Source organism: Rhodococcus sp. WS3 (genome assembly GCF_003797085.1).
GTDB lineage: Bacteria > Actinomycetota > Actinomycetes > Mycobacteriales > Mycobacteriaceae > Rhodococcus_F > Rhodococcus_F globerula.
In genome coordinates this window covers 516074-630609 of the sequence record NZ_RKMA01000003.1, presented here as the reverse complement: position 1 = coordinate 630609, position 114536 = coordinate 516074, and the positions used below count along the sequence as shown (strand labels likewise).

Here is a 114536-nt window from a genome sequence, read left to right as displayed (position 1 = left end):
CGAACGGAAAATCCAGCCGATCCGGTAGTGGTTCACCGCTCGGCACGGCGCGTTGCAAACCGTCCCACCAGAATTCGCGGGTGCGACCGACGGCGTTTCCGATGACAAAGATGGTCGCCGGAATCTCGTAACGCTCGAGTACCGGCAATGCGGCGACAAGATTGTCGACGTAACCGTCGTCGAATGTCACGGCCAACTGGGAACCGGTGCGCGTGTAGGCATCGCTGCCCGCAAAGTTCGCGAGGTCGACGGCGGCACGCGCCTGGGCGAGTACTGCCATCTGGTCGTCGAATGCGTTCGGGGAGACGCAGATTGCCCAGGGGTCGTAGATCTCCTCGCTGATGCAGTGGTACATCAGGATGCCGCCGCGGCGCCGTTGTTTCCGGGTGCGTAGCCGGAGCATCCGGGCGAGGGCGTCACGCCTCGACATCGTCGCCCTTGCGTGCCGCGACCGTCACGATGACGGGGTACTCGGGGTCGAAGACGTTCAGTTCCTGCCTCTTCAGTTCGCGGTCGGCCATGCCGTGCAGGAAGGCGGTAGCCGACAGCACATTGCCGAACGCCCGCACGTCGACGCTCTCGCGGGGGAAGGGGCCGTCGAACAGTCGATTCACGGCCAATTCCGTGAACGACCAGTACCAGGTCGAGTTCCACACCGGGTCGGCGATCTGACTGATGCCGGGCACGGTGCACAGCACCACGCCGCCGGGCTTGAGAATGCGATGGAGCGTCGCCACTGCGGCGTTCGTGTCGAAGATCATCTGCAACGTCTGCGTCAGGATGATGCAGTCGTAGGTGTTGCTCGGCACGTTCGGTGCGTCGGTGAGATCGGCGACGTAGGTCGCGTCTTCCACGTCTGCGACGTGCAGCATGTCCGAACGGGTGACACCCTCACCGAAAGCCTCGGTGTAGGTCCGCTCGCCGATCTCCAGCACGGATCCGGTGATCAGGTGGCTGTTCGTGTCGAGAAAGCCCTCGATGTAGAAGCGATCGATCGGACGTCCACGCTCGAAACCGTATTCACGGCAGATCGGCTCGATCCTTCGGAGGTCGCCGAAACGAACCTTGCCGACGCGCGGCTTCTGCCGCCGATCATTGATTGCTCGGAGCACACGGCGGTAGTTGTCCTCACCCAGAACCGTGCGGGCAAGTGAAGTCCTACTGCGCTGGAGAAGCGTCATCGTCAATCCGTTCTCGGTGTCGGCCAACGGAGTCGGCACAGCAGGCGCAGTCGTCCGAGACCTGGGAACCAGCTGTGTACTCCCTGTGAGTTAGGCGAACCTTACCTAAGGTGGATGCGGCAGCTGTCAGGGGGTCCCGCTGGAATCTCCCAGGGGCGAACGAAGAGCGCGGTGCGACCGGAACGACGACGACGCCGCACAGGAGTCCCACCGAAATAGCGGGGACCTGTGCGGCGTCGAGTCGAGCTATGTGGTTGTGCTTATCGATCTGCCTGCGTGGCCGGGAGGATACGTGCGCTGACCTCACCGAACCCGATGCGTGAACCGCCGGCTGCTGGTGCGGTGGCCGAGATGGAGATGACATCTCCGTCTTCGAGGAAGGTGCGAGTCTCGTCGCCGACAGCGACGGGTTCTTTTCCGCCCCAGGTCAGTTCGATGAAGGCGCCGCGCTGGTTCTTCTCGGGGCCCGAGATGGTTCCGGACGCAAAGAGATCGCCGGTACTCGCGACCGCTCCGTTGATGGTGGTGTGGGCCAACATCTGCGCGGGTGACCAGTACATCTGCGCGTACGGCGGACGGGAGACGACGTGACCGTTCCACTCGACAGCGAGGTCGATGTCGAGTCCCCACTTTTCCTCGCCGCGCAGGTAGGGGAGGGGTTCGGGATCCTGGACGGGAGTGTCGATGCGGGCAGCTTCGAGAGCGAGAAGCGGGACGACCCACGGGGAGATGGACGTGGCAAAGCTCTTGCCCAGGTTGGGGCCAAGCGGGACGTATTCCCACGCCTGAATGTCGCGGGCAGACCAGTCGTTCACGACAACGGCTCCGAAGACGTGGTCGGCAAATTCGTCAGGCGTGATGGAATCGCCCATCTTCGAAGGGGTTCCGACGATGAATCCCATCTCGGCCTCGATGTCGAGGCGGCGCGACGGTCCGAAATCCGGGTTCGCCTGGTCAGGGCTCTTGCGCTGGCCACAGGGACGAATGATGTCGGTGCCGGATACGACGACGGTGCTCGAACGCCCGTGGTAGCCCACGGGAAGGTGCTTCCAGTTGGGCATCAGGGGAGCGGAATCCGGGCGGAAGAGGCGGCCGAGGTTGGTGGCGTGATTCTCCGAAGCGTAGAAGTCGACGTAGTCGGCGACTGTGATCGGCAGATGCATCTCGACGGAGTCGATGGAAAAGACTGCGTCGGAGGGGATTTCTCCGGTTGCAAGTTCGGTGATCTGGTTGCGCACGGATACCCAGCGATCGCGGCCTTGTGCCATGAACGCGTTCAATGTCGGTTCCGAGAAGACGGAATCGCCCAGTGCCACTGCAAGGTCGATGACAGAGTCACCCACTCGAACGCCGACACGCGGAGCGCCGCCTGCGGGGGAGAACACACCGTATGGCAGATTGTCGAGCCCGAAGAGCGAGTCGGCGGGAATGTTGATGGTCGTCATGGTCATGTGAGTGTTCCTTCTGTCTTCTCGGACCGGTTGATCAGTCCCAGGTCTTCGAGTTCGGTCAGGGGGTCCGAGATGCTGCAGGTGCCGAACGAGAGGAAGCGTCGACGCACGTCCTGGTCATCGAGTTCGGACACGCTGTGTGCGATAGTGGTTCCGTCACGTTCTGCCAGTGCGGCAACTACATCGGACCGATCTGCGCCGGTCGCCGCAGCGCCGACTGCCGACAGGATGTTGAGGAAGCCGTGCTGCTCGAAACCCGTGTCGGGATCTGTGTTCCGTACGGCATGATGCAGCCCTGCGGTGGCCTTGAACGGAATACCAGCGCGGACAACGGAAATGATGGCGTCAGCGAGTTCGTTCTCGTCGGGATACGCCTCGGCCTGAACGCCGCCGGTGCGGAACTTCGCGCTGTAACCGGCCTTTTCCAGCGCGGCAATGTAGCTGTCGCGTCGATCGTCGCGGGGAACCTCGACAAAGATGTCGATGTAGGGATACGCGGCGTGAATGCGCGCCAGCTCGTCGAAAGCATGATCGGCCGCTACGCCGGAAGGTGTTCCAACCTCCACCGCTACGACGTCGACGCCGGGGATGGCCAAGGCCTTTGCCACTGCGGCCGCGACGGCGTCCGGGCCGGCAGGAACCGTGAGACTCAGTGCCAGAGGATGATCGGTAGAAACGTGAGCGGAGAGTTCGTCCAATCGCGGCGCGGGGAAGACGAACGGGCCGACCAATGCTGAGTAGCCGGCTTCGAGGTAGGACTGATGCGATGGAACTGCTTCGGCGAGAGGAGCATTGCCGGGTGGGAACAGGGCGGCGTCGTCGCACAGACCGCGCAGAAGTGGGGAGATGACGGTCATTGTGCAGGCCCCCGTCCGGCCCAACTCCAGGCGTAGTTGTCATCTTCGCAGGCCAATGCGCCTTCGCCGAGTTCGAGCGGCCGGAACGTGTCGACCATGACGGCCAGCTCGTCGAAGAACTCTGCACCGATGCTGCGCTCGTACGCTCCTGGCTGCGGGCCGTGTGCGTGTCCGCCGGGATGAACCGAGATGGAACCCTGGCCGATGCCGGAACCCTTGCGTGCTTCGTAGTCGCCGCCGCAATAGAACATGATCTCGTCGGAGTCGACATTGGAGTGGTAGTACGGCACGGGAATCGACAGCGGGTGGTAGTCGACCTTGCGTGGCACGAAGTTACAGATCACGAAGTTGTTGCCCTCGAACGCCTGATGCGCCGGCGGCGGCTGGTGAACGCGGCCGGTGATGGGTTCGTAGTCGGAGATGTTGAACGTGTACGGGTACAGGCAACCGTCCCAGCCGACCACGTCGAAGGGATGCGTCGGGTAGACCATGCGGGTTCCCACGATGCCGGCCGACGTCCGGTGCTTGACCAAGACCTCCACATCGGTACCTTCGGCGATCAGGGGAGCCGTGGGTCCGTGTAGGTCGCGCTCGCAGAACGGTGCGTTCTCGAGCAACTGGCCGAATCGTGAGAGGTAACGCTTGGGCGGAACGATGTGGCTGTTCGCTTCGATCGCGTAGGCGCGTAGTGGCTTGTCGCCCTTGGGGATCCAGCGATGCGTCGTGGACATCGGGATGAGGACGTAGTCGCCTTCGCGTGCTTCGAGTGCGCCGAATACCGTTTCGACAGTGGCTTCACCGGATTCGATGTAGACCATCTCGTCGCCGATTGCGTTGCGGTACAGGGGCGATGCCGCGCCGGCAATGACGTAGGACAGGCGGACGTCGGCATTGCCGAGGATCAGGCGCCGTCCGGTCACCACATCCGTTTCGGCCCAGATACTTTCCGGGAACAGGTCGTGCAGCTTCAGATGCCGCGGTTTGAGTGGGTGATTGGGCGTGGTGCTCTGGTCACGCAGTTCCCAGAGCGTGGCGTCGACGATCGCCGACGGAATCTCGCGGTGGTACAGGAGCGACGAGTCGGAGGAGAATCCTTCTTCGCCCATCAACTCCTCGTAGTAGAGGTTTCCTGCTTCGTCACGGTGCTGAGTGTGACGCTTCGGGGGGACATTGCCGAGTTGTCGGTAGAACGCCATGTCCGGCCTCCTTCTGTGCTGTTTCCGTCTGACTCACGTTGACCAGATAGTAAACACATTAACTAAAATTATGTGACAGGTGCAACCCTTCAGGGGGTGCGGGTTGTGTTGTTAGTTCCGTCCGCGCACGTCGAACTGGCTGCGATTGCTGATCAGTTTGTCCAGGAGCATCACAAGAATCCGCTGCTCAGCTTCGCTGAGGACGCTGACCCACGCGTGTTCGCGCTCGTTCTGCTCGCGAAACGCCTCGACCATCGCGTCTCTGCCCATCTCGGTCAGGTAGAGCTGCACCGAACGGCCGTCGTTCTCGGTAGGGCGACGATCGATCAAGCCGTCGGCCAGCAACGATTTGGACAGATTTGATACGGCCGCCCGACTCATTCCAGTGAGCTCGGCAGCGGCTTTCGGCTCGATCGGCCCGGCCAGCCAGGTCACGAACATCAGGCGGAAGGATGACCACGACCAGCCGCGTGGTCGGTGTATCGACGACTCGAGGTCATACGTGACCACGTTGGATGCGCGGTTGAGTGTCAGGAGAACCTCGGTGGCGAGGTGGTGGCGAAAGCCGTGCTCGTCGGACAGTCTTTTGTTCGCCAACTCGATGAACGACCAAAAATTGAGCTCTCCGGCCGTTCCCTGAGTTTCTTCTGCTGCGGCTTCCATGGCGTCACTCTAGCGCGATCAAGAGGCACATTTGTATATGAATGTACTAAAAAGGCGCGAAGCCCCTGTGCGCCTTCCCGGTAGTGCCGACTACCAAAAAGGCGCACAGGGGGGGGCGGAGCCCCCTACAACTCCGCTCGCACCAGCTTTGCCGCCTCGACGAGGTTACGCAGCGACGCTTCTACCTCGACCGGACCTCGCGTCTTCAAGCCGCAGTCAGGATTGACCCACAACCGTTCCACCGGGACAGCCTCGAGTGCTTCACGCAGCGAGCCGGCAATCTCGTCGACGCTCGGCACCCGCGGAGAGTGAATGTCGTACACACCGGGGCCGACGCCAAGGTCGAACCCGACGGCGCTGAGGTCGTCCAAAACCTCCATGTGCGAGCGGGCCGCCTCGATCGAGGTGACATCGGCATCCAGTCCCGCGATCGCGCCGATCACGGCACCGAACTCCGAGTAGCAGAGATGGGTGTGGATCGCCGTGGAATCCGCGACGCCCGACGTTGCCAGTCGGAACGACCCGACCGACCAGTCCAGGTATACCGACTGATCGGCGGCCCGCAACGGGAGCAGCTCACGAAGTGCGGGCTCGTCTACCTGGATGATGCCGATGCCGGCAGCCTGTAGGTCGACGGTTTCGTCCCGAATCGCCAGTGCAACCTGATTGGCGGAGTCGGCAAGTGGCTGATCGTCACGCACGAACGACCACGCCAGAATCGTGACCGGTCCCGTGAGCATCCCCTTGACCGGTTTGTCGGTCAGTGACTGCGCGTAGGTGATCCAGTCGACTGTCATCGGCTTCGGCCGGGAGACATCGCCGTAAAGGATCGGCGGACGTACACAGCGTGTTCCGTACGACTGCACCCAACCGTTCGCGGTCGCGAAGAATCCCTCGAGCTGTTCGGCGAAGTACTGGACCATGTCGTTGCGTTCGGGTTCTCCGTGCACGAGCACGTCCAGGTCCAACTTCTCTTGGAGCGCAACCACATCCGCGATCTCGGCGCGCATGCGCGAGATGTATTCGTCTCCGTCGATCTCGCCCTTGCGCAATGCCGCACGAGCCACCCGAATCTTGGATGTCTGCGGGTACGAACCGATAGTGGTGGTCGGAAGGGGAGGAAGCGACAGCAATTCGGCCTGAGCTTTACGGCGCTCTGCTGCCGGTGCGCGGTTGGTCGCCGAATTCAGCACGGCTTCAAGACGCCCACGCAAGCGTGCGTCGTTGAGTCGCTTGTCGTCCCTGCGAGTCGACGCGGCGGCGCGAGCGAGGCCGAATTCGTCCTCGACGGATTCGCGACCCTGGGTCAGTGCGGTCGCAAGTGTTGCCACTTCCCGCACCTTTTCGGCGCCGAATGCAAGCCACGAGCGAAGGGCTTTGTCGAGATCAGGTTCCTGCGAGAGTGAGTACGGAACGTGCAGGAGTGAGCACGACGTGGAGACGGCAAGCCTCTCGACGCTGCCGAGCAGCCCGCCAAGCGTGGACAGCGCCGAATCCAGGTCCGTTCGCCAGATGTTACGGCCGTCGACAACTCCGGCGACTACCAATTTTCGGGCGAGGTCTGTGACGGAACCTATCGAATCATGTCCTGCGACAAGGTCGATCGCAAAACCGTCGACTGCGGTGGACGCCAGGGCGGGCAGTGCATCGCCCAACGAGCCGAAGTATGACGCCAGCAAAATTGCCGGTCGGTTCGACAACAACGAAAGCTGTTCGTAGAGCGACCGCGCGGCCTCGATCTCCTCGTCGGTGCGGTCGCCGACGAGCGCCGGTTCGTCGATCTGTACCCACGTGGCCCCGGCTTCGGCAAGCTTGCCGAGAAGGTCCGCGTACAGCGGAACCAGTTCATCGGTCCGCGTCAGAAGAGGTTCTTCGGTTCCGACAGCCTTCGAGAGGAGAAGGAACGTGACGGGTCCGATAACGACCGGGCGAGCGGGAATTCCGTCGGCGAGTGCTTCCGCCAGTTCGCCGAGCACCTTGGAGGCGTCGAGCGCGAAAGTCGTCGACGGTGAAATCTCGGGGACCAGATAGTGGTAATTGGTATCGAACCACTTCGTCATCTCGAGCGGTGCGATGGTGTCGGTGCCGCGTGCGGCCGCAAAATAGCGGTCCAACGGATCGGCGACGGAGGCGACCCGCTCGGGCAACGCCCCGAGAAGCACTGCCGTGTCGAGCATCTGGTCGTAGAAGGAAAAAGTGTTGACCGGGATGGAGTCGAGACCCTGGTCACGAAGGTCGGCCAAGCCCTGCCGACGGAGGTCACGAGCTACTCGCGCCAAGGCGTCGGCGTCGATACGCCCCGCCCAGTAGCTTTCGATGGCCCGCTTGAGTTCGCGATGAGGACCGATGCGCGGAGAGCCCAGCACGGTCGCGGTGAATGTTGTTGTCACGGAGTTTCTCCAGATTGCCATTGCACTGATGGCCACTGCCGGCAGACGGGTACACCTCATGAGGCCGCGATCAAACATGCGACCACTTCTCGAGATCTACGCGCCCATTCCACGAGGCGGTGGACCGTCGGGCACGGCGTGCCCGACACAGTCGGCAGGTCTTCGGACTCGCGGGCTCTCGATCGTGGTGATCGAACCTACTGGCCGTCGCTTCCCAGGCAAGATGCCCAGTGCATGTAGACGGCGGTCGTTCCTGCTTACCGCTGCGGGACAGTCCCGGATTTTCACCGGGTTCCCTCTCACTCCGTCAGCCTGGGCTGACGGAGCTTCGACGCCAGGAACGGTCTTCGGGGCTCCTCATGACCGCGCCGGGCGAACCAGCTGCGTTGCCCAGCATAGGGCCACGAGCGTCGGAGCAGGAAAAGGAGTGCCTGTATGCCTTCTGTCGACGGGCTAGGCGCGCCACGAGTACGAGTTGGAGTCGGGAGGGACGCGGGGAAGATTTTCCGATGATCGGAGATTTTCTGCCATTTCGACAAGCAGGGCCTGTGATGCCGGAGAAAGGTCGACGACCCGGGACGTGAGATTACGTAGGCGATCATTGTGAAGCTGTGCGAGCAGAATGTGGTCGGAATCGCCGCTTGCAAGAAATGGCACTTCCTGGTCGGGGTTGAAAAAATAGTCCGGAGTCACTTCGAAGAATCGGGCGAGGGCGGAGACAACTTCGGGTGAGGGATTGGTTCGGACGCCCGTGCGGAGTTGCGACAAGTAGGGAGTCGAGATGCGACAACCGTCTTCGGTCATGCTGCGCACAACCATGGCGTTGGTGACGTGATTGGGGGCGGACTCGAACAGCGCATTCAATCGTTGGCTGAATCTCTGCGCCATGAGCCTTCCCCCTGTGTTGTCCGCTCAACCATCTGATAACTGGTAGGTAACCATAGGTGGGTCGGTACTCCGCTACTTGGTTCCGCAACGTGTTGCTGTGGAACCAGGTAACAGGATACGTGAAGATTTGGGTCAGAACTGCAGGCGGGAGAGGGATTGGCATTAATTGCGACGGAATTGCCGGATACGGGACTCTATGTGGGGACCCTGCTCTTCTTATAACCAACCGTTGGATTCGGCGATTCGGGCAGATTCTCCGCGCGTTGCACCACCGGTCTTCCCCATCGCGGACGACAGGTGATTGCGAACGGTGCCGGCTGACAGGAATAGCTCGGCGGCGATAGCTGCAACGGGTGCGCCGGCCTTCGCGGCGCGCAGTACTTCGGTTTCGCGGTCGGTCAGCGGAGATTCGCCGCTGACAAGGCTGTCTGCCGCCAACGTGGGATCTACGACGCGCAACCCCGCATGGACACGTCGCACCGCGTCGGCGAGTTGCCGCGCCGGGGTGTCCTTGACGACAAAACCGGTGGCCCCGGCGTGCATCGCCTTGCGAAGAAATCCTGGCCGCCCGAAGGTTGTCACGATCAGCACGCGTGTCTGTGGGAGCGCTTCCAGCAACGCCGACGTGGCAGCGATCCCGTCCATCCCCGGCATCTCCACGTCCAGTAGCGCAACGTCGGGGCGGTGTTCCATAGCTGCCGCAACAACCTCGTCGCCTCGACCAACTTCCGCGACCACGGTCAGATCGGTTTCGAGATCGAGGAGCGCCGCCAGGGCGCCGCGAACCAATGCCTGGTCGTCGGCAAGTAGTAGCCGAATGCTCACGTGTTCTCCTGTTCATGGACCTGCAGTGAAAAGCCCTGGTGCGCGGCGCTGTTGATGGTCAGACGGGCTCCCGCCGCTGCGGCGCGTTCACGCAGTCCGGTCAACCCGTTGCCGATCGTCGTATTCTCGCCGGAGATCCCGTCGTCGACAATTTCGACGCTCTTCTCGTCGATGGTTATGGTGCATTGTGTTGCGGCGCTGTGACGTACGACGTTGGTGACGCCTTCCCGAACGGTCCAGGCAAACAACTCCCGCAAGTGGCGTGGGACCATTTCGGTACTGTTCGGGGAATGGTCTTCGATGCCGGCGGCACGGAGAACCTCCCGGGCACGGGCGATCTCGACGGGAAGTGAGATGGTTCGAAAGCCGTTCACGGCCGAGCGCACATCAGCCAAAGCGTCTCGGGAAAGCCGTTCGAGATCGTCGAGTTCACTGCGAGCTCGCTCGACGTCGACGTCCAACAATCGGTTGGCCAGTTCGGCTTTGACGGTGATGACGGTGAGCGAATGTCCGAGGATGTCATGGAGATCGCGCGCCATTCGAGCGCGTTCTTCCATGACGGCACGCAGTTCCTGTTCTTCTCGTTCGTGGACCATCGCAATATTGCGTCTGATGAGGGACATGACGCCCCACGTGGCAAACGCGGCGGCGCACACTCCGAGTGACAGGCCCGAATAGTTTCCCCATCCGGCGCTGACGCTGACGATTTCCACCGAAGCGGCAATGGCCAAGGTGAGAATGCCGCCGGCCACGGTCGGAAGCATTGTGACGGCCGTGACCGCGAGGTAGGGCGCAGTTGCGAGACCGGTCGGCCCGACACTGACGATGATCACAGCAGCGAGTGCAGTCAGACCGGCCAACGTGAGTACCGCGCGGCGAACTGTCGGTTCCCCGCTGAGGGTGAGACGGCGCTGCTGTACCCGGGCAAAGGTGTAGAGGTAGAGAGCGCCGAAGGTAAGCGTCGCAAGAATCCCTGCCCAGCCGCGTAATTCGTCGCGAAGGTTCCATCCCTCGATGAGGGGACCACCGAGAAAAATCATCCACACGGCGGCAAACAGAATGCCGAAACGATTCCGTCGCGGCATCGCGGCGGAATCGATTGGGCGAGTGGTCTCCGACAACTACACACGCTCCGTATCTTGTTGGAACCGCCAGATCGCTCCGGCAGCGAAGACGGCGAACCACACCAGAATATTGACGATCCACGTCCAGTGGACGCTATTGCCGGTCAGCGGCGCGTGCGCCAGCGCGTTGATGCCGAACATCGGAGTGAATTGAGCGATGGTCGCCCACACCGAACCATCCTGGAGCGGAACAAACAGGCCGCCGCCGAATGCCAGCAGTGCGAGCCCGGGACCGAGCAGTTGCATGACGTTCTCACTCGGCAGCAGGTATCCCATGAACAGGCCGAAGGCCGCGAAGATCGACGATCCGAGCCAAGCGATCAATGCCGTTGTGAACCACAATGATCCGTCCATCTGAGCAGAGGTGAACGAGCCGACAACATAGACAACGAGGATCGACGCGAGACCGAGCAGCATGGCCATGATCAATTTGACGGCGATGTAGGCGACCGGAGTCAACGGTGTCAGCCGAAGTTGCCTGCTCCACCCGGATGCCCGCTCGATCGACACCATCGCGCCGCCGCTGGTGGTTGCGAGCATCGCGCCGTACAACGCCATGCTGATCATGATGTACGCCGCGACGTTGCCGTGCCCGATGTCATGAGCGTCGTCGCTTTGCCCCAACCCGAAGACCAGGTAGAAGACCACCGGCATGACAAGTGTGAAGAGCATCGTGCGCCGATTACGGGTCAGGCGACGCAGTTCCAAACGCAGCAAGGTCGTGTTGAACCCGCCCAGTGGTACGACGGTTCGTTCTGTTGCAGTGGTCATCACTTCTGTCCTTCGGAGTTGTTCGACGTGAGTGCGATGAAGGCGTCTTCGAGTCCGCGCGAGACGATTTCGAGATCGCGGGCCGCTGTGTTGTTCAGGAGGAACCGCGCGACAGCATCGGTGTTGCCTGAGTGCACCGTCAGTGCCTCGCCGCGCAGTTCGACGGCATCCGAGTGCGGGATCGCGCGTAGAAGTTCGTCGGTCAGGCCAGGAACCCGCGCGTGCAGGGTTCGTCCGGACGCCATGGCTTTGACCTCGGCGGTGGTTCCGTCGGCCACGATAGTTCCTTGCCGGACCAGAATGATGCGGTCGGCGTAGACGTCGGCTTCTTCGAGGTAGTGCGTCGCAAACAGAACGGTCCGCCCTTGATCCGCGTCGGCTCGGATGGCCGACCAGAAGTCCCGGCGCCCTTCGACATCCATGCCGGTGGTCGGTTCGTCGAGGATGAGAAGTCTCGGGTCCGACAGGAGGGCCATCGCAAATCTCAGGCGCTGCTGCTGCCCGCCGGAGCACTTGCTGACGAGTCGTCCGGCGATGTCGAGGATTCCGGCGCGGCGCAGGACTTCGTCGACGGGGCGAGGGTGTGCGTACAGACTCGCCGTCAGTTGCACCGTCTCGGCAACTGTCAGTTCTTTGAGTAGTCCGCCGCTCTGCATGACCGCGGAGACCAGTCCGCGGGCTATCGCTGCGCGCGGCGCCATCCCGAAGACGCTCACGTCACCGGATGTCGGCTTCGACAGGCCGAGAATCAAGTCGATGGTGGTGGTTTTTCCGGCGCCGTTCGGGCCGAGAAACGCCACTATTTCACCGGGGCGAATACTCAGGTCGATGCCGTTGACTGCGCCCACATCGCCGAAGCGCTTGTGAAGTCCGGTCAATCGAATGGCGTCGTGTGCTCGTCCGTCAACGGGTGGATGCAGTGCCTGTGCTGAGGTCATACCTCGAATCTGCCGGTTTTCGGCAGGGTAGCCCTCGTCGATCCGTCATTCTTCGGCCATGACATTTGTCATTGGTTTGGCAGTCGCGGGTTTCGGTGGCTGCTGGCCGAGGCGGGCGAGTACCAGGCCGACGATAATCGCTGCGCCGCCGATGCCTTGGATGACGGTGATGGATTCGCCGACAAGTATCCAGGCTGCGATCACTGCGCACAGGACCTCGGTGAGGGCTACGAGCGACCCGATTGTGGGTCCCAACAACGTGATCGCGGCGATGCCGGTGAGATAGGCGATGACGGTACTGACGACGACCAGAATCACTATCGGCAGCCACACTCCCACAGAATGGCCTGCCACGACGGTGTTCGACGACGAGAATGCAAGGGGGAGTGCGCCGATCACTCCGAGTAGTCCGATGAGTACTGCGCTGACAGTCAGCCCGGACGCTGCGAGCACAACAGGGTGCAGATCGCCGTCGGCCCGTTCGGAAATTACGAAATACACTGCGAGACAGGCAGCTGCTGCCAGTCCCCAAGCGACGCCGTCGGCACTGATCTCTGCCGAGCCGAAGACATCGATGACCACGGCCGCGCCTACCAGGGCGATCGCTGCTCCCAGAAGCGTCTGCACGCTCGGTCGTGCGCCCTTGGTGATCCACACCCATCCAATGACGATGATGGGGGCCAGGTACTCGAGAAGGAGCGCCACGCCGACCGAAAGATGTTGCACCGCATTGAAGAAACACAACTGCACTCCGGATATTGCGAACACGCCGTACAGTAGTACCGTTCGCGTGTGGGCCGTCACTTGCCGCATACGACGCCACTGGGTTCCCAGTGCAATCACCATCATCACGAGTGCGCCGCCGGCAACGCGCGCGAACACCGCGCCTCCCGGCGACCAACCGGATTCGATGAGAGATTTGGCGAAGGGGCCGGAGACGCCGAAGGTCGCAGCGGACAGTAGAGCGAAGATCAAGCCGTTGCGAGAGTTCACGTCGTCACCCGTCAGGAGTAAAAGCGATTACGATGATGACACTAGGTTGACAATGCTCAGGAGTCAAAGTGAATTTTGCTGATGACACGGAATCGGCGCTCGTCTTCGCTGCGTCGTTGGTGAACACTGCTCGAGGAGGCGGCGAACTTCTGCCTGATCAGGAAGAACTGACTCGATTTCTCGATGCGGACAAGTGGACCGGGCGACGCGACGGCACGCAGAGCGAACTCGATGCGGTGCGGGCGCTACGTCCACGTCTGCGACAGTTCTGGGAAGTGACCGAAGTGGACGACGCCGTCGCGGTGGTGAACACGCTGCTGGCCGAATCGGGAGCGCAGCCGAGACTCGCCCGGCACGACGATCTCGGGTGGCATCTGCACGTCACGGCGGACGATGCGCCCCTCGTCGATCGGATGGCCGCCGAAGCGGCGATGGGTGTGCTCGATCTGATCCGCACTGGGGAGTTCTCGCGTCTGCAGTGGTGTACCGCTCCTGATTGTGACGCAGTATTCGTGGATCTGTCGCGTAACCGATCAAAGCGGTACTGCGACACCGGAAACTGTGGGAACCGGGCTAATGTCGCGGCATATCGTGCGCGAAAATCCGCTGACTGACAGGTGTATCCGGAGAACCGTGCTAATCGAATCTGAAGGGATCGACGATGCATACAGCGGGAATTATCGGAGGCGGTATCGGGGGCCTGGCAACGGCGCTGGCGCTTGCGAATGCAGGCTGGTCGGTCACAGTGTTCGAGCAAGCGCCGGTTCTTACCGAGGTGGGCGCCGGAATCACGTTGTGGCCGAACGCACTTGCCGCACTCGATCACCTTGGAGTGGGCGATGAGATCCGGAGCAGAGCCGCCCCAGGTTGGGTGGGCGGAATACGCAATCGCCAGGGTCGGTGGTTGATGCGGACGAGTGAGGAGAGATTCCGTGCGCTGCACGGCAATTTTGTCGCCATGCACCGCGGCGATCTGGTCGATGTTCTCCACACAGCGCTTCCCGAATCGGTGACTTTACGATTCGGCGGTGCAGTCACAGGGATCGATGTGGGTGGCGCGATTCGTTGTGGTGATCGCCTCGAAGAGTTCGATCTGATCGTCGGCGCCGACGGAATCGACAGCCTCACGCGGCGAACGATGTTCCCTGAGTATCCGGTGCCGCAGTCGCTGGGGGTTCGCGCGTGGAGGTGGATCGTTGATGACTTCGGCAGTGTTGACGTGGGTGGGATCCTCGGCGCAGGAGGAGAATTCGGCATCGTTCCGCTGGGGAACGGGCGGTTGTACGTTTTTGCTGCAGCACGGCTGTCCAAGGGCGCCCCGGACCCGTCGTTGGATGATTTTCTTCACTGGCCGTCACCTGTCCCCGAGCTCATCTCTGCAGTTGTGCCGGAGCGGATTCTTCGCCACGCCATCAGAGATCTTCCAGCGCTACCGTCCTTTGTTCGAGACAGCGTTGTGCTCGTGGGTGATGCCGCGCACGCGATGGGGCCGCATCTCGGTCAAGGTGCATGCCAGGCTCTCGAGGATGCTGTCGCGCTCAGCGCTCATGCTCATGACTTGGCGACCTACGACTATCTGCGCACCAAGAGAACGCATCGCCTTCAAAAGCGTTCGCGTCAATCCGCCCGAACAATCCTCACTCGCGGCGTCGGCGCTACGCTCGCTCGCGACCTGGTACTGCGAGCTCTTCCCACCGAGGTGTTTCTTCGCGGTCTGGGATCGAACTTCAGCACTCGACACATGATGTAAAACACCATTGTCGGACCCCAGCTGTGCCCTTTGCTCATGCCGCAGCTGATGAACTGCCCGGATCCTGCGTGGTCGCAGACGGGGCTTTGTGCGGTGACGGATCGTCCCCGTAGGTGTACTCCGTGTTGGTTTGGCCGTTCGCCTTCTGGATGGTCAGTGGCTTGGCGAATTCTCGTGTCCGGACCGGCAATTAACCACCAAAGCGTTGTTGAGTGCCCGGCGCAACGGCGTGGTTGAGGATGAGAAGTGCATGTGCGGGCTTTTTGTCGACGAGTAACCAGCGATGCCGAAGGTCGGCGTCATGCCGTATGAAGTCGCCCGCCTCGAGCTGCCACGAACCTTCGCCTTCGACCTCCACTTCAAGGCTTCCGCTGATCAGGTAGACCGCCGCGAGCCCGCTCGACTGGAACCATTCAGAGATGTGAACCTCGGGTTCGAGTCTGTACTCGGTAACTTCCAAACTCGTGTTGCGGTCGAACAACAACGCGTGGCCGATGGCCGCATCGGGCCTGCTCGACACCGGCACGGGGCTACCGCTTCCGGCGCGGACGATCGCTACTCGGCTCGGTGAGCCCAAGGGGCTGGGCATGAGCTCTCCGGGGGCGACGTTAAGGACTGTGGCAAGACGGTAGATCGTGACCATCGAGGGCATGCTCAACCCGCGCTCCACATGGCTCAGGAACGGTTGGCTGATGCCGGCGCTAGAGGCCAGTGCCCTCATCGAGAGCCCTGCGGCCTCTCGCCGAGTCCGCACCGCGGCACCGATCGCCACAGCCAACTCGGTCTCATCGTCGGTGGTCTGCGTCATTAACAACTCCGTAACACCCAGTATAGCTGCAGGAAATACTCATGGCCCATTTTGATAGTTGTCAGCTATCGCTTCGTCACTTCCACTTCAGTATGGAGTCTAAAGATGTCCGTTCACTCCACCGATCAACCCGTTAGTAGTGAGTCTCCATCGGAAGCCGGATCTTCGCGATTCACGATCGAGCAACGAGGCATCGACCATGTGCCGGCGAGTGAACGCCATGGCTCGGTGCGATCGGTGGCGCTGATGTGGAGCGGCGCGATGATGAACGTCACCGGCATCGTCTTCGGCGCCCTCCTCGTATTACTCGGTCTGAACCTCTGGCAAGCAGTCGCAGCGATTCTGATCGGTAACGCGACATGGATCATCACCGGTTTGTGTTCGCTGCCCGGGCCGGCTGCCGGCACCACCACGTTCGCCGCGAGCCGCGCTCCCTTCGGGCGCAACGGAAATCGACCGATTGCATTCTGCAACTGGATAATGCAGATCGGTTACGAGTCACTCGATCTGGTGTTGATGTTTCTGGCTACGTCGGTTCTCCTCGGTCAGGCCGGGATCGATTTGGGCACTCCGCTCGAGGTCGTCGTCATCTTGGGCTTGGCGGTTACGCAGAGCATTCTGCCTATCTTCGGTCTGTCGGTGATCATGAAGGCGATTCGAATCCTGTTGATCCCGTTCACTGTGCTGTTCGCGGTGCTGGTTGTGCTCGTGTTCGACTCCGTGGATGTCCAGACGGGCACGGCCTCCGGTGGCACCGCCTTGTTCTTCGCCGGTGTCGCGGTGGCGGCGTCAGGAAGCGGTCTGGGATGGACACCGAACGCCGCCGACTATGCCCGATATCTGCCCGAGTCAACCAGTCGCGTTCGCCTGGTGGTGGGCACCGCGATCGGAGGCGCTCTGCCGCAAACCCTGCTGATGCTGCTGGGTGCGGCCGTCGCCACTGCAGTCCCAGACGCCGTCGATCCCATCAGCGGACTACCGTCGGCTCTGCCGTCGTGGTTCCTGACTCCCTATCTTCTTGTGGTCCTGCTACAGCTCACCGCGCTCAATGCGATCAACCTCTATTCCTCGGGAATGACACTGCAGGCGATGGGTATTCGAATCAGTCGTTGGCAAGCCGTCGTCGTCGATGCCGTTGTCTGCGCGATCGTCGCGATCGTCGTGACGTTCTCCGGCGACTTCAACACATTGCTTGGGAACTTCCTGCTCTTCATGATCGTCTGGTTCGCACCGTGGGCGGCGATCATGGTCGTCGACTATTTCCTGCGCTCGGGCCGGTACGACATAGCGTCACTATCCGATGACGGCGGCCGGTATCGCCGGGTTCTCGGCTTCAATCCGGCCGGCGTCACTGCCCAGGTCGCCGGCATGATCGCGGCATTGCTCTGCATCAACACCACGGTCTTCACCGGCCCCATCTCCAAGGCATTCGACGGCGCCGACCTCAGTGTGCCAGCCGGCCTGGTGGTCGGGGCGCTGACCTACTGGGCGCTGGCACGCACATCAACCCGTAACGAGAGCACAGTCACCGAAAGGCTCAGCGCATGAACACCATTCCCCTCGTCGATCTCGAACAGTGGCGCACCGGATCCTCCTTGCAGCGTGCGAAGCTGAGCGAACGTGTCGACCAGGCCCTGCAAGGGTCCGGATTCCTGTTGATCTCGGGCCATGGAATCGATCCTGAACTCCGCGCGCAGATTCGGGCCGCCGGATCGGCGTTCTTCACCAGCGGCCCGGCGACCAAACATCGATACCGGACCCACGTCGGTGGGCGGGGGTGGATCCCCTCGGGTGCCGAAGCCAACGCTTTCGTCGAAGAGGCTCCGGGTCCAGCCGACCTCAAGGAGACCTACACGAACGGCTGGGACGACTACTCCACCGGTGACCCCGTGGTCGATAACGAATGGTTCGCGCCCAATGTCTGGCCGACCGAAGTGCCGGAGTTCGAGCGGCTGTGTGCGACGTACACCGAGCAGATGCGTTCCTTGGCAGCAGAATTGCTGACCGTCTTCGCTTCGGCACTGAATCTCGATCCCGACTGGTTCACCTCTCGGACCGACCGCGCACCACATTCGTTCAACCTCAATCGATACCCGGCGATGGCCGAGACCGGGATTGCAATCGACGGCCAATACCGGATCGCGCCGCACACCGATTTCGGGGTCATCACCATACTCGACCGTCAAGCAGGCTACGGCGGGCTCCAGGTCGATACCGGTGACGGCAGCTGGGTGAATGCACCGTTCGTCGATGATGCCTTCACCATCAACATCGGTGATCTGATGGCTCGTTGGACGGGCGATCGGTGGCGCTCGACCAGGCACCGGGTATTGCCTCCGTCCGCGCACGACCCCAACGAGGAGTTGATCTCGTTGATCTTCTTCTTCGAAGCCAATCACGATGCGGTGATCGAGTCTTTCGGTCCGCCGATCGGACGAGCGCACGCCTACCAGCCCGTCACGACTGCGGACTACCTTCGCGCCCGGTATTCCGCGATCACCATCTGACGAACGCCCAGACCACCCAACACGCGAGGACGACATCCATCATGGCATTTGCCCGCAACGCCGGAACCGACTTCCAGGTCCCGATCATCGATATCTCGACGTTCACAGGCGGGGCCGATATCGATCGGCAATCAATCGCCCGCCAGGTCGATCTGGCTGCATCCACCGTCGGATTCATGCAGGTGGTCGGGCATGGCATCCAACCGAAAGTGCTCGATCGGTTCACCGCGGCCACCGACGAATTCTTCGCGTTGCCGGAGTCCACCAAACGCAAATACTCCACACCGCCGCACATCAACCGCGGATACACCCCACCGAGAGCCGAGGCGTTGGCAAACTCTCTCGGGATCATCACCGCCGCAGATCTTTTCGAGGCGTTCAACATCGGCGTCGACCCTGCCGACCACGCCTCTCCGGACCTCGATCCCGTCGACTACGCGCCCACCATCTTCCCCAGCGAGACAACCGACTTCGAATCTGCCGTTACCGCTTGGTTCGGCGAGGCCCGACGCGTGGCGCACACCATGGCCGACATCTTCGCCCTGGCTCTGCATCTACCGATCGACTACTTTCGGCAGTTCACCACGCACTCTCTGGATGTACTGCGTATCAACAACTATCAACTGCCCCACCCCGACGTCACCTTGGAATCCGAGCAGATGGGCATGGGAGCGCACACCGACTACGGTATCGTGACGGTCTTGTGGGCAGATCAGGTTCCAGGACTGGAAATACTTGACAGTCAGCGGGTTTGGCACCCCGTACAGCCCGCCGACGGGGCACTGTTGGTCAACCTGGGCGATGCGCTGGCCCGCTGGACCAACGATCGCTGGATCTCCACCATGCACCGGGTAGCGCCGCCACGCGTCGACGGCCGGCTCGTGCCGCGACGCTCGGCGGCCTTCTTCCACGACGGCAACCCCGAGACGGTCATCGCGTGCCTGCCGGGTTGCACCGGTCCCGGCAATCCACCGCGATATGAGCCGGTGACGGTCAAAGAGCACATAACCGCCAAGCTCCGCGGGTCCCGGGGGCGGGAACCGAATCCCCATGCGATCCGGGAGGCCGCTCGCCTCACTGGCAGTACATCATGAGTAGCACATTCACCGTTGCCACCCTTCCGAAGATCGAATTGCACTGTCACCTCGAAGCCGCCCTGCCGATCAGCCTCGTTTACCTTCTTGCGCAGCGGAACTCACTGAACCACTTGCTTGCGCCGGCGCTGGGTGCCTACCAGAGCGTCGCCGACATCGACGACTACCTGAAGGGCTACGACGCCACCGCCCATCTCCTGCGCACAGCAGGCGACTTTGCCGAAGCCGTCGACACGTACTTGCATTCGGTGGCTCAGCAGGCCGTCCGATACGTCGAAATCTTCTGGAGCCCCGTGGTCCATCTCGACGACGCGGTGCCCTACCGCACCCAACTCGCCGGCATCATCGACGGCATCGAACACTCCACCTCCGGCGTCAACTGTCGCCTGATCCCGGCCATCGACCGCTCCCGCTCACCCGCCGAAGCCGCCCAAGTGGTCGATTACATCATTGAGTGCAACAACGACCTCGTGGTCGGAGTCGGCCTGGACTACGATGAAACCCTGGGCCCCGCAGATACTTTCATCGAGCCATTCGCTCGCATACGACGCGCAGGACTACGCGCCACAAGTCATGCCGGCGAAACCGCCGGGTCCGACAGCATCCTGGACAGCATCGACCTGCTTGGCTGCAGCCGCATCGACCACGGATACGCAATACTGAGCAACGACGACGACCTACAGCGATGCCTCGATGCCGGTGTCACTTTCACCGTCAGCACTCGCGCGGCCGAACTCTTGAAGACCTGGGGTCTCGAGGTCGCGGGCGCTCCAGCAGACATGTGGCGCCGGGGACTCCGCATCTCACCGGCCACCGACGCGCCCGCACACTTCGGAACAACACTCACCTCCGAGCACTCCATGCTCGAGGCCGCCGGATTGACGGTCGCCGACCTTCACGACATCCAGTTGGCATCGGTCGCCGGTACCTTCCTTGACGAGACCGACCGCCGTACCCTGACTGCCGAACTCAGGACCTGATCCGAGTACGTCGACACGGGACCGTCTGTAACTGTACCGATGCGCACAGCACTAACCGGCGCCGGCGCTACGGTCGTGTCGGACCCCGGTTGTACCCTTCGCGCATGCCCACCGCTGATGAACTGCTCGGAGCCTCCGTAGTCGCCGATCTTGCCCTGTGCCTTGAACAAGAGTCGGGACGCACGCGATTGGCCGCTGTTCGCGAGAGCTCATCCGGCTTTGACGGCCTCAGTCTCGGTGAGCGCACTCGTGTGGTGCGAGACGCGATGATGTCCGACCTACCCGAGGAGTTTCCGCGCTTTGCCGAGGTAATCCGGCTGGCGTTGCGCGACGAGGCCTTTGCGGGCTGGATGATCTGGCCGGTCACGGAAGCTGTTGCAGTGATCGCCACGCGCAGTGGCCGAAATACAGATTTCGACGACGGTATGGCGCTACTCGCCGAACTGACCTCGCGTCTGACGAGCGAATTTGCGATCCGGACCTTTCTCGACGCGAATCCCGCGCGAGCGCTGGAGATCGCTCTCGGATGGACCGATCACCAGGACGAGCATGTTCGACGCCTCGCCAGTGAGGGCACCCGGATGCGCCTGCCATGGGGTAGGCGGGTGAAGGCGTTGACGGAGCACCCGGAGTCCACGGTCTCGATTCTCGACGCGCTGTACCGCGACGACTCGGAATACGTGCGGAGATCTGTCGCCAATCATCTCAACGACCTCAGTCGCGCGGACGCTGCATTGGCGGTATCGATCGCCAAGCGTTGGCTCGGTGATCCCGACGCGGCTACGCCCAAAGTGGTTCGCCATGCACTGCGCAGCCTGGTGAAAGCCGGCGACGTCGATGCGTTGGCTCTGCTGGGCTTTGCGGCACCCACGGATATCGTGATCTCGGACTTTGTGATCGATCGCGACGCCGTCGATCTGGGCGGAGACATCGCATTCGGTTTTGCGGTGAGTAACAACGGCGGTGAGTCCGTGACTGTGGCAATCGACTACATAGTCCATCACGTCAAGGCCAACGGACTCACCAGTCCGAAGGTGTTCAAGCTGACCACGCGCGCACTCGCGCCCGGGGCCAGTGCGAAGGTAGCCAAGCGGCATTCCTTCAAGCCGATCAGCACGCGGCGGTATTACGCGGGCACGCATTCCGTCGAGTTACAGATCAACGGGGTTACACAGGGCCTGAGATCTTTTCAGCTCGAAGTCGCTGCGGACGATAACTGACCGAGGGATAGCCGTCGTCGGGGTCGATCGTGACTTTTGCCCGGACTCGGTAGACCTGTTCGACCAGTTCCTCGGTCAGCACCTCGGTCGGTGTACCAGACGCAACCACCCGTCCGCGTTCGAGCACCACAAGACGGTCACAGAACATCGCCGCCACGTTGAGGTCATGCAGCGCAATGTAACTGGTCACCGGAAGCGTCGACACCAGTGACAGGATGTCGAGTTGGTGTGAGATGTCGAGGTGGTTGGTCGGCTCGTCGAGCAGCAGCACGTCCGGTTGCTGAGCCAGCGCGCGGGCGATCTGCGCGCGTTGGCGTTCCCCGCCGGACAGCGTGTGCCACAAGCGTCGTCGCATCGAGATCATCCCGGTGTCGGCGAGCGCCTGATCTATTGCGTCGTCGTCGGCTTCCTCGCCGGAACCGAACAGTGTGCGGTGTGGAATGCGGCCGAGCCTCACGACGTCGAGCACACTGATGTCGACCTCGGTGTGGGCGTGCTGATCGACCACCGCGATCTTCCGGGCAACGGTGCGTCGGCGAACGTTGCTGATGCTGGTGCCGCCCAGCGTGACATCGCCCGAGTCAGGAGACGTGACTCCAGCCAGGATGCTGATGAGTGATGACTTCCCGGACCCGTTGGGGCCGAGGATCCCGATGGTGTCACCCGGTTGCGCAGCGACGCTCACCCGATCGAGGATCAGGTTCTTTCCGCGATGCCACACGATGTCGTGTGCCGCGAGGCTCATGCGCTTCTCCTCATTCGGAACAGGATGACAGCAAATGCGGGGACGCCGATCAAAGCCGTCACAACACCGACCGGAATCTCCTGGGGCGCAAACGCAGTACGCGCGATGGCATCCACCCACACCATGAAAATCGCACCGATCAGCGCCGTGGCAGGGAGTAAACGGCTGTGTCTCGAACCGACCAGAAACCGGGCCGCATGCGGAAGCACCAGTCCCACAAAACCTATCGCCCCCGCAGCGCTGACCAGTGCGGCCGTGATCAGCGCTGTGATGGTGAGAAGGAGTAGCCGAACGCGCTGCACCGGGATTCCGAGCGTCGCGGCGGCGTTGTTGCCGAAAGTGAAGGCGTCCAACGCCGGTGCCTGGACGAGACACACAAGGATTCCGACGGCTACCACTGCGCCACACAGAACTACGTCCGTCCAGCCGGCACCGGCCAACGAACCGAGAAGCCAGAACAAGACGCCTTGAGTCTGCTCGGCGTCGGCGGAGGAAATGACGATGAACGACGTGAGTGCCGAGAACAATTGTGTGCCTGCAACACCTGCCAAGACCACGCGGGACGTGCCACCGCCTGCGCCCGCAGCAAGCAGCATCACCAGGCCGAACGAGACGACGGCCCCGGCAAATGCACCGGCGGACAGCGAGATAACGCCGCCGCCGATGCCGAGCACCGCGATCATCACCGCACCGGTCGAAGCCCCGGACGAAATTCCGAGAACAAAAGGATCGGCCAGTGGATTACGGAGCAGCGACTGCATGATGACGCCGCACACTGCGAGCCCAGCACCGCACACTGCAGCCAAGAGTGTTCGGGGAAGCCGCAATTCCCAGACTATGCCGTCCTTGATGCGGCTGACGCCGGACGATCCGACACCCCAATGCTCGAGCACTACGGCGTAGACGTCGCGAACCGACAGATTAGCCGGGCCGATCGTGATCGCCAGCGCGATCGAGAATCCGAGAACCACCAAACCGATCAGGAACAGCACTCCCAGAGTTGACCGGGATTCGAGACGCGCAGTGCGCGTGCTCAATTGGCCAAGCCCCAGTCACGCAGCGCGGTAGCGGTCTTCTCGACACCGTCGATCGTGCGGATCGAGGGGTTGAGATCGGCGCCGTTCACAACGATGTACTTCTTGTCCTGCACAGCTTGCAGACGCGAGGTGACAGGGTTGGATTCGAGGAAGGCGATCTTGCTGGCCAGAGCGTCACCGTCGATACTGCGCCGACTCAGGTCCGCGAGCACCAAGGCCGTTGGGTTGCGATCGAGGATGGTTTCCCAACTGACCTGGGGCCATTCGTCCGTCGTATCGGCGAAGATGTTCTCCGCGCCAACAGATTCCGTGATAATTCCGGACGAGCCACAGCAACCAGCCATGTACGGAGTCATGGTGTCGGCAAACCAGAATGCGAGTGAGACCCCGGACGCATCGACGGAATCGGACGCTTTCGCGAATCGATCCTGTAGTTCGGTGACAAACTGCTCACCTCGATCACGCACGTCGAAAATTGCTGCCAAGTCCCGGATTTCCTGGTAGACAGTCTCGATCTTCAACGGTTCGGTGCGAGCGCCGTCCGCATTCGACGCCGAGGACACCTTGCCGTCGCAGCCGTTGTCGGTGGGCGAGAGGTACGTCGGTACGCCGAGCGCGGCGAACTGATCTCGGCTCGCGACGCCGCCCTCGGCAATCGTGGAGGCAAACGAGGCCGATACGAAATCGGGTTCCGTGTCGAGGACAACCTCGAACGACGGTTTGTTGTCGGCAAGGCGCGGGACTCGATTGTTGTCGGCTGCGAGGTTCTCGCGAACGGGATCGGTCCACGTCGCGGTGCCGACCATCCGGTCTGCGAGACCGAGGGACAGCAGAATCTCGGTGGAGCCTTGGTTGAGGGAGACCGCACGTGTCGGTGGTGCGTCGATCGTGACTTGTCGACCACAATTGTCGATGGTCAGGGGGTAGTTGGACGAGCTGGCGTCACTCGCGGTGACGGAGTCGTCGGAGGCGCCGCAGCCGGCCAGACCAAACGCGAGAGCCGAGGTGGCAACAACTGCTGATGTGAAGCGCATAAAACGCATGAAGAGGGAACTCCTTGCTCAGGGCTCGATCGCGGAGCCGAGAATTCGCCGTGCTCGATCAGCGAGTATCCGGACTTCGATCCCTCGAGAAGGTTCGTCACCGTTGCGCGTCAGCCCTGGACTTGCACCAGGTTCCCTCGCCGATCGTGGCCGCACGAACGGCCACGTCAACCATAACGAGGTGCTGGTTTCTCCTCGCAAACACAGGGGTGGAATTGACCTCGTCAGCGCTCGAGGTATCGTGGCCGACATGCAGCGCGTCTATTTCTGGTTTAGCAGGCCGGCCCCGGGTGGGCCTGCCGGCGTAACCACGCGCTGACAACCTCCACCCAAGAGCCGGATTACAGACCGGCTCGCTGGAGTTCACTTCATCTCTGGGGTCGGCCTGAGAACAGGAAACCGAAACCCCATGACTGTCACCATCGACACCACAGCCACATCGGACAGCCTCGACGATCAGCGCACTGTCAGTATCAGTCCGCTGGTTTCGCCGGCGACCGTCCGAGCTCAGCACGCACCCGACGAGGTCGCGGCCGCAACCGTGCGGACCGGCCGTGCCGACACGATCAACATCCTCAACGGTGACGACGACCGTTTGATCGTTGTTGTCGGACCGTGCTCGGTACACGATCCGGAAGCTGCTATGGACTACGCCCGCCGGTTGGCTGCCAAGGCCGAAGAACTGCGGGACGACCTGCACATCGTCATGCGGGTCTACTTCGAAAAGCCGCGCACCACGCTGGGTTGGAAGGGCCTGCTCAACGATCCCCACCTCGACGGCACCTACGACGTGAACACCGGTCTTGGTATCGGCCGCAAGTTGCTGCTCGACGTGTCGAGCCTCGGTCTGCCCGTCGGCTGTGAGTTCCTCGACCCGATCATGCCGCAGTACATCGCGGACCTGGTCAGCTACGGCGCGATCGGTGCCCGGACCGCTGCGAGCCAGGTGCATCGCCAGCTGTGCAGCGCACTGTCCATGCCCGTCGGAATCAAGAACTCCACCGAAGGCGACGTGCAGGTAGCCGTCGACGGTACCCGCGCTGCGGCAGCGAGCCATGTGTTCCCCGGCACCGACCTCGACGGTCAGGCTGCCTTGATCCGTACGGCTGGTAACCCCGACTGCCACGTCATCCTGCGCGGTGGCAGCGATGGACCGAACTACGACGCCGAGACGGTCGCGGATACCCTTGCCCGCCTGCGCAAGTCGAACCTGCCCGAGCGTGTGGTCATCGACGCGAGCCACGGCAACAGCAGCAAGGATCACGAGCGTCAGGTCATCGTCCTCGACGACATCGCAGCTCGTCTCGCCGGCGGTGAGCAGGGAATCGCGGGTGTCATGTTGGAGAGCTTCATCGAGGCCGGTCGTCAGGACCTGACCTTGGGCAAGGCGGACGAACTCACCTACGGTCAGTCCATCACCGACGCGTGCATCGACTGGTCCACCACGGCAGCGCAGTTGGACCGTCTGGCGCAGGCCGTTGCCAGCCGTAGGGGCTGACGCCCCCGTGCGCCTTTCTGGTAGCGCCAACTACCAAAAAGGCGCACAGGGCCGCTAGGCCAGTACTTCTCGCGTGGCCGTGACCAGGCGTTCCAGCCAAGCGTCCGTGCCGACGGCCTGACGTAGCGGTTCGTTGGGCAATTCGATGCTGACCGGCAGTCCGGCAGGCAATGTCGACCAGATGTCGGCCAGTGCTATGCCGCCGGCGCCGGGCACCAGACGCTCTTCGCGGGCGTGACGGATCAGTTCTGCGTCATCGGTGGGAGCGGGGGTCGAACCGTCGCACATCTGGGCGTAGTGCAGCCACTCGCGCGGGATGGACGCAAGATCCTCCAGCGTTGTCGCCGAGCGGTCGGTGTGCAATGCGTCGACGAGAACGCTCCGAGCCGGACCATCTGCCGCCGAGACGATCTCGATGGCAGCGCGCGCATCGGGCACCGCAGTCCACGGCATGAATTCGAGCGAGGCGACGATGCCGTAGTTCGCGCACAGTTCCGCGAGGCGGGCATAGGAGTCCGTGAGCCGAGCGCGGTCGCGGTCGTCGCCGCCCACCAGAACGGCCTTGGCTCCGAGCTGTGCACCCGCTTCGAGAAGCGGAACATAGTCGGCGGGGTCGAAGTCGGCTGCAAGGCGGATGATTTCGAGGTCGAATACCTCAACGGGTGAATCATCCAGTCGACGCACCAGTTCGTCCAACGACTGCTTGTCCTCGTGCAGCGGGTAGGCCGTCGTACCTGGTGCCGCGGGCATCAGGCGGATGCCGATGGTGTCGAAGCCGTGTTTTTCCGCCAAGTCGACGTGCTGCATCGGTGCGGTATCGAGCACTGTGAGGGCTGCCAGTCCGAGTGAGAGTGTCATGCGTGCGCTCCAACTGTCTTGGCTCCGGCCAGTTCCCGACCTGCCAGGTAACCGAACGTCATAGCCGGGCCGAGGTTGATGCCGCCGGACGGGTAGTGCCCGCCCATCACGCTGGCCTGATCGACGCCGACGGCGAGCAATCCCTCGATGGGGCGGTCGTTGTCATCGAGAACCTGCGACGACGAGTCGGTGACAAGCCCGGCGAAGGTACCGAAACTGCCCGGCACCACCTTTACCGCGTAGTACGGACCCTTCTGTAAGGGCGCGAGCGACGGGTTCGGCCAGGGGTTGTCGGTATCGCCGGATCCCCGGTTGAACGGCGTTGTGCCGCGACCGAACTCGGGGTCTTCACCGGCCACGGCCCCGACATTGAATGCCTCGATTGTCTTTTCCAACTGCGTCGGATCAACGCCGATCTTCTCCGCCAGTTCGCGAACAGTGCGACCCCGTGTGAGGTATCCCGAGCGCAGGTACGGCTGGATCGGGATCGGCAGGGGCTTGGCCATGCCCAGCGGGAGGTAGCGCACGTACTGCTGGTCGGCAATCAACCACGAGCACACTTCTTCGCTCTCGGGAACCTGCTCGACCATCGCGAGGGTGTAGTCGTGGTAGCCGAGTGCTTCGTTGACAAAACGCTTGCCGTTCGCGAGAACTCCGATGACACCGGGCTTTCCGCGGTCGAGGATGTGCGGGAACACACCTTCCTTGCCGTTGCGGTAACGAACGATGGAGACGGGGCAGTACGCGACGGGGGAGGCAAGAGTGCGGTCGAGGCGACCACCCACGGATTCGCCGAGGGTGATGCCGTCGCCGGTGGTTGTCTTCGGAGTGAGTGACCAGTGCTCGTTTCCGGTGGGAGTACGGGGGAACAGTTCACGTCGGCGGTCGATGTCCTGGGCGAAGCCGCCGGTGGCCAGTACGACGCCGCGCGTGGCAGTCACCGAGTACGCACCATCCGGGCCTTCGAGGCGGACACCGACAACGCGACCGTCATCGTCAGTCTGCAGCGATGTTGCCGACGTTTTCACCCGAATCTCGACGCCGAGATCGAGCGCTGAGCGAAGCATCATGCCGACAAGCGCAGTGCCGTTGACGAGTTGCTGGCCACGACGCTTGGTGGCGAGATCGAACATGTGCTTTGTCACGCGAACACCACAGTGCACAAATGCTTTCGGCGATCGAGTCGAATGCAGGAATGCCTGCAGGTCGGGGCCGGCCATGATGCCCATGCCGAGGAATGACGTCTCGTACAACTGTCGACGTAGCAGCGCCGCGACGTCGGGTCCGAGCTTTCGCAAGCTCACCGGTTTCGGTCCGACGGAACGATGACCCGTGCCGGCTCCCGGTGTGTCGCCGTGAATGTCGGCGATCCTGGCTCCGGCAACGAACTTCAGTGCAGTCTTGCGTTCGAAGAACTCGACCATCTCCGGTGCGCCGTCGAGGAGTGCATCCACCTTGGCGGCGTCGAAGTTGTCGCCGAGTCGGTTCTCCAGATATGCCCGCGGCGCCGAACGATCCTCGACAACCCCATCGGCGATGGCAAACATGTTGCGCGGGGTCCACATCCACCCGCCTGACCAGGCCGTTGCGCCGCCGCAGGTGTCGGCCTTCTCGACAACGAGTACCGACGCGCCGCCATGTGCTGCGGCAATTGCTGTGGAAAGCCCGCCTGCGCCAGAGCCCACGACAACTACGTCGTAGGTGAGGGGGGTACTGCTACTCATTTCTGCTCCTTGGCAGTTGTTGCGAGAGTCGGTGTCGATGTCAGCTCGACAACCTTGCCCGTTCGTGACGATTCGTAGATTGCGGCGATGATGGCAAGTGATGCGCGGGCGTCCCGGCCGGTGACGGCGGGTTCGCGCCCGGTCAGGACGGCGTCGGCGAAGTCCTGAACCTGCAAGGTGTGGAAATCGGTGAGTGCCGCATTGACCGCTCCCACATCGAGATTGGCGTCTATGTCGGCGGAATACGGCGACTGGAACTCGACTTCGCCCGGTACGGTCCAGATTTCGTTGACACCCTCGTGCCCTTCAGGGAACTCGAGGACGCTGGCGATGGCACCGGTGCGCCCGATCACCGAGACGCGGTTGCCCAGGTTGTGATTGGCGCCGGTAGTCGCGGTGACGGTGGCGGTGCCGCCCGAAGCAAAGGAAATTACAGCTGACGCACTGTCCTCGGTCTCGATGTGCTCACCGTGGGTGTGGGTGCGGATGAAGCCGCTGACCGAGACGGCCTCGCCCATGAACCAGGCCAGCATGTCGATCTGGTGCACCGCCTGCGTCATGAGCACGCCACCGCCGTCGGTGTCCCAGCGTCCGCGCCACGCGTCGGCCGAGTAGTAGCTCGATGGGCGGTGCAGGATGACCGACGCCTCGCCGAGCGTGGGCAGTCCGATACGGCCATCGTCGATGGCGTCCCGGATCCGACGTGCGGCCGGCCAGAATCGGCGTTGGAAGAGCACCCCGAACGTGATACCGGCGCGGTCGGCGGCCTCGATCATGCGGTCGGCGGCAGCAACATCGACCGCGATGGGCTTCTCGCACAACACATGTACACCCGCTTCGGCAGCGGCCACGACTACCTCTTCATGTACCGGGTGCGGCGTGCAAACGGTGCAGGCGTCGAGTCCGAGGGCGAGAAGTTGCTCCACTGAACTCACCGCTGTGGGAATGCCGTGCGCTGCCGCGAACTCCTGGGCGCGTCCGAGATCGGGATCGCAGCAGCCGATTACCTCGACGCCGGGGACTTGCTGCAGGGCTCGGGCATGGTTGCCGGCGATCTTGCCGCAGCCGACGATTCCGACTTTCAACGTCATCAGAAATGTTCCTCTGCTTCGACGTCCCGCGCCGCAGACTCGCCGCGGTCGAGACTGTTCAGTGCTTCGATGTCCTCGCCGGAGAGGGTCACGTCGAGTGCTGCCAGGTTCTCGGCCTGACGCGTCGGGTTCGCTGATCGCGCGACCGGAACCACACCCTGCGCGACGTGCCAAGCGAGGACCACTTGAGCTGGTGTGCAACCGATTCGACCGGCGATCTCCCCGACCACGGCGTTGTCGAGCACATCGCCGCGGCCGAGCGGGCTCCACGACTGCGTGAAGATTCCGAGTTCGTCGTTGGCGCGGCGCACCGGAATTCGCGCGAGCGACGGGTCCATCTGAATCTGGTTGACTGCCGGTGCCTCGCCGGTTTCGGCGACGACGCGGCGCAGGTGGTGCTCCAGGAAGTTCGACACACCCACGTACCGAACCAGTCCGGCGTCGCGGCAGGCCAGCATCGCCTCGAACGACGCAACGTAACGATCGATTCGCGGGAGCGGCCAGTGGATCAGGAACAGATCGAGTTGATCCAGTCCCAGTCGTTCCAGGCTCTGCTCGAGCGCTCCGCGGATGTCACCGGAAACCTGGTCGTTTCCACGAAGTTTGGTGGTGACGAACAGTTCTTCTCGCGGTAGGCCCGACTCCGCCAACGCTACGCCGACGGCGTCCTCGTTGCCGTAGATCGCGGCGGTGTCGATGAGGCGGTACCCGGCCTCGATGCCGGAGAGAACCGACTTCGTGGCGTCGGCACCGACCAGTGGCCAGGTTCCGAGTCCGATGGGTGGCAACGCAGTTGCCACCGGTGCGGCTGTGTGTGCGCTCATGCGTGAACCTCCTGACGGGCCGCAGCGGCGGCGGTGATGGCGACGGCAACGTCGGCTGCGGTCACGAGTGCGGCATGGATGGATCCGCCGTCACCGCTCGCGTCGCCGACGGCATGGACCCCGAGTCGTGGTGCCAGTGAACGTAGTTCGGCCAGAAGCTCCGAGCGCGGCTCGACGCCCTGTGAGATCAGCAGCTCGCCGGGGGCGTCGACTTCGCTCAGTACACCGCCTGTCGAGATCGTGACCCGATCGGCGTCGACTTTGGTGACGATCGAGCTCAGGTAGGTCGTGAGGTTCTCACTTGAGGCCAGGCGCGGCAGCAGTACGATCTTGCCGCGTCGGCCGACGTCGTGCGCGATGGTTTCCTGCGGCCCGATCATGACGACCTGGGTGCCCTTCTGGAGCAGATCGTCGGCAACAGCGGCAGCCTCGCGGTCGGCGCCGAAAATGGTGATTGCTTCGGGGGCAGGATCTCCGGAGGCGAGGAACTCGCGAACGTCACGGACGGTACGGGTTGCTGCTCCGAGGAGGTCAGTCACGGGACCGTGCCCACCGGCAGCAAGGACGATCGCGTCGAAGTCACTGTTTGCGAGCAATGCTGCGTCAGCTCTGGTCGAAGTGTGGCACTGCACCCCCAGTTCGGCCAGTTCCGCGAGGTACCAGTCCACGATCCGCCCGTATTCGGGATATTCGTGCAGCTTCGATGCCAGAGCGAAGTCGCCACCGAGACTGGGGCGTTCGTCGTACAGGTCGACGCGATGACCGGCAATTGCGAGGTCGCGAGCAGCGGCCATTCCGGACGGACCGGCACCGATTACGGCGACGCGTACGGTGGCATCAGCCGGCTTCGTGGGCTGATCCAGTTCACGTCCGACCCACGGGTTGACGGAACAGGGAATGGGGCCGGCGGCCAGGCTGTCGATGCAGTAGTTGCAGGCGATGCAGGGGCGGTACCGGCCACCGTCGATAGCGCGATTCGGAAAGTCCGGGTCGGCGTGCAACGTACGGGCCATGCTGACGAAGTTCGCCTGGCCGGATTCGATGATCTGCGCGGCGATCTCCGGCGACGTGATGCGTCCGGCTACACCCACCGGGATGTCGAAGTCGCGCTGGTACTGCTCGGAGTACGGTGCGAGGAGTCCGCGGGACCATTCACCGGGCTGGATGATCCACTGTCCCGCTTCGTAGTTGCCGGCCGAGACGTCGAGGAAATCGAGTCGGTCAGTGTCGATGGCGTCGATGCGCGCGCGGGTTGTCTCGGCGTCGAGCCCGCCGTCAATGCCTTCGAAGGCTGAGAATCGAAGTCCCAGAGTGATTCCCGGAGCATGCTCGTGGACGGAGGCGATGACCTTGTTGACGAACAAGGTGGGGTCGGCCCACTCGTCGTCGCGGTGATTGTAAGCAGGGGAGAGGAACTGGTGGATCAAGTACCCGTGGCCACCGTGCAGGGAGATGACGTCGACGCCCGCCTGCTGGCAGCGCGCCGCAGCTTCACCGAAACAGTCGATGATGTGCTCGATGTCGTCGCCGTCGAGTTGTTCTGGCATCTCGCCGCCGACAACCAAACACGGAATCGGTGTCGGGGCAACAGGAACAAACCCGCTGACAGAACCTTGCGCCGTACGTCCACCGTGGTTGAGTTCGACTCCGACGAGGGCGCCGTGAGCGTGGATCGCGTCGGCCATCTTCTTGATACCGGGAATGCGCTCGTCGACGTCGACGCCCATCTGCCGGATGCGGCCTTTGCCGTCGGCGCGCACGTAGCTCGCCTCGGTGAAGATCAGTGCCGCACCACCTTCGGCGCGGCGAGCGAGATATGCGATGTACTCGTCCGTCATGGTGCCGTCGACTTCGCAGTAATTGCGTTCCATCGGAGCAGATACGAATCGGTTCCGAAGGCGGACGCTGCCCATGTCGAGGGGTTCGGCGAACGGTTGGGTTGCGTTCATCAGTGCTCCTGGAGCAGTTTGCGAGAGTGAGTGTTCGACTGTGCTCATGCGCTGGCCATCTCGGACAGCATGTCGCTCAGATGGCTCCGCATCCGATCCGTGTCGGCTTCGACACCGGTCAGGAGCGTGAAAGTGTCGGAGGCTTGAGCCACCAGCATCTGGCCGCCGTCGAGCACCTGGCACCCTAGGGCGAGTGCAGCGTCGAGTAATTCGGTGCGCATCGGCCGATAGACGATGTCCGCGACCCACAAGCCGGAGTGGAGCGCAGCGGGGTCGAACGGAGTTCCGGGATGGCCGACCATACCGATCGGAGACGCATTGACGACGCCGTCGCTTGTCGCCAGGTTATCGGCGATCTCACCAATCGCCAAAGCCGTTGTGCGCGTGTCGGGGAAAGCCGAGGCAACGCGTGAACATACATCGGCAGCGCGTTCTGAGTCGACGTCGGCGATGCGGAGATCCGTCGTACCGGCTGCCGCCAGCGCGTAGGCAACTGCCGAACCTGCCCCGCCGGCGCCGGCGAGGACCACTCGATCCAAGGTGGCGTCAGGTAGCCCGCGTTGAAGTGCGGTGAGGAATCCACTGTGATCGGTGTTGTGGCCGATCAGACGGCCGTTGTCGACCACAACCGTGTTGACGGCGCCGAGCAGTCGGGCGTTGTCGGACAGTTCGTCGAGGGCGTCCACGACAACTTGCTTGCACGGGTGCGTGATGTTCAGCCCGGTGAAACCACCGGTGACGGCGGCGCGAACCAACTCGCCGGTCTTCTCGACCGAGACGTTCCTTGCCTCGAGGTCGATCAGTTCGTAGCTGTAGGCGGCGAGACCGAGTGCTGCCGCTTCGTGGGAGTGCAGCGCCGGCGAGAGTGAGGTGGTGATTCCCGCGCCGACAAGGCCGATCCGGTGACGGGTGGATTCGGTAGGCATGACATTTCTCCTGCATAAGTGGGGACGGCCCCTCGCGGCGCGAAGTCAGCGCGAGGGGCCGGTCCGGTCAAGCGTTGTTGCTGGTGAGCTCTGGGTCTTGCTTCGTGAGCGTGACTGATTTCGGTTCGCCGAGTTCTGCGGTCGGCGTCCGATAGGTTTCCGGACCGCACATCGCGGCGATGGCGGAGACGACCGCAAAGCCGAGGCACATCCACGCGACCGGTGTCCAGTTGCTCTTGTCGCCTGCGGAAATCGCCTGGGCGATTGCCGGTGTGAAGCCGGCGACGAGAAGTCCGAGCATGAGGCTCACGGCCATACCGGTGTAGCGAACCTTGGCGGGGAACTGCTCCGGGAAGTACGCCGGGTAGGTGCCATTGGGCATCGCGTAGAAGATGCCGATCATGACGATTCCCGAAGCGAAAACCATGGGAACGCTTTGGGTTCCGATCGAGTGGAAGAAAACGAAGACCATCAGGCCGGCGCCGATTGCGCCGATGACGAAGATGGGCTTGCGGCCGTAGCGATCGGACAGAATGCCGAACAGCGGCTGGGTAAGTACCGCAACGAAGTTGGCCGTGGCAATTGCCCAGAGCATCGTCGAGCGTTCGAAGCCGGATTCGACGGCGTAGGCCAGGGCAAAGACGTTGACGATGGTGTTGATCATCGCGAAGGTCGAACTCATGCTGATGCGAATCACGGTGCGCCAGTGCGAGCGGAACATCTCGACGACGGGAATTCCTGCCGTGTTGTCCTGTTCCTTGAGCTCTTCGAATACCTCAGGCTCGTCGAGTGCGCGTCGCAGCCAGAGTGCAACGACGGTCACGATGATGCTGAGCCAGAAGGGAACTCGCCAGCCCCAGGAGTAAAGGTCTTCGTCGGGCAGGCTTGCTACTGGGATGAATACCAGGCTCGAGATGACGATGCCGAACATGATGCCGCTCATGGTGAACGACGTGAAGAACGAACGGCGGTGATCCGGTGAGTGTTCGAGTGTCAGTGCCGAGGAGCCGGGTGATTCTCCACCCGCAGACAGGCCTTGGAGGAGGCGAAGTAAGACGAGGATGATCGGCGCGGCAATGCCGATCTGCTCGTACGTCGGCAGGCAGCCGACGACGACGGTCGCGACTCCCATGAGCAGAAGGCACGCGAGGAGTGCGTTCTTGCGACCGTAGCGGTCACCGAGGTGTCCCCACAGCACTGCGCCGAGCGGGCGGGCGACGTAGGCCACGCCCAGGGTGCTGATGGAGAGCAGCGTGGCGGTGGAGCCTCCGCCGGGAAAGAAGATCGTGGGAAACACCAGTGCGGCGGCGGAGCCGTAGATGAAGAAGTCGTAGTACTCGAGGGTGCTTCCGAGGAAGCCCGACACTGCGGCACGCCGAGCGTTGGAGTTCGGCTTTTCGTCGGTCCCGGTCGTGGAAACTGCGGGGGTAGGCGGAGGCGCCATGGGTAGTCCTTTCGTCCCGATTGGCCGACGGTGGTGGCACGTGTCGTGATGCGTCACGCTGCGGTGACGTCCCTCACCTTTCGGCGGCTGAGACGACCTTGCCATGAAGGACTATGGCGCGTCCAACACTAAATGAGTCTCAGATAATGTCGAATTACGTCTCAATCTCGGGAGTGGGGAGGATTTCCTCCGAGGTTGCGAGGGCAACTGCGAGCGCGTCAGTCATGTGACGCGGTGACCAGGCGATTCCGTGGTTCATGTACGTCGGTTCGCCGGTGAGGGGAACGAAGACGCTGCCGGGAGGGGTAATGCCGGCCATGCCAGACGGCATCAAGGCGACGCCGACTCCCGCCGCAACGAGCATCAGGATCATGTAGGGGTCGGTGATTTCCTGGACCACGCGCGGGCGGAAGTTCGCATTCATGCAGGCCCGCATTGCCGTCTCCTGCAGGGCAGAACCGGCCGACATGGGTGTGGTGACAAATCCGTCGTCGGCCAATTCGCGTAGGTCGATTTCGCTCTCGGCGGCCAACCGGTGATCGATCGGCAGTACGACGCCAAAGGCTTCGCGGCGAATCAGGCGGGTGGACAACGGCGCCGCCGCCACCGGCAACCCGACAAACGCCAGGTCCAATGCGCCGCTCTCGAGTTGTGTCACGGCGTCTCGGGTCATGATGCGGCCCAGGAGGGTCAATTCGACCTCGGGGTACCGCTGGCGCAATGCGCGCGTCAACGGCGGCAACGCCTGGTGGTTGAGCACGCCGGTGAATCCGATCGCGACACGGCCGTACACGCCGCCGGTGGACGCGCGGGTGGCTTGACGGGCGGTTTCCATGTTTTCGAGAACGCGATAGGCGTGTGGCAGGAAAGCGTGCCCACCGGAGGTGAGCGCGACGGTGCGAGTACTGCGCTCGAAGAGTTGCACGCCGATGTTCTTCTCGAGCTTGCGAATCATCTGGCTCAGGGGCGACTGAGCCATTTGCAGCCGTGACGCGGCCCGGCCGAAATGTAGCTCTTCCGCGACCGCGACAAACGCGTGCAACCAGCGAATTTCCATCGATGTGTCCTTCGTTGATGTCGACTGTTGATTTTGACGACTCTGCCCGACGTCATATATTCGAAAATCGTACACAGTGTGACGCAGATTATATCTATTTGTATCTTAAATTGAGCGCTGAGCGCACATGATCTCCGGGAGACGAGACTGATGCAGAGCTATCCAGAAGGTGCAGTTGCGCTGATTACCGGCGGTGCCAGCGGAATTGGTGCCGCATGTTCGAAACTATTGTCCGACAACGGTGTTCGAACAATTACCGCTGACATCGCGGAGGGAGCCGACGAACGTCTCGACGTGACCGATCCGGCTGCAGTTGGCGAGTTGCGTGCGCGCATCGGCAAGGTCGACATCTTGATCAACAGTGCCGGCATCGTGGGTCCGTCGGCGCCGCTGGTCGATGTCTCGCTCGCCGACTGGCAGCGTACATTCCGAATCAACGTGGAAGGAACCTTCCTCATGTGCCGCGCCTTTGTACCCGGCATGGCCGCATCAGGTTGGGGGCGCATTGTGAATCTGGCGAGCATTGCCGCAAAAGACGGTAACCCCAACCAGAGTGCGTACTCCGCGTCGAAAGCTGCCGTCATTGCTCTGACAAAGTCACTGGGCAAGGAGATCGCGACAACCGGAGTCCTGGTCAACGCCGTGGCTCCGGCCGCCGTCGAAAGTCCGATGAACGCGGGCACCGACCCCGCAATTCTCGCTCGGTCGCAGAGTCTGACGCCGATGTCGCGGATGGGGAAGTCGGACGAAATTGCCGAGCTGATCGGCTGGTTGTCCTCGACGGCGGTGAGTTATTCGACCGGTGCGGTGTACGACGCCAGCGGAGGTCGTGCAACGTACTAGTGTCCAGGTGGAGATGACCGGGCACCAAGGCGAGGGGGACGTCGATGGCGGGTGAACGTCTGTGGCCTGTTGCAGATCGCGCGACGCGTGTGTTCTGGCGTGTAGTCGGCCGCAAAATCGACCTGTCCGAAGATACGTGGTTGCAAGCGCCGACGGCGGTGCGCGGTCCGGTGGAAGACAGTTGGATTCACGCCGAAGCGTTGCGTATCGGTGGTGCGGTTGTTGTAGGGGCAGCGGTCGAGGGTCTCCTACCACGCATGGATGCATTGGCGGGGCCGGATTTTGATCCGTCGCGGTTGACGCCGTCCATCCGTGATTTCTACGAGCGAACCTCGACGTGGCGAATGCAGGCGTGGACACAATGGGCGCCGGGATTTGCGCCGTGGGGGTCGCTGGTCGAGCGGTTCTACGGTCGGCGCGTGCAGCAACTTGCGCTGCCCGTAAACCCGATGTCAGTTGCGTATGGTGTCGACAGTTCGATTACACGCGTAGCGGATGCCGACGGCAGGCATGCGGGTTCGGCCTGGCTGCGGACACTGCGAAAGTCAGGTGACTATCTCTTCAGTGGGTACTACCGAATCGCGTTGCTGCCGAACAGTTCTCAACCCTGTGTCCATGTCTCGTTCCCGCTGGAGTCTGGGAATGTTCAGGTGTTCCTGCACCCCGAAGTCTGCGACGACGGTTCCCTGCTACTCACCTCGGGGCAAGGAGAATTCGGGGACATAGGGGCATACGTCACTGTCGTGGAGAATGGAAAGGTCTATGCGGCAAGGATTCCGATCCATGAGCGATTCCACGTGTTCGAAGACTCGGAAGGTGTTCTGCGAACCGATCACGAATTGCGTCTGTGGCGCGCCCGGGCCATGGCGTTGCATTATCGGATGGATCCTCGATAGGCGGTGGGGGAGTAGGGTGCCATCTCTCGTTTGATCAATACTCCTGGCTACAAGCAATATTCGGCCGAATGTGCCCGAAATATCCCTTGAATCGAAAAGGTGTTCGAGTATACTTGAGTCAAGGGTGGGGAGGCTCTGATGACTACGGTGAACGATTTTGTTTCGGTGGGGGATGTTGTCGCTGGTTCCGCGACGGGTGTGCGGGGCAGGTTGTGGCGGTTGCGTCCGGCCGAGGTTCGGGACGTTGCCGTTAGTGTGTCTGCGGAAATTCTTCGGTTGGAAGCGATTCGGGTTGCCGCAGTAGATGCGTTGGCGCTCAATCCGGATGAGCAGGTGCTGTGTTATCGAGGTTTGGGTCGGTGGTTGGCGGCGAATACGATGTTGCAGAATGCGGCCGGTAACAAGATCGCCGCCCTCGGTGCCGCACTGCGGGCATTCCCGGACATTACTGCCCAATTCGAGGCCGGTGATCTTTCGCTCGATCATGCGGCAATGATCGCCGCGTTCTGCGAATCCCCACCAAAAGGAATGCCGGAGAACGCTCTACCGTCCTGCATGGCAACCCTTCTCGCTGCCGCATCCGGTGTGGAGGCGACCACCATCAAACTCCGCTACGCGATTGCGGTTTTGGAGCGGATTTTCGAATCGGATGAGATCCCGCCCGGTGAGGACGACGACCTCAATGTCTTGCGGATTGCTCCGACGCTCAACGGGCGCGTGGCCATCAAGGGTGATTTCGATGCACTCACGGGCGAAATGCTGTTGTCGGCGCTCTCGGGTCTGTCGATGCCGAAACCGGCTGCGGACGGAACCCCGGATCAGCGATCGGCAGCCATACGAACCGCCGACGCCTTCACGGAACTGATTCGCCGGTACCTCGACAACGCCGTCACCGGTGTTGATGGCGGTCAGCGTCCGCATGTGAACGTGCACATCACCGCGAAAGACCTTGCCGAGCATCGCGAATGCGCCACCATGCGCAGCGAAGGCGCATCGGATGATGGTGAGTTCTACGGCAGTGCGTTCGATGACGACGAGCCTGATGTCGAGGATCTTGATGTGGGATACATGCCCTGGATGGGACCGCTCAGTGTGAGCCTGACCCGGATGCTCGCCTGCGATTGCATGCTCTCGACCGTGTTGATGGACGGCAACGGTGCGCCGTTGGATGCGACGCCGCACAAACGCCTCGTCACACCGGAACAACGCACCGCACTGATTGCCCGGGACAAAGGCTGCGCCTTCCCCAACTGCGATGCCGTACCGGCGTGGTGCGACGCGCACCATATACAACCCTGGTCAACCGGCGGACTGACGGTGATGGACAACCTCACCCTCCTCTGCCGTAGCCACCACCGGTTGATTCACAGCACCAGCGGATTCCGCGGAATCTGGGAAATCAAAATGGGCACCGATCACAAACCCTGGTTCATCCCACCAGCCGCGATCGACCCGAAACAACGACGCCGCCGCTCCACCACCCGCCAAGGACCAGTCCACCGAGACTGAAAACGGTTCCACCGGAAGTGAATACCGTGTGAGAGCTTCGCATCACCAGCTAGCCGGTGCGAAGCCAACACGCATGCGCGGGTTCGGGTATCTGTTTCTTGGTTCTCGGGTTCTTGATCGCGCGAACGGCTGACGATTCATTTTCCTGCGTGGCAGTGTGGACAGTGGCAGTGTGGACAGAGGGGCCCTGTCCGCGGATAGTGAGGAAGCACAGTGACCGACTCGGATCGCCCGCACGGCGATGTTTATGTACAGCGCGAGGGTGGCGTCACCACCATCGTCATGAATCGTCCCGACCGAAAGAATGCCGTCGACGGGCCGATGGCCGCGCAGCTGCGTGACGCATTTCTGGACTTCGAAGCCGATGATACTGCGCACGTCGCAATACTCTGGGGTGCCGGTGGAACTTTCTGCGCCGGAGCAGATCTGACGGCAGTGAATGATCCGTCGCGCTTGCATGAACTCGACCCGGAGGGCGGCGGTACGGGGCCGATGGGTCCGAGTCGGCTGGCGCTGTCGAAACCGCTGATCGCCGCTGTCAGTGGGTATGCGGTAGCCGGTGGCCTGGAATTGTCCTTGCTGGCCGATCTGCGAGTCTGTGAGGAAAACTCGGTCTTCGGTGTTTTCTGTCGGCGCTGGGGAGTGCCCTTGATCGACGGCGGAACCGTGCGATTGCCACGCATAGTGGGACAAGGCCGCGCACTCGACATGATCCTGACGGGGCGGCCCGTCGACGCCCAGGAAGCACTCTCGTTCGGGCTGGTGAATCGTGTTGTTCCGGTGGGTGACTCCTTGGCAGCAGCGCAAGAACTGGCGCAGCAGCTCACTGCGTTTCCGCAGCTGTGCATGCTGGCGGACCGGGTGTCGGCGTACCGGTCATTCGACCTTCCGCTCGCGGAAGCGCTGCGAGCGGAAGGTGCTGCTGGTAGTCCGATTGTCGCTGCCGAAGGTGCGCGCGGAGCGGCGGCCTTTGCTGCCGGTGCGGGACGGCACGGACGGTTCGAGAACGACACTCAGCAAAACAGCACTCAGCAAAACGACACTCAGCAATAAGTGCCGCGCGATTCTCAGCTGAGGCGTTCGAACACGGCAGCCAGTCCCTGGCCGCCGCCGATGCACATGGTTTCGAGGCCGTAGCGGGCTTCCCGTCGATCCATTTCGCGCAGCAGGGTGGCGAGGATTCGTCCGCCGGTCGCACCTACGGGGTGACCGAGTGAGATGCCGGAGCCGTTGGGGTTGATGCGGGGGTCGTCGGCTTCGAGTTTCCAGGTGCGCAGAACTGCAAGTGCCTGTGCGGCAAAGGCTTCGTTGAGTTCGATGACGTCCATGTCCGCCAAGGTGAGGCCGAGGCGGCCAAGTGCCTTCTCGGACGCCGGAACGGGGCCGATGCCCATGGTGCGGGGTGGAACACCGGCAACACTCCAACTGGCAAGGCGGGCAAGGGGACGCAGACCGAGTGAGCGTGCCTTCTCGGCGGTGGTGACGATGGCGAGTGCCGCGCCGTCGTTCTGACCGCTCGCGTTGCCGGCCGTGACGGTGGAGTCGGGATCGATCTTGCCGCGCATGGGGCGAAGGAGGGCAAGGGATTCCATCGAGGTGTCGGCGCGCGGATGCTCGTCGGTGTCGACGAGGAGTGCGTCGCCCTTGCGCTGGGGTACGGAGACCGGAACGATTTCCTGGGCGAAGATGCCATTCTTCTGGGCGGCGACTGCGCGCTGATGAGACTGCACGGCTAATGCGTCCTGATCCTCGCGGCTGATGGAGAACTCTGCCCGCAAGTTCTCTGCGGTTTCGATCATGCCTCCGGGAACCGGGAAATCGCGGCCGCCGGCAGTGACACGGGCGCGGGCCAGACGATCACTGAGCGCCACGGCTTCACCTTTGACGCCCCAACGCATTCCGGTGGCGTAGAACTCGGCCGCACTCATGGACTCGGCGCCGCCGGCGAGAACCAGATCGCTGCCGCCGGACTGAACCTGCATGACTGCCGCGATGATCGCCTGCAATCCGGATCCGCAGCGCCGATCCACCTGCATGCCGGGGACATCGATGCCGAGTCCGGCATTGAGCGCGGCAATGCGGCCGATGGCCGGGGCCTCACCGCTCGGGGATGCCTGCCCCAAGATCACGTCGTCCACATCGGAACCGGAAATTCCGGTGCGCGAGACGAGTTCGGTGATGAGGGTGGAAGCGAGGTCTTCCGGTGCGATGTCGCGGAAGACACCGCCGAAGCGGCCTACCGGTGTGCGGAGCGGTTCGCAGATGACGACGTCAGGCATAAGTTCTTCCTTGGAGTGGGCTCGATCAGCGCGTAGCAGCCGAGTGATTGTTCGAGGATTGAGTACGGCCGAGATCGGCGGAAATCGCGTCGGCGGTGGCTATCGCAGCCGGAACAAGTTCAGCGAGAACCGCTTCGGTGCTGTAGCGGGCAGCCTGGGTGGAAATATTCACCGCAGCAACCACGGCGCCGTTGGCATCGCGAATCGGTGCTGCGAGCGATCGCAACCCCTCTTCGAGCTCCTGATCGACCACTGAGTAACCGTCGGCGCGAATCTTGTCGAGTTCGGCCCGCAGTTCTTCGGGAGTCGAGATGGTCTTGCCCGTGAGACGTGTGAACGAGACTCGGGACAGGTACTGCTCGAGTGCGTCGTCTGGCAGACCGGCGAGCAGCACTCGCCCCATGGACGTTGCGTACGCCGGAAAGCGAGTGCCGATGGTGATGGAAACCGTCATGATGCGGCTGACCGGTACGCGGGCGACGTACACGACGTCGTCGCCGTCGAGGATGGAGACCGAGGTGGATTCCCGGACCTTGGCGGACAGCGCCTCCAGATGCGGTCCCGCGAGCTCGGGCAGCGACAGGCTGGACAGGTAGCTGTACCCGAGTTCGAGAACGCGTGGAGTCAGCCAGAACACCGAACCATCCGTACGTACGTACTGGAGCTCCACCAGAGTGAGCAGAAACCGACGCGCTGTGGCACGCGTGAGATCGGTGGTCCGGGCGACTTCACTGAGCGTGCGCCGGGGGTGCTCGCCATCAAACGCCTTGATGACGGACAGTCCGCGGGCCAGCGACTGCACGTAGTCGGGTGACGGCCCCGGCGACTGGTCGCTGTTAATTTCGCTCATGGTGTCGTGTTCTCCTCGGGCTTCGGCGTGAGGTCCGCGAGTGCCTGCTTACCCAGCGCAAAAGCCTGATTGCTGTTCGGCACACCCGCATAGACCGCGGTATGGAGAAATACTTCCACGAGTTGATCCGGATCCATTCCGCTGCGCAGTGCGGCGCGGATATGCATGTCGAGTTCGTGCTCGTTGCCGACTGCGGTGAGTATCGCGAGAGTCAGCAGCCTGCGTGTGTGGTGATCGAGTCCGGGACGCGACCAAATGTCACCCCAGGCGGTGCGAGTGATGAAATCCTGGAACGGCGCGGTGAACTCGGTGGCGCCGGCGACGGACCGATCGACGTGGGCGTCACCGAGAACCTGGCGCCGGACGGTCATCCCGGCCGCGACCGCGGCGCTGCGCTGAGCAACCGCCGGTGTATGCGAGGAAATATGCGCCGCAAGGAGTTTGGTGACGCGTCCGGCCTGCTCGACATTGGCGAGGTGCGCTCCGGGATCGACGACGTGCATCACGGAGTCGGCAATACCGTCGGCAATCGCTGCCAGGGTGGCCGGGGGAGTCGACGGGTCCTGCTCACCCGCGATGAGGAGGGTCGGAGCCACGATCCGGGCGAGGTCGCCGCGGCCGTCCCAGACGGCGAGTGCTTCGCAGCAGGCAGCGTATCCCTCGTCGGGTGTTGCCTCGACCATCGCCACATGCCGCGCGACAAGTTCCGGATCGCTTTTGGCAAGTCCGGGTGTGAACCAGCGGCCGACAACAGCTGCGGCAATGGACGCGATGCCGTCGGTGCGGACGGTCTGCGCTCGATCGATCCACGGCTGGGCCGGGGCAAACTGCGAGGACGTGCACAGCAATGTCAGGGTGTCGACGCGAGTGGGATGGTGCGCGGCGATCCACTGGCTGACTGCACCGCCGAGGGAGAGTCCGACCAGGTGAACCGACTCGAGTTCGAGCGAATCGATCAGTGCGATGACGTCTCCGGCAAGGTCCGCGACGGTGTACGGGCCGGCGGGTACCGGGGACTTACCGTGACCACGATGATCGACGGCGACGACGCGGTAGCGGTTCGACAGCGCATGGATCTGCGGCGCCCACATGGAGAGATCGGATCCGAGCGAGCCGAGGAACACGACTGCGGGAGCATCGGGATTGCCGGTCTGGTGAAAGTTGAGCGCGACGCTCATCGGGGTCCTCCTGTGGGGCGTGCGGCGAGGGCTCGGTCGACCAGGTCGGTGGCGTGGCCCAGATACTGTGCTGGATCAAGAAGTTCGGTAAGTTCGGCTGCGGTCAAGTGTTCCGTGATTGCCGGGTCGCGGTCCAAGCGCGTGCCGGAAGCGGCTGCGGCGGTGACGATGTCACGAGCACGATCGGTGTGCGCCGAGAGTGCCTTCGTGACCCGTTCGGCAAGAATCAAACCACCGGTGATGTCGAGGTTGCGTGCCATCGAATCGGTATGCACCTGCAAGCCGGCAAGACTGACGCACAATTGATGCGCCGCTCCGCCGGCCAGACGCAGGAGATCTGTGACGGTTTCCCACTCCGCATGCCACGGACCGGCCGCCCGCGCGAACTCGTGATCCATGTTGGACAGCGCTGTGGCGACGAGTGCGGGAACACGCCGCGCCGCCGCACGGGCGGTAACGGCGGCAACCGGATTCTGCTTGTGCGGCATGGCGGATGAGCCGCCTGGAGTTTTCTCGGCAACTTCGGAAAGCTCCGTCGATGCCATGACGGTGATGTCTGTAGCCGGTTTGGACACGGCCCCAGCGACGATGCCGAGGGTGGTTGCCAGTTCGGCGATGGTCACGCGATCGGTATGCCACGGAACAAGCTGCCGAGCCAAGCCGAGTTCGTCGGCAAAAGCGTCGGCGAGTGCGAGACCGTTCGGATACGACGCGGCGAGTGTGCCTGCGGCACCGCCGAATTGAACGGGCAATGTCGACAGTACGGTCTCGAGTCGATTGGCAGCGGCGTCGAGTGCGGTGAACCAGCTTGTTGCCAGTAGCCCGAAGGTGGTCGGAAGTGCTTGTTGCCCCAGGGTTCTCGCCACCATCGGCGTCGAGCGATGGAGTCGGGCGAGGTGAGCTGCAGAGTCGGCAGCCCAGGTCAGATCTGCGAGTACAACAGAGCCTGCGCGGCGCGTCAGCAGCATGAGTGCGGAATCCATGATGTCCTGGCTGGTGGCGCCCGGGTGAACAACATTGCCAGGTATACCGTCCTGAGCAACACGTTCACGCAGAATCTTCACGAGCGGGATCACCGGATTACCACCCGAGGCAGAGGCGCGACCCAGTGCGACGATGTCGAGCCCACCGGGTTTGGACAGCTCTGCGGCAGCAGCCGCCACAGCGGCGCACTGGTTACCGTCGGCCAACCCGATCGTGGCCGCCGCACAGCTCAGTGCGGCTTCCACGTCGAGCAACGCGGTCACCCACGCCTGGTCTGACAGATGCTCGGATACCAGGGTGGCACCGAACACCGGATCGAACAGTGCGCCGCGAGTGGACATGTGTACTCCTCTTTACAGCTCGAAGAAGGGCGTCTCGACGCCGTCGGCGTTGTCGTCCTGAACATAGACCGTCCAGGAGTACCCACCGTCGACCTTTGTTGCAACCAACTTGGCGCGTTCGGTTTCGGTCAGCGAACTCAGCACCGGATCGGTCGCGTGCGCGTCTGCGTCTTCCGGGAAGTACAACCGAGTGACCAGGCGATCGAGCATGCCGCGGGCAAAAATCGAGACGTTGACGTGGGGAGCTTCGTCAACCTCGGTTTCGGTGGGCAGTGCGCCGGGCTTGACGGTGTGGACCAGGGCAGTTCCGGTGGGATCTGCTGCGCTGCGGGCGAACCCACGGAAGCCTGCCGGGGTGAGCTCGACTGCGCCGCGGGGATCGTCGGGATGGTTGAAGCGCCCGAGCGTATCTGCCTGCCACGTCTCGATCATCGCGTCGGCCACCGGTGTGCGGTTGCCGTCGATCACCGTGATGGCGAGTGTGATTCGGTCAGGAGCGTCGGAAGGGGCCGCGTCGGGTCCGTCAGCCCAGGGGAGGCCGATATGCCAGTACGGGCCGACGGTCTGTGACGGCGTGACTCCGAAAGGTGCCGTGGTGAAATCGCCGGGGACGACGGGGTATGTCGGGGCGAGCGAAGCGACGGGGGATGTCGGGGCGAGCGAAGCGACGGGGGATGTCGGGGCGAGCGAAGCGACGGGGGATGTGGCTGGTGCAGGCTTCGCAGTTTTGTCAGTCATCGTGGTCTTCCTCGTTCTCGAATACGGATGCGTTGCGCCCGCGCAGGACGATGTCGAAGCGGAACCCGAGAGCCCAGTTGGGTGCTGTGGCGGTGTAGTCGAAGACGCTGACCATGCGATGACGCGCTTCTTCAGGTACGGCGTTGTAGATCGGGTCCTGGAAGAACATCGGGTCGTCGGGGAAGTACATCTGCGTCACCAGGCGCTGCGTGAATGCCGTACCGAAGAGCGAGAAGTGAATGTGGGCCGGGCGCCACGCGTTGTCGTGGTTCATCCACGGGTAGGCGCCTGGCTTGATGGTGGTGAACGAATAGTGGCCGTCGGCGTCCGTCACACAACGGCCGAGACCGTTGAAGAACGGATCGAGTGGAGCCGGCCAGTTGTCACCCGTGTGGCGGTAGCGTCCGCCGGCGTTGGCCTGCCACACCTCCAGAAGGGTGTGGGGGACTGGCTTGCCGTCACCGTCGAGGACACGGCCGTGAACCACGATGCGCTGTCCTTGTGCTTCGCCTCCGTTGGCGATGGTCAGATCGTTTTCACCAGCGCCGACGCGGTCCTCACCGAAAACCGGCCCGGTCAATTCCGTGAGGCGCTGCGGGAGCAGCTTCAGCGGTTGCTTGGGGTGGCGGAGGGAGGTGGTCTTGTAGTCCGCGAAATCAGCCGGGGCGTTGACGCCGGTCGGCCGCTGGTACCTCGGCGGTAAATGCAGCATAGGGAACCTCGTCGTTCGATTACGTGTTCGCAATGTGTACAGGTGATGCGCTCTGCGAACAGACTAGTTCGTTGTTGTGACCCAGGCAATGCCGGGGGCGAGAAATGTTCGTGATCCGCACAGGGGTTCACAATACGTACGGCGCACGCTACTGTGATCGACATGATGGACAAAGTCATTCCCACTGCAGCCGAGGCCGTCGCGGACGTGCCGGACGGCGTCACGATCGCTGTCGGAGGATTCGGGCTCGTCGGAGTGCCCGAGATCCTCATCAACGCTCTGCTCGAGCAAGGCGCAACGTCACTCGAGACCGTGAGTAACAACTGCGGCACTGATGGATTCGGCCTCGGGGTGCTCCTCGAGAAGGGGCGGATTCGCCGGACCGTCAGCTCGTACGTGGGCTCCAACAAGGAGTTCGCTCGCCAGTATCTCGCCGGTGAACTGGAAGTGGAGCTCACTCCGCAGGGCACCCTCGCTGAGCGCATGCGCGCCGGTGGCGCAGGTATCCCCGCGTTCTTCACGCCCGCTGGTGTCGGCACCCAGGTCGCCGACGGCGGCTTGCCGCTCCGCTACGACGGAAGCGGTGGCATCGCAGTTGCCAGCCCGCCCAAGGAAACTCGTGACTTCGACGGCGTCACCTACGTGATGGAACGAGGCATCGTCGCCGACTACGCCCTGGTCCACGCCTGGAAAGGCGACCGGCACGGCAACCTCGTCTACCGAGCAAGCACTCAGAACTTCAACCCGGCCGCGGCAACATCCGGTCGGATCACCATCGCTCAGGTGGAACACCTCGTGGAACCCGGCGAACTCGACCCTGCCGAGATCCACACACCAGGCATCCATGTCCAGCGAGTTGTCCACGTCGGCCCCGTGACGGTCGGCATCGAGAATCGGACGGTACGAGCATGACACTGACAAACGAGGCGGGCCAAGCTCCCACCAAACTCACCCGTGAAGAGATGGCTGCGCGGGTCGCTCGCGAACTCGAAGACGGCCAGTACGTGAACCTCGGCATCGGCATGCCGACGCTGGTTCCGAACTATCTGCCCACCGACATCACCGTCGTATTGCATTCGGAGAACGGCGTTTTGGGTGTCGGGCCGTATCCGACCGAGGATGAACTCGATCCCGAACTGATCAATGCCGGTAAGGAAACCATCACGGTGCTGCCAGGCGCGTCGTTCTTCGACTCGTCCGCGTCGTTCGGCATGATTCGCGGTGGCCAGGTGGACGTTGCTGTCCTCGGGGCCATGCAGGTCAGCGCCACCGGTGATCTCGCGAACTGGATGATTCCCGGTCACATGGTCAAGGGAATGGGCGGCGCGATGGACCTGGTCCACGGCGCCAAGCGCGTCATCGTGATGATGGAGCACGTGTCGAAGAAGGGTGAGCACAAGATTGTCGAAGAATGCTCCCTTCCGCTCACCGGCAAGGGTTGTGTGCAGCGGATCATCACCGACATGGCGGTCATCGACGTGACCGCCGACGGTCTTCGCCTGGTCGAAACGGCGCCGGGAGTGAGCGTCGACGACGTTGTTGCCGCCACCGGAGCAAAACTGCTCGTCTGACGGTTCAGCGGACTCCACGAGTGCGGAACTGCACGCTGATCCGCGGGCCGAGGGCGCGAGCGCTCTTGGGTACAGCGTGCTCCCACGTCCGTTGGCACGAACCTCCCATGACCAGCAGGTCGCCGTGCCCGAGGTTGAAGCGGATGGACTCACCGCCGCCGCGGGGACGAAGAAGTAGCGGGCGGGCAGCACCGAGCGACAGGATGGCTACCATCGTGTCCTCGGTGCGGCTTCGCCCGGTGTCGTCGCCGTGCCACGCGACGCTGTCGCTGCCGTCGCGGTAGAAGCACAGGCCGGACGTGGTGAACGATTCGCCCAGTTCGCTGCGATAGTGGCTGCTCAGAGCGTCCCTCGCCTCGGTGAGCAGGGGATCCGGTAGTGGCTCGTTCTCGTTGTAGAAACACACCAGTCGCGGAACGTCGACCACGCGGTCGTACATCTGCCGCCGTTCGGCACGCCAGGGCACCGATCGTTCGAGGGTGTCGAACACGGCCTCGGATCCAGTGAGCCAGGCCGGCCTGTGATCGACCCACGCGCCCGCGGTGAGTGTCCGTCGTTGCAGGGTGTTGTCGAGGTCAGCCAAGGAAACACCCAGGTCGACATTGTCGAACAGTGACGGTTGCATGGCGCTGGTCATGGAAACCAGAGTACACCCAAGGTAGAACATATGTTCGAATTCTCGAATGACGTGTGGCCATCAAATTAGGCGGCCCACCTCCCGGCGAGTGACAGCCGGGCGGCAGGCCTGTTGCGGCTGACCCCTCGCTCCGAAATCTCCGCCGCAATCGGTCAATACCCCGGAAGGCTGCTCGCGAAACACGCCTACGTCGCTTCTTGCCCCGCCGCCGCGGCAGATTGCGCCTGCCACCGCTCTTCGACGCGTCCCAGCTTCCATACGGCAATCGCAACAAGCCAGGTGATCGCAAACAGCCCCACGATGATGAAGCCCATCGCGCCCCAGTCCAGGCTGCCGATCGTGCCCAGGATTCCGGTGTGAATCTCGAGCTTCTCGGTGAAGATCGACATGATCTCCTGCACTCCGATGATGAGGGCGACGGCAACAGACAAGCCGGTAATCACCATGTTGTAGTAGATCTTTCGGACCGGCTGCGCAAACGCCCAACCGTAGGCAAAATTCATGAACGAACCGTCGATGGAGTCGAAGAGGCACATCCCGGCGCAGAACAGAATCGGCAGAACGAGAATCGAATACCACGGTAATCCCGTCACAGCTGCGCCGCCGGCGATGACGAGCAAGCCGACCTCGGTTACGGTGTCGAACCCCAGGCCGAACAGTAATCCGACTGGATACATGTGCCATGGCTTGCGGACCGTTTTCATGACCGGCCCCAGAATCTTGTTCAACGCGCCGCGGCTGTCGAGTTCCTTCTCGAGTTGTTCTTCGTCGAACGTTCCGGCCTTGTATTTTGTATAGACCCGGTGAATTCCGATGAGGGACACAAGGTTCAGGAGGCCGATCAGGATCAGGAATGTGCCCGAGACAGTGGTTCCGAACAATCCGGCCCATTTCCCCAGGTCGGAATTCTCGTCAGAGAGGGTGGACGCCAGCCGTCGTACGCCCAGCGCGAGCAGTGCAACCATGACAAATACGATGGTCGAATGGCCGAGTGAGAACCAAAACCCCACGGACATGGGCTTTTTGCCATCGGCAACAAGCTTGCGTGTTGTGTTGTCGATGGCGGCGATGTGGTCGGCGTCGAAGGCATGTCGCATTCCGAGCGTGTAGGCGGTGACGCCCAGTCCGACGCCGAACGCGCTGCCCTCGACGGTGTAGTGCCCGGGAACGACCAGGCCGAGCAGCACTGCCCAGCCGACGACGTTGAGCGTGACGACCGTGGCCGTCATTCCGATGATGCTGCGTCGCTGGGAGCGGTCCAGGCTCGTCCACGCTGCGACGAGTTTGTTTCCGGTCGAGTGTGTATCCGTCGTCATCGAACGTCACCGATTTCGTGTGGAGGGTCGGCGGGCCTGACACGGAAAAATGTCATAGATAAATCGTATAAGTGTTCAACTGTTCAGATAAGGGCGTTATTGTTACAGATTGCCCATCAGGGAGTAAAGGTGCTTTGCTGCCTGATGGGAAAGTCAGGCGAAGATCGTGTTCATCAACGCGACGTACATCGCGGTCCCGACGACGATGCTCAGCACTGCGTTCTTTCGCCACAGATGGATTGCGGCGGTGGCCGAGACGGCGATCAGTTCGGGTAATCCGTGTGAGGGCCCGGTGACGGAGACGTTCTTCAGTGAGTACATCACCAGGATCAGCATCACTCCCGCCGGCATGTAGATGCCGAGGTACGCGACGAGGGCCGACGAGCGCAGTGGTTTCAGGACGGCAAAGGGTATGGCGCGCAACGCAAAAGTGACGACGGCCATGATGGCAACGGCGCTGAAGATGTACGTGGTGTCAGGCATCTACTGCTGCTTTTCGGGAGGTGGCGAAGTATCGGATGATCAGGAAGGTGACAAACCCGCCCATGGCGATCGGTAAGACATGTTCGGGTGCGATGAGGCGGGCCACCAGTGCGCAGGTGACCGCTGCCGCTGGGACGGTGTAGCCGCTTTGAGCTCGCATCGCTTCGATCGACAGGACGACGAACAGGGCTGTGAGCGCAAAGTCCATTCCGACGATCGAATCGGGAATCCATTGTCCCGCAGTAGCTCCGAGAATTGCTCCGCCAACCCAGTAGCCGTGCAGGAACAGTTGCGAGAAGACGATGACCCGGCCGGAGAGGGCTTTGGGATCGGTTGTCACCGACATGGCATACGCCTCGTCGGTGAGAGCGAACATGCTGTAGAAGCGTGCAAACGGATTCTGCACCTTGTTCAGTGGGAAGCTCAGCGCATAAAAGACGTGCCGAAAGTTGACCAGCAACGCGGTGAGTGCGACGTAAGGCAGGGGAGTCATCGCGGCGACCATGCCGACGGCAATGAACTCGAGCGATCCGGCATAGATCAACGAAGTGAAAACCAGTGCCCACCAAGGGTTCAGGCCTTGCTGCACAACAAGCACCCCGAGGGCGATGCCGAGTGGCAGGAGTCCGATGCCGACCGGCAATGACAATGCAAAGGCGCGTCGCCACGCCGGGTTCTGGCGCGCGGCATCGACGGCAGTTGCATCCGCTGATGTTGAAGATTCGATCACCACAGAAATGTAGTACAAAGTCCGCGGTTGACGATTGCCCAGAATGCGCGGAATTCAGACTTTGCGCAATAATATCCGCATGGATGCCATGGATGACGCAATTTTATTCCACCTCCGTCAGGACTCCAGTCTGACCAACACCGAATTGGCGGATCTGGTGGGGCTGACGCCGTCGCCGTGCCTGCGCCGGGTCAAGAAACTCGAGGCCGACGGAGTCATCACCGGTTACCGGGCAATCGTCAGCCCCGAGGCGCTCGACCGCGGATTTCAGGTGATCGTGACCGCCGAGATCGGCGTCAACGACCAGGCGACCATCGAGGACTTCGAATCGCGCGTCGCGGCTTTCGACGAAGTGATCGAATGTCGACGGCTCTTCGGGATCCCCGATTACTTCATTCGCGTCGCGGTGAAGGATCTCGCGACATACGAACAATTCATGGCCACCAAACTCAGTGGCCTCCCCGCTGTGTCACGGGTGACCTCGCTCATCACGATGAAAACCATCAAGAGTGTGGACTGAGATTTTTGTCGGTAGGTGGCGTTAACGTCGGAACATGGGATACGAATTTCAAGTCACAGTGGATTCCGCGCAACCACATGAACAGGCAAAATGGTGGGCGGCCGCACTCGGCTGGGCTGTCGAGCCGAGCGATGAGGATTTCATCAGAGGTCTCGTCGCAGCTGGGCACGCGCAAGAATCCGATACAACCACTTTCGAAGGCGTGCTCGTCTGGAGGGAAGGTGCAGCCATCAGCGACCCGGAACATCCGGAGCGTCCGCGAGTTCTGTTTCAGCTGGTGCCCGAGAAGAAAACGGTGAAAAACCGACTTCACCTGGATATCAGAGTGGGAGACAACCGTGAGGACGTAGCCGCTCATCTCGAGGCGGTCGGCGCGACGATACTTCACCGAGGTCAGCAAGGCCCGAGCGTGTGGATCACGATGTCCGACCCGGAGGGCAACGAATTCTGTGTCAGTTAGCGGTACGAGCTGGGAGTATCTCCGGTCCAGCGTTTGAACGCGCGGCGGAACGCGCTGGGCTCGGAGAACCCGAGGCGAGCCGACAGGACGTCTACCGACTCGCCCCGGCCAAGGCCGGCGATCGCGACGTCGCGGAGCACCTCTTCGCGTAGCTGATTCAGTGACGTGCCCTCGCGGCGAAGCAACCGTCGCAAGTGCGGCACGCTGATCGAGAGCATTTCGGCAATCTCTTCCGCTGTCGAGGTGCGCCCCTTCACGCCTAACTCCACAACTCGGCGTACCTGGGCTGACGCGGTGCTGTCGTAATCGCGCTCGGACATCAGCTGGATAGGCGACGCGCGCAAGTACTCCTCGAGGGATTCCTCGGTCTGGATGATCGGCGCTCGCATCGCAGAATTGTCGAAATCCAAAGCGGCGCAGGGCGCATCGAACGTAACCGGGACGCCGAAGATGTAGTCGTAGTCTTGGGCCAACCGCGCATCCGGCGCCGAGTACGGGAACTCGACGGCCCGAAGCCTGACCCGCTTGCCGATCAACCACGCGGCAAATCGGTGTAGGAGGATCAGCATGAAGTCCGTTGTCACGCGTGCCGCGATATCGGGTTCGGAGATTCCTTCCCGCGGGTGACCGGAGAAACTGATGCGTGTGCTCTCCTCACCCGCTTCTATCGTCAATGGGGCCAAACTCGGCAGTGCTCGGATCACATCTGCCATCCGAGCGAAAGCGCTACCGAGGTCGGGGCAGTGAATCAATGTCAGGCAGATCAGCCGAAAGGTGCCGCGGGGGACAGGGGCGCGCCCGAGACCGAACAATTCGTCGTTCGTGATCTGCCAGGTGGTTTGGATGAACGTAGTTACTTGAGTGGGGGTGAGCCGGGCACGTGGGTCCGCGAGCGTGGTGAGATCGATTCCCGCTGCCCGCAAGGCGCCCGACAAGTCCACATTGTTGTCCGGCGAGAACATGAGATAACGCTGAATAAATGCAGTGGGGATGGTGCGAGCATTCATGGGTGAGCGGCTCCCCGGAGCAGATGGAGGCGTCTCGCTGCTTCGGCAAGTACGTGGTCCTGTTTGCAGAATGCAAACCGCACCAAGTGCTTCCAGCTGTCACGGTTGTCGGCGAATACGTCGACGGGGACGGCTGCGACTCCGATGCGTTCCGGTAACGCGCGGCAGAAATCTCCCGCGTCGGATTCGCCCAGTGGCCGGATGTCCGCGAGCAGAAAGTAGGTGCCACCTCCCGAATGCACGTGGAGTCCCGCGTCGGTCAACGCGTCGGCAAGCACATCTCGCTTGGACTGCAGACTCGATCGCAGATCCGCGACCCACGCTTGCTCGTTGGTCAATGCATAGGCGACAGCCGGCTGGAACGGCGCGCCGGCAACAAAGGACATGAACTGTTTGGCCGCGCGCACGCCGTCGATGAGCTCGCGCGGGCCGATCGCCCAGCCGGTCTTCCAGCCGGTGACATTGAAAGTTTTTGCGGCGCTGGACACTGTGACGGTGCGTTCACGCATTCCGGGCAGCGACGCCATCGGTGTATGCGTGAGGCCGTCGAACACCAAGTGCTCGTAGACTTCGTCGCTCAGCACGATCAGGTCGCGTTCGCACGCAATTTCTGCAAGTGCGCGCAATTCGTCATCGGTGAACACCGTCCCGGTGGGGTTGTGTGGACTGTTGACCACCAGCATCTTTGTCTTGGGGGTAATCGCTGCCTTGACTGCATCGATGTCGACAACAAATTTGTCACCCGACGCGACCAACGGAACGGTACGACGGATCGCGCCGGCCAGAGCGACGGAAGCCGCGTACGAGTCGTAGTACGGCTCGATAAGTACTACTTCCTCACCGGGTTCGACCAAACCCAGAATTGCAGCGCTGATCGCTTCTGTGGCTCCGACGGTCACCAGTACTTCGGAATCAGGATCGAATTCCAAGCCGTACCGTACTATCCGGTCGGCGGCAACGGCCTGGCGTAGAACTGGCATACCCGGGCCCGGCGGATACTGGTTGACTCCGTCGGCGATGGCTTGGCGCGCGACGTCGAGCATCGCGGCGGGTCCGTCGGTGTCGGGAAATCCTTGGCCGAGATTGACGGCGTTGTGAAGAGTTGCCAGTGCCGTCATCTCCGCGAAGATCGTGGACGCAAAAGGCTGCAGGCGCGAAACGGTGCGATTGCGGGGCGTCGAAGGCATCTTTGCAGCTTAGTCGGCGGCAGATGCATCTTCACATTGCTGTCAAGGCTCGGTTCAGCACGTTTAGAACCCCGCGTTCGTTCCACTCTGTAAGTGGCACCGATTGTGGTGCCGCAGACTTACGGAGGTTGTCATGCCCCGCATACCCGCAGTGGCGCCCGGTGACGGCGGACCACTGATCAAAGTGGCGTACAAGTTCGCCGCCCGGCAGTTCGACGAGGTCCCTGAACCGTTTGCCGTGCTCGCGAACCACAAGAAGCTGTTTCTGGCGGCCGCCGGGCATGAAATGGCAGTGCAGAAAGCGTCCAAAGTTCTGCCGGTGAGTGTCCGGGAGTTGGCGGTCTACCGAGTCGCCTCTACCGTGGGTTGTTCGTGGTGCGTCGACTTCGGCACGATGCTCGCGCGTCTGGACGGCCTTGACGTCGAGCGTTTGAAAGCGATTGAGCATTATCGAGACTCGCCGCTCTACAGCGAGGACGAGCGAGCAGCCATCGCGTACGCGGACGCGATGACAGGCGACCCACACGGTGAGCACGGAGTTACCGACGAGCAGGTTGCGGACCTCGAGAGTCGGTTCGGTAGGGCAGGCGTGGTGGAGCTGACCTATCAGATCGGGCTGGAGAACATGCGCTCGCGAATGTATTCCGCGTTGGGAATCACGGAACAGGGATTCGGTACCGACTCCTGCCGAGTTCCGTGGTCTCAAGAGTAGAACTCCGCAAGAGCGGATGAATTGATCTATTTTTAACGCACTTGCGGACATTTTGGCTTGTTCGGGGCTGCTGCGAGCCCTACGATCATGAGGTGCCCAACATACGAATACGCGAAGCGGCCGGGCTACTGGGTGTCAGTGACGACACCGTGCGTCGGTGGATCGACAGCGGGCAGCTGAGCGCGGCAACCGACGATTCGGGTCGCAAGGTGATCGACGGCGCCGAACTGGCTGCGTTTGCGCGATCCAACGCGGCTCCCGCTCCCGTGGATCCGCTGAGTACCGGGACGTCGGCCCGCAACCGGTTTGCCGGCCTCGTGACCAAGGTTGTCACCGACACGGTGATGGCGCAGGTCGAAATGCAGTGCGGTCCGTTCACCGTGGTCTCGCTGATGAGCACCGACGCCGTTCGTGAATTGGGATTGGAAGTCGGCAGCATCGCGGTTGCCGTAGTCAAAGCCACAACCGTGATCGTGGAAACCCCGTCAACGTTGAAAACGCAGTGAGGAAATCAGTGAAAAAAGGGCTCGGAATAGTTGCCTCAGGTGTTCTCTCGCTTGCTCTGGTGAGCGGTTGCAGTAGCTCGGACAGCTCGTCACCTTCGACGTCGGCTGCCAGTACTTCGGCAACAGTGACCGGCGACATCACCGTTTTTGCGGCGGCATCGCTAAAGAACACATTTACCGAACTCGGCAAGGAATTCGAGGCCGAAAACCCCGGAACTACAGTTACTTTCAGTTTCGCTGGTTCGTCGGATCTGGTTGCGCAGATCATCCAGGGCGCTCCCGCGGATGTGTTTGCGTCGGCTGATGCGGCAAACATGAAGAAGGCCACCGACGCTGGAGTTGTTGCAGGTACGCCCTCCGACTTTGCGAGCAATACTCTCACGATCGTGGTGCCGCCTGGTAACCCGAAGGGAATCACCTCGTTCGCCGATTTGGCCAAGGAGGGAACACAATTGGTGATCTGTGCTCCCCAGGTTCCCTGCGGGGCTGCCACAAAGAAGGTCGAAGAAGCGAGCGGTGAAAGCCTGAAGCCGGTCAGTGAGGAGTCCTCGGTAACCGACGTGCTGAACAAAGTCACCTCAGGTCAGGCAGATGCCGGCATCGTGTACGTAACAGACGCGAAGTCGGCGGGCGAGAAGGTCGAGACCATCGCCTTCCCCGAGGCCGCTTCCGTTGTCAACCTGTACCAGGTTGCAGCACTGAAGGATTCGAAGAACCTCACCACCGCGACCAAGTTCGTTGATCTCGTGAGTGGCCCGAAGGGTCTGGTTGTGCTGACGAATGCAGGATTTGCCGCTCCGTGATGCGAATCAGACCGGCAGTCCGTGCTCCGCTCGGGCTGCCGGTATGGATTTATCTCCCTGCCGTGATCGGCGGGGCCTTCGTGATAGTTCCGTTGCTCGCGATGCTGCAGACGGTGCAATGGTCGCAGTTCTGGCAACTCGTGACCTCGGAGTCGTCGATAGCGGCTCTGAAGCTGAGCCTGAAGACCGCGGCGATGAGCACAGTGCTCTGCATTCTCTTCGGGGTACCGATGGCTGTGGTGCTGGCGCGCAGCAGTTTCCGTGGACTGTCGGTACTGCGGTCACTGATCTTGCTGCCGCTCGTCCTGCCTCCGGTAGTGGGCGGAATCGCGCTGCTCTACACGTTCGGCCGTAAAGGGCTGATCGGGGAGCAGTTGGAGGTGCTCGGAATTCAGATCGCATTCTCCACGACCGCCGTTGTTCTGGCACAAACGTTTGTCGCGCTGCCGTTTCTGGTGGTCAGTCTCGAAGGGGCACTGCGGACGGCAGGCACTCGTTACGAGGCCGTGGCATCAACGCTCGGAGCCAGGCCGACCACGGTGCTACGACGCGTCACCCTGCCGCTGGTGATTCCCGGTCTGATCTCGGGAGCCGTACTCGCCTTTGCGCGAGCGTTGGGGGAGTTCGGTGCGACGCTGACCTTTGCCGGGAGCCTGCAAGGAGTCACACGCACCTTGCCGCTGGAGATCTACCTGCAACGTGAGAGTGATCCCGATGCTGCCGTGGCACTTTCGCTGGTTCTGGTCGTTGTTGCCGTGGTCATCGTCGTCGCCGTCCGTGGCCGCGGATCGGCAGGATCACTGTGAGCGGCTTGCACGTGGATGTCGAAATCCCCGAACGCGACGTGATCGCCTCGTTCGACGTTGCCGCCGGTGAGGTGACAGCGATACTCGGCCCGAACGGCGCCGGAAAATCGACGGTGCTGGCTGCTGTTGCGGGACTGCATCATCCGAATCGTGGGCGAATCGAACTCAATGGACGGGTGCTGACCGATACCGCTGCCGGAGTCTGCGTGTCTCCGCACAAACGTGGGACTGTCCTGCTCGCTCAGGACGCACTGCTCTTTCCTCATCTCAGTGCCGTGGACAACGTCGCGTTTGCACCGCGCAGTGCCGGGCGGTCTCGTCGTGAATCCGCGCAGGCGGCCCGCCACTGGCTCGGCGCCGTCGACGCCGGCGAGTTGGCGGATCGGAAACCGTCGCAGCTGTCCGGGGGCCAGGCACAACGTGTTGCAGTGGCGCGGGCACTGGCGGCTGAGCCTGAACTACTGCTCCTCGACGAACCGATGTCAGCACTCGACGTATCGTCGGCCCCGGCGCTGCGTTCCTTGCTGCGACGAGTGCTGCGAACCGGTAACCGCACAGCCGTTCTGGTGACTCACGACGCGCTTGATGCCTTGGCGCTCGCGGATAGCGTCGTGGTTATGGATGGTGGACGCGTCGTCGAACGTGGAGATGTGCGGACGGTGCTGACGCGTCCTCGTAGTACGTTTGCCGCCAGGATTGCCGGAATCAATCTGCGTAGTGGCGTCATGATCGAGGACTGCGCGATCCGAACTCCTGGTGGTACCGCCATCGCCGGCCTTGCCGAAGTGGCTGTGCCAGTGGGTAGCCCAGCAGTTTCGATGTTCGAACCCAGTGCTGTGTCGGTGTATCTCCATCCGCCGCACGGAAGCCCTCGCAACGCGTTCGACGTCACTGTTGCCGAGATCGAGAATCGAGGCTCGACGGTTCGGGTACGCGCCGAGGACGACGAGGGACAGCCGGGACTTTCGGCCGACATCACGACAGCAGCGGCGGCCGAGCTCGATCTCGTACCGGGCGCGACGGTGACCTTCGTTGTCAAAGCGACAGAGACGCTGATCTACGCTCAGTAACGTCTCACACGTTATTCGGCTCGAAGGATGGGTAGTGAACCCCGAAGACGCACCACCAGGGGAGCCTGCCGTTGTTCCCGCACCACGGCCTGCGCGGAGTGTGTTGTTCGGATTGCCGCCGGTGGGAAACCGATTTCCAGGAGCCGTTCGGGTGGCGCTCGCCCTCGCGATTCCGGCGACAATCGCGACGCTTCTCGGATACGGCTCTGCGTCACTTCTCGTCGGGCTGGGAGCCTTCGCCTCGATTTACGGTGAAGGCCGGCCATACCGGAGCCGGTGGAAAGCCGTCGGCATTGCCGCGTTGGCCTTGACGGTTCTCTCCTTCATCGGCGCATCGGTGGGCGAACCGATCCACCGGGCTATCGCCGAAGGCGCCCCCGAGGCTCTCCTGATACTCGTCATTCTGGTCATGGCAGTCGTGGTGTCGACCTGTGCGTTCACGGTTGACGCGTTGCGATTGGGGCCACCAGGAGCGTTCTTCCTCTTGTTGACGACAGAGATCAGTTCGGTGATCGCCACTCCGGGACAACCGCCGACAGAGGTTGCTCTGTGGACGGCCGTAGGCGGAGCGAGCGCACTACTCGTATCCATGACGGGGATCCTGTGGGCGCCGAGAGCGGTGGAACACGCTGCCGTCGACGCGGCCGTGTCGGCCGTCGACGAATACGTGGCGGCGACAGATCAAGCGAACCGTCACGCTGCCGCGCTGCGACTTCAAGATGCATGGCAATGCCTGTACCGCGGAAAGATTGTCGGTACCGATCATCCGCTCACTCGTGAGCTGGAGCGCGCACAGATGCGGATGGCGCGAGCACTGGCCGACGATCACGACCCGGAGTTGATGGCGGACGCAGCTTTCGACATCGACGAGGTAGGTGTGTATCCGCCTTTGCCCGACCCGACGATCCGGTACAGATTTCTGCGTGCCTGCAATCCGTCCAGTCGAGCGACGATCACTGCGATCCGGCTACTTCTGGCCTGCATCGCAGCGGGAAGCCTGACGGTTCTTCTCGGAATCGACCGACCGGATTGGGCAGTGATCGCAGCCGCGATGGTTCTCCACCAGGGGCCGGATCGAATTCTGGGAACCTATCGGGGGATTCACCGGATCGGCGGGACCGTTCTCGGGTTACTGGTGCTCGGCGGGGTGTATCTGTGGAGCCCGACCGGCCTTGCCATGGTGGCGGTACTTGCTGTGCTGCAGTTGGGAATCGAGCTGTTCCTGGTGCGCAATTACGGAGTCGCCGTCATCTTCATCACGCCGATGGCGATCCTTCTGGGTGCCGCCGGTGGCGCACACGGCACCGTGCAGCATCTGGTCCTGAGTCGAATGATCGAAACAGCAGTCGGCGTTGTGGTCGCACTGATCGTGCTGTGGACTGTGGGCCGCCGTGCTCATCGCCGAACTTTGGAGTGGGTCGACGGGCGCGTGGCGCGACTGCTCGGCGTGCTGCTCACCGACATTCGGGTGGCACAGCGTGCGCCGAGTGCAGAATTGTGTCGCGATCTGGAGTTCGAACTTCGCGGCGCCGCCATGGCAGGAATCGATGCAGCGCACAACGAACCGGACTGGGCGACACTGAAGTGGGCAGCGCACACCGAGTTGCATCACCTTGGATCCGATGTGCTGCACCGGTTGTCGTTCGGCACCACTGTGTCGCGCTCGCACCGCGAGAACTGGGAACGACGCTACGCGGCGTGCCGATCGAGTTGACCGGCTTTCACTGTCAGCTCTACTCGGCGAACACGTTCCGTAGTTGCTGTTCCTGCTCATGGCTGAGGTTGGTCGACACCAGTTCACCGGACTGACCGTCGAATGCCTCATGTACTCGGTCGATGATGGCGTCCGAGGTCAGTACGAACAGTGCCGATGTTCCGGGGGTGACATTCTTGCGGACGCCGGCTATGAATTCGTCGTCGATCCCCACATCTGTCAAAGACCCCGCGAGCGCGCCGATCCCGGCTCCGAGCGCAGCTCCGAGCAGCGGGATGAAGAAGAGCAACCCGAATAGCAGTCCCCAGAATGCGCCTCCGAGTGCGCCGGCACCGGTGACGTTGTTGAGCTGGCGAGTCTTGGGCTTATTTGCCCCTTCGGGCCACGACACAAGCGCTGCGTCGCGAACCTTGATCAGTTCCTGTCTCTGAAGGTCTTCGAGTGTGGTGATCGCGGTATCCGCGCCCGAGGGCGTCGGGAACTTCCACACCGTCAAGGTTGCACTCATTCATTTACTCCTTTATCTGCCGAGATTTCCCCGAAGTTGACGGTAGAGATGCGGTTCCGGTGAGCGGTGTCCTGCGTTTCGATACCGATCCATCCTCGATTTCGACTCTCCCGAACACATCACCCGGCACGGATGATCCGGTGACCTAGTGGGGAGGTTCGGACCGGGTCAACCCGAGCAACACGATGAGGCCGCGCGGCAACAACCACTGTGATGGGACTGGCGCACCTTCGGCCGATTCGAGTTCTTGCGTCATGGTCTCCTCCGAACGAATCGCGATGGTGTCCGGAAAAGAATTGCACCGGAGGTTGTTTGCTGTCATCACCCGGAATAGATGAGCGCTCATCCTTTCGGGGTGATGCCAGAAGACCGGATACTTCCGATACTGATCGCACGACGATGTTGCGCAGAAGGAGACATCATGACAAGTGCAGAGACATCTCCAGCCAACCACGCTGTCCGGCAAGGCTTTGCAATCGTTACTACGGCGGCAACTTCACTTTTGTTCGTTGCGGCCATCGGCGAAGCGATCTAGAACGATCTCGGCATTTTCGGGTGGAAACCGTGAGCGAAGAATCCTCGAACACCGAAGACTTTGACGATGATTCAGACTTTGACGATGATTCAGCGGAACGTAGGTACGAACTAGGCGAACCAGCACTTATCCTCGACGGCCGCGTGTTTTACTCGGTGATCTTTGTTGCCGCCCTGGCAACACTTGCGGCTGTCGGAATGCTCGGTGGATTCAGTGTTTGAGAATGATGCAACCCGATAGCTACTTGCAGTGCCGATCGAGCTGACCGAACAGCGGACTACATGTCCCGTTTCGGTGGTCTTCACACATTAAAATCCGGTGTGAATAAATCGTTGACCCACGTAGGGGGCGCCGACATATGGTGTCGGCACTGCCTACAAAGGTACTGCCTTCGACGGTATTACCAGCCAAGGTACTGCCTTCCACGTTTGGAGTCCCACGTGTTCTCGTCCTGTCGCTGTTGTCGCTGAACCGACAACCACCCGCATCTGCCTCCGCAGAGCACATCGTACGACGCTGCGTGAACTTCACCCGTCGAGCGCTCTCTGCAGGACATGACGTTTCGGTATAGCCGAGGGCCGATGTAGCCGATCACGGCACAAATCATCTTCTACAGGAAGCACCTTCATGATTCGCCCCCGTTTCGCGCGCTCTGTCGCCGCGGCCCTCGCACTTGTCTCTCTAGCCGGCCTCGCCGTCGCATGCTCAGGTTCCTCCGACGAAGTGGTCAAGACCGCTGACGGTAAGACCGTCCTTCGCTACGAGGGGAGTGCAGGTCAGGTATTGTTCCCGGAACTTGCCGCCGACCTCGGGTATTTCAACGACGTGCAACTCGACTGGATCGGCGACACCACCAGTGGTCCGCAGAGTATCCAGAATGCAGCCACCGGTCAGACCGACTTCGGCGGAGCCTTCAACGGAGCCATCGTGAAGTTGGCTGCTGCCGGATCTCCGATCACTTCGGTCATCGGTTACTACGGCTCGGACAAGCAGAGTTTCAATGGGTACTACGTACTTGACGGTAGTCCGATCACATCGGCAAAGGACCTGATCGGCAAGAAGGTCGGAATGAACACCCTCGGGGCGCACCACGAGTTTGTCGTCCGTGAATGGCTTGCGCGGGAAGGTCTTACGCCGGACGAGATCAACCAGGTGGAACTGATCGTTGTTCCGCCGGTCAACACGGAACAGGCACTACGCCAGGGTCAGATCGACGTCGCAACCCTCGGATCGGTCTTCCGAGATTCGGCTCTCGAACGTGGAGGTCTGCGTGAGCTTTTCACGGACGAATCGCTGTTCGGATCGTTCACCTACGGCACGTTGGTATTCCGCGACGACTACATCGCGCAGAACAAAGATGCAGTCGCTGACTTCGTGCAGGGAACAGCACGCGCCATTCGTTGGACGCAGACGCACTCGCGCGATGAAGTAGTCGCCAAATTTACCTCGATCATCAACTCTCGGGGACGCAACGAAGACACGAAGCTGATCAGCTACTGGAAGAGCCCGGGAGTCGCCGGACCCGGTGGAGTGATTGAGGACGTCGAGATCAGTACCTGGATCGACTGGTTGACCCGCAACGGTGAATTGGAGGAAGGGAAACTGACTCCGGCGGACATCTATACCAACACATTCAACCCGTACGCCAACGGGACGTACACACCCGAAAGTGGCGCTGACGGACAGGCATTGGAGGTCGGAAAATGAGCACTCAACCGAAACTTCGGCTAGAGGACGTCACCAAGGAATTCGACATTCGCGGGACGAGTGAAAAATTCACGGCGGTCGAGGGCATCAACATCGACGTGGCACCGGGCGAGTTTCTGGTCCTCGTCGGCCCCAGCGGCTGCGGCAAGTCCACTCTGCTCGATCTGCTCGGCGGGCTCAGTTCTCCGACATCAGGCCGAATCCTTTTGGACGGCAAGCAGATCACCGGTCCGGGGCTGGATCGCGGAATTGTCTTCCAACAGTATGTTCTGCTGCCGTGGCGAACTGCTCGTCACAACATCGAGTTCGGATTGGAGGCCAAGGGCGTCAAGAAGAGCACACGACGCGAACTTGCCGATCATTACCTCGAGTTGGTCGGCTTGGAGGGCTTCGCCGATCGGTACCCCCACGAGCTGTCCGGCGGTATGAAGCAGCGGGTCGCCATCGCTCGCAGCCTTGCCTTCGACCCGGAAGTGTTGCTGATGGACGAGCCGTTTGCGGCATTGGACGCACAGACGAGGGAATCGTTGCAGGGCGAGTTGCTCCGGATCTGGAAAGCGACAGGCAAGACGATTCTGTTCATCACTCACGGTATCGACGAGGCCATCTATCTCGGACAACGCGTGGCCGTCTTGACGTCCCGGCCTGGCCGGGTGAAGACGATCGTCGATATCGACATCGATCGGACCGCCGCGGATGTGCGCTCCGGTGAGCAATTCCGCGATTTCCGGCACCAGATCTGGACCCTTCTGCACGGTGAAGTGGAACGTGCGCGGACCGATGAGCTCGATCCGACGAAGGAGGCCGCGAATGTCTAGCGCACTGGCAATCCCGGAATTGGTTACCGCGCCGGAACCGACATCAGAGCGGAGGGTCGGCTCTGTGACCCGAAAGTCGGCCGATCAGGTCGGCGCCGCAGCACGTTACGTGCGATCGACGGCATGGCGCATCACAAAGCCTTCGATTGCCATCGCTGTGCTACTCGGAATCTGGGAATTAGCACCACGCTTCGGGTTGGTGGACAGGGTTTTTCTCCCACCGTTCAGTGAAGTGGTGTCGGCGTTCTTCACTCTGGTCGGTAACGGCCAACTGCAAGAACACGTCACCGCAAGCTTGTCTCGTGCCTTGACCGGATTTTTTGTGGCAGTAGTGGTCGCGGTTCCGTTGGGTATCGCGATTGCGTGGTACCGCCCCGTTTCGGACTTCCTCAACCCGATCCTCGAACTGTTCCGCAACACAGCGGCTTTGGCGCTACTGCCCGTATTCGTGCTGATACTCGGAATCGGTGAAGAGTCGAAGATCGCGCTGGTGATCTATGCCTGCACCTTCCCGATCCTGCTCAATACGATCTCCGGAGTGCGCAGCGTTGATCCTTTGCTCGTCAAATCCGCTGTATCACTCGGGTTTTCCCCGATCAGGCTGTTCCAGAAGGTTGTCCTCCCGGCCGCGGTTCCTACGATCTTCACCGGGATTCGGATGTCGGCCGCGTCGTCGATCCTCGTGCTGATTGCAGCCGAGATGGTCGGAGCCAAAGCTGGTCTCGGATATCTGATCACCGCTTCCCAGTTGAATTTCCAGATTCCCAACATGTATGCGGGCATCATCGCAATCTCCTTGCTCGGTCTTAGTCTCAACGGTGTCCTGGTGCTGATCGAACGCCGGCTCTCACGCTGGCGTCCCGCCACCTGATACTCACTCATCGGAAGGAACGTTCTTTTATCATGTCCGAACGACAGTTTCACCTGAACGCATTTCTCATGGGCGTCGGCCACCACGAAGCAGCGTGGCGTCATCCGAATACTGATGCGGCTAACTTGTTGGATGTCAAGCATTTCCAGAATCTGGGCCGCATCGCGGAACGCGGGAAGCTCGACTCGGTGTTCTTTGCCGACGGTTTGGCCGTCGGTCCGCGCGTCAAGCACAATACCCAGGCGATTTTCGAGCCGGTCACCTTGCTGTCGGCGATAGCGGCAGCGACAGACAAGGTTGGCCTGATCGCCACGGCTTCGACCAGTTACGGCGATCCGTACACTCTCGCGCGGAAGTTCGCTTCGCTCGATCACATCAGCGGTGGCCGCGGCGGGTGGAACATCGTGACGTCGGCCGGCGCCGATGAAGCCGCAAACTTCGGACTGGGTGCAGTGCCGGCGCACAGTGACCGTTACGAGCGGGCCGAAGAGTTTGTCGATGTGACGCTTGACCTCTGGGACAGCTGGGAAGAGGGCGCAATCCTCCTGGACGAGGAGACCGGCGTGTTTGCCGACCCGGACCGAGTACACCGCATCGACCACGACGGTCCACGATTCTCGGTGGCCGGGCCGCTCAATTCGCCGCGATCGCCGCAGGGCCGGCCACTACTGGTGCAAGCTGGATCCTCCGAAAGTGGTAAAGATTTCGCGGCGCGATATGCCGAAGCCGTCTTCACTGCGCAGCGAACACTCGAACAGGGCCAAGACTTCTACTCCGACCTCAAATCCCGATTGATCAGGTACGGCCGCAACCCGGACGACCTCAAAGTGCTGCCGGGAATCGTTCCCTTCATCGCAGACACGGAAGACGAAGCAAAAGCGCTCGAGCAGTCGTTCACCGATCTGATCTCGCCGGAGTACTCGTTGCGTCAACTCTCGAACATGGTGGGCGTCGACCTCACGGAGCACTCGCTCGACGCACCTCTTCCGCCGTTGCCCGATCTTGATCACATCCAGGGCAACAAGAGCCGATACCAATTGGTCAAGGACTTGGCTGAGACCGAAAAGCTCACGGTCCGTGAGCTGATCGGCAAACTTGGCGGTGGGCGGGGACACCGCACTTTTGCCGGGACGGCGGAGCAGGTTGCCGACGAGTTGACGGAATGGTTCGACAAAGGTGCAGCCGACGGTTTCAATATCATGCCGCCGTACCTGCCGGGTGGGCTCGAGATATTTGTCGATCGGGTTGTGCCGATTCTGCAGTCCCGGGGGCTTTTCCGTACGGAGTACACCGAATCCACGTTGCGTGGCCACTACGGGCTTGCGGAGTCGGTCGGTAAGCGCTCGCGGGCTACGGTGGCCGTAGAAGTGAGCGCGTGACGGAAACAGTTCCCCGAGCGCAGCCAGGAGTAGGCGCGCTGAAGCCGTTGGTGACAACGGTTTTTGTCCCGGCTGCGATTTTCGGAATCGGCCAGGGCGCGGCGGCGCCGATCATGGCTGTGACCGCCCGGGACCTCGGGGCGTCGATCACCGTTGCGGGACTGATCGTTGCGCTCGGCGGATTGGGCGCTGTTCTCGGTGATCTACCGGCCGGCCGGATAGTCTCGCGTTTCGGCGAGCGTCGGTCCATCATCGGCGGAAGTGCTCTCGGTGCAACAGGAGTGGTGATCTGCCTGTTCGCCGCGACTCCCTGGGTACTGGGAATCGGAGCCCTGCTGACCGGACTGGCAAATGCGGTGTGGGGCCTGGCTCGGCAGAGTTACCTCGCTGAGACGGTTCCGCTGAGCTTGCGAGCCCGGGCGATGTCGTCGTTCGCGGCGATGTGGCGTCTGGGATTCTTTCTCGGACCACTGATCGGCGCCGGGGTGATTCTGATGATGGGCACCCGCGGCGGTTTCCTGGTTCAGTTGGTCGGTGTTGTACTCGCCGGGGCTCTGATGGCACGCGTTTCCGATCCACCGCGCACGGTCGACGCGAGCGGCGGCGCACACCGACTCGTCACGTTGACCGACATTCTCGGTCGACATCGCGCACCGCTGTCGACACTGGGCATCGGATCTGTCCTGATGGGCGCCGCTCGGGCGTCGAGGGAAGCGGTACTTCCACTGTGGGCATTGCATCTCGGGTTGGACGCTGCCCAGGTCAGTGTGATCTTCGGTGTGGGCGCGGCAGTGGATCTCCTGTGCTCGTATCCGGCCGGGCACATCATGGACCGCTACGGCAGAAGATTGGTGGCGGTCCCGTCGCTCACTGTGATCGGAGTGTCGTATCTTCTGCTGCCGCTGTCGACAGGAGCATTGGGATTGACCGCGGTTGCCGTTGTCATGGGCATCGGCAACGGGTTGGGCAACGGAGTCATCATGACGTTGGGTGCGGATATCGCTCCACCGGACGAGCGGGCCGAGTTTCTCGCAGCCTGGCGCCTGACCCATGACACGGGGATGTTCGGTGGACCTCTTGCGATTGGTGTGCTTGCTGCTGCAGTTCCACTCGGTTGGGCCTTTGCGGTTCTGGGAGCGACGTTCTTTGCCGGCGCAGCGGTGATGCATCGATATATTCCGCGCTATTCGCCGTCCGTGGCGGCGCAGGCGGATCGCGGACGGTCTGGGTAGGCTCGCATGATGCGATTCGGACTCTTTGTTCCTCAAGGCTGGCGCCTGGACCTGGTTGGCATCGACCCTGCACAGCAGTGGGAGGTGATGCGTGACTTCACGTTGCGGGCGGAAGCGGGACCGTGGGAGTCGGCGTGGGTGTACGACCACTTTCATACGGTTCCTGCGCCGACGGAGGAAGCAACGCACGAGGCATGGACCCTCATGTCGGCCCTTGCCGCGTCGACGTCGAGTATCCGGTTGGGCCAGATGTGTACCGCCATCAGCTACCGCAACCCGGCCTATCTCGCAAAAATTGCGGCCACCACCGACCTGATCAGTGGCGGTCGTGTCGAAATGGGTATCGGCGCCGGCTGGTACGAGCAGGAATGGCGCGCCTACGGCTACGGTTTCCCTTCTGCCGGTGAGCGACTCGGCCGTCTCGACGAGGGAATCCAGATCATGCGACAGTCGTGGTCGACCGGCAGCGCGACGCTGGATGGCAAGTACTACCAGGTCGACGGCGCTATCTGTCGACCACTTCCCCTTCAGGACAAGGGAATCCCGTTGTGGATCGCGGGCGGCGGCGAGAAGGTCACCCTGAAGATTGCGGCAAAATACGCGCAGTACACCAACTTCGACGGCACACCCGAAGGATTCGAGCGCAAGTCCGAGATCTTGAAGAAGCACTGCGATACGGTGGGCACCGACTTCGACGCCATCGTCCGCTCCGCAAACTACAACGTTGCCATCGGATCGACGGAAGCCGAAGTGGCCGAGCGGCTTCGGGTAGTCAAAGACCGGCTGACGCCTCTGGTGGGCGAAGCTGCTGCCGAAGCGTCGCTGGACGCGTTCCGCGGTATGCCCGCAGTCGGAACTCCGGAACAGATCATCGAAAACCTGTCAGCTCTCAAGTCACAGGGGCTTGAATACGGGATCTTCTACTTCCCCGAAGCTGCGTACGACACCTCGGGCATCGAGTTGTTCGAACGTGAGGTATTGCCGGCACTGCGCTAGAGCAGTTGCCTCAGCGGCAGTTGCTAGCGCAGGTTGTCGGGCAGGTCAGCCGGCTCGATCATGACGCGGCGTTCCGGGTGGGTGCGAACTTCCTTCGAGTCAGCGAGTCGACTCTGAAGGAAGTTCCACTCACTTGCACTGATCGCTGCGGTGGCGCGAGCCAGGACTCGGGCGTCCTTGGTGCCCCATTCGATGGGCATCGGGTTGACCATCTGCCAGACGTCGTCCTTGCTGCGTGTGGAGCGGTCCGACCGCAGGGCGACCGACGGAACACGATCGCCGACCTTCCAATGAGGGTTGAGTCGGACGTTTCGGGTGACCAACGCGTATCGCGGTCCTTGCGTCGACGGCTTCGCGACGTCGATCAACGCGGTCAGTGTCGCGGCGCGAGGGTGAATCTCGGAGACGATCGTGGGGACCAACGGGTTTTCGCTGTACAACTTTTCGATGCTTCCCACCTTGCGCGGCGCCCATATGGCCACACCCAGCGAGCTGATCGCACCGACAGCGAGAACAGCGCCGGCGATGGTGGACCACACCGCACCCATGCTGATGAGCCAGGCGGCAAGCGCGGCGAGGATGAGGGCGAAGATCACGGCAGAAACCTGCAGACGACGGACATCGGCCAACGTGTCGTTGACGGACTTCGCGTGAGCCTTGTCGACGGTGAACTGGAAATCAGCCACTGGTGTGTTCCTTCGCAGGTGGCGGGCGGGTGTACTCGGTCGAGGGCTCCTGAAAACTCCAGGAGCCACTCCACCAGGGTAGCTACTTCCGCGCGCGCTCCCACATCTGCAGGTAGGCCTCCGCGCCGCGGCTCATGTCGTCGATAATCTGATCTCCATCCGGCCCCGCGGCAATACGCATGTCCGCAATCCAATCGGGGATCATTCCGTACTGAGCCACACCGTCGACGTTGACGTCGAAGACGCGGTCGCCGGCACGCTGCTTGTCCATGACTGTGCCGTCGAAGGCGGTGTACGGGTACTGCAAAGGATTGGCGTCGGCATCACTGCGCGGCGCGGCCTGGGGACCGAATCCGTTGGTGTCGGCGCCGTAGCCGAATCCGAAGTAGTAGTTTTCGCTTCGCATCTCCCGGGCTTCGCGCCACTGGTCGATGAATCCGGTCTCGCCGTGCTTACCGTCGGAAGCATCGAGTGTGCCCGCGTACAGCGCAACAAAACCACCGAGTGCATAGATCCGCCGGTAGAAGCTTTCGTCGCTCCAACTGTGGCTCGACACAACGCCGGAGTACTGGGCGGTTTCGAGGATACCGAGTGTCGCGTCCGCTGCCTTGACGCTCATGTGGTCGATGTCGATGATCATGCCTCGCTCCATCAACCCGCGGATGGTGTGCTCACCGAGAGCACTCAATCCACGTGAATTACATTGCGCACCGGCCGGATACACCGGAAGCGTCACGCCGGGTGGGAGTACGGCGAGGAGATTCTGGGCGCCGTCGACCTTGGTGGGCAGCTCGTTGTCCTCGGCGACACCGGTGCACGGTTCGGACTGCCAGAACTCACCGGTACCCAGGTAGTTACCGATGTTGACGGCCACCCCGGTGATGCCACCGTCAAAACGCGTGCCACCTAAGGCATTGTCGAACTTGTGCGTGACGATCATCTGCCGGACACCCAGATCGTAGAGTTCGTCCAGACCGCGATCGATGTCTTCGGTCGTGCACTGCGGCACATCGTTTCGCAGTGTGCACCCGAAGGGTTCCGACACCTCGATACCCAGCGTGACGGCCAGTTTTCCGTCGGCCGCCACCTGCCGGGCTTCGGCCGGTGAGCTTACGATCCGGAACCAGCCACGGCCGGGGCCGCCGTACTGTGCGTCGACGTAATCCTGGATCTCACGTGTCTGCTTGGCCTGGATCCGGATCGTCTCCATTTCGTCGCACGGATTGCGTTTGGTCGGATATAGCTCGCACAGAACACGATTGGCAACAAGAAGGTTGGTGAAGATGCGCAAACCGCCGCGCCACGCGCGTTCCACCCACGTGTAGTAGGTCTGCTCGTGAGTCAGGGAATCGTGAGCCGGCCAATCGGGGAAAGTGGGCCACCCGGTGGTGTCGTGGGTTGCGAATGGATCGCCGAAGGAGAGTACGTTTTCGAGTAGCGCCGGCATGCCGTTGGGTTGATGGTCCGGGCAGTCGACCAGCGCGGCAGTGACGCCTTGGGGATCAAAAGGCTTACCGCAGTGCAGATTTCCGCCCATGAACTCGGACGCATTCATATGGACATGCGTATCGATGAATCCGGTGACCTCGCCGCCCGGGCCTATCTCCGACGGCGTACCAGTAGCGTTCACTTCGGCTTCCGGGAAATCGGCGCATCCGGTGCGGGGGATCAGGGCAAACGAGGCGGCATCCGGTGCGCCGCCGGGTTCGGCCAGCGACAGGGTGGAATCGTGGCTGACCAGTGTTCGACCGTTTGTGGTGGCGGTGAGAACGAACTTCTCGCCGCTCGACATCACTGTCCAGTCCGTCGACGGGGTCGCGATTGGCGTTGCCACGACGCCGCCGGCGCCGTCATGGGCAAGCATCGATCCGTCGGTGCCGTAGAACATGATCCGGCCGAGTTGCGCCGCATGGAGCCTGAATGATTCGGCGTCGTCGACGGTTGTTCCGCCGCTGCGGTAGCCGCTGCCGTCCCGGTTCACGAACGCACCGCCGGCACCCTGTAGTGCGTAGCAGCCGTTCGCAAGCTGATACACCGTTGTACCTGGCGCGACCGGAGTCGCGGAACTGACGCCGGTGGTGGCAACTACTCCGATTGCCGACAGCAGCGAAGCTGTCAGAAGCGCAGCGACGGCGCCGAGACGACCGCGTGAACGTGTAACCGAGCGCAACATGCGCGACTCCCCGATAGGCACAAGTGTGACAGGGAGCACGCTATCGCGATATGGACGTCCGTCCAGCTAATTAGTGAAACTTGTTATAGAAATGTGTTCAACCGATGGCTGGGCCCAACAGGTCGTCCGCGTCGGTGATTCGATACGCGTACCCCTGTTCTGCGAGGAACCGCTGACGGTGTGCCGCGTACTCGGCATCGAGCGTGTCGCGGGAAACCACCGAATAGAAGTGCGCCTGACCGCCGTCGTGCTTGGGTCGCAGGAGGCGTCCGAGTCGCTGAGCTTCTTCCTGCCTCGATCCGAAGGTTCCCGAAACCTGTACGGCGACAGACGCCTCCGGAAGGTCGATCGAGAAGTTCGCGACCTTGCTCACCACCAGCGTCTGGATCTCGCCGTTACGGAACTGATCGAACAGGATCTCGCGTTCCTTGTTCTTGGTCGATCCCTTGATCACCGGTGCGTTCAGGGCTTCACCGAGTTCGTCGAGCTGATCGAGATACGCACCGATCACCAAGGTCGGCGAATTCGGATGCTTGGCCAGAATCGACTTCACGACAGCAATTTTGGTGTGCGCCGTCGAGCACAGTTTGTAGCGCTCCTCCGGTTCCGCCACCGCGTAGGACATGCGTTCGGCGTCCGTCATCGTCACTCGCACCTCGACGCAATCGGCCGGCGCGATCCAGCCCTGCGCCTCGATGTCCTTCCACGGAGCGTCGTAACGCTTGGGGCCGATGAGCGAGAATACGTCGCCCTCGCGGCCGTCCTCGCGGACCAATGTTGCTGTGAGGCCGAGGCGACGACGCGACTGAAGATCGGCAGTCATGCGGAACACCGGCGCGGGCAGCAGATGAACCTCGTCGTAGATCACCAAGCCCCAGTCGCGAGAGTCGAATAGTTCGAGGTGCTTGTACTCACCCTTGGTACGACGCGTGATCACCTGATACGTCGCGATCGTGACGGGTCGAATTTCCTTGCGCTCACCGGAATATTCGCCGATTTCTTCCTCGGTCAACGACGTGCGGGCGATGAGCTCACGCTTCCACTGACGACCGGCAACGGTATTGGTGACGAGGATGAGTGTGGTGGCCTTGGCCTTTGCCATGGCTGCCGCGCCCACCATCGTCTTACCGGCGCCACACGGCAGCACGACGACGCCCGAGCCGCCGGCCCAGAACGAATCCGCCGCCATCTGCTGGTAGTCACGCAGTTCCCAATGGCCCTCTTCGAAAGCGAGATCGATCGGGTGCGCTTCGCCGTCTACGTAACCGGCGAGATCCTCGGCCGGCCAGCCGATCTTGAGCAGCATCTGCTTGAGGCGACCGCGCTCACTCGGGTGCACGATCACGGTGTCGTCGTCGACCTTCTCGCCGAGCATCGGTGAGATCTTCTTGTGCCGCATCACTTCGGTGAGCACTGCGCGGTCGAGGCTGACCAGGATGAGGCCGTGAACCGGACTCTTGACCAACTGCAAGCGTCCGTACCTGGCCATGGTGTCGACGATGTCGACCAGCAGGGGCTGCGGGACGGCGAACCGCGAGAACGAGACCAGTGCGTCGACTACCTGCTCGGCGTCGTGTCCGGCGGCACGGGCATTCCACAAGGCCAGGGGCGTGATGCGATACGTGTGGACGTGTTCGGGGGCCCGTTCGAGCTCGGCAAAGGGTGCGATTGCCTGTCTGGCATCGCCGGCGCGCTCGTGATCGACCTCCAACAGCAGCGTCTTGTCGGATTGGACGATCAACGGTCCGTCGGTCACGAAGTCCTCCTGGTGTAGCGAATGCGATGGTGCAGCCGTGTAGCGAATGCAGCAGTGTCGCGGCAACCCTGCCATTGTCCTGCCATCGCGGTGAATACGCCAAGTGACGGGCAATACACAACGCAAACAGGGGTGCCCACACTTGGGCACCCCTACGTCAACGTGGCACAGTTGACGGCTATTCCTGACCCCGTATTTCGGAGACGCGGAAACTTTTTATTTCTGCGCCACCGCAGACTTTCGCATTTCCATGACGTGAGTTATCGCTTCGGAAATTCCGGAGCGATAACCGATATTCTTTTCGCTGTCACCGGGAGTTGAATCAAGTTCTGATTCGAGTCTGGTTTGAATGCGATCAAGCGCATGGATTGTTCTTTTCACGGTGGGTCCTTTGTTTTACGAACGACCCGATAACAAAATTCCGGGTCGACGAGCGTGTTCGTCGAGGACGCAGACCGCGGCCAGTGTCATCCCGGCAACATATCCGCGGGACCGTGGATCTGTGCCTCTGCTACTGGACCTGAACTGGTCGAACGTCTCGTGAAGGTAGTCGAGTGCATCGGTCTCGGCTTGCATGATGAAAACTTCTCGAGAGAAGAACGAAAGTATTTTCCGTCAGCTCCGCTTTCTCTTGCGAATCAATTCCGAAGAATCCGCTGCTTTTTCACGCTTTTCTGCGCGGCGTTCCTTGATCGACTGGGCGGGCTTTTTCATGTTCTTACCCGGCGCCTTGTCAGCCATTGTCGCTCCTCATTTTTCGAAGTGGCAATCACAAACTGACCTCGACCATACTTCATTTACAGAAAAAAGCCAGTTGCATTTTTCCGATCACTTTTTTCCGGACTCGACAGGGCTGACGGAGGTGATGCGGTGCAAGGTGAATCGGCGCACTGCGCCACTCGCCGGATCGAATGCGTCCAACTGCCCGCCGCCCACGCTGACCGGATCGACGATGCGATGCGTGGCCACCCCCTGAGCGTCGACGTAGCCGATGTTGACGCTCTTTCCCTCGCGGGCTGCGGACGAGAGCAGCGCGATGGCGGCGGCATTGCTTTCCCGCGATCCGTCGGCGCGAACCCCGCCCCGGCCGGGTGTGGCAGCGCGGTCGCCGGCTCGCATTGTTCGCACCAGTGCGTCGAGCTGTTCCGGCGACGGACTCGACGGCGTTCGGGTGGCGTGCCGCAAGCGACGGTTCGGGATTCGAGCCCCGCGCGGGCGCAGATCGACGAGGGCACCCGACGAATCCTCGCCTGCGGGCGCAAAGCCGGCAGCGCGAAGTTCGGCCAGAACTTCCCGCAGCGGTGCCTGGGACACCGCCACCGTGGGGGCGAGGGCGCGCAAGGCCAAGGGCTCCGCGACGGGGGAAGCGAGAACCTCGGCCAAGAGGGATGCGTCCTCGCATCGGATGAACGACGCGGCCACGCCCGCCCGCAACCGGCCGTGCCGGCGTGCAACGTCGTCGATGAGGTACGAAAGCGATTGTGGTACCGGAGTTTTGGACTTCGTGCTGAACATCGTCTGCAGTTCCGTCGCCGTCAATCCGGCATCAAGTGCTCGGCGGATACTGCTCTCGCTTATGCGGTACATCGACGCCGCGCCGGCCGATTCGATATCGGCCACCAAGGTCACCTGCTCGAGCAGGTCAGGTACCAGCGGGCCAGGTGCGACCAACGTCAGGTCGGCCTGAACCAGGATGTAGTCGATCGGCTTCGGCAGCGCCGCCGCCATTTCGGCTTCGGCGTCGCCGCCGTGCAGCATCGCCCGGCCCGGTGAACTCAGTGCGCCCCGCGCCACCAGTCCGAGAGCCGACGCCTCCGCAAGTGTGTTTTCGACTGCAAATGTCCGAAGCCGGCCGCTCCGTCGGGGATGACGCCACGCAAGTGAACGGCTCACCTCGGCGGGCGAGGCGCTCTGCCCACTGTCGAGTTCGGCCAAGAGTCCGAGAATCGACGCCCGGTCTCTCGGTGCAGACGGCGCGCGGCCCTCCTCCGCCAGCGCGGCGATCGGCTTGTCGGACGGATCGCGCATTCCGATCATCCAGGGGACTCGGGGGACATCGATCCACGCCGACGCCAAGACCTCCCATTTGCGGGCCGTGGTCGCGTTGAGCCAACCGTCGACCGTTATCGTCGGGGTCCAGTAGTCGTCCGCGGTGTCGGACGCCGGGGCGGGGTCGGGGGTGCCGCTGGCAATCAATCCGGCGGCGGCGAGGAGTTCGACCACAAGATTGAGCCGACTCTCGTCGAGGTCCGCGGCCTTCGCGATACGTCGTAGTTCACGCACTCCGAGTCCACCGGCGCGCAACGCCGGGGCAGGTGCGGCCCCGAGAACGGCGATCACGTTTTCGCTCTGGCGAACCAACTCGAGGGCTTCGCCCGCGGCCGCCGCATTGACGTCGGCAGGTTTGAGTTTGTCGCCGGTGATCACCGGCGCGGTGAGCGTTGTCGGATCGAAGACCGGTTCGCCGCGGATGACCTGACGTACCGTCGCCGGCAACTCCACCGTCTGCTCGTCCAACCACCGGAGCAGGCCGGCCGCCAAGAGTTTCTGCACCGGACGATCTGCTGGCGTTTCCGGAGCCGCGTCGCGGGTTCGGCCGATGGGGCTCGAGTTGGCCAGCGTCTCGAGCAGACCGCGTTCACGTTCGCCGAGCGAATTGAGCGCCGCGGTGATCTCGGCTTCCGACATGGACTCGGCGGGCTCGAGGGCGCGGCCCAGTCGCCACGGGATGGTGTCGATGGCAGCGGGGACGATGCTGATCGGATCCGTGCCCCAGATGAGCGCATAGGCCCGCATCTTCGCAAGCGAGGCATCGACTGCCTTCTTGGTGACCTTGCCCTTGCCGGTGAGGGCGCGGGCAGCGAGCGCGTCGTTCAATTCCGCGCGCGTCATGGGGGTTTCCTCGACGCCGGCGAGCGCCAGCAGTTCGAGAAGTCCGAAGTCCAGTGTGTCCAGCTCGTCGGCTGCTCTACCGACCGACGCGCGTTGCTGTGCGCGTCCACTGAGCACCACCATCGTGCTCGGCGGCGGCACAGCGAGATCCGGCCGCAAACGCAGTAGTTCCGTCAGCTCGGCGTCAGTGCGCGCCGACAGCCATTCGGTCAAACTGTCGGCTCCGGAAGTGCCCGCCTGGGTGCCACGTATTTCGGTCATCAGGTATCAGATTAGAGACCTGGTATGTACGGCGTAACGGAGTCCTGTCAAAATGGCTTCGTGGCCAACAATTCGAAGCAGCACTATGTAGATCCAGGATGGCCGGAAACTGCAGACGGAGATCACGCAGTGACCGAATTGTCATCGACCCGCTCCGGTGGACTTTCACCGTTCGGCGAGGACACCACCTTCCCGTTACCGGTGGAGTCACTTCCTTACATCCATCCGTACACCGTCATCAATCGCTAGATCCACTACGCGAAGAAGGCCCGCACCGAATCGGTGCGGGCCTTCTTCGTAGCTGGGTGCGTTCGAGCGGAACGCGCAGTTCGCAGTCCTACTTCAGGAAAGACTTCGCGGTGTCTGCTGCTGCAAGGATCTGGGGATCGACGACGATGCCGTTGGCCTCGGCGAATGCAATGGCCTGATCGATTGCGTCGGAGACCGGATGTGCGACGGTCTGAGCGACCTGCTGTGCCGGTGCGGCGGGTGCGGCCGGCGTCGTGGCCGGAGCGGACCGCTGCGTTGCGCCGCTGCTCAGGCCGAGGCTCGAGGAGCAGGACGGCCAAGCGCCCCATCCCTGGTTGGCCAGGACGCGCTCGGCAACAACGATCTGCTGCTCGCGAGTGGCGTTGTTTGCGGTGGCTGCGTACTCGCCGCCGCCGTGTGCGTTCCACGTGCTGGGGGAGAACTGCAATCCGCCCTGGTAGCCGTTGCCGGTGTTGATGGCCCAGTTGCCGCCCGCTTCGCACTGTGCGAGGCGATCCCAGTCGGAATCGGGGGCAGCGCTGGCGGTACCTGTGGCTGCGATTCCTGCTACACCCATGATGGCGCCGGTGACGGCGACCTTGGCGACAGTGCGGCCTGCGGTGGTGGGCTTGCGATGGCGTCCGCTCATGATCGTGAATTTCCTCTCCACACGCGCCTGCGAGGTCAGCTGTCGGGTTCGGGCTGAGAGGTTGCCCGGCCTCGCCTTTCCTGGCTGGAAAGGGTCTGGCTTCACCCCAAGGTTCGAATGTGTTGCTTGTCGAACCGGTGTCAGGTGGAGAACATTTCTGCTCTCACAGAGGACTTTGGGTCCCCCGTCCTTGTCCCTGGAATGCTCGAAAGTGGGAAGTTCCGGTACCCGCGGGACAAGGTTTGGCGCGGCGGGCCGGAGGTGGCCGGAGTTTCCCGGCCGGAATTCACGGTAACGGCTCTCACCGCTCATGTCACCATTTGATAACGCGGCGCGCCGAATGGGATACAAACCCGCCGCGAAAGCGCAGGGGACTCTTCCCAGGTAGTGAAGGATTCCGCAGCGAAGGTTCTCTTGTGGCTATTCCGTTATCCACCCGTAATGTGATGAAGGTCACACCGTTATCGGTGGGGGATTGGAAGCTATGCGTAGTTCACGCGATTGACGTCGACGATCTCCTTGCCCAAAGGCATCAGCGAGATCGGAATCATCTTCAGGTTCGCGACGGCCAAGGGGATGCCGATGATCGTGATTGCCATTGCCACCGCCGTGACAATGTGGCCGATCGCCAGCCAGATACCGGCGATGATCACCCAGATGACGTTGCCGACCATTGAACCGACACCAGCAGTCGGCTTGTCGACGACGGTCTTACCGAACGGCCAGAGGGCATAGATGCCGATTCGGAACGCGGCGATACCGAAGGGGATCGTGATGATCAGAATGCAGCAGATGATGCCTGCCGCGAAGTAACCCAAGGCCAACCAGAATCCACCGAAGACCAGCCAGATTACGTTCAGGAGAAGTCTCATGGTCGGTGACCTTTCGGTTGGGGTGACGGGAGATCAGCGGGCGCGACGACCCGCCCTCAAGGTGTAGACGATGGCCAGCAGAAAACCGACCGGACACGCCAAGGAGATCAAGTACAGCGCCAACCCCGGCGGTGTGTCGCTGAAGATGTTGATCGCGAAGATGGCGACGAGTGCGACGAGTCCGATGAAAAACAACCCCATCGCGACTCGAAACAAGCCGTTTCCGGTGCCGGAAGTGCTCGGGTTCGGTTGAGTGTCCACATCTACAAGGGTAGTGCCCAGCAAACGTGGGTGCCGAGACCGGTTCGTCACAGGTAGACTGTGAGGCGACTGCGCGTCCCGTCAAGCAAGTTCGGGGCGCGTTCTTTTGCATTCTTCGACCGGAGTCGTTTACTTCGTCCGGGGTGATGCGAGCAGGACCATCGAGGCTCGTACGCGAGCCTTCCGAAAGTAGTGGGACGCCAGTCCCAGACGAGTGATGAGCGGGTGAACGCGGTGCCAACCGGCAAGGTGAAGTGGTACGACGTCGAAAAGGGTTTCGGCTTTCTGTCGCAGGAGGAGGGGGAGGATGTCTATGTACGTGCGTCTGCCCTTCCCGAAGGTGTGGAGGGTCTGAAAGCAGGCCAGAAAGTCGAATTCGGTATGGCTGCCGGTCGACGCGGTCCGCAGGCGCTGAGCCTGAAGGTGCTCGAGCCTGCCCCGTCGCTGCGCGGCGCATCGGCGCAGCGACGTGAGCCGGTTGTTCGCAAGCACACACCGGACGAACTGCACGGCATGGTCGAAGACATGATCACGCTGCTCGAGGCCAAGGTTCAGCCTGACCTGCGCAACGGCAAGTACCCCGACCGCAAGACCGCGCAGCGGATCTCCGAGGTTGTCCGCGCCGTGGCGCGTGAGCTCGACAGCTGATCGGTACGAGACAAGAAAATGCCCTGCACTCCTCTCGGGATGTGCAGGGCATTTTGTATGTCAGCGGTCAGGCTGTCTTGATCGACCAGATCAGTAGCCCCTGCTCGCTACCTTCGCCGACAGCAAGGTGGATCTCCACTCCCACCAGTTGCTTCTCGGGTTCGGCTTCGACGGTGACTGCCAACGATTCACCGGCTCCGAAGAAGCGAGGCTCACCGGTCTGATTGCCGTCGGCGTCTTCGTAGACTGCCAGCATCGCCCACTCGGCGTCCGAGACTTCCTTCGACAACGACAACTGCAACGGGTATCCCTCGGGCACGTCGAGTTCGTACACATCGCCGATCTGCGCGCACTGTGACAGGTCGATCGTGCAGAACCCGGCAGGCTGAGTCTCGATGGTGCGACCGTGCGCGTACGCGGTGATCTGCGGGAGCCCATCGGGCTCGTCGTTGATGTTCTTGATGATCACGACCAGAACCGAGACGTAGGCAACCAGCGCCACCACCATCAGGACACTGACCGCTGCCACGATCTTCTTTGTTCTTGCGCGCATGATCACTGCGGAGTACTTCCTTGTCCTCGATCGGATTTGCCGGTGTAGATCACTTCGGTCACTTCTTGCTCGGCCAGATCAGGCCGCTTGCCACCGAGCCCGGGCAGAAGTGAGCTGCCTCGGTAACTCAGGAACGTCTGCAGCAGACCGATCGTCAAGAACACCGAGACAACAGTGAACCCGATCCAGTATTCAGTAGGCAGCAGAACGCCCAACGCCCCGCCCAGCACCCAACTGAGCTGGAGGACGGTTTCGGATCTACCGAAACCGGACGCAATAGATTCCTCGGGCAGATCGTGCTGCAGCGACGCGTCAAGAGAGACCTTGGCCAAGGCGCTCGCCGCGGACGCGATCAGTGTCGCGAGCGCGGCCGTCAGCAAGTTGTCGGTCAAAGCCGCGATGACGGCGATGATCCACACCGACGCGGTGCACCGAAGGACGACGAGGGCCGGTCGCCCCAGTTTGAGTCGCGCACCGGCAGCATTGCCACCGAAGTTGCCCAGCCCAGCGGCAGCGCCGACCAGGCCGAGCATCATTGCTTGCTGCAACGGCTCGTGGTCCGTTTTGGATTTGGCGACAAACGCTATGTACAACGTGAGGAAGCCGGTGAGAACGCGAATGGTGCCGTTGCCCCACAGCCCGATGATGACCGCGCGTCCGAGTGGCTGACGCACTTTTGCGCTCTTGATGCCCGAAGCGCGTCCGCCGCCTGCTGTGTGTTGTTCGTCCGGGTGATAGGTGATGGTGGCGGGAACTTCGCCTTCGGTCACCTCGACCCACGACGGAATGCGCATGCTCAGGTAGGCGCCGAACACCGTCACGACCACGGCGAACCAGAGGGCACCCGGCGATTTGAAGGCGAGTGCGAGTGCGCCGGCCACAGCGCCCGCACCGATGGTTCCACCGATCAACCCGAACACGGTGAGCCGCGAATTGACCCTGACCAGGTCTATTTCCGGTGGCAGTACACGTGGAGTCACCGCACTCTTGAGTACCGAGAACGATTTACTGAGCACCATCATGCCGAGGGCAGCCGGATACAGAATCCAACTGTCGAAGTTGAACACGAGGATCAGCGCCAGCACGGTACGAAGTCCGAACGACGCCGCCAGTGCGATTCGGCGGCCCCGCTGCAATCGGTCGAGCATCGGTCCGATGAGGGGAGCGATAACCGCAAACGGAGCGATGGTGATCAGGAGATAGAGCGCGACCTTCGTTTTGTCCTCGCCAGTGGCAGCGGAAAAGAACAGGGTATTTGCCAAGGCCACCGCGAGAGCTGCGTCGGTCGCGTTGTTGGTCATCACCGCGTACGTCAACGCGGTGAGGCCGGACTTGTCCGCGCCGTCGGCTTTGGCGGCGCGCTGGAACGTAGCGATGCCCTTGTTCGTCAGTTCCCGGCTGCGCATCGCGGCCACTCGCGTGACCGTGAGCTTGCGGGGCATCGGCGGGGCTTTGGGCGCGTCGGAACTGCTCTTCGAGCCCGAATTTCTGGCCTCGTCGCCATCGCCTGCGTCGTCACGGGAGCCGGGGATCGGGTGAAGCGGAGGTAACGGCGCGCGACGCGCCGACGGCCGCGTCGCCGGTGGGTAATTGTCGTAACCGGGATGCAAAGTCTGCCCTGCGGATTCGTCGGGAATTCGCCGGGTATCGGGGTCGTAGGGTTCGCGCGGTCCGGTCACCACTCAATTCTGTCCTAGTCCGTGATCTGCGACCACGCACACCCCTGACGAGTCGAGGGGAAAGTTGGAAATCACTCGACAAATCGAACTTCGAAGATCTGTGGCCAATACTTTCCGGTCAGGAGAAAACGGTCGGTTCCGGGTATCTGGGCGATTCCGTTGAGGACGTCGACCGGGTTGGCGGATCCGTTGGTATCAAGGCGGCTGCGCAGCGGTGATGCATCGATCACGCCGCTCACGTGCCCGTCAGCTGGATCGATCGCAACGATTGTGTCGGTCTGCCAGACGTTTGCGTAGATGGTTCCGTCGTCGGCGCATTCCAGTTCGTTCAGATCTGCGACCGGCTGACCGCCGCGAGTGACCTCCACCGAATCGGTGACCGCAAATGTGTCCGGATCGCGGAACACCAGCGTCGACGTGCCGTCGCTGGTGACCAACTGATTCTCGAATGCACAGATCCCCCAGCCCTCGGTGGTGAGCGGAAATCGGCCGCGCTCGGTGAGAGTGTCCTTGTCGCGGACAATCGCGACGCCGTTCTTCCACGTCAATTGCCACAGGTCGTCCCCGATCACGGTGATGCCCTCACCGAACAGTGGAGGCGGCAACTCGGCGCGGGCAATATCGGGTCCGGAGACCGGGGTGCCGTCGAACTGCGTCGAGCGCACCCACGATTCCCCGACGCGCCCGGTGCTTTCGTACAGTCTGTCTCCGTCGATCTCGAGCCCCTGGGTGAAGGCTCCGCCGTCGTGGTCGTAGACCTCGATCACCTCGGCGGAGAGCTGTCGAGGTGAGTTGTCGGCCCCGGAATCGGGCGTTCCCTCATCCGTTGTCGAGCACCCCGCAACACCCGATGTGATCACTGCGAGCGCTGAGGCGATGCTGATGAAACCGGCGCGTGACCTACTCATCCGTCCAGCATCGCAGCCCTGTGCGTTGCGTACTTGTGGTGGTGCGGCAAACTGGAGGAGTGAGTGTTGCTACTTCTCCTGAGCGTGCAGTGCCGCGCCCCGTACTGGCCGATGCCGTCGATCTTGCCCGAGCAGCTGTAGTAGAGCTGCGCGAAGGCGGAGTCGGTGCATACCTCGGCGTCACGTCGGAGGATGAATTCGCCGCTACCCATCGTTTTGCAGCAGACCTTCCCGGCTACCGCGGGTGGCAGTGGGCTGTTGTTGTTGCCGCAGGTCCAGACGATACTCGCGCCACCATCAGCGAGCTGGCGTTGCTACCCGGACCGGACGCACTGGTTGCGCCCGAGTGGCTTCCATGGGATCAGCGGATTCGTCCCGGAGACCTGTCGCCAGGCGACCTGCTGGCTCCGCCGGCGCAGGATCCGCGACTGGTTCCCGGCTACGTCGCCAACGGAGACCCGGAGGTCGACGACGTCGCCTTGGAACTGGGTTTAGGACGCAAGAAGGTCATGAGCCTCGAGGGCCGGCTCGACGCGGCTACGCGATGGTCCGAGGGAGAGTTCGGACCAGACTCCGACATGGCGAAGGCAGCGCCGTCGACCTGTGGGCTGTGCGGCTTCTATCTTCCGCTGGCAGGTTCGTTGCACGCCGCGTTCGGCGTGTGTGGCAACGAACTGTCCGCTGACGGCCGCGTCGTCCACGCGAGTTACGGCTGCGGCGCGCATTCCGACACCAGCCTTCCGCTCGGCGCCGGCTCTCCCGCTTTCGACGCCTACGACGACGGAGCCGTCGAGATGTCGAGCACGTCTGCCGCGGGCACCGAAGATTCGGGTTCGGTATCCACCGAGTAGGGGATCCGTTCGGGACCGGCGCGCTCCGCGACGCCACGCTGCGCGCGTGGGCGGAATCGCCGACGCGTCTGCGCGAGGACGCGGCCACTGAATCGGATTTGGCTGCAGCGGGTTACCGCGACAGGTTGCTCACAGAACTGGCACAGAACGCTGCCGACGCGGCGCTGCGGGCCGGGGCGCCTGGTTCCTTGTGGGTTGATCTCGACGGTTCGGTGCTGACTGTTGCCAATACCGGTCGACCGCTCGACGAGGACGGTGTTCATGCACTGACTGCTCTTCGTGCTTCGGGCAAGATCGATTCCACCGATGGTGTTGTCGGGCGCTACGGCGTCGGATTTTCCGCCGTTCGTTCGGTCAGCGACGAGCTCGAGCTGCGGTCGACTTCGGGTTCGATTCGATTCTCCGCCAAGGAAACTCGAAGCGAGATCGAGAAGGCCGGTCTGAAGGTTCCGGAGTCGGGAGTGCCGGCCCTGCGTCTGGTGTGGCCGTCGGAGGCGTCGCCACGCGCCGGTGCCGATTCCGAGGTAGTGCTCACGCTCCGCGACGACGTCGACGGCGGCGCCCTGTTGTCTCGGATGGCACGTGAAGCCGTGGATCTGCTCCTCGAGCTACCGGGTTTGACGTCTATTCGGCTGGGCAACAAAATCTTTGAGCGTACCGAGCGTCTACTGGACTCCGGGCTGATCGAAATCTCGATCGGCACGCAGGTGTGGTGGCAGTACCAGAGTGCCAAGGCCCGCTGGATAGTTCCGGTGAAAAACGGAGTAGTCGCACCGGTCGCCGAAGACGTACTGCGGGCGCCGACGCGATCCGACGAGGAGTTGTCCGTCCCGGCGCTTGTCGTCGCGGATATTGCAATGCAACCGGATCGGCGACGGATACTGCCAGGCGCGTCGATTGCCGCGCTGGCCGAGGGCTACGCGAACTTTGTCGGTGCGTTGCCGACTGATCAGCGCACAGCGCTTGTGCCCGTTCCGGCTTTTGCGCGAAGTGAAGTGGATTCCCTTCTGCGGGAAGCGCTTCTGAAGGAACTTCAGGAAAACGCCTGGCTTCCGGTTGTGGGGGAACCTGACCGGGCGCCGCAGCGGGCATCGGTTGTTCCTGGTCTCACCGACGATTTGGCGGAATTGCTCACCGACGTCATCGGCGGATTGGTTGTTCCCGAACTTTCCGGACCTCGCCATGAGCGGGCTTTGGCGGCGGTGTCGACACATCGGATCGGGTTGGCGCGCATCGCGGAACTGCTCAGCGGACTCGATCAGGAGCCGTCGTGGTGGTACCGGCTGTACGCGGCGCTCGAGCCGTTGGTCGTCGATGCTCTGGCGGTGGAAGAGCTTGGTACGCTACCGGTTCCGCTGTCGGACGGACGAATTGTCACCGGTCCGCGAACGGTGGTTCTTGGTACCGAACTCGGCGATTCGGTGCCACCGGTGCCCTGGACCCGGCTTGTACACCCGCAGGCATCGCACCCCCTGCTCTCGCGTTTGGGCGCAACGAGTGCGACGGCGACGGATCTGTTGTCCGACCCGGCGTTGCGCGCGCTGATCGAGGATGCTGCCGACCAAGATGATTCCGTAGCAACGGAATTGGCGTCGACTGTTCTTTCGCTCGCTGCGCACGTCGCGCCTGGCGCCGCGCCGTCATGGATCGGCGAAGTGCTGCTACCGGATTCGGACGGAGAGCTGTGCTCCGCGGACCAGTTGCTCCTGCCCGGCGCACCACTGGCGACTGTCCTGGTCGACGACTCACCTTTTGGCACAGTGCAGCCGAGCTTTGTCGAACAGGTGGGGGAGCAGGCCCTGCGCGTCGTCGGCGTCGGCTGGGGTTTCACCGTCGTGCGTGAGGAGTTGCCGTCCGGACCCGATCACGATCTCGATTCCGAGAGTCAGTGGTGGGACACGTTGGGGGAGGACCCCGAGTACATCGAGGCGGTCCGTGACCTCGACCTGGTCGACGAGAACCGATGGGCAGATGCGCTGACCCTGCTGCTGGAGTCACCGGCAACGAGAACCCTGCTCGAGGACCGTCGGGGATACACGGCGTGGTGGCTGCGCTCGCACGCCGAATTGGGCGGCGAGATACTGGGTTTGCTGCGCGCACCACACGATCGCACGTTCGAGGATCTCCTCGATGTCGCCGACCATCCTGGCAGCGAGTATCTGAGCTCCGTCTTGGCGTCCGATACCGTCGACGATCCGGAACTGGCTCAGCTGTTGCTCGATCGGCTCGCGGATCCACTGCGCATGCCCGCACCGGCCGTCATCGCCCGAACCCACCACTTGCTGGCCGACGCTTCGCGGCGGCGCGTCCTCGATCTGGACGAGTTGAGCTTGCCGAGCTTCGTTCGTGGGCTGTCCGGTGAACTTGTCGACCCCGGTGATGCATTGGTTCTCGATCGGCCGTGGCTCGGTCCGGCATTGCCGACACAACGAATTGTTCTGGGTAGCTTCGAGACGGCGGAAGCACTGGCGGATTTGCTCGATGTCGCGACGGCATCGTCTGTCGTAGGCGGTCAGGTCGTGAGCACGGGCGTGCGAAGCTCATGGGCGGCGCAGCCGCACGCGGTCCTGATGTTTGCGGCGCTCGGACGGGAAGTACCCGGCGGCGAGGTAGTGATTCATCACGAACTCTCCGTCCGGTTGACCGGCGCCGTGGAGGCCACGGTGAGTGTGCCGTGGTGGGTGGACGGTGACGGTATCCATCACGTGATGCGTGTGTGGGCAGCTGCGCAGGGGATATGAGGGGGGAACAGTGTCGTTCGATCAGTGGGTACTTGATTCTGCAGTCGACCAACGGACGCCGTGGCTTGTGGATGTGGTGGATGTCATCACCGACAGCGGTGGAACCTTGGCCGCCTGGATCATCTCGACGGTCCTGACGATCACCTTGTTGATGCGCGGTCGGCGCATCGACGCTCTCCTCGTGGCGGGCTCCATGCTGACCGGACTGCTGGTGATGAGTGGGTTGAAGCGTATTTTCACGCGAACCCGTCCACCGGTTCCGGAGCGCCTGATCGAGATCGACTCGTACTCTTTCCCGTCCGGGCACGCCATGATGACGGCAATTCTTGCGACGGTGGTGGCTGCTGTGATCGTTCGGCTGACGTTGCCGTCGCTCGTTCGAGTCACGATGCTTGTTTCGCTCGCGCTGTACACCGTCGCTGTCGGGTTTTCCCGCGTCTACCTCGCGGCGCACTGGATGACGGACGTCCTGGCAGGGTGGGCGTTCGGTGTCATCTGGGCGGGAGTGTGGATCCTGGGAACCTCTCGCTCGCGACAGCGCCGCCGCGAACCACAGCCGGTCTGATCGCTTCTCAGAGCAGTCCGGCGCCCTGTTGGGCACCTCGACGGCCTCGGCGGGCAGCGCGGCGTTGGAGCCAGAAGAGGCTGTAGCCGAGGAATCCGACGCCGATCCCGGCGTAACAGATGGGCAGTGCTCCCGACCAGCGATCACCGCTGAGGAGGACCACGGCTGTCACGACCACCCACGCCAGCGTGCCGACGACGAGAGCCGGCGCCGGTGCGGACAAACGGTCGATAACGGTTGTTGTGTTGGGCGTCTCGTTCACAAAATTAACGCTACCCGTACCCCTGTGCCCTACTCTCCCTTATGCGACCGGCCTTCGTACGCCGGCACACGGCGGCGCAAGAACACCGGCGACCTATGACAGCGATGGGAAAAAGATGGCGGCACCCGGGAAAATTCTCGATACGTATTTCAAGATCAGTGAACGCGGATCAACGATCTCCACGGAGGTTCGCGGCGGTGTTGTCTCGTTTGTCGCGATGGCGTACATCGTGGTTCTCAACCCGCTGATCCTCGGTAGCTTCTCGGCGGATGACGCCGTCGCAAAGACCGACGTCCTCGGAAACATTCTGCCGGTCAACCAGGTGGCTGCGGTCACCGCCCTGGTTGCCGGTCTGATGAGCATCGCGTTCGGCATCATCGCGAACTATCCGTTTGCGATCGCGGCCGGCCTCGGTATCAACAGCCTGCTCGCCGTCACGATCGCCCCGCAGGTCACGTGGCCGGAAGCCATGGGCCTGGTGGTCATCGACGGCATCATCATCGTCGTGTTGGCGCTCACCGGTTTCCGGACCGCCGTGTTCAACGCGATTCCCAATGCACTCAAATCGGCCATTGCCGCCGGTATCGGCATGTTCATCGCGTTCATCGGTCTGGTCGACGCCGGATTCGTCCGTCGGATCCCCGACGCCGCAGGTACGACGGTCCCCGTCGGGCTCGGTATCAACGGTTCCATCGCGTCGTGGCCGACTGCGGTCTTCATCTTCGGTGTTCTCATCATGGGTGTGCTCGTGGTGCGCAAGGTTCGTGGTGGCCTGCTCATCGGCATCATCGCCACGACCATCCTGGCTGCGATCATCGAAGCGGTTGCAGAGGTCGGACCGTCGCTCGGAACCAACCCCAAGGGCTGGAACCTCAGCGTTCCCGCGATCCCCGACATGTTCGGTGGCATGCCCGACCTGAGCCTGGTCGGGGACTTCAGTCTCTTCGGCGCGTTCACCCGAATCGGTGTTCTGGCAGCCAGCCTGCTCGTGTTCACACTCGTTCTCGCGAACTTCTTCGACGCCATGGGCACGATGACGGGACTCGGCAAGGAAGCCGGATTAACGGACAAGGACGGCAACCTCCCCAATGTGGGTAAGGCTCTCGTCGTGGAAGGCGCCGGTGCCATCGTCGGTGGTGGCGCGTCTGCGTCGTCGAACACGGTGTTCGTGGAGTCGGCGTCCGGTATCGCGGAAGGCGCTCGGACCGGCCTGGCAAACGTTGTGACGGGTCTACTGTTCCTGGTCGCGATGTTCCTGACACCGCTGTATTCGGTGGTGCCGATCGAGGCCGCAGCGCCGGCCCTCGTCATCGTCGGCGCACTGATGATCGGTCAGGTCCGTGACATCGACTTCACGCAGTTCTCGGTTGCGCTTCCCGCGTTCCTGACGATGATCGTGATGCCGTTCACCTACTCGATCGCCAACGGCATCGGCGTCGGATTCATCTCCTGGGTGGTTCTGCACGCTGCTACCGGCGGTGCCAAGAAGATCCACCCGTTGCTGTGGATCGTCGCGGCACTGTTCGTCGCGTACTTCACTGTCGGGCCGATTACCGACGCACTGACGTAAACCTGCAACTGGCTGGTAACCGATAACCCGGCTACCGGCCAGTTGTTGACGTATTGTTCTCGCGTGACCACCGAAACTCGAGCGCTCGCCAGTGATCTGTCATTGGCGGTTGTGCGTCTGAGCAGGCATCTGCGAGGACGACGGGCCGACGCGCAGGTATCCCTGACACAGCTCTCGGCTGTGGCGACACTCTCGCAAGAGGGACCAATGACCCCAGGTGCACTCGCGGCGCGTGAGAAGGTGCAGCCGCCGTCGATGACCAGGGTGGTGGCGTCCCTCGCAGAACTGGGGTTGGTGCAGCGTTCACCCCATCCCACGGACGGTCGTCAGATCATCGTGAGCTTGTCCGACGCAGGTAATGCGCTACTCGCTGACGAGACCCACGCGCGTGAGGCTTGGATGAACGAGCGACTTTCCGACTTGAGCGCCGAAGATCTGGCAACACTTCGCGGTGCTGTCGAGATCATCACAAAGATCGTCAGCGCCTCCGAATAACCGCTTTCCATGGTGTCGCGGTGAGGTAGTTGCTCACGCGAATGATCGCAGGAGCAAGATGGGGTAGTGCCCCGTGACCCCGAATCCGGCATGTTTGCCGCACTCCGCAACCGAAACTACCGTCTCTGGGCGTCCGGGCAGATCGTGTCCCTGGTCGGAACGTGGATGCAACGCATCGCTCAGGACTGGCTGGTTCTGACGCTGTCCGACGGTAATGCACTGGCAGTCGGCATCGTCATGGCATTGCAGTTCGGACCGACGCTGTTCCTCTCGGTGTGGGGCGGTGTCCTCGCCGACCGGTACGACAAGCGGCGCATTCTCATCTTCACGCAGTGGGCGAGCGCGTTGTGCGCCCTGGTGATGGGTGTCCTGGACGTCGGCGGGTTTGTTGCTCTGTGGCACGTGTATCTGATCGCGTTTGCCCTTGGCTGTGTATCGGCGGTGGATGCGCCTGTACGCCAGTCGTTCACCATCGAAATGGTGGGTAAAGAGCATCTGTCCAACGCAATTGCGTTGAACTCCATGACTTTCAACACCGCACGCATTATCGGTCCGGCCATTTCCGGGGTGCTGATCAATCTGATCGGTACGGGTTGGGTTTTCCTGCTCAACGTCGCGACCTTCGGTGGTGTGCTTGTCGCATTAGCACTGATGAATGCGAAGGAATTGATCCCGTCGGAACCGACGCCGCGCGCCAAGGGACAGGTGCGTGACGGATTCCGATATGTGTGGGGCCGTAAGGACCTGCGGGTCATCATGGTGTCGGTTTTCATGGTCTCGACGTTCGGCCTGAACTTTCCGATCAGCCTCGCGGTGATGGCGCGCACTACGTTCGATCGCGGCGCCGACGCCTACGGATTGCTCTCCACCACACTCGCTGTGGGTACCTTGGCCGGCGCCGCGTATGCCGCCAGACGCAAGGACGCTCCGCGCCTGCGAACGTTCCTCAGCGCGGCAGCGGCGTTCGGTCTCTTCGAAATCGCTGTCGGGTTGATGCCCACGTACCCCCTGGTGGCGTTGATGCTGATTCCCACCGGCGCACTGACGCTGACCTTCACGACGTCGGCGATGAACATCCTGCAGATGTCGGTGCCGTCGGAGATGCGGGGGCGGGTGATGGGTATCTACATGCTCAGCTTCCTCGGTGGCACCCCACTTGGCAGTCCGATGCTGGGTTGGTTGGCCGACGCCGTGGATCCGCGGGCACCGTTGATCATCGGTGGCGCGATCTCGCTGGTGTCCGCCTCCCTGGCCGGGATATATCTCCTGCGCAGCGAAGGCCTCAAACTGCGATTGAAAATGCCCGACGACGGCGGACGCCTGCCGGTGTTCGACCTGCGTCTTGCCGTCGTCTGTGATGCGACCGAGCAAGCGGTGGAAGCTAACCGCGCACCGTGAGCTTTTCTCTCTTCGGAAAAACGGTGTAGCTGAGGGCGATTGCGCCCCACACTGCGAGAACCACGGTGAGTGTGCGGACCCAACTGCTCAGTGCCTCGGTGCGAGAGGCGTCGCCGACCATGATGATCGCGGCGGCGAGTAGCCCACACGAGATGGCCCAGGCCAATGCTGCTTTCCCGAATTCACGCCACTCTCGGACCGCCCGCGGCGTCCCGTATTTCGGAGGTGCGACGGGCTTCGGTCCACCGGCGAATCGGTAGGCGAATCGCGCGTCGGCCCACGAGATGAGGCTGTGCCCGAACGCAATGGATGCACCGATGTAGGCGGCCGCCAGTCCGTGGCTGGCGTTTGCCTGCCCGCCGTCGCGCAGATCAAGGGCTGTGGCGACCAGAAGTACGACGTCGACCAGGGGAGCACAGGTCAAGAGGCCAGCGCCGACGCCGGGTTTCCGGAACAGGTACCGAGCCGTCAATCCTGCAGCGATGAAAACCCAGAACATGATCTCGCAGGCAACGATGAGTGTGACGATCATGGGAACTCGTTTCTAGTACGACTGTGTTAGTAATTGAAAACTAGCACAGCTGTGTTAGTTTTGTGAAGTGGCGAAACGACCCAGTTCCGAAGAGCGCCGTGAACAGATCGCGGAAGCTGTCTGGCGTGTGATCAGACGCGACGGAATGGCCGCCGCCAGTGTCCGTACCGTCGCCGACGAGGCGGGCATGTCTACGGGCTCCCTGCGGCATTTCTTCGCGACTCAATCCGAGCTCTTGCTCTTTGCCATGGAATTGGTCTCCGTCCGCGTCGAGAATCGAATCGCAGGCATCGAGTTCGATCCCGACATCAGGCGGGCGATACGGCAATTTGCCGAACAATTTGTTCCCCTCGACGCCGACCGCCGCGAAGAGATGCAGGTCTGGGAGGCATTCGCCGCGGCATCGCGAACAGAACCGGACTTGGCGGTGGTCCGGGAGCGGACGGATCGAACCCTGTTCGGGCACTTCCGTCAGTTCGTCGAGGCGTTGAGTGATGCAGGTTTTCTTCGGTCCGGCGGTTCCGCCGAGTGCGAAGCGATGCGCCTGCACGCGCTGGTCGACGGGCTTGCCGCGCACGGTGTCAACAATCCGGAGAGGGTGAACCCGGCCGCGATCACCGAAGTGCTCGACGCCCATTTCGATTCGCTGATCACCGCAGCCGGGAGCAGTGACTGACGACGGCATCCGATACGGCACCATAGAAGCCGTGGTTCACGTCATCGATATCTCAGATCCAGCCGATTCCCGGTTGGATGACTTTCGCGATCTCAACTCCTCCGATCGCCGACCCGACCTCCCCGAAGGAAAGGGTTTGGTCATCGCGGAGGGGGTATTTGTCACCCAGCGACTGCTGACCTCGCGTTTCGAGCCGATCAGTCTCCTCGGAGTCGATCGCCGACTGCAGGAACTTGCCGAGGACCTCGACGGTGTTGATGTTCCCTTCTATCGAACCAGTGCGGAGGTGATGGCAGAAGTGGTCGGATTCCATCTCAACCGTGGAGTGCTTGCCGCAGCTGCCAGGCCGACGCCGCTGGCTGTCTCGGAAATCCTGCAGGACGCCCGAACAATTGCCATTCTCGAAGGCGTCAACGATCACGAAAACCTCGGCTCGATGTTTCGCAACGCCGCGGGACTCGGAGTCGACGCCGTACTTTTCGGAAAGGGCTGCGCCGATCCGCTGTACCGCCGCTCGGTCCGCGTGTCCATGGGGCACGTACTGCGAGTTCCGTTTGCCCATGTCGAGAAGTGGCCCTACGACCTGGAAGAGCTGCGCAGCAACGGGTTTCAGCTCATCTCGCTAACGCCCAATCCGGAGGCCGTGACACTGGCCGAAGCGATGACCGGAGACAAGGTAGCCCTGTTGCTCGGCGCCGAAGGTCCTGGCCTGACCGAACATGCCATGCGTGCGACGGATATTCGCGCAAAAATCCCCATGGCGCCGGGTACGGATTCACTCAATGTCGCGACCGCCGCCGCAATGGCCTTCTATGAACGAGTCAGGACCCGGCAGTAATGCCGACCGGAACTCCCTGGTTCACCGGTGTTGTGGTATCGATTTTTGCCGCAATGCTGTCCACTGCCGCGGTAGGCGCGTTCAGTCAGGGCCTGGCACACGTCAACGTGTTTCTTGCCGTTGCGGTCAACGTCATCGCGGTGGCCGGCTTGGCTCCCACCGTGTGGCGGTGGCGGGCCGTCCCCATCTGGCGATGGGTGGTTTACGGTGCGGTAGCGGGTATTCCGTTGGGGTGGATAGCCGCGATCGCCTGAGTACTCAGTGGAAGCCGAAGTATCGGGCCAGTCGGCTTCGCTTCTTCGGCTCGGGAGTTGGAGCCTCAGGAATTGGAGCCTCAGGAATTTGAGCCCGGGGGACTTCCGGCGCGTCGGTGAAATCAGGTTGAGGGGGCTCAGCTGTGACGGGTGTCGGGGGCTTCGGTTCCCTTGCCTTCGGTTCTGTTATCGGTGGATCTGGTTCGGGCGCAACAGCAACCGGTTTTGCCGGCGGAACGGGTGTCGGAGCTGATTGTGGGATCTCAACTGGTTCGGGTGCTGGAGGCTTGGGCTTTGCCTGCTGCGCCTGCTCAGCCTGCTCAGGCTGCTCGGTTGTCGGCACCGTCGCCTTCGGGGCTTCCGACTTCTGGTGAATCTTGAATCCCCACAACAGGATTTGAGTCTTGTCGAGATCGCCCTCGTGCGGCGCACCCGTGTATCGGAATCCCAGCCATTCCGCGTTGGCGGCCTCGGCGAACTGCTGGGGATGGAACGGCAGTGCTTGCGGATCGGGCAAAATGCCTGGGGGGTAACGCAAGGGGTGCTTGCCCGACCAGTAGGGCAACTCCCAAGTCTGTGGGATGCCGATGTTCTCGACGATGTCGATCGGGAGTGCGCTGAACGAGCGTCGCAGCTGGCCGTTTTCCCAGATGGCAAAGGACCCTTGCGCGCGGTCGGGTGACGAGCTGACCAGGAAGGTGAGCGGCGCGTGCGGCGAAAGTAGCCAGGACTCAGGAAGTTCCGACGGAAGGCACGCGCTCAACTCTGCGCTGGCGACGACGCTGATGTTCTCGTAGGTGCCGATGAAGAGATAGCCGGGTTGTACGGTCGCAGCGATCGACAGCGGGTGTGGGCCGAGAGACTCGAACTCTTTGCCGGGGTGTAGTCGCTGCGCGATCGCGAGTGCCGCGGCCTGGTCGGGCTGCGGGTACAAACTCAGTTCAGCGCGAACGTCATTGTTGTCGACAAACCAAATTGTTGATACACGTGCAGCCACCGATCGCCCTCTCTCCTGAACCCTCGCTGCTTAGAAGAATACGACGAATCGGCCGGTGATCTTGCCGCCGGTCCGCTCCGGGCGGGAGCGTCAGCGGCCGCTGCTACGCACACCGAGGAGAACGTCGTCCCATGACGGAAGGGCGGGCTTTCCGCGCTTGTCCTTGGTCGACGATTGTTGCGGCGCTGCCTTGGGCGTGACGTCTTCGGCAGGTTCCGGGGTTTCTTCTTCTATCTGCGGCTCGGGCTCGGCTTCGACCTCTGCCTTGACCGTCGGAGTCTCCATGCGAGCCGGAGTCTCTACGCTAGTCGGAGTGTCTACCCGAGCCGGGATTTCCGCGACGGGGGGTATTTCGGTGACAACCGTGACAGCGTCGTGAGTCTCGGCTTCAGGGTTGACTTCTTCGTCCGGTTCGAAGTTGTTATCGATCCGTGACAGTTCGGGACGCTCGAAGACCACCGGTGCCAGACCGCGCAGTGGGCGGCCGAAATCCGGATCGATCAAGTCGAATGCAGTGTCGTCGAGCGCGACGATGGTTCCACCGTGCGCGTCCGGCTGATAGCGCCAATGTGCGGCGTTGGTGCTGCGCCCGGCCTGCCATTGCAGCTGAGCCACCCAGTGATTGTCCTCGTCGCGCCAGGCATCCCACGTGGCGTCGTCGATGGTGTGGCCGCGGGCACGAAATGCGTGAGTCACGATTTCCGCGAGCGTCGGCACGGTGGGTCCGTTGTCACGGATCGGGTGCCCACCCTGCGCCATTTCTGCTGCTCGGGAGCGTTCGAGAAGGACGGGGTATGCGTAGCGCTCGACCTTGCTGACCGGGATGCCGGCTTCCTTGGCGACCTGCTGGACGGAAGCGCCGGATCGGATACGGGCCTGGATTTCGCGGGGGCGGAGCTGGCTTTCGTTTTCGATCTCGATCTGGCCGAGTCGAGCTACATCACCCCGGCACGCTGCGCGCAGTTTGTCGTCGGCAGGGAGTCGAAATTTTTGGCCGGTTTCGGCGTCGGCGCACACCACATGCGATCCATCGGGTTCAAGTCCGATCACTCGAAGCTCTCGCACATTGACCTCCCTTATCGCGCCGGCTCGCGACTTTGCGCCGCAGTCAACTGTAATTCATTTGTGATGACCAGCCCGGCAGGACACTCCCGGCAGACCGGTCGCGTACGGATATCGACGCAATCACGCCGCCGACCTCGACTCGCGGATGGAGTCGAGGCCGGCGGCGTGATACGAGAACTACAGGCGTGGCTCAGCCGAGCTGCGAGACGACCCAGTCGATGCTCTTGGTGAGAGCGGTGACATCTTCGGGGTCGATGGCCGGGAACATGCCGACGCGCAACTGGTTGCGGCCGAGCTTGCGGTACGGCTCGGTGTCGACAATTCCGTTGGCGCGCAGGATCTTTGCAACCTCGGCTGCGTCGACGTCGTCGTTGAAGTCGATGGTGCCGACAACCTGCGAGCGGTGTGCCGGATCAGCGACGAACGGCGTTGCGAACTCGCTGGCCTCGGCCCAGTTGTACAGGCGTGAGGACGAGTCGGCGGTGCGTGCGGTGGCCCAGTCGAGGCCTCCGTTGCTGTTCATCCACTCGATCTGGTTGGCGAAGAGCAGCAGCGTTGCCAGTGCCGGAGTGTTGTACGTCTGATCCTTGGAGCTGTTGTCCACGGCGATGGGCAAGGACAGGAAGTCGGGGGTCCAGCGTCCCGAATCCTTGATCTCTGCGACACGCTCGAGGGCGGCCGGGCTCATCAGTGCGATCCACAGTCCACCGTCCGAAGCAAAGCACTTCTGCGGAGCGAAGTAGTAGATGTCCGAATCGGCGACGTTGACGGGCAGTCCGCCGGCGCCCGAGGTGGCGTCGATGGCGATCAGGGCGTTCTCCGAACCGGCGGGGCGGGAGACGGGGATCGCAACACCGGTCGAGGTCTCGTTGTGTGCCCAGCCGATGAGGTCGACAGACGGGTCGGAGACCGGCGCCGGTGCGCTGCCCGGATCAGCGGAGACGACGATCGGGTCACCGATGAACGGGTTGGCCTTGGCGACCGAAGCGAACTTGGAGCTGAACTCGCCGTTGGTCAGGTGCAGCGACTTCTCGCGGATGAGGCCGAATGCAGCGGCATCCCAGAACGCGGTGGTTCCGCCGTTGCCGAGGACAACCTCGTATCCCTCGGGGAGGGAGAACAGGTCGGCGAGACCGGAACGAACGCTGGCGACAACGTTCTTGACCGGCTTCTGGCGGTGGCTGGTGCCGAAGACCGAAGCGCCCACGTCGACCAGGGACTGCAGCTGCTCGGGGCGAACCTTGGAAGGACCGCAGCCGAAGCGTCCGTCAGCGGGTTTGAGATCGGCGGGGATGATCGGGGCGGTAGCGTCAGCCATTGGTCAGTGCGTCCTAAACGTCGAGGAACCTTTGCCGGGTTAGTTTAGACGGCTGCGGTGTCGTAGTGGACGGTCGAGGTGCTGCGGCGAGTGTCGAAACGCTTCGTGGGTCCGCAAAATGAGACCCCACCACGCATGAAACAAAAGCTCGAGTACAAGCCGGATGGCGAAAACTTGTTCCTTTGCTATGCGATCTGGAATGTCAACGGCATCTGAATTTTCAGATGCCGTTGACACGCAGAGAGCATCGCGCTCCCAATAAATGAGAACCGTCGTCCAGGGGAAGTGTTCCTACATTCAGCGAATCAGATTGAGGCCATTCCAGTTTCGAGTGAACTCCACGCCCTCGGCCAGCATCGCCGGCATGCTCGGATTCTTGATGTACTCGATGATCGTGCCCGGCATAGCCGCGGACTCGATGTAGGCCACGCTCGTGGATGACGTAGCCCCGGTGAAAACCACGGACAATCCACGCTCGGTGGCTTGGGCCAACTCCGCATCCAAGTCGTCGGTCAATCGCGCAACATGATGCAAGCCGATAAATTTCGTACCGTCGGCATTGTGGTAGGGCGAGGGACCTTCGCTGAGTACCTCGATCAACTCGACCTGAGTGCTTCCCGAGTACGCGAAGGCCGCGTTGATGACGATGTCGATATCTTGACCGCGATGGTTGCCTGCCATGTCGAGGTTGCGATAGATCTGCCATGGTCCGACACCGCTCTCTTCGAACCAGGCGTGTACCGCTTCGTCCAGGTTCGACACGAGATACCCAATTTGCATGAACGGTTCGATCGCCTTGTTTTGTGTCATAGCGAGCCACCCTCGTGCCCTTCCGGGTTTGCCGGTGCGGTCATGAGATGGCCGCTGAAATCGCCGACCAAATCGAGCAGCGAGTAGTCGCGGGACGTGAAACGCCATATCCCGCCTGCGCGCTCGAACTCGTCGTGGTACCGCCCGGCGGCGACTACCTGCAGCGGCAGTGCCGAAGTTGCTTGCAGCACAGTGTAATAGGAACGGCACGTCGCACGCCCGGCCTCGTCGTCGATCTCGAGGATGGGATTGGTGATGACATGTTTGGTGCGCGGCGTACCGTCGGCATGGATCTTTATGTTGGTACGCCACAGGTTCAGCAGGCCGGACTCGTCGAGTGCGTCGCCGCTACGGGTACGTATGGTCGCGTGCTGGAACAGCGCCGCGGCTTCTTCGAGGCGACCCCGGTCGATGTTCTCGGCGTATCGGTACAAGAGGTTCGTTATCTCAGTGGCGGAGTTACTCAATTTCCAGCCAGCTCTCTGGTGCAGGGTTGATGGTGTCAGTCGAGGTCCTCGACTGTTGCCATCGGGTACGTGACGGTCTCAGGGTTTTCGCACCGATCGACAATGATGATGTCGGCACCTCTTCGGCAAAAGACACTGCGTGAGGCCGTCCTTGGTCTCGTGTGGCTCCGGCGATCAGTGCAACTTTGCCTTCGAATTCGTCCATGAAGGTCCCTCTTTGTCGTGTGTGGCAGTGAGCCGTACTCGAATCAGTAAGCCAAAGGCTGTGGTTGGAGAGTCGGTGCATCTCGACTATCGAGATGGAGCAGGGCAGAGGGGCGTTGACCCGTACGTGGGGCACGGGTCAAGGCCCATCGGGACCGTTGCCACGGGTTTAACCCGTTTGGGCAGGCGCAGTGCAGGCGCACATGTTGATGCGAGTCCCTGATGCGATATCTCGTTCTTCGAGATGGCGCGTCTGGTCGTTCAGTTGCGGGACGAGTATGTCGTAATCAGCTGACCCGACCGAGAGGACATGATGGACCTGAGTGTGGAGCAATTTCGACTCGATGGGCGCACTGCTTTGGTGACCGGTTCGGGCCGAGGGGTGGGAGAAGGTATCGCCCGTGTTCTCGGAGCCTGCGGAGCAACAGTCATAGTGAACGATTTACACGCCGACAGGGCTCAGTCGGTCGCCGATGCCATCATCGCCAGCGGAGGATCGGCATTTTCGTCGGTGTTTGACGTGACAGACGCCGCCGCAGTGGAGCAGGCGATAACTGCGCTGGCCGACGACGGGGCCTCCGTCGATATTCTTGTTCACAATGCGGGCATCCCTGACATTGGCGCACGCCCGAATCAATTTGTCGACATGCCGGAGGCGGATTGGCAGCGGCAGATCGACCTCAACCTGTCTGCGATGATGCGAGTCGTCCAGGCGGTACTCCCTGGTCAACTCGCGAACGAGTGGGGCCGCATCATTCAGATATCCTCGGGTGCATCATCGCGAGGTCTTTCCATCGGGGTCTCGGCGTACGGTGCCGCCAAGGCAGGTTCGGAAGCGTTGATTCGACACCTCAGTGTCGAGTGTGGTTCGCGCGGAGTAACTGCGAATGCGTTGGCGTTGGGGATGATGGAGGGGCTCGGTGATGTTGACGACCCTGCGCTGGAGAGGATGATCCGTCAGATTCCGATCGGCAGGCTCGGTCGTGGCGCCGATGTCGGTGCAGCGATCCTCTGGCTTTGCAGCGAGGCAGGGGGCCTGGTCAACGGGCAGGTTATCCATCTTAACGGTGGAACGGTATTTGGACGCTAAACACATCGGCTGATAACCAGCCGAAATTCTCGGATGTAACCCTCTCGGTGAGCCGGGGCGAAATTCTTGGACTCATCGGTCCGAGTGGAACCGGCAAGAGCACCCTTCTGAGGTGCATGAACCTACTCGAGATCCCTTCCTCGGGCGAAGTTCAGCTTGCCGGCCAAACGCTCTTCAAAGAGCGCACGCTGTTGAACGCGCGTGAGCTCATTGTGCTTCGCAGGTCACTGGGGATGGTGTTTCAGCACTTCAATCTCTTCCCGAATATGAATGCGCTCGAAAACGTGGTGCTCGCCCAAGTACGGGGGCTCGAGCGTAGCCGCGCCGAGGCAGAGGCTCGAGCAGTGGACCTGCTGACGCGAGTCGGACTGAAGGACGCGATGCGCCGAATGCCGTCCGAACTCTCAGGAGGCATGCAACAGCGCGTCGCGATCGCCCGCGCACTCGCACTCGATCCGAAAGTCCTTCTCCTTGACGAGCCCACCTCGGCCATCGACCCGGAGCTGCGCATCGAAGTGGGGTCGGTGGTTTCGGAGCTGGCAGAGAGCGGCGTGACGATGGTGCTCGTGACCCACGAGCTCGATTTCGTCAGGAAAGTCGCTACGAAGGTTGCCGTTGCAGGCGTCTTGAGTGCTGGTCTGATTGCGACATTGTCGGCGTGTGCATCTGATGGGGGCATGAAACTCGTGGTCTTAGTCAAGGACGTGCCCGACACCTCCGGGGAGCGGACGCCGCGCGAAGAAAGTCGGCGAATTCTGGGGGTCGCAGAGGCCGCCGATGAGGGGCGGCACCACGGGTAACTCCCGTGTTCGTTGCCGATCTACGTGCCGACCACGGACGTGACGAACAACGCACTGTTCCAGCAGATTCCGGCCGTGAAGGATGGACGTTCATTGTCCTAGGCAGCAACTCGACATAATTCAACCGGCCGGGTACCTCGTGAGAGGTACCCGGCCGGTTGTTTGTGCTGCGGAGAAACTTACGCGTGGCTGATCTGATCCCAGCCCTCGACGGACTCGGGAGTACGCGGTGCCGGGCCGGTGTAGATGGCTGCCGGGCGAACCAGTTTGCCGAGGCGCTTCTGCTCGAGGATGTGCGCACACCAACCAGCGGTGCGGCCACACGTGAACATGGCAGGCATCATGTGCGCGGGAACCTCGGCGAAGTCCAGGATGACGGCAGCCCAGAACTCGACGTTGGTCTCGATCGCGCGATCGGGACGACGCTCACGCAGTTCTGCCAGCGCTGCCTGCTCCAGAGCTGCGGCAGCTTCGTAGCGGGGAGCGTTGAGGCGCTTCGCGGTTGCACGGAGCACGCGGGCGCGGGGATCTTCGGCGCGGTAGACGCGGTGCCCGAAGCCCATCAGCTTTTCCTTGCGGTCGAGGATTCCCTTGACCAGTGCGCGGGCGTCGCCGGTCTTCTCGGTCTCTTCGATCATCGGGAGCACGCGGGCCGGTGCGCCGCCGTGCAGCGGGCCGGACATTGCGCCGATGGCGCCGGACAGCGAAGCGGCGACGTCGGCGCCGGTGGAGGCGATGACGCGGGCCGTGAAGGTGGAGGCGTTCATGCCGTGCTCGGCTGCCGAAACCCAGTACGCGTCGATTGCCTCGACGTGCGCGGGATCGGGCTCACCCTTCCAGCGGACCATGAAGCGTTCGGTGACGGTCTTGGCCTCGTCGATGCGCTTCTGCGGAACTGCCGGCTGGTAGATGCCGCGAGCGGACTGCGCGACGTACGACAGGGCCATGACGGACGCACGGGCGAGCTGATCGCGAGCGGTCTCGTCGTCGATGTCGAGGAGCGGCTCGTAACCCCAGATAGGGGCCAGCATCGCAAGTCCGGCCTGGACATCGACACGGACGTCGCCGGTGTGGATGGGGAGGGGGAACGGCTCGGCCGGCGGCAGGCCGGGGCCGAAACGGCCGTCGACGAGCAGTGCCCAGACGTTGCCGAAGGTCACCTTCTGGCCGACCAGGTCTTCGATGTCGACGCCGCGGTAACGCAGTGCGCCGCCGTCCTTGTCAGGTTCGGCGATATCGCTGGTGAAGGCTACGACGCCTTCGAGTCCGCTCACAAAATCGTCCGGTATTGCTGCGCTCGCTGCCATTCTCGTGGACTCTCCTCGTTCGAGTGCGCCAGGTCTTCAGTCGCACTGCCTCAGCTTCCGTGACTGCGCCTCGGTGCTCGCAGGGATGAGCACGCACCGTGTTTCGTACTGCGCAATCGTCTGGTCCCGATTCGGCTGCTGTCGCTGGTGCGGCTCGCGGTTCGGATCGGGTCTAGCCACGGCAAACTTTAGCGCGTCCCGAGTAGTCGGTGGCCGGTTGGTACCCGGGAGTAGCGTTCTGGGCTGTGTCGAAGGAACGTCAGGACCCGGTGGTGGTGAACAGTGAACTCGCTGCGATGCGTGTGGGGTACCCGCAACCAGGCAGTGAATCGGAGGCCGTGCACGATCGGATGCGCGTCGAGTTGGACGTGAGTCAGGTTGCCGACGGTTGGTTGCCGCTGATGCGTCAGTGGCTGTTGGATGCCGTCGAGGCGGATGCGCCGGAACCGAATGCGATGACGCTTTCGACTCTCGGCGAGGACGGTCACCCCGCGTCGCGGACCGTGTTGTGCAAGGGGCTCTCCGAGGAGGGGGTCCTCTTCTTCACCAATTACGGTTCGGACAAGGCCAGGCAACTCGACGCCCATCCGTATGCGTCGGCCAATTTCACCTGGCTGACCCTGGCTCGCCAGGTCACTGTTCGAGGTGCAGTCGAGCATGTGAGTCCGCAAGTGACGCAGGAGTATTGGCGAACCCGTCCGCGAGGATCGCAGCTCGGAGCGTGGGCGTCCCATCAGTCGCAGCCCGTCGAATCACGCGCCGTCTTGGACGAACAACTCCGTGAGGTGGCCGCACGCTTCGGCATCGACGGAGAGATTCCCGTGCCGCCGCACTGGGGCGGGATTCTGATCCGGCCGGAGTCCGTCGAGTTCTGGCAGGGCCGCGCCAACCGTATGCACAATCGGGTCCGCACCACCGTCGTCGACGGTCAGTGGTCCGCAGTTCGTCTCCAACCGTGAGGCGGGTTCTCGCGGACACGACTCCGCTCGAAAATCTCGACTACCGCCGCCTGTGGACCGCCGGCATCGTCACCGTTATCGGCGCCCAGCTCAGTGTTGTGGCTGTTCCGCAACAGGTGTACGAGATCACGCGCAGTTCGGCCTATGTCGGTCTGACCGGAATCTTCGGTCTCGTCCCGCTGATCGTTTTCGGGTTGTGGGGCGGTGCCCTCGCCGACGTGATGGATCGGCGACGGCTCCTGATGATCACGTCGATCGGACTCGGCGTCACGTCGGTGCTGCTGTGGATACAGGCGGCGCTCGGTGTGAACAACGTGTGGCTCGTGCTTGTGCTTTTCTCCGTGCAGCAAGCGTTTTTTGCGGTCAATCAGCCGACACGCGCGGCGATCATTCCGAGGTTGATACCGGGTAGGCAGCTGCCTGCTGCGAACTCGCTGAACATGACGGTTGTGCAGTTCGGCGCGATCGCTGGTCCGATGCTTGCCGGAGTGCTCATTCCGACTGCTGGGCTGCAATTGCTGTATCTGCTCGACTCGATCTTCCTGCTCGCCACACTGTGGGCGGTGTGGAAGCTGCCGGCGATTCCGCCGACAGGCACGTCGCGACGGGCCGGTCTGAGCGAGGTCCTTGGCGGCTTTGCCTATCTGGCCACGCAGAAGGTGCTGCTCGCTTCGTTTGTCGTCGACATCATCGCGATGGTGTTCGGGATGTCGCGGGCACTGTTCCCGGAAATCGCGCACGAATCGTTCGGTGATCCCGTCACCGGCGGCTTTGCCCTCGGACTGTTGTTCGCCGCGATGTCGGCGGGAGCCGTTCTGGGCGGCGTGTTCTCGGGCTGGCTACCGCGGGTGGAGTACCAGGGGCGTGCTGTCTTGATCTGCATCGCGTTGTGGGGACTGTCGATGGTCGGTTTCGGTGTGGCCGTGTACTACGCCAGTCCCGGATCCAGCGTGCTTCTGCTCTGGGTGGCGGTCGCGTTCCTCGCGGTCGGTGGCGCCGTCGACATGATTTCAGCGGCGTTCCGCAGCACGATGCTCCAGCAGGTCGCGACGGACGACATGCGTGGTCGACTGCAAGGTGTCTTCATCGTGGTTGTGGCGGGTGGTCCGCGTATCGGCGACGTGGTGCACGGCGCTGCTGCCTTCCTGTTCGGAACGGGGGTGGCGGCGGCAGGCGGCGGCGTTTTGGTGGTAATCGGCGTTGTCGTGTCGGCGATCATGTTCCCGACATTCGTCGCTTACAGGGTGGGACGCGCCGTCTGACGTCCTAGTATGTGGGCGGTTTGTGGGGGAAACTGATTCCATGACGCAACCGCACAGCACGGGCAAGGGCGGCTTCGAGATCCGTGGTGGAGGTTATCGCGCCGAAATCGCGGCAGCCGGTGCAGGTTTGCGATTGCTTGATCACGAGGGGCCGTCCGGCAAACGTGCGCTCACCGAAACCTGGGAACTCGGATCGAAGCCGCCGCTGTCGGCCGGTTTGGTCCTGGCACCATGGCCCAATCGGATTCGGGACGGGCACTTCATGTTCGACGGTATCGAGCATCAACTCGAGATCACCGAACCGGTCCTGAACAACGCCAGCCACGGGTTTGTGCGTCGTCGCAATTGGAACCTCGTCGATCACACCTTCGATCGCGTCGAACTGTCGGTGGACGTCGGCCTGCACAAGGGCTGGCCGTATCCGCTTGCGCTGTCGATCGTCTACGCAGTGGACGAAACAGGATTGACGGTCACCCACACCGCGACCAACAAGGGCGCCACTCCGTCGCCCTTCGGACTTGGCACGCACCCGTTCATCCGCGTCGGTGATGTCCCACTCGACGAGTGCTCACTGCACCTGGCAGCGGGAACACGATTGCCGATCGATCCGGAGCGGATGCTGCCGAACGCGTATTCGCAGGCCGTCGAGGGCACGGATTTCGATTTCCGGACCCCGCGCCCACTCGAAGGTGTGCAGCTGGACACGCCGTTCAGTGCATTGGACGTGGTCGACGGTAGTGGCCGCACACAGCACGAATTGCTTGCGCCGGACGGGACCGGGACCGCACTGTGGACGACGCGCGAGTTTCCGTGGATTCAGGCCTTCATCGCGGATCCCGCAAACGGTAAGGGCTATCCCGACCGCGGTCGTGCTCTGGCGCTCGAACCGATGACATGCCCACCGGACGCCTTCAACTCGGGAATCGACATGTTGATTCTCGGCCCAGGCGAAACGTGGTCCGGCGTGTGGGGGATCCGTGCACTTTGATCCGGAGGATCGTGCTCTGTGATCTTGGGATCCAGCGCTGGGTACTGTGATCCGTATCCCAGATAGTGGGAGGCTGTAACAAACGGCTGCGAAGTCTCGATAGTCGCGATTTGCCGAACACCGTTCGATTCGGCGGCACATTTTGCGCGGTGGGGCTGGATCTGTGAGGCGTTGCGCGAGAAGGAAAGTCCAGATCAAGGCCATGTGCGAATCCTGAAATGCGAGCTGGAGCACAGTACTTCGACGCTCTGAAACCTGTTGCAGTTTCGGGGTGTATGTCCGACACTGATCGACGTGCAAAACCCCCGTGGAGCGACCCTCCCTGGGCGCGTTGTGTTCGGTGCGACTAGTTTCTAGTTGATCGTATGTAGTTACTCGTTGGTTTGAGCTTGAGAGGGATCCTTCGTGCCCGCTGACAATGACACAAAGCCCACGCTTACTTACCCCGGTGGTGAGCACACGATGTCCATTGCCAGGGCAACCGAGGGCAATGACGGCATCGAACTGGGAAAGCTGCTGGCCGATACGGGGTACACCACCCTCGACCCCGGCTTTGTGAACACCGCATCCACCAGTTCCGCAATTACCTACATCGACGGCGAGAAGGGAATCCTGCGCTACCGCGGATACCCCATCGAGCAGTTGGCAGGTAAGTCCACCTTCATCGAAGTCAGCTACCTGCTGATCTACGGTGAGCTCCCGACCGATGCACAGCTCGAGTCCTTCACGGACCGCATCCGTCGCCACACTCTTCTGCACGAAGACCTCAAGCGGTTCTTCGACGGATTCCCGCGCAACGCACACCCGATGCCGGTTCTTTCCTCCGCAGTCAACGCGCTCTCCGCGTACTACCAGGATTCCCTGGATCCCGAGGATCCGGAACAGGTGGAACTCTCCACCATTCGTCTTCTCGCGAAGCTGCCGACCATCGCGGCCTACGCATACAAGAAGTCCGTCGGACAGCCGTTCCTGTACCCGGACAACTCGCTGAACCTGGTCGAGAACTTCATGCGCATGACGTTCGGTTTCCCGGCCGAGCCGTACCAGGGTGATCCCGAGATCGCCAAGGCACTCGACATGCTGCTCATCCTGCACGCAGACCACGAGCAGAACTGCTCCACGTCCACCGTGCGCATGGTCGGCTCTTCCGACGCGAACCTCTTCACCTCGGTGTCCGCCGGCATCAACGCACTGTGGGGCCCGCTGCACGGCGGCGCCAACCAGGCCGTGCTCGAGATGCTCGACGACATCAAGGCAAACGGCAGCACCGCAGCCGAGTTCGTCCGCAAGGTCAAGAACAAGGAAGACGGCGTGAAGCTCATGGGCTTCGGGCACCGCGTCTACCGCAACTACGACCCGCGCGCCGCGCTGGTCCGCGAGACCGCGCACAACATCCTCGGCAAGCTCGGCGGCGACGACGAACTGCTCAATATCGCCATGCAGCTCGAAGAGGCCGCCCTCACGGACGACTACTTCATCGAGCGCAAGCTGTACCCGAACGTCGACTTCTACACGGGTCTGATCTACCGCGCGATGGGCTTCCCGCCCCGCATGTTCACCGTGCTCTTCGCCATGGGCCGTCTGCCCGGCTGGATTGCGCACTGGCGTGAAATGCACGAGGATCCGGCTACGAAGATCGGCCGCCCGCGCCAGATTTACACCGGCTACACCGAGCGTGACTATCGGGATATAACCACCCGCTAGCCCCTGCCCACAATTTTCGCCTCAACGAGGAGGACCCATGAGTAGCAAGCCCGTAATCGAGTTCCAGGAAGGCCCCGCGCCGACCGATCTGGTCATCAAGGATCTGGTTGTCGGAGAAGGCGCCGAAGCCGTTCCCGGTGGCACCGTCGACGTTCACTACGTCGGTGTCGAGTTCGAGTCCGGTGAAGAGTTCGACTCTTCCTGGAGCCGTGGCGAGTCCATTCAGTTCCCGCTTCGTGGCCTGATCAAGGGTTGGCAGGACGGCATCCCGGGCATGAAGGTCGGCGGACGTCGCCAGCTCACCATTCCGCCGGAGCTGGCATACGGCCCCGCCGGTGCAGGGCACCAGCTTTCCGGCAAGACCTTGGTCTTCGTGATCGATCTGCTGGAAGCCAAGTAATTCACTGTGCGCCTTTATTAACCCCCCGCGGTTAATAAAGGCGCACAGCACAAGCAGCCCCGCACCGTCAGGTGTGGGGCTTTCTTGTGTGGTCAGCTCGCGGTCTTTCGTCGGTAGAGCCAGTTCGACCACACGAATCCCGCGGCGGCGATGCCCAGGCACCACGCGAGGGCGATGGCCGCGCTGTTCCCGATCGGCGTGCCCATCAGGAGTCCGCGCACCGTCTCGATGATCGGGGTTACCGGTTGGTGCCGGGCAAATCCCTGCAGCCATGACGGCATGGTCTCAGCCGGTACGAAGGCAGTGCTGACGTAAGGCAGGAACATGATGGCGAAGGTGAATCCGCTTGCAGCCTCCGGGTTCTTGGCCAAGAGCCCCAAAGCTGTCGAGAGGTACGACATGGCAAAGACGAAGGCGACGATCACAGCGGCGACGCCGAGCCAGCGCAACGGATCGCTTGTCGGGCGAAAACCCATGATCAGAGCGACGAGAACCACGATCGCCGTCGTCAGGACGTTGCGGACGACGCTGGCCAGTACGTGCCCGGTCAGGACGGACGATGGTGAGATCGCGAGCGTCCGGAAACGGTCGATGATCCCGTCCTTCATGTCGCTCGAGACGCTGACGGCGGTGGTGGAGGCACCGAAACCGGCACACAGCAGAATGATGCCTGGCACGACATAGTCGATGTACTCGGTGCCGGTATTGATAGCGCCGCCGAAGACGTAGACGAACAGCAGCATGAGCATGACCGGCAGGGCTATCGCGGTGATCATCGAATCAGGGCTGCGGAGAACGTGTTTGAGATTTCGGCGAAGCATCACCGAGGAGTCGATTGTCATGGTGGAGGTCATCGAACGCTCGCAATCTCGGGTTGGCCCGATCCGGTGAGTGCGAAGAACACGTCGTCCAGATCCGGAGTGTGAACGGAGAACTTCTCGACGGTGATCGACGGGTCGTCAATCGAGTCGAGGATGGCTTTGATCGACGGAACCGTCCCGTCGGAAGGGATGTGCAGGGTCAGAATCTCGGCATTCGAATGTGCTTGCGGAAGTGACGCCGCGGCGAGATCGAGTTGAGCGAGGTTCTCGAATTGCAGCGCGACATGGCCGCCCGGAACCAGACGTTTGAGTTCGTCCGGTGTTCCCTCGGCGACCACACGACCGCCACTGAGCACACCGACGGTGTCGGCCAATTCGTCTGCCTCGTCGAGGTATTGGGTGGTGAGGAAGATCGTGACACCTGAAGCCGTGAGACCACGAACTATCGACCACATTTCGTGGCGGCTTCGCGGGTCCAGGCCGGTGGTGGGTTCGTCGAGAAAGACGACGTCCGGTCGTGCAACAAGGCTCATCGCGATGTCGAGTCGTCTGAGCATGCCGCCCGAGTAGTCGCCCGCTCGCTTGTCACCGAAGTCCGTCAGGTTGAACTGGTGGAGTAGTTCGTCGGCACGTCTTCGAGAGTTCTTCCGGCCCAGGTGATTCAGCTCGCCCAGGAGGGTCAGGTTCTCGGAGCCGGTCAACAGTGTGTCGACGGCCGCGTACTGCCCGGTGACGCTGATGCGTCGGCGAACGTTCCGTGGATCGCCGGGAAGCGAATGACCGGCCACAGTGACCTCGCCGGCGTCGAAGGGTATGAGGGTGGTGAGAATTCTTACGGCCGTTGTCTTTCCGGCGCCGTTCGCGCCGAGGAGCGCGTACACCGATCCGGCCGGGACCGACAGGTCGAGTCCGCCCAGAACCTGTTGATCGCCGTAGCGCTTGCGAAGTCCGCGGACCGAGATTGCGGGGATCGTTCCTGACATCGAGACCTCCAAGTGAGAACTGTGTATGGCATAAACTCGTGTTTATAGCGTACACAGTTCTAGGATGAGGGCAAGAGCAAAGAGTGGGAGCTGTATGGATGGCGGCGCGCTACCGAGGGCGGTCGAACTGGCTTGGGGACTGGATCAGCCTGGAACGCGGGGTCCCAAGAAAGGGCTCAGTCTCGAGCAGATTCTCGACACCGCGATAGAGCTTGCCGACGCTGAAGGTGTCACCGCGCTGTCGATGGGCCGGGTGGCCAAATCCCTCGGATTCACGACCATGTCGCTCTATCGCTACGTAGCGAGCAAAGACGAACTGATCGAACTGATTTCGGATCGAGTGATCGGCCCACCGCCGGTAATTCCCGACGGAGTGTCCTGGCGCGCCAAGCTCGAAGTGTGGGCGAACCACGAGTACGCCACGATGCTGAGTCGACCGTGGTGGCTCAAGCTGCCCATCACGGCTCCACCGACCGGGCCCAACAACATGGCGTGGCTCGATGCGGGCCTGAGCGCGCTCGACGGGGTCGCTCTGAGTGCTGCGTCGAAGTTTCAGGTGGTGACCAACGTGTCGTTGTTCGTCATCGGCCGCGCCCGATTCTCGGCCGACCTGGCCTCGCGGTCGGCACAATCGGCAGACGACGACGTCGCATACGGTGCTCTCATTGCTCGTGTCATCAATCGCGAGGACTTTCCCTACCTCAGTGCCGCAATCGAGGAGGGTGGTTTCGAGGACGGCAGCCCGGAGGGTGAAGCAGCCGGCGATGACGCTTTCGATTTCGGTTTCTCGCTGGGCCTCCTTCTTGACGGAATCGAGAAGCTGGTGCAGCGGTCAGGACACCAGCGCGGCGGCACTGACGTCGTCGATGATCAGGTCGGTGATCAGCCCACCTCGTAGTGCGCCTTCCAGCGCGGGCAACTTTGCCGTTCCGGCGACAATGCACACGCGTCTGGTGACTTTCTCGAAAAGGTCGAGACGCGGACCACTCGCGCGCTCGTTGAGTTCGATTCCGCGGTAGCTCCCGTCGGACCGGAAGAAGACCGTTGCAATGTCCCCGACCACGCCGTCGCGTCGAAGCGCTTCTGCTTCATCGGGTTCGAGGTATCCGGCGGTGTAGACGTGACTCGGTACGTTGCCACCCGGGACGCCGATGCTGAAGACCGCCAGGTCCATTCGCTTTTGCATGTCCAGTACTCGCTTGATGCTGCGTTCGCGCCACAACTGCTCCCGGGTTTCCGGGTAGTCGAAGAATGCAGGTACCGGAAATCCTTGGGGGAGAGCGCCATAGGCGTCGGCGATAGTTCTGATGATGTCGCTGGCATACGAGATTCCCGTGGTGCGAGTGTTTGCGGCGCCGTTGAGTTGCACTACGTACGAGTTGTAGGTGCGTTTGGGGGCGAGGTGCTTGCTGACCTCGCTGAGGGTGGTTCCCCAGGCGATCCCCATCACCATGTCGCTGTCGAAGAACGACGCCAGTAGCCTGCCGGCAAAAGTCGCGACCTTCTCGAGGCGCTCGAGATCTCCCACCAGCTCCGGGACTGTCACCACGTGGGCACGTACCCCGTATCGCTCCGAGAACTCACGCTCGATGCGGGGTGCTTGGCCGTGTGGGGTGCTGATCTTGATCTCGACGAGTCCGGACGTGCGCGCATAGGTGATCAGTCGCGAGACCGTGGATCTGGATACACCCATGTCGCGGCCGATGGCGGCCATCGTCTGATCTTGGAAGTAGTAGAGGCGCGCGGCCTGGACGGCGTCGGAGATGCGAGGGTCCGCGGGGTCGGAGGTCGGGAAGTCGGAGGTCGGGGATTCCATGGCATTGTCCTGTCTGCACGTTCGTGCACGAGCGCTGAACCGAATCTTATCGGAGTAGCACCTGGCCGCCGCACTCCCGCGCGACAATTCCCTGAAACGTATCTGTTACCCGCATTACGGTGCGGAAATGCCCGGTTTGCACGTATGTGCACTGGCTATGCATGAATGTGCAACTGGCCTTAGGCTACGGATGCAGCAATCCAAACTATGACATGCATCACAATTGAGTGAGGGTGGGATGGAGAAAGCCAAGCGATTAGGGCTCCCCGGCGAGTTGGCAGCCGAGTTCGCAGGAACGATGATCTTGATCTTGTTCGGCGTCGGAGTTGTGGCGCAGGTGGTGTCCGGCGGGAGCGGCGGAGGGCTCGGTGGGCATGACAGCATCGCGTGGGCCTGGGGCCTGGGTGTCATGTTCGGAATCTATGTCGCCGGCCGGGTGACGGGTGCTCATCTGAACCCTGCCGTCACGTTCGCCTTCGCGATCTTCCGGGGATTCTCCTGGCGCAAGGTACTGCCGTACACCCTGGCGCAGACCGCTGGAGCCTTCGTCGCCGCGTTGATCGTCCGCTGGAATTACAACGACATGCTCAATGCAATTGATCCCGGACACACGACCGCCACTCAGACGATCTTCTCGACCATGCCCGGAAACGGAACGCTCCCGGTCAGCCTCGGCTCGGCGCTGATCGATCAGATCATCGGCACCGCCATCCTGTTGTTCCTCATCGTTGCAGTCACCGATTCTCGGGGAACTCCGCCGCTCGCGAATCTCGCGCCGTTCGTCGTCGGATTGATCGTTGTGGGAATCGGATTCGCCTGGGCGACCAACGCGGGCTACGCGATCAACCCGGCGCGCGACTTCGGCCCGCGACTGGCGTCGTATCTCACCGGCTACGGAAGTGCGTGGCGGGATCAGTACGGGAGCTTGTATTTCTGGGTGCCCATCGTGGGACCTCTGATCGGCGCTCCGATCGGAGTGTTCCTCTACGACAAGCTGGTTGGACGATTCCTGCCTGACGACGAGTCTGCAGAGAAGGCGATCGAGGAGCCGGCGACGATACCGGCGTGATCGCGAATCAACATCTCTGAGTAAATCTCTCGCACTTTCTCTCGATACCAAAGGGGTAGCACGATGGCGCAGTTCGTAGCCGCGATAGACCAGGGGACCACCTCCACACGTTGCATGATCTTCGATCACAGTGGGCATGTGGTTGCCGTCGAACAGCACGAGCACACACAGATCTTTCCGCAGGCAGGGTGGGTCGAACACGATCCGATCGAAATTTGGGACAACGTCCGCAACGTCACCGCGGGCGCTTTGGCAAACGCAGACCTGACCGCGGCTGATATCGCGTCCGTCGGCATCACCAATCAGCGTGAGACAGCGGTGGTGTGGGAACGCGCCACCGGAAAACCCGTCTACAACGCAATCGTCTGGCAGGACACACGCACCGATCGAATCTGTACTGCACTCGCCGGCGAGGACGGACCGAAGAAGTACACCGAAGTCACCGGACTGCCGTTGGCCACGTACTTCTCGGGTCCCAAGGTCAAGTGGATACTCGACAATGTCGAGGGTGCTCGCGAGAAGGCCGAAGCAGGCGAGTTGTGCTTCGGCACGATGGACACCTGGGTGCTGTGGAACATGACCGGTGGTGTCGAAGGCGGAGTGCACGCCACCGACCCCACCAACGCGTCGCGCACTCTGTTGATGGATCTCGACACTCTCGCATGGGATTCGGCGATCTGCGCCGACATGGGTATTCCCGAATCCATGCTTCCCGAGATCCGTAGCTCGTCCGAGATCTTCGGATTCGTTCGTGAGCGTGGCACGCTGTCCGGAGTGCCGATTGCAGGAATTCTCGGCGATCAGCAAGCAGCGACCTTCGGTCAGGCCTGCCTCTCACCGGGCGAAGCGAAGAACACTTACGGAACCGGTAACTTCGTGCTCCTCAACACCGGCACCGAAAAGGTGATGAGCAAGAACGGATTGCTGACGACGGTCTGCTACAAGATCGGTGACCAACCGACGATCTACGCGTTGGAAGGCTCGATCGCCGTGACCGGTTCGCTGGTTCAGTGGTTGCGTGACAACCTCGGAATGATCAGCAGTGCAGCAGATATCGAGGTGGACGCGCGTTCGGTGGACGACAACGGCGGAGCGTACTTCGTGCCCGCGTTCTCGGGTCTTTTTGCTCCCCACTGGCGTGCGGATGCCCGCGGCGCCATCGTCGGCCTGACTCGGTTCGTGAACAAGGGCCACCTTGCCCGTGCGGTGCTCGAAGCGACCGCATATCAGAGCCGTGAGGTCATCGATGCGATGAACCTCGACTCGGGCGTCGATCTGAAGGTTCTCAAGGTAGACGGCGGAATGGTCGCGAACGAACTGCTCATGCAGTTCCAGGCCGATCTGCTCGATGTCGAGGTGATCCGTCCGGTGGTTGCAGAGACCACGGCATTGGGCGCGGCGTATGCAGCCGGTCTCGCAGTCGGGTACTGGGACAGCGAGGACGATATCCGCAGCAACTGGGCGAAGGACAAGAGTTGGACGCCTTCGATGGATTCGGCCGAGCGTGACCGGTTGTACGCAGGATGGCAGAAGGCCGTCACGCGGACCCTGGACTGGGTCGACGCGGACTGATCCTGCGTCCCCAATTTCTACCTATTTTCAAGTGAAGGAACCCTTTTCATGAGCACAGCACAAGCATTGAGTCCGTCCTCGCGGGCGGAGTCGCTGAAGAAGTTGGAAGAAACCGAACTCGATGTCCTGGTCATCGGCGGTGGCGTGGTCGGCGCGGGCAGCGCACTCGACGCCGCAACTCGAGGTCTGAAGGTGGGCTTGGTGGAGGCACGTGACTTCGCGTCCGGAACCTCGAGCCGGTCCAGTAAGTTGTTCCACGGCGGACTGCGCTACCTCGAGCAGTTCAATTTTGCGCTCGTGTTCGAGGCACTGCGTGAGCGGTCCCTGGTACTGAACTCGCTGTGTCCGCACCTTGCGAAGCCGGTGCCGTTCATCTACCCGCTCGAGAAGCTGATCGACCGGCCGTACGTCGGTCTGGGCATCGGCGTTTACGACGTGATGGGCGCAGGCCGTGGGGTTCCCTCACACCACAAGCATGTGGGAAAGAAGAAGACCCTCGAATCGTTCCCTTCCGGAAAGCGTTCTGCCATCCGCGGTTCGGTCAAGTTCTACGAGGGACAGGTAGATGATGCCCGGCACACGATGATGCTGGCGCGCACGGCAGCCGAGTACGGCGCGCTGTGCGTCAACAGCACGCGCGTCGTCGGTTTCCTCCGCGAGGAGGACCGGGTTGTCGGTGTGAAGGCAGTGGATCTGGAAACCGGTCGCGCGTTCGAGATCCGGGCTCGCCAGGTCATCAACGCAGCAGGCGTGTGGACTGACGAGATTCAGGAAATGGTCGGTGGGCGAGGACAATTCCAGGTCCGCGCGTCCAAGGGCGTTCACCTGGTCGTCCCGCGCAACCGCATCAACTCGTCAACCGGAATCATCACGCGGACCGAGAAGAGCCTGCTGTTCGTGATCCCGTGGGGAAGCCACTGGATCATCGGTACGACGGACACGGACTGGAACCTCGACCTCGCGCATCCGGCAGCGAGCCGAAGCGACATCGACTACATCCTCGGTCATGTCAACAAGCTCCTCCAGGACGAGCTGACGCACGAGGATGTCGTCGGTGTGTACGCGGGACTGCGTCCGTTGCTGTTCGGCGAATCGGATTCGACCAGCACTCTCTCCCGTGAGCACGCGGTGTCGAGTCCGGTTCGGGGTTTGACGGTGGTGGCCGGTGGCAAGTACACCACCTATCGCGTGATGGCCAAGGACGCAGTCGATTCCGCGGTGCACGGACTCGAGCAGAAGGTGCCGAAGTCGTGCACCGAGCGTATTCAGTTGGTGGGCGCCGACGGTTACTTTGCCGCGTACAACAACCGGCACCTCACCGCTGAGCGCACCGGACTGCACGTTTCGACTATCGAACACCTGCTGGGTCGCTACGGCACGCTTGCGGACGAGTTGTTCGAACTCATCGAAGCGAGGCCGGAACTGGGACGGCCGTTGGACTCTGCCCCCGAGTACCTCGAGGCGGAGATTCACTACGCCGCGAGTCACGAGGGTGCGCAGCATCTCGACGACATCCTGACCCGCCGTACTCGTATATCGATCGAGGTCACGGACCGCGGCGACGCGGCAGCCGCGGAAGTAGCCGAACTGGTTGCGCCGGTGTTGGGTTGGACCCCCGAGCACATTGCCGAGGAGATCGAGCACTACCGGTTGCGCGTTGCAGCCGAGCGGGAATCTCAGGAGCAGCCCGACGATCTGACGGCTGATGCGGCGCGCCTGGGTGCACCGGACGTTCGCACGGGCGTCACCGTAGGGTGACTTCCGCTGTGCGCCTTTATTAACCGCGCGGGGGTTAATAAAGGCGCACAGCAGAGCGGCGCGAACGCCGTACCTGCGCGTACTCGTAGGCGTTCTGCCAGGCGACGGTGGCCACCAGCACCCAGATGATCCATGTCGCGCTCATATGTGTGCCGACGACGCCCATGACGATGGGGATCGCGGTGCAGGGGATCGCCCAGCCGAGCAGCCACCGTCGGTCCGACCGCGCAAACAGCCCTGCCACCGTGCTGATTCCGAAATAGACAGCGATGCTTCCGCACAACAGCCACCGCAGATTCGCGGGCGTATGCTCCGCACCGTGTTCGGTTGCCGCTCCGAGTCCTGCGACCAGAACCGCGATTGCGCCGGTGGTGAAACAGTGCATGGCCATGTCGATGCGAGCGGGAAACTTCTCGGGCTGCAGGTGCGGAACGCCGGCGTGACCGTAGAGAAGCGAGAGCGCCCACATACCGGAGAGCAGGACAAACGACCCGACGGCGAGGCTGACCACCGTTGAGTCCCAGGTGAGCTTCGAGGCCGCGGAGATCACGAGGATCACACCCTCGCCCAGCACGATGATGACGTACAGGCCTAGCCGCTCTGCAAGGTGAGCCCGTTCGGAGTGCAGGGCTTCGAGTTCGGGCATCCGATCGTCCTTGAACCCACGGATCTTGATGATGCGGTCGAGCTTTTCCTGCGCGTCTGCCATGATCGCGGTGCCGGAGACGATGAACATGATCAGCAGATCGATGGTCACACCGGCGGTCCAGAGCCAGAACCGAGTTTCGCCCTCGAACCAGAACGAGACGATCCACGGAATCACGCCGAGAGACATCTGGGCGATCGGCCAGTCCACGACTATCTGGCCGTTGTGCCACACCCGACTCGCGAGCAGACGTACGGCCACGTAGGCGACAGCGAAGGCCAGCGCATGGTTGTCGTGGATGCCGGCCACGGCCGCCATCATGACGGCCAGTCCGAACATGGCGATCAGCATGCTCGGGATTCGGACGCGGTCGCCGGCAATGTTGCCGTACATCGTGAACGTCGCCCACGCGGTCCAGAACGCGAGATAGAGCAATGCGTAGAGCGCGACATCCGACCACGACGGCGAACCGTGGAGCAGGTGAGCCAACTGACCGATACCGGCAACCACGACCAGGTCGAAGAACAATTCGATCCATGACGCGTGTCGCTCGAGCACCGCCTTCTGCTTCGAGTCCGGTTCATTTCCGAGTTCCGACATAAAGCTCAGTATCGGTTATCGGCATCAACCGTGCTGGTAGGCAGCGAACTTGTCCGTTTTCTCGAAGTTGTGCTTATGCTGTCCGTTGAGTGATCTGGATCATAGTTCGGGTGAGGTGGTCGACGTGCACGGTAGCGGTAACCTCGCGCTGTCCGCTGCGGACTACGACCGTGTCTTTGCGATCCTCGACTACTGTTCGGCCGCGAGAACGCTCGATCAGCTCAAGAACCTCCTCATGGTCGCGTTGCACGATCACTACCGCTGCCCCAACACCACCTTCCTCGTCGGTCCCACATTCACGTCGGCATTCGCTGACCCGAATCCGGTGACCACGGGTCGGATTACTCCGATTCTCGACGAGTATCAAGCGCGGTGGTATCCCGATGACGTGTTCGCGACAG

Annotated in this window: 114 protein-coding genes, 1 pseudogene and 3 riboswitches (2 of these 118 running past the window's edge); of the genes and pseudogenes, 52 read left to right on the top strand and 63 right to left on the bottom strand. The window is 62.2% G+C overall.

The annotated features are described in order from the left end of the window. The 13 genes from EEB13_RS24130 to EEB13_RS24070 form a co-directional block, all read right to left on the bottom strand. Positions 1–430 carry the 5' end (the start) of a polysaccharide deacetylase family protein gene (locus EEB13_RS24130; protein WP_261984634.1) on the bottom strand. 608 nt of this gene lie to the left of the window's left edge, so only the first 430 of its 1038 coding nucleotides appear in the window; its start codon is at positions 428–430; the stop codon falls past the left edge of the window. Next, positions 417–1220 carry a class I SAM-dependent methyltransferase gene (locus EEB13_RS24125; protein ID WP_261984633.1) on the bottom strand — a complete coding sequence of 268 codons (804 nt, stop codon included), beginning with the start codon at positions 1218–1220 and terminating at the stop codon, positions 417–419. Before EEB13_RS24125 ends, EEB13_RS24130 begins: the two co-directional genes overlap by 14 nt. Before the next feature lie 221 nt (positions 1221–1441). Then, entirely contained in the window at positions 1442–2626 is a 1185-nt protein-coding gene (fahA, locus tag EEB13_RS24120) for a fumarylacetoacetase (protein WP_095888696.1), read from the bottom strand. A gap of 2 nt (positions 2627–2628) precedes the next feature. Beyond that, positions 2629–3489, bottom strand: coding sequence for a GrpB family protein (locus EEB13_RS24115; protein WP_141486443.1), 861 nt, complete (start codon positions 3487–3489; stop codon positions 2629–2631). Continuing rightward, the gene (locus EEB13_RS24110) at positions 3486–4685 is read right to left on the bottom strand and encodes a homogentisate 1,2-dioxygenase (protein ID WP_033234024.1); all 1200 of its coding nucleotides are present in this window, start codon (positions 4683–4685) and stop codon (positions 3486–3488) included. The genes EEB13_RS24115 and EEB13_RS24110 overlap by 4 nt, the downstream gene beginning before the upstream one ends. 111 nt (positions 4686–4796) lie before the next feature. Continuing rightward, positions 4797–5348 (bottom strand): MarR family winged helix-turn-helix transcriptional regulator, encoded by a 552-nt coding sequence (locus tag EEB13_RS24105; RefSeq protein WP_033234025.1) that lies wholly within the window; start codon positions 5346–5348, stop codon positions 4797–4799. 125 nt (positions 5349–5473) lie between these two features. Further along, the gene (metE, locus tag EEB13_RS24100; RefSeq protein ID WP_141486442.1) at positions 5474–7738 is read right to left on the bottom strand and encodes a 5-methyltetrahydropteroyltriglutamate--homocysteine S-methyltransferase; all 2265 of its coding nucleotides are present in this window, start codon (positions 7736–7738) and stop codon (positions 5474–5476) included. A gap of 135 nt (positions 7739–7873) precedes the next feature. Then, positions 7874–8075, bottom strand: a riboswitch (cobalamin riboswitch). A 116-nt stretch (positions 8076–8191) separates the two neighbouring features. Then, positions 8192–8626: a helix-turn-helix domain-containing protein gene (locus EEB13_RS24095; protein WP_033234026.1), complete on the bottom strand. Its 435-nt coding sequence runs from the start codon at positions 8624–8626 to the stop codon at positions 8192–8194. A gap of 216 nt (positions 8627–8842) precedes the next feature. Beyond that, the gene (locus tag EEB13_RS24090; RefSeq protein WP_033234027.1) at positions 8843–9451 is read right to left on the bottom strand and encodes a response regulator transcription factor; all 609 of its coding nucleotides are present in this window, start codon (positions 9449–9451) and stop codon (positions 8843–8845) included. Next, the gene (locus EEB13_RS24085) at positions 9448–10536 is read right to left on the bottom strand and encodes a sensor histidine kinase (RefSeq protein WP_261984632.1); all 1089 of its coding nucleotides are present in this window, start codon (positions 10534–10536) and stop codon (positions 9448–9450) included. Before EEB13_RS24085 ends, EEB13_RS24090 begins: the two co-directional genes overlap by 4 nt. Positions 10537–10572: 36 nt before the next feature. Next, on the bottom strand, positions 10573–11346 hold the full coding sequence (locus EEB13_RS24080; RefSeq protein WP_092806503.1) for an ABC transporter permease: 774 nt from the start codon (positions 11344–11346) through the stop codon (positions 10573–10575). Further along, a complete protein-coding gene (locus EEB13_RS24075; RefSeq protein WP_045068910.1) occupies positions 11346–12284 on the bottom strand; it encodes an ABC transporter ATP-binding protein in 939 nt (312 codons plus the stop codon). Before EEB13_RS24075 ends, EEB13_RS24080 begins: the two co-directional genes overlap by 1 nt. 45 nt (positions 12285–12329) lie before the next feature. Continuing rightward, positions 12330–13277, bottom strand: coding sequence for an EamA family transporter (locus EEB13_RS24070; RefSeq protein ID WP_141486440.1), 948 nt, complete (start codon positions 13275–13277; stop codon positions 12330–12332). Positions 13278–13345: 68 nt separating this feature from the next. Between EEB13_RS24070 and EEB13_RS24065 the strand changes: the two genes are divergently transcribed. Together EEB13_RS24065 and EEB13_RS24060 are read left to right on the top strand one after the other, a co-directional pair. Beyond that, positions 13346–13891, top strand: coding sequence for a CGNR zinc finger domain-containing protein (locus EEB13_RS24065; protein ID WP_141486439.1), 546 nt, complete (start codon positions 13346–13348; stop codon positions 13889–13891). Positions 13892–13938: 47 nt separating this feature from the next. Next, a complete protein-coding gene (locus EEB13_RS24060) occupies positions 13939–15027 on the top strand; it encodes an FAD-dependent oxidoreductase (RefSeq protein WP_141486438.1) in 1089 nt (362 codons plus the stop codon). Positions 15028–15217: 190 nt separating this feature from the next. On the opposite strand, the gene EEB13_RS24055 is transcribed toward EEB13_RS24060, so the two are convergent. Then, on the bottom strand, positions 15218–15835 hold the full coding sequence (locus EEB13_RS24055) for a helix-turn-helix domain-containing protein (RefSeq protein WP_033234034.1): 618 nt from the start codon (positions 15833–15835) through the stop codon (positions 15218–15220). A gap of 105 nt (positions 15836–15940) precedes the next feature. Here EEB13_RS24055 and EEB13_RS24050 point away from each other — a divergent pair, with 105 nt between their 5' ends. From EEB13_RS24050 to EEB13_RS24030, 5 genes are all read left to right on the top strand, one after another. After that, positions 15941–17383: a purine-cytosine permease family protein gene (locus EEB13_RS24050; protein ID WP_033234035.1), complete on the top strand. Its 1443-nt coding sequence runs from the start codon at positions 15941–15943 to the stop codon at positions 17381–17383. After that, on the top strand, positions 17380–18342 hold the full coding sequence (locus EEB13_RS24045; protein ID WP_141486437.1) for an isopenicillin N synthase family dioxygenase: 963 nt from the start codon (positions 17380–17382) through the stop codon (positions 18340–18342). Before EEB13_RS24050 ends, EEB13_RS24045 begins: the two co-directional genes overlap by 4 nt. Positions 18343–18383: 41 nt before the next feature. Continuing rightward, on the top strand, positions 18384–19436 hold the full coding sequence (locus EEB13_RS24040; RefSeq protein ID WP_033234037.1) for an isopenicillin N synthase family dioxygenase: 1053 nt from the start codon (positions 18384–18386) through the stop codon (positions 19434–19436). After that, positions 19433–20416 (top strand): adenosine deaminase family protein, encoded by a 984-nt coding sequence (locus EEB13_RS24035; protein ID WP_141486436.1) that lies wholly within the window; start codon positions 19433–19435, stop codon positions 20414–20416. Before EEB13_RS24040 ends, EEB13_RS24035 begins: the two co-directional genes overlap by 4 nt. A 104-nt stretch (positions 20417–20520) precedes the next feature. After that, positions 20521–21636: a DNA alkylation repair protein gene (locus EEB13_RS24030; protein ID WP_141486435.1), complete on the top strand. Its 1116-nt coding sequence runs from the start codon at positions 20521–20523 to the stop codon at positions 21634–21636. Here EEB13_RS24030 and EEB13_RS24025 read toward each other — a convergent pair. From EEB13_RS24025 to EEB13_RS24015, 3 genes are read right to left on the bottom strand one after another with little or no spacing between them, the layout of a single operon-like run. After that, on the bottom strand, positions 21584–22381 hold the full coding sequence (locus EEB13_RS24025; protein WP_141486434.1) for an ABC transporter ATP-binding protein: 798 nt from the start codon (positions 22379–22381) through the stop codon (positions 21584–21586). The two genes, EEB13_RS24030 and EEB13_RS24025, sit on opposite strands and share 53 nt — an antisense overlap. Continuing rightward, positions 22378–23418 carry a FecCD family ABC transporter permease gene (locus EEB13_RS24020; RefSeq protein WP_141486433.1) on the bottom strand — a complete coding sequence of 347 codons (1041 nt, stop codon included), beginning with the start codon at positions 23416–23418 and terminating at the stop codon, positions 22378–22380. Before EEB13_RS24020 ends, EEB13_RS24025 begins: the two co-directional genes overlap by 4 nt. Further along, on the bottom strand, positions 23415–24461 hold the full coding sequence (locus EEB13_RS24015; RefSeq protein ID WP_033234042.1) for an ABC transporter substrate-binding protein: 1047 nt from the start codon (positions 24459–24461) through the stop codon (positions 23415–23417). Before EEB13_RS24015 ends, EEB13_RS24020 begins: the two co-directional genes overlap by 4 nt. Before the next feature lie 42 nt (positions 24462–24503). Then, positions 24504–24640, bottom strand: a riboswitch (cobalamin riboswitch). A gap of 230 nt (positions 24641–24870) precedes the next feature. Between EEB13_RS24015 and EEB13_RS24010 the strand changes: the two genes are divergently transcribed. Next, complete coding sequence (locus EEB13_RS24010) at positions 24871–25959, top strand: 3-deoxy-7-phosphoheptulonate synthase (RefSeq protein ID WP_033234043.1); 1089 nt, start codon at positions 24871–24873, stop codon at positions 25957–25959. Between the two features lie 54 nt (positions 25960–26013). Here EEB13_RS24010 and EEB13_RS24005 read toward each other — a convergent pair whose 3' ends face one another. The 8 genes from EEB13_RS24005 to EEB13_RS23970 form a co-directional block, all read right to left on the bottom strand. Continuing rightward, positions 26014–26817 (bottom strand): sugar phosphate isomerase/epimerase family protein, encoded by an 804-nt coding sequence (locus tag EEB13_RS24005; RefSeq protein WP_141486432.1) that lies wholly within the window; start codon positions 26815–26817, stop codon positions 26014–26016. Further along, entirely contained in the window at positions 26814–28541 is a 1728-nt protein-coding gene (locus EEB13_RS24000) for an FAD-dependent oxidoreductase (protein WP_141486431.1), read from the bottom strand. The genes EEB13_RS24005 and EEB13_RS24000 overlap by 4 nt, the downstream gene beginning before the upstream one ends. After that, a complete protein-coding gene (locus EEB13_RS23995) occupies positions 28538–29632 on the bottom strand; it encodes a Gfo/Idh/MocA family protein (protein ID WP_141486430.1) in 1095 nt (364 codons plus the stop codon). Before EEB13_RS23995 ends, EEB13_RS24000 begins: the two co-directional genes overlap by 4 nt. Continuing rightward, positions 29632–30456, bottom strand: a complete 825-nt coding sequence (locus tag EEB13_RS23990; RefSeq protein WP_021345325.1) for an aldo/keto reductase — start codon at positions 30454–30456, stop codon at positions 29632–29634. Before EEB13_RS23990 ends, EEB13_RS23995 begins: the two co-directional genes overlap by 1 nt. Next, positions 30453–32405, bottom strand: coding sequence for an FAD-dependent oxidoreductase (locus EEB13_RS23985; RefSeq protein ID WP_187328618.1), 1953 nt, complete (start codon positions 32403–32405; stop codon positions 30453–30455). The genes EEB13_RS23990 and EEB13_RS23985 overlap by 4 nt, the downstream gene beginning before the upstream one ends. A gap of 44 nt (positions 32406–32449) precedes the next feature. Continuing rightward, on the bottom strand, positions 32450–33331 hold the full coding sequence (locus EEB13_RS23980; RefSeq protein ID WP_141486428.1) for a shikimate dehydrogenase: 882 nt from the start codon (positions 33329–33331) through the stop codon (positions 32450–32452). Positions 33332–33398: 67 nt separating this feature from the next. Further along, positions 33399–34775 carry an MFS transporter gene (locus EEB13_RS23975; RefSeq protein ID WP_033234049.1) on the bottom strand — a complete coding sequence of 459 codons (1377 nt, stop codon included), beginning with the start codon at positions 34773–34775 and terminating at the stop codon, positions 33399–33401. 154 nt (positions 34776–34929) lie between these two features. After that, complete coding sequence (locus tag EEB13_RS23970) at positions 34930–35832, bottom strand: LysR family transcriptional regulator (RefSeq protein WP_033234050.1); 903 nt, start codon at positions 35830–35832, stop codon at positions 34930–34932. 150 nt (positions 35833–35982) lie between these two features. Between EEB13_RS23970 and EEB13_RS23965 the strand changes: the two genes are divergently transcribed. The 4 genes from EEB13_RS23965 (at position 35983) to EEB13_RS23950 (ending at position 40133) form a co-directional block, all read left to right on the top strand. Continuing rightward, positions 35983–36675 carry an SDR family NAD(P)-dependent oxidoreductase gene (locus EEB13_RS23965; RefSeq protein WP_033234051.1) on the top strand — a complete coding sequence of 231 codons (693 nt, stop codon included), beginning with the start codon at positions 35983–35985 and terminating at the stop codon, positions 36673–36675. Positions 36676–36719: 44 nt separating this feature from the next. Beyond that, a complete protein-coding gene (locus tag EEB13_RS23960; RefSeq protein WP_141486427.1) occupies positions 36720–37571 on the top strand; it encodes a hypothetical protein in 852 nt (283 codons plus the stop codon). 138 nt (positions 37572–37709) lie between these two features. Next, on the top strand, positions 37710–39080 hold the full coding sequence (locus EEB13_RS23955; protein WP_141486426.1) for an HNH endonuclease signature motif containing protein: 1371 nt from the start codon (positions 37710–37712) through the stop codon (positions 39078–39080). A 213-nt stretch (positions 39081–39293) separates the two neighbouring features. Further along, a complete protein-coding gene (locus EEB13_RS23950) occupies positions 39294–40133 on the top strand; it encodes a crotonase/enoyl-CoA hydratase family protein (protein ID WP_141486425.1) in 840 nt (279 codons plus the stop codon). A 14-nt stretch (positions 40134–40147) separates the two neighbouring features. On the opposite strand, the gene EEB13_RS23945 is transcribed toward EEB13_RS23950, so the two are convergent. Genes EEB13_RS23945 through pcaH form a run of 6 tightly spaced genes read right to left on the bottom strand, consistent with a single transcriptional unit; the run spans position 40148 to position 46162 of the window. Then, positions 40148–41359 (bottom strand): acetyl-CoA C-acetyltransferase, encoded by a 1212-nt coding sequence (locus tag EEB13_RS23945; protein WP_141486424.1) that lies wholly within the window; start codon positions 41357–41359, stop codon positions 40148–40150. A gap of 25 nt (positions 41360–41384) precedes the next feature. Then, entirely contained in the window at positions 41385–42209 is an 825-nt protein-coding gene (locus EEB13_RS23940) for an IclR family transcriptional regulator (protein ID WP_141486423.1), read from the bottom strand. Then, positions 42206–43387, bottom strand: coding sequence for a 3-oxoadipate enol-lactonase (gene pcaD, locus EEB13_RS23935; protein WP_141486422.1), 1182 nt, complete (start codon positions 43385–43387; stop codon positions 42206–42208). The genes EEB13_RS23940 and pcaD overlap by 4 nt, the downstream gene beginning before the upstream one ends. Further along, positions 43384–44712, bottom strand: coding sequence for a 3-carboxy-cis,cis-muconate cycloisomerase (pcaB, locus tag EEB13_RS23930; protein ID WP_141486421.1), 1329 nt, complete (start codon positions 44710–44712; stop codon positions 43384–43386). The genes pcaD and pcaB overlap by 4 nt, the downstream gene beginning before the upstream one ends. Positions 44713–44724: 12 nt before the next feature. After that, a complete protein-coding gene (gene pcaG / locus EEB13_RS23925; protein WP_261984631.1) occupies positions 44725–45450 on the bottom strand; it encodes a protocatechuate 3,4-dioxygenase subunit alpha in 726 nt (241 codons plus the stop codon). Next, positions 45443–46162, bottom strand: a complete 720-nt coding sequence (gene pcaH, locus EEB13_RS23920; protein ID WP_033234060.1) for a protocatechuate 3,4-dioxygenase subunit beta — start codon at positions 46160–46162, stop codon at positions 45443–45445. The genes pcaG and pcaH overlap by 8 nt, the downstream gene beginning before the upstream one ends. A 165-nt stretch (positions 46163–46327) precedes the next feature. Between pcaH and EEB13_RS23915 the strand changes: the two genes are divergently transcribed. Continuing rightward, the gene (locus EEB13_RS23915; protein WP_033234061.1) at positions 46328–47074 is read left to right on the top strand and encodes a CoA transferase subunit A; all 747 of its coding nucleotides are present in this window, start codon (positions 46328–46330) and stop codon (positions 47072–47074) included. Further along, positions 47071–47733: a CoA transferase subunit B gene (locus EEB13_RS23910; RefSeq protein WP_033234062.1), complete on the top strand. Its 663-nt coding sequence runs from the start codon at positions 47071–47073 to the stop codon at positions 47731–47733. Before EEB13_RS23915 ends, EEB13_RS23910 begins: the two co-directional genes overlap by 4 nt. Before the next feature lie 4 nt (positions 47734–47737). On the opposite strand, the gene EEB13_RS23905 is transcribed toward EEB13_RS23910, so the two are convergent. The 4 genes from EEB13_RS23905 to EEB13_RS23890 all read right to left on the bottom strand — a co-directional run bounded on the left by EEB13_RS23905 (position 47738) and on the right by EEB13_RS23890 (position 50902). Further along, positions 47738–48370: an alpha-ketoglutarate-dependent dioxygenase AlkB gene (locus EEB13_RS23905; protein WP_141486420.1), complete on the bottom strand. Its 633-nt coding sequence runs from the start codon at positions 48368–48370 to the stop codon at positions 47738–47740. Between the two features lie 185 nt (positions 48371–48555). Continuing rightward, positions 48556–49686 (bottom strand): HoxN/HupN/NixA family nickel/cobalt transporter, encoded by a 1131-nt coding sequence (locus tag EEB13_RS23900; RefSeq protein ID WP_141486419.1) that lies wholly within the window; start codon positions 49684–49686, stop codon positions 48556–48558. Between the two features lie 153 nt (positions 49687–49839). Beyond that, complete coding sequence (locus EEB13_RS23895) at positions 49840–50169, bottom strand: branched-chain amino acid transporter permease (protein ID WP_045068960.1); 330 nt, start codon at positions 50167–50169, stop codon at positions 49840–49842. Continuing rightward, entirely contained in the window at positions 50162–50902 is a 741-nt protein-coding gene (locus EEB13_RS23890; RefSeq protein ID WP_033234358.1) for an AzlC family ABC transporter permease, read from the bottom strand. Before EEB13_RS23890 ends, EEB13_RS23895 begins: the two co-directional genes overlap by 8 nt. 76 nt (positions 50903–50978) lie before the next feature. On the opposite strand from EEB13_RS23890, the gene EEB13_RS23885 reads away from it, so the two are divergent. Together EEB13_RS23885 and EEB13_RS23880 are read left to right on the top strand one after the other, a co-directional pair. Beyond that, positions 50979–51419, top strand: a complete 441-nt coding sequence (locus EEB13_RS23885; protein ID WP_033234066.1) for an Lrp/AsnC family transcriptional regulator — start codon at positions 50979–50981, stop codon at positions 51417–51419. Between the two features lie 34 nt (positions 51420–51453). After that, positions 51454–51879, top strand: a complete 426-nt coding sequence (locus tag EEB13_RS23880) for a VOC family protein (protein WP_033234067.1) — start codon at positions 51454–51456, stop codon at positions 51877–51879. On the opposite strand, the gene EEB13_RS23875 is transcribed toward EEB13_RS23880, so the two are convergent. Continuing rightward, complete coding sequence (locus EEB13_RS23875) at positions 51876–52886, bottom strand: AraC family transcriptional regulator (protein ID WP_045068965.1); 1011 nt, start codon at positions 52884–52886, stop codon at positions 51876–51878. The two genes, EEB13_RS23880 and EEB13_RS23875, sit on opposite strands and share 4 nt — an antisense overlap. Continuing rightward, positions 52883–54073, bottom strand: coding sequence for a pyridoxal phosphate-dependent aminotransferase (locus EEB13_RS23870; protein WP_033234069.1), 1191 nt, complete (start codon positions 54071–54073; stop codon positions 52883–52885). The genes EEB13_RS23875 and EEB13_RS23870 overlap by 4 nt, the downstream gene beginning before the upstream one ends. A gap of 133 nt (positions 54074–54206) precedes the next feature. On the opposite strand from EEB13_RS23870, the gene EEB13_RS23865 reads away from it, so the two are divergent. From EEB13_RS23865 to EEB13_RS23840, 6 genes are all read left to right on the top strand, one after another. Then, complete coding sequence (locus tag EEB13_RS23865; protein ID WP_033234070.1) at positions 54207–54785, top strand: carboxymuconolactone decarboxylase family protein; 579 nt, start codon at positions 54207–54209, stop codon at positions 54783–54785. Between the two features lie 92 nt (positions 54786–54877). Then, positions 54878–55291: a molybdopterin-binding protein gene (locus tag EEB13_RS23860; RefSeq protein ID WP_033234071.1), complete on the top strand. Its 414-nt coding sequence runs from the start codon at positions 54878–54880 to the stop codon at positions 55289–55291. Then, a complete protein-coding gene (gene modA / locus EEB13_RS23855; protein ID WP_033234072.1) occupies positions 55288–56094 on the top strand; it encodes a molybdate ABC transporter substrate-binding protein in 807 nt (268 codons plus the stop codon). The genes EEB13_RS23860 and modA overlap by 4 nt, the downstream gene beginning before the upstream one ends. Continuing rightward, positions 56094–56900, top strand: coding sequence for an ABC transporter permease (locus EEB13_RS23850; RefSeq protein WP_033234073.1), 807 nt, complete (start codon positions 56094–56096; stop codon positions 56898–56900). The genes modA and EEB13_RS23850 overlap by 1 nt, the downstream gene beginning before the upstream one ends. After that, positions 56897–57970: a sulfate/molybdate ABC transporter ATP-binding protein gene (locus EEB13_RS23845; RefSeq protein WP_072782596.1), complete on the top strand. Its 1074-nt coding sequence runs from the start codon at positions 56897–56899 to the stop codon at positions 57968–57970. The genes EEB13_RS23850 and EEB13_RS23845 overlap by 4 nt, the downstream gene beginning before the upstream one ends. A 34-nt stretch (positions 57971–58004) precedes the next feature. After that, entirely contained in the window at positions 58005–59684 is a 1680-nt protein-coding gene (locus EEB13_RS23840) for an FUSC family protein (protein WP_141486418.1), read from the top strand. A gap of 19 nt (positions 59685–59703) precedes the next feature. On the opposite strand, the gene EEB13_RS23835 is transcribed toward EEB13_RS23840, so the two are convergent. Then, positions 59704–60192, bottom strand: coding sequence for a DUF1269 domain-containing protein (locus EEB13_RS23835; RefSeq protein WP_141486417.1), 489 nt, complete (start codon positions 60190–60192; stop codon positions 59704–59706). A gap of 564 nt (positions 60193–60756) precedes the next feature. Between EEB13_RS23835 and EEB13_RS23830 the strand changes: the two genes are divergently transcribed. The 7 genes from EEB13_RS23830 to EEB13_RS23800 all read left to right on the top strand — a co-directional run bounded on the left by EEB13_RS23830 (position 60757) and on the right by EEB13_RS23800 (position 67730). Continuing rightward, positions 60757–60948 carry a hypothetical protein gene (locus tag EEB13_RS23830; RefSeq protein ID WP_141486416.1) on the top strand — a complete coding sequence of 64 codons (192 nt, stop codon included), beginning with the start codon at positions 60757–60759 and terminating at the stop codon, positions 60946–60948. Positions 60949–61354: 406 nt separating this feature from the next. Then, positions 61355–62434, top strand: a complete 1080-nt coding sequence (locus tag EEB13_RS23825; RefSeq protein WP_045068991.1) for an ABC transporter substrate-binding protein — start codon at positions 61355–61357, stop codon at positions 62432–62434. Beyond that, positions 62431–63252 carry an ABC transporter ATP-binding protein gene (locus EEB13_RS23820; protein ID WP_141486415.1) on the top strand — a complete coding sequence of 274 codons (822 nt, stop codon included), beginning with the start codon at positions 62431–62433 and terminating at the stop codon, positions 63250–63252. Before EEB13_RS23825 ends, EEB13_RS23820 begins: the two co-directional genes overlap by 4 nt. Further along, complete coding sequence (locus EEB13_RS23815; protein WP_033234079.1) at positions 63245–64123, top strand: ABC transporter permease; 879 nt, start codon at positions 63245–63247, stop codon at positions 64121–64123. The genes EEB13_RS23820 and EEB13_RS23815 overlap by 8 nt, the downstream gene beginning before the upstream one ends. Positions 64124–64155: 32 nt before the next feature. Further along, positions 64156–65502, top strand: a complete 1347-nt coding sequence (locus EEB13_RS23810) for an LLM class flavin-dependent oxidoreductase (protein WP_045068998.1) — start codon at positions 64156–64158, stop codon at positions 65500–65502. After that, the gene (locus EEB13_RS23805; protein WP_141486414.1) at positions 65499–66734 is read left to right on the top strand and encodes an MFS transporter; all 1236 of its coding nucleotides are present in this window, start codon (positions 65499–65501) and stop codon (positions 66732–66734) included. Before EEB13_RS23810 ends, EEB13_RS23805 begins: the two co-directional genes overlap by 4 nt. A gap of 9 nt (positions 66735–66743) precedes the next feature. Continuing rightward, complete coding sequence (locus EEB13_RS23800) at positions 66744–67730, top strand: LLM class F420-dependent oxidoreductase (protein WP_141486413.1); 987 nt, start codon at positions 66744–66746, stop codon at positions 67728–67730. Between the two features lie 23 nt (positions 67731–67753). Here EEB13_RS23800 and EEB13_RS23795 read toward each other — a convergent pair whose 3' ends face one another. From EEB13_RS23795 to EEB13_RS23775, 6 genes are all read right to left on the bottom strand, one after another. Continuing rightward, positions 67754–68416 carry a DUF3239 domain-containing protein gene (locus EEB13_RS23795; RefSeq protein ID WP_141486412.1) on the bottom strand — a complete coding sequence of 221 codons (663 nt, stop codon included), beginning with the start codon at positions 68414–68416 and terminating at the stop codon, positions 67754–67756. A gap of 82 nt (positions 68417–68498) precedes the next feature. Next, a complete protein-coding gene (locus tag EEB13_RS23790; RefSeq protein ID WP_141486695.1) occupies positions 68499–70586 on the bottom strand; it encodes a peptidase in 2088 nt (695 codons plus the stop codon). 100 nt (positions 70587–70686) lie between these two features. Beyond that, positions 70687–72345, bottom strand: a complete 1659-nt coding sequence (locus EEB13_RS23785) for a DNA repair helicase XPB (protein ID WP_033234083.1) — start codon at positions 72343–72345, stop codon at positions 70687–70689. Positions 72346–72561: 216 nt separating this feature from the next. Beyond that, the gene (locus EEB13_RS31650; protein WP_165826323.1) at positions 72562–72726 is read right to left on the bottom strand and encodes a hypothetical protein; all 165 of its coding nucleotides are present in this window, start codon (positions 72724–72726) and stop codon (positions 72562–72564) included. A gap of 234 nt (positions 72727–72960) precedes the next feature. Next, positions 72961–73086, bottom strand: coding sequence for a hypothetical protein (locus EEB13_RS32100; protein WP_254922770.1), 126 nt, complete (start codon positions 73084–73086; stop codon positions 72961–72963). An 87-nt stretch (positions 73087–73173) separates the two neighbouring features. Continuing rightward, positions 73174–75498, bottom strand: a complete 2325-nt coding sequence (locus tag EEB13_RS23775) for a helicase-associated domain-containing protein (RefSeq protein ID WP_141486411.1) — start codon at positions 75496–75498, stop codon at positions 73174–73176. 60 nt (positions 75499–75558) lie between these two features. Between EEB13_RS23775 and EEB13_RS23770 the strand changes: the two genes are divergently transcribed. Then, positions 75559–75747, top strand: a complete 189-nt coding sequence (locus EEB13_RS23770) for a hypothetical protein (protein ID WP_033234086.1) — start codon at positions 75559–75561, stop codon at positions 75745–75747. An 88-nt stretch (positions 75748–75835) separates the two neighbouring features. Here EEB13_RS23770 and EEB13_RS23765 read toward each other — a convergent pair whose 3' ends face one another. The 3 genes from EEB13_RS23765 to EEB13_RS23755 all read right to left on the bottom strand — a co-directional run bounded on the left by EEB13_RS23765 (position 75836) and on the right by EEB13_RS23755 (position 77529). Further along, on the bottom strand, positions 75836–76396 hold the full coding sequence (locus EEB13_RS23765; RefSeq protein WP_033234087.1) for a transglycosylase family protein: 561 nt from the start codon (positions 76394–76396) through the stop codon (positions 75836–75838). 8 nt (positions 76397–76404) lie between these two features. Further along, a riboswitch (cyclic di-AMP (ydaO/yuaA leader) is annotated at positions 76405–76623 on the bottom strand. A 255-nt stretch (positions 76624–76878) separates the two neighbouring features. Beyond that, the gene (locus EEB13_RS23760) at positions 76879–77268 is read right to left on the bottom strand and encodes a YccF domain-containing protein (RefSeq protein ID WP_045069009.1); all 390 of its coding nucleotides are present in this window, start codon (positions 77266–77268) and stop codon (positions 76879–76881) included. A gap of 33 nt (positions 77269–77301) precedes the next feature. Next, positions 77302–77529, bottom strand: a complete 228-nt coding sequence (locus EEB13_RS23755) for a hypothetical protein (RefSeq protein ID WP_141486410.1) — start codon at positions 77527–77529, stop codon at positions 77302–77304. 234 nt (positions 77530–77763) lie between these two features. Here EEB13_RS23755 and EEB13_RS23750 point away from each other — a divergent pair, with 234 nt between their 5' ends. Continuing rightward, positions 77764–78177 carry a cold-shock protein gene (locus tag EEB13_RS23750; RefSeq protein ID WP_165826321.1) on the top strand — a complete coding sequence of 138 codons (414 nt, stop codon included), beginning with the start codon at positions 77764–77766 and terminating at the stop codon, positions 78175–78177. 67 nt (positions 78178–78244) lie between these two features. Here the strand turns inward: EEB13_RS23750 and EEB13_RS23745 are convergent, their stop codons facing one another. From EEB13_RS23745 to EEB13_RS23735, 3 genes are all read right to left on the bottom strand, one after another. After that, the gene (locus EEB13_RS23745) at positions 78245–78730 is read right to left on the bottom strand and encodes a DUF2771 domain-containing protein (RefSeq protein ID WP_033234362.1); all 486 of its coding nucleotides are present in this window, start codon (positions 78728–78730) and stop codon (positions 78245–78247) included. Between the two features lie 2 nt (positions 78731–78732). Then, complete coding sequence (locus EEB13_RS23740) at positions 78733–80409, bottom strand: MFS transporter (protein WP_179300846.1); 1677 nt, start codon at positions 80407–80409, stop codon at positions 78733–78735. Between the two features lie 71 nt (positions 80410–80480). Continuing rightward, positions 80481–81317, bottom strand: coding sequence for a glutaminyl-peptide cyclotransferase (locus EEB13_RS23735; RefSeq protein ID WP_141486409.1), 837 nt, complete (start codon positions 81315–81317; stop codon positions 80481–80483). Between the two features lie 38 nt (positions 81318–81355). Between EEB13_RS23735 and EEB13_RS23730 the strand changes: the two genes are divergently transcribed. The 3 genes from EEB13_RS23730 to EEB13_RS23720 all read left to right on the top strand — a co-directional run bounded on the left by EEB13_RS23730 (position 81356) and on the right by EEB13_RS23720 (position 85474). Next, on the top strand, positions 81356–82168 hold the full coding sequence (locus EEB13_RS23730; RefSeq protein WP_033234092.1) for a DUF3027 domain-containing protein: 813 nt from the start codon (positions 81356–81358) through the stop codon (positions 82166–82168). Positions 82169–82236: 68 nt separating this feature from the next. Continuing rightward, positions 82237–84909 (top strand): sacsin N-terminal ATP-binding-like domain-containing protein, encoded by a 2673-nt coding sequence (locus EEB13_RS23725; protein WP_141486408.1) that lies wholly within the window; start codon positions 82237–82239, stop codon positions 84907–84909. Between the two features lie 10 nt (positions 84910–84919). Further along, complete coding sequence (locus tag EEB13_RS23720; protein ID WP_033234094.1) at positions 84920–85474, top strand: phosphatase PAP2 family protein; 555 nt, start codon at positions 84920–84922, stop codon at positions 85472–85474. Positions 85475–85481: 7 nt separating this feature from the next. Here the strand turns inward: EEB13_RS23720 and EEB13_RS23715 are convergent, their stop codons facing one another. Next, complete coding sequence (locus EEB13_RS23715; RefSeq protein WP_033234095.1) at positions 85482–85736, bottom strand: DUF2530 domain-containing protein; 255 nt, start codon at positions 85734–85736, stop codon at positions 85482–85484. Positions 85737–85851: 115 nt separating this feature from the next. Here EEB13_RS23715 and EEB13_RS23710 point away from each other — a divergent pair, with 115 nt between their 5' ends. The 3 genes from EEB13_RS23710 (at position 85852) to EEB13_RS23700 (ending at position 89199) form a co-directional block, all read left to right on the top strand. Next, complete coding sequence (locus EEB13_RS23710) at positions 85852–87306, top strand: NCS2 family permease (RefSeq protein ID WP_033234096.1); 1455 nt, start codon at positions 85852–85854, stop codon at positions 87304–87306. Between the two features lie 63 nt (positions 87307–87369). Then, a complete protein-coding gene (locus EEB13_RS23705; RefSeq protein ID WP_033234097.1) occupies positions 87370–87801 on the top strand; it encodes a MarR family winged helix-turn-helix transcriptional regulator in 432 nt (143 codons plus the stop codon). A gap of 90 nt (positions 87802–87891) precedes the next feature. After that, the gene (locus tag EEB13_RS23700; protein WP_141486694.1) at positions 87892–89199 is read left to right on the top strand and encodes an MFS transporter; all 1308 of its coding nucleotides are present in this window, start codon (positions 87892–87894) and stop codon (positions 89197–89199) included. Here the strand turns inward: EEB13_RS23700 and EEB13_RS23695 are convergent. After that, positions 89183–89731, bottom strand: a complete 549-nt coding sequence (locus tag EEB13_RS23695; protein WP_141486407.1) for a hypothetical protein — start codon at positions 89729–89731, stop codon at positions 89183–89185. The genes EEB13_RS23700 and EEB13_RS23695 overlap by 17 nt on opposite strands. A gap of 67 nt (positions 89732–89798) precedes the next feature. Here EEB13_RS23695 and EEB13_RS23690 point away from each other — a divergent pair, with 67 nt between their 5' ends. From EEB13_RS23690 to EEB13_RS23680, 3 genes are read left to right on the top strand one after another with little or no spacing between them, the layout of a single operon-like run. Then, positions 89799–90407 carry a TetR/AcrR family transcriptional regulator gene (locus EEB13_RS23690; RefSeq protein ID WP_141486406.1) on the top strand — a complete coding sequence of 203 codons (609 nt, stop codon included), beginning with the start codon at positions 89799–89801 and terminating at the stop codon, positions 90405–90407. Between the two features lie 31 nt (positions 90408–90438). Continuing rightward, positions 90439–91245 carry a TrmH family RNA methyltransferase gene (locus EEB13_RS23685; protein ID WP_033234365.1) on the top strand — a complete coding sequence of 269 codons (807 nt, stop codon included), beginning with the start codon at positions 90439–90441 and terminating at the stop codon, positions 91243–91245. After that, positions 91245–91499 (top strand): DUF2537 domain-containing protein, encoded by a 255-nt coding sequence (locus EEB13_RS23680; RefSeq protein ID WP_141486405.1) that lies wholly within the window; start codon positions 91245–91247, stop codon positions 91497–91499. Before EEB13_RS23685 ends, EEB13_RS23680 begins: the two co-directional genes overlap by 1 nt. 4 nt (positions 91500–91503) lie before the next feature. On the opposite strand, the gene EEB13_RS23675 is transcribed toward EEB13_RS23680, so the two are convergent. The 6 genes and pseudogenes from EEB13_RS23675 to EEB13_RS32095 all read right to left on the bottom strand — a co-directional run. Continuing rightward, complete coding sequence (locus EEB13_RS23675) at positions 91504–92496, bottom strand: DUF6928 family protein (protein WP_261984629.1); 993 nt, start codon at positions 92494–92496, stop codon at positions 91504–91506. A gap of 90 nt (positions 92497–92586) precedes the next feature. Next, complete coding sequence (gene sepH / locus EEB13_RS23670) at positions 92587–93561, bottom strand: septation protein SepH (protein ID WP_095888373.1); 975 nt, start codon at positions 93559–93561, stop codon at positions 92587–92589. Between the two features lie 190 nt (positions 93562–93751). Beyond that, entirely contained in the window at positions 93752–94879 is a 1128-nt protein-coding gene (serC, locus tag EEB13_RS23665; protein ID WP_033234102.1) for a phosphoserine transaminase, read from the bottom strand. Between the two features lie 297 nt (positions 94880–95176). Next, entirely contained in the window at positions 95177–95689 is a 513-nt protein-coding gene (locus EEB13_RS23660; protein ID WP_045069020.1) for a VOC family protein, read from the bottom strand. After that, positions 95686–96156: a nuclear transport factor 2 family protein gene (locus EEB13_RS23655; RefSeq protein ID WP_141486403.1), complete on the bottom strand. Its 471-nt coding sequence runs from the start codon at positions 96154–96156 to the stop codon at positions 95686–95688. Before EEB13_RS23655 ends, EEB13_RS23660 begins: the two co-directional genes overlap by 4 nt. A gap of 38 nt (positions 96157–96194) precedes the next feature. Further along, positions 96195–96361: pseudogene (locus EEB13_RS32095) on the bottom strand (SDR family mycofactocin-dependent oxidoreductase); the annotation flags it as partial. 324 nt (positions 96362–96685) lie between these two features. Here EEB13_RS32095 and EEB13_RS23645 point away from each other — a divergent pair. Next, entirely contained in the window at positions 96686–97450 is a 765-nt protein-coding gene (locus tag EEB13_RS23645; protein WP_261984628.1) for an SDR family NAD(P)-dependent oxidoreductase, read from the top strand. A gap of 47 nt (positions 97451–97497) precedes the next feature. Continuing rightward, a complete protein-coding gene (locus EEB13_RS23640) occupies positions 97498–98250 on the top strand; it encodes an ATP-binding cassette domain-containing protein (protein WP_222839819.1) in 753 nt (250 codons plus the stop codon). A 179-nt stretch (positions 98251–98429) separates the two neighbouring features. Here EEB13_RS23640 and EEB13_RS23635 read toward each other — a convergent pair whose 3' ends face one another. After that, complete coding sequence (locus EEB13_RS23635) at positions 98430–99557, bottom strand: citrate synthase 2 (protein WP_141486400.1); 1128 nt, start codon at positions 99555–99557, stop codon at positions 98430–98432. Between the two features lie 245 nt (positions 99558–99802). Here EEB13_RS23635 and pdxH point away from each other — a divergent pair, with 245 nt between their 5' ends. From pdxH to EEB13_RS23610, 5 genes are all read left to right on the top strand, one after another. Then, on the top strand, positions 99803–100516 hold the full coding sequence (gene pdxH, locus EEB13_RS23630; RefSeq protein WP_045069790.1) for a pyridoxamine 5'-phosphate oxidase: 714 nt from the start codon (positions 99803–99805) through the stop codon (positions 100514–100516). Further along, positions 100513–101778, top strand: coding sequence for an MFS transporter (locus EEB13_RS23625; protein WP_033234105.1), 1266 nt, complete (start codon positions 100513–100515; stop codon positions 101776–101778). Before pdxH ends, EEB13_RS23625 begins: the two co-directional genes overlap by 4 nt. A gap of 40 nt (positions 101779–101818) precedes the next feature. Beyond that, complete coding sequence (locus EEB13_RS23620) at positions 101819–102766, top strand: aldose 1-epimerase family protein (RefSeq protein WP_095888382.1); 948 nt, start codon at positions 101819–101821, stop codon at positions 102764–102766. Between the two features lie 405 nt (positions 102767–103171). Beyond that, the gene (locus tag EEB13_RS23615) at positions 103172–104470 is read left to right on the top strand and encodes a citrate synthase (protein ID WP_033234107.1); all 1299 of its coding nucleotides are present in this window, start codon (positions 103172–103174) and stop codon (positions 104468–104470) included. 37 nt (positions 104471–104507) lie between these two features. Continuing rightward, positions 104508–104870, top strand: a complete 363-nt coding sequence (locus EEB13_RS23610; protein WP_019744913.1) for an FKBP-type peptidyl-prolyl cis-trans isomerase — start codon at positions 104508–104510, stop codon at positions 104868–104870. A gap of 92 nt (positions 104871–104962) precedes the next feature. On the opposite strand, the gene EEB13_RS23605 is transcribed toward EEB13_RS23610, so the two are convergent. Beyond that, positions 104963–105724 (bottom strand): ABC transporter permease, encoded by a 762-nt coding sequence (locus tag EEB13_RS23605; RefSeq protein WP_141486399.1) that lies wholly within the window; start codon positions 105722–105724, stop codon positions 104963–104965. After that, positions 105721–106674 carry an ATP-binding cassette domain-containing protein gene (locus tag EEB13_RS23600; RefSeq protein WP_141486398.1) on the bottom strand — a complete coding sequence of 318 codons (954 nt, stop codon included), beginning with the start codon at positions 106672–106674 and terminating at the stop codon, positions 105721–105723. Before EEB13_RS23600 ends, EEB13_RS23605 begins: the two co-directional genes overlap by 4 nt. Positions 106675–106768: 94 nt before the next feature. Here EEB13_RS23600 and EEB13_RS23595 point away from each other — a divergent pair, with 94 nt between their 5' ends. Then, a complete protein-coding gene (locus EEB13_RS23595; protein ID WP_095888385.1) occupies positions 106769–107572 on the top strand; it encodes a TetR/AcrR family transcriptional regulator in 804 nt (267 codons plus the stop codon). Here EEB13_RS23595 and EEB13_RS23590 read toward each other — a convergent pair. Then, positions 107507–108490, bottom strand: a complete 984-nt coding sequence (locus EEB13_RS23590) for a sugar-binding transcriptional regulator (protein ID WP_141486397.1) — start codon at positions 108488–108490, stop codon at positions 107507–107509. The genes EEB13_RS23595 and EEB13_RS23590 overlap by 66 nt on opposite strands. A gap of 238 nt (positions 108491–108728) precedes the next feature. Between EEB13_RS23590 and EEB13_RS23585 the strand changes: the two genes are divergently transcribed. From EEB13_RS23585 to EEB13_RS23575, 3 genes are all read left to right on the top strand, one after another. Then, positions 108729–109559: an MIP/aquaporin family protein gene (locus EEB13_RS23585; protein WP_045069052.1), complete on the top strand. Its 831-nt coding sequence runs from the start codon at positions 108729–108731 to the stop codon at positions 109557–109559. A gap of 63 nt (positions 109560–109622) precedes the next feature. Beyond that, positions 109623–111131, top strand: a complete 1509-nt coding sequence (gene glpK / locus EEB13_RS23580; protein ID WP_141486396.1) for a glycerol kinase GlpK — start codon at positions 109623–109625, stop codon at positions 111129–111131. A 48-nt stretch (positions 111132–111179) separates the two neighbouring features. Next, positions 111180–112889 carry a glycerol-3-phosphate dehydrogenase/oxidase gene (locus tag EEB13_RS23575; protein WP_045069054.1) on the top strand — a complete coding sequence of 570 codons (1710 nt, stop codon included), beginning with the start codon at positions 111180–111182 and terminating at the stop codon, positions 112887–112889. Between the two features lie 34 nt (positions 112890–112923). Here EEB13_RS23575 and EEB13_RS23570 read toward each other — a convergent pair whose 3' ends face one another. Next, a complete protein-coding gene (locus EEB13_RS23570) occupies positions 112924–114135 on the bottom strand; it encodes a low temperature requirement protein A (RefSeq protein ID WP_033234114.1) in 1212 nt (403 codons plus the stop codon). 124 nt (positions 114136–114259) lie between these two features. Here EEB13_RS23570 and EEB13_RS23565 point away from each other — a divergent pair, with 124 nt between their 5' ends. Continuing rightward, positions 114260–114536 carry the 5' portion of a response regulator transcription factor gene (locus EEB13_RS23565; protein WP_230590122.1) on the top strand. The gene runs 494 nt beyond the window's last position, so 277 of the gene's 771 nt are visible here — the first part of the coding sequence; it begins with the start codon at positions 114260–114262; the stop codon falls past the right edge of the window.

Coding starts and splice junctions, on each gene's coding strand:
- fahA (WP_095888696.1), bottom strand. CDS start 2,626: ATGACGACCATCAACATTCCCGCCGACTCGCTCTTCGGGCTCGACAAT.
- EEB13_RS24115 (WP_141486443.1), bottom strand. CDS start 3,489: ATGACCGTCATCTCCCCACTTCTGCGCGGTCTGTGCGACGACGCCGCC.
- EEB13_RS24110 (WP_033234024.1), bottom strand. CDS start 4,685: ATGGCGTTCTACCGACAACTCGGCAATGTCCCCCCGAAGCGTCACACT.
- EEB13_RS24105 (WP_033234025.1), bottom strand. CDS start 5,348: ATGGAAGCCGCAGCAGAAGAAACTCAGGGAACGGCCGGAGAGCTCAAT.
- EEB13_RS24095 (WP_033234026.1), bottom strand. CDS start 8,626: ATGGCGCAGAGATTCAGCCAACGATTGAATGCGCTGTTCGAGTCCGCC.
- EEB13_RS24085 (WP_261984632.1), bottom strand. CDS start 10,536: ATGCCGCGACGGAATCGTTTCGGCATTCTGTTTGCCGCCGTGTGGATG.
- EEB13_RS24080 (WP_092806503.1), bottom strand. CDS start 11,346: ATGACCACTGCAACAGAACGAACCGTCGTACCACTGGGCGGGTTCAAC.
- EEB13_RS24075 (WP_045068910.1), bottom strand. CDS start 12,284: ATGACCTCAGCACAGGCACTGCATCCACCCGTTGACGGACGAGCACAC.
- EEB13_RS24060 (WP_141486438.1), top strand. CDS start 13,939: ATGCATACAGCGGGAATTATCGGAGGCGGTATCGGGGGCCTGGCAACG.
- EEB13_RS24055 (WP_033234034.1), bottom strand. CDS start 15,835: ATGACGCAGACCACCGACGATGAGACCGAGTTGGCTGTGGCGATCGGT.
- EEB13_RS24050 (WP_033234035.1), top strand. CDS start 15,941: ATGTCCGTTCACTCCACCGATCAACCCGTTAGTAGTGAGTCTCCATCG.
- EEB13_RS24045 (WP_141486437.1), top strand. CDS start 17,380: ATGAACACCATTCCCCTCGTCGATCTCGAACAGTGGCGCACCGGATCC.
- EEB13_RS24040 (WP_033234037.1), top strand. CDS start 18,384: ATGGCATTTGCCCGCAACGCCGGAACCGACTTCCAGGTCCCGATCATC.
- EEB13_RS24035 (WP_141486436.1), top strand. CDS start 19,433: ATGAGTAGCACATTCACCGTTGCCACCCTTCCGAAGATCGAATTGCAC.
- EEB13_RS24030 (WP_141486435.1), top strand. CDS start 20,521: ATGCCCACCGCTGATGAACTGCTCGGAGCCTCCGTAGTCGCCGATCTT.
- EEB13_RS24025 (WP_141486434.1), bottom strand. CDS start 22,381: ATGAGCCTCGCGGCACACGACATCGTGTGGCATCGCGGAAAGAACCTG.
- EEB13_RS24015 (WP_033234042.1), bottom strand. CDS start 24,461: ATGCGTTTTATGCGCTTCACATCAGCAGTTGTTGCCACCTCGGCTCTC.
- EEB13_RS24010 (WP_033234043.1), top strand. CDS start 24,871: ATGACTGTCACCATCGACACCACAGCCACATCGGACAGCCTCGACGAT.
- EEB13_RS24005 (WP_141486432.1), bottom strand. CDS start 26,817: ATGACACTCTCACTCGGACTGGCAGCCCTCACAGTGCTCGATACCGCA.
- EEB13_RS24000 (WP_141486431.1), bottom strand. CDS start 28,541: ATGAGTAGCAGTACCCCCCTCACCTACGACGTAGTTGTCGTGGGCTCT.
- EEB13_RS23995 (WP_141486430.1), bottom strand. CDS start 29,632: ATGACGTTGAAAGTCGGAATCGTCGGCTGCGGCAAGATCGCCGGCAAC.
- EEB13_RS23990 (WP_021345325.1), bottom strand. CDS start 30,456: ATGAGCGCACACACAGCCGCACCGGTGGCAACTGCGTTGCCACCCATC.
- EEB13_RS23985 (WP_187328618.1), bottom strand. CDS start 32,405: ATGAACGCAACCCAACCGTTCGCCGAACCCCTCGACATGGGCAGCGTC.
- EEB13_RS23980 (WP_141486428.1), bottom strand. CDS start 33,331: ATGCCTACCGAATCCACCCGTCACCGGATCGGCCTTGTCGGCGCGGGA.
- EEB13_RS23975 (WP_033234049.1), bottom strand. CDS start 34,775: ATGGCGCCTCCGCCTACCCCCGCAGTTTCCACGACCGGGACCGACGAA.
- EEB13_RS23970 (WP_033234050.1), bottom strand. CDS start 35,832: ATGGAAATTCGCTGGTTGCACGCGTTTGTCGCGGTCGCGGAAGAGCTA.
- EEB13_RS23965 (WP_033234051.1), top strand. CDS start 35,983: ATGCAGAGCTATCCAGAAGGTGCAGTTGCGCTGATTACCGGCGGTGCC.
- EEB13_RS23960 (WP_141486427.1), top strand. CDS start 36,720: ATGGCGGGTGAACGTCTGTGGCCTGTTGCAGATCGCGCGACGCGTGTG.
- EEB13_RS23955 (WP_141486426.1), top strand. CDS start 37,710: ATGACTACGGTGAACGATTTTGTTTCGGTGGGGGATGTTGTCGCTGGT.
- EEB13_RS23945 (WP_141486424.1), bottom strand. CDS start 41,359: ATGCCTGACGTCGTCATCTGCGAACCGCTCCGCACACCGGTAGGCCGC.
- EEB13_RS23940 (WP_141486423.1), bottom strand. CDS start 42,209: ATGAGCGAAATTAACAGCGACCAGTCGCCGGGGCCGTCACCCGACTAC.
- pcaD (WP_141486422.1), bottom strand. CDS start 43,387: ATGAGCGTCGCGCTCAACTTTCACCAGACCGGCAATCCCGATGCTCCC.
- pcaB (WP_141486421.1), bottom strand. CDS start 44,712: ATGTCCACTCGCGGCGCACTGTTCGATCCGGTGTTCGGTGCCACCCTG.
- pcaG (WP_261984631.1), bottom strand. CDS start 45,450: ATGACTGACAAAACTGCGAAGCCTGCACCAGCCACATCCCCCGTCGCT.
- pcaH (WP_033234060.1), bottom strand. CDS start 46,162: ATGCTGCATTTACCGCCGAGGTACCAGCGGCCGACCGGCGTCAACGCC.
- EEB13_RS23915 (WP_033234061.1), top strand. CDS start 46,328: ATGGACAAAGTCATTCCCACTGCAGCCGAGGCCGTCGCGGACGTGCCG.
- EEB13_RS23910 (WP_033234062.1), top strand. CDS start 47,071: ATGACACTGACAAACGAGGCGGGCCAAGCTCCCACCAAACTCACCCGT.
- EEB13_RS23905 (WP_141486420.1), bottom strand. CDS start 48,370: ATGACCAGCGCCATGCAACCGTCACTGTTCGACAATGTCGACCTGGGT.
- EEB13_RS23900 (WP_141486419.1), bottom strand. CDS start 49,686: ATGACGACGGATACACACTCGACCGGAAACAAACTCGTCGCAGCGTGG.
- EEB13_RS23895 (WP_045068960.1), bottom strand. CDS start 50,169: ATGCCTGACACCACGTACATCTTCAGCGCCGTTGCCATCATGGCCGTC.
- EEB13_RS23885 (WP_033234066.1), top strand. CDS start 50,979: ATGGATGCCATGGATGACGCAATTTTATTCCACCTCCGTCAGGACTCC.
- EEB13_RS23880 (WP_033234067.1), top strand. CDS start 51,454: ATGGGATACGAATTTCAAGTCACAGTGGATTCCGCGCAACCACATGAA.
- EEB13_RS23875 (WP_045068965.1), bottom strand. CDS start 52,886: ATGAATGCTCGCACCATCCCCACTGCATTTATTCAGCGTTATCTCATG.
- EEB13_RS23870 (WP_033234069.1), bottom strand. CDS start 54,073: ATGCCTTCGACGCCCCGCAATCGCACCGTTTCGCGCCTGCAGCCTTTT.
- EEB13_RS23865 (WP_033234070.1), top strand. CDS start 54,207: ATGCCCCGCATACCCGCAGTGGCGCCCGGTGACGGCGGACCACTGATC.
- EEB13_RS23850 (WP_033234073.1), top strand. CDS start 56,094: ATGCGAATCAGACCGGCAGTCCGTGCTCCGCTCGGGCTGCCGGTATGG.
- EEB13_RS23835 (WP_141486417.1), bottom strand. CDS start 60,192: ATGAGTGCAACCTTGACGGTGTGGAAGTTCCCGACGCCCTCGGGCGCG.
- EEB13_RS23825 (WP_045068991.1), top strand. CDS start 61,355: ATGATTCGCCCCCGTTTCGCGCGCTCTGTCGCCGCGGCCCTCGCACTT.
- EEB13_RS23820 (WP_141486415.1), top strand. CDS start 62,431: ATGAGCACTCAACCGAAACTTCGGCTAGAGGACGTCACCAAGGAATTC.
- EEB13_RS23815 (WP_033234079.1), top strand. CDS start 63,245: ATGTCTAGCGCACTGGCAATCCCGGAATTGGTTACCGCGCCGGAACCG.
- EEB13_RS23810 (WP_045068998.1), top strand. CDS start 64,156: ATGTCCGAACGACAGTTTCACCTGAACGCATTTCTCATGGGCGTCGGC.
- EEB13_RS23800 (WP_141486413.1), top strand. CDS start 66,744: ATGCGATTCGGACTCTTTGTTCCTCAAGGCTGGCGCCTGGACCTGGTT.
- EEB13_RS32100 (WP_254922770.1), bottom strand. CDS start 73,086: ATGGCTGACAAGGCGCCGGGTAAGAACATGAAAAAGCCCGCCCAGTCG.
- EEB13_RS23775 (WP_141486411.1), bottom strand. CDS start 75,498: ATGACCGAAATACGTGGCACCCAGGCGGGCACTTCCGGAGCCGACAGT.
- EEB13_RS23765 (WP_033234087.1), bottom strand. CDS start 76,396: ATGAGCGGACGCCATCGCAAGCCCACCACCGCAGGCCGCACTGTCGCC.
- EEB13_RS23760 (WP_045069009.1), bottom strand. CDS start 77,268: ATGAGACTTCTCCTGAACGTAATCTGGCTGGTCTTCGGTGGATTCTGG.
- EEB13_RS23745 (WP_033234362.1), bottom strand. CDS start 78,730: ATGCGCGCAAGAACAAAGAAGATCGTGGCAGCGGTCAGTGTCCTGATG.
- EEB13_RS23735 (WP_141486409.1), bottom strand. CDS start 81,317: ATGAGTAGGTCACGCGCCGGTTTCATCAGCATCGCCTCAGCGCTCGCA.
- EEB13_RS23710 (WP_033234096.1), top strand. CDS start 85,852: ATGGCGGCACCCGGGAAAATTCTCGATACGTATTTCAAGATCAGTGAA.
- EEB13_RS23700 (WP_141486694.1), top strand. CDS start 87,892: ATGTTTGCCGCACTCCGCAACCGAAACTACCGTCTCTGGGCGTCCGGG.
- EEB13_RS23695 (WP_141486407.1), bottom strand. CDS start 89,731: ATGATCGTCACACTCATCGTTGCCTGCGAGATCATGTTCTGGGTTTTC.
- EEB13_RS23680 (WP_141486405.1), top strand. CDS start 91,245: ATGCCGACCGGAACTCCCTGGTTCACCGGTGTTGTGGTATCGATTTTT.
- serC (WP_033234102.1), bottom strand. CDS start 94,879: ATGGCTGACGCTACCGCCCCGATCATCCCCGCCGATCTCAAACCCGCT.
- EEB13_RS23660 (WP_045069020.1), bottom strand. CDS start 95,689: ATGACACAAAACAAGGCGATCGAACCGTTCATGCAAATTGGGTATCTC.
- EEB13_RS23635 (WP_141486400.1), bottom strand. CDS start 99,557: ATGGCAGCGAGCGCAGCAATACCGGACGATTTTGTGAGCGGACTCGAA.
- EEB13_RS23620 (WP_095888382.1), top strand. CDS start 101,819: ATGACGCAACCGCACAGCACGGGCAAGGGCGGCTTCGAGATCCGTGGT.
- EEB13_RS23610 (WP_019744913.1), top strand. CDS start 104,508: ATGAGTAGCAAGCCCGTAATCGAGTTCCAGGAAGGCCCCGCGCCGACC.
- EEB13_RS23605 (WP_141486399.1), bottom strand. CDS start 105,724: ATGACCTCCACCATGACAATCGACTCCTCGGTGATGCTTCGCCGAAAT.
- EEB13_RS23600 (WP_141486398.1), bottom strand. CDS start 106,674: ATGTCAGGAACGATCCCCGCAATCTCGGTCCGCGGACTTCGCAAGCGC.
- EEB13_RS23595 (WP_095888385.1), top strand. CDS start 106,769: ATGGATGGCGGCGCGCTACCGAGGGCGGTCGAACTGGCTTGGGGACTG.
- EEB13_RS23590 (WP_141486397.1), bottom strand. CDS start 108,490: ATGGAATCCCCGACCTCCGACTTCCCGACCTCCGACCCCGCGGACCCT.
- EEB13_RS23585 (WP_045069052.1), top strand. CDS start 108,729: ATGGAGAAAGCCAAGCGATTAGGGCTCCCCGGCGAGTTGGCAGCCGAG.
- glpK (WP_141486396.1), top strand. CDS start 109,623: ATGGCGCAGTTCGTAGCCGCGATAGACCAGGGGACCACCTCCACACGT.
- EEB13_RS23575 (WP_045069054.1), top strand. CDS start 111,180: ATGAGCACAGCACAAGCATTGAGTCCGTCCTCGCGGGCGGAGTCGCTG.
- EEB13_RS23570 (WP_033234114.1), bottom strand. CDS start 114,135: ATGTCGGAACTCGGAAATGAACCGGACTCGAAGCAGAAGGCGGTGCTC.